Raw genomic sequence first — 114,337 nt, 5'->3', positions numbered from 1 at the left:
GACGCGCAGCTGGACGTCGAGCAGCAGATCGCGCACGATGCGACGGTCCGCATGACCGTGCCGGGGACCCTGACCGTGTTCATCTACTTCATCATGCTGATCTTCCCGATCGGCGTGACGATGTTCCAGCAGCTGCCATGACCGCAGACCTCGCGGTCCGCACCGCGGGCCGCGTGTTCCGGGGCTCCGGGGCCGGACGCGGTCCGTGCCGCGGACGCTCGACGCCGGGCCTCCGCCGTGCGACCGGTGACGCCTTGGGCGAACAGCCCTCGACGGATCGTGTCCAGGGGTTCACAGCCGCGGAGTTTCCGCGAAGACTCGTGTCGCACGTGTCACACGAACCCGATCTTGCCCATTTGTTGATTTCGAGAGCACCCCAGGAGCTGCCATGTCCACTGAACAGCACCAGTCCGGCCGACGGGTCGGCGCAACGGCGTCGGGCGTCGTCGTCCGGGCACACCTGCGCGCAACCGAGGCGCGCGGACTGACGGGCCGCGCCGCCGCGCGCCTGTCGGAGCGCAGCGCGGAGCTGCGCAGCCGCGTCGCGGCCCGCCGCCAGGGCCTCCCCGACGACGCCGGCCTCGAGTCGATCGAGGTCGTCGTGCTCTCCGTCGTGGGCCTCGGGATCGCCGTCGGTCTCGGCATCGCGATCCAGGGGCTCGTCGAGCGCTACATGGCGCGGCTGGAGGAGGGTGGTCCGTGACCGATGGACGCACGTCCGGACTGATACCCCACCACGCGTCGACCCGGTCGGTCGCGGCTGGGGAACGTGGTGCTGCTTCGATCCAGACGGTGATCACGTATCCGGTGGTGCTCCTGCTGATCTTCGGCATGGTGCAGGGCGCGATCTACTTCCACGCGCAGAACGTGGCGCGCTCCGTGGCGAACGGGGCCGTGCAGGCCGCGCGGCTCGAGAACGCCACCGAGGCGGACGGGTACGTCGAGGCCTCCGCGCGGCTGAACCGGGGCCGGGACGTGTTCGCCTCCGTCGACGTCGTGGTGCAACGGGGCGAGGAGGTCGCGACGGCGACCGTCGAGGGCCTGGCGCCGTCGCTGGTGCCGGGGTTCCGCGGGCTGCGCGTCGCGCAGACGGCCACCGGTCCGATCGAGCGCTTCACCCCGGCGGTGGGCCCATGAGCGCTCAGCCCGGCGGCTCCGGAGAACAGGGCAACATCGCGATCAACACCGCCGTGATCTTCCCGATGGTGCTGCTCATCGCGATGCTGCTGCTCATGGCGGGCCGGATGGTCCTGGCGCAGGGCGCCGTGCAGTCGGCGGCGAACGAGGCGGCGCGGTCGGCGTCGATCAGCCGGACCGTCGCTGCCGCGCACACGTCGGCGTCGCAGACCGCGCTCAGCACCCTGGACAACTCGGGTGTGTCCTGCTCGACGACGACGGTCGTGCCCGTCCTCGATGCCTTCGCCCTGCCCCTCGGGACCGTGGGTGAGGTGCGCGTCGACGTGTCGTGCATCGTGCCGCTGTCGGACCTGGGCCTTCCCGGCGCGCCGGGCGCCCGCGAGATGCACGCGACAGGCACGTCGGTCCTGGACGCCTACCGGGGAAGAGGCTGACATGCGTCGAACGCTGCCCGGGTCGAGTGCGCGGTACGGGGTGGGCCCGGACGTCCGGACCCGGCCCGTTTCGTGCAGGCGACGGAGTGCGGGGCGGGGTGAGCGCGGCGAGGTCAACATCCTCGTGGCCGGGTTGCTGCCCGCACTGATCATCGCCATCGGGCTCGTCGTCGACGGCGGTGGTCGGCTCCAGGCAGCCGATCACGCCCAGTACACGGCGGAGCAGGCCGCGCGTGCCGGCGCGCAGGAGCAGGACATCTCCGAGGCGCAGTACGGCCGTCCGCCCAGGCTCGACGCGACCGCGGCCGCGGCCGCCGCCCAGAACCACCTCAGCGCGGCCGGCGTCACGGGCCGCGTCGACTACGTACAGAACGCGTCCATCGGTGTCAGCACCACCGTCACCTATGACACGAAGTTCCTTGCCCTGATCGGCATCCGCTCACTGTCCGCGGAGGGATCCGCGGAAGCCAGAGCCGTGCGCGGTATCACACAGGAGGGATCCTGATGAGCACCACGACTGAACGCAAGGCAGCGGCAACAGCGTCCCAGACGCCCGGTTCCGCCTCGGACGAGGGTCCCGCGCCCGGCGCCCGCAGTGTCGCCGGGCGCGTGATCCGCGGGCTGTTCTCCGCGATCGTGCTCGTGGTGCTCGTGGTCGGTATCCCGATCGGCCTGTGGGTCTTCGGGGTGCCGCTGCTCGACGGCGACCTGTCGTGGGCGAAGCTCGTCTCCGTGATGTCCTCGCCGGACGTGAGCGGCGACGTGCTGCTCAGCCTGGTGACGGTGGTGGGCTGGCTGGCCTGGGCCACGTTCGCGATCGCGGTCCTGGTCGAGCTCGTCGCCGCGGCCCGCGGGGTGCGGGCGCCGCACCTGCGCGGGCTCGGCCTGCAGCAGCGCCTCGCCGCCGTGCTGGTCGGCGCGGTCGTGGCGATGGTGCTCAGCACACCGGGCGCGGGGCAGGCGGTCGCGAGCTCCCAGGTGGTGGACCCGGTCGACGGCCAGTCCCCGGACGCGGTCGCTGCCGACGTCCTCGAGTCCGCACCGGGCGACACGGCCTCGCCGGACGCCGACGGACCGAGCGGCGGCCCGGTGGACGGGCGTGCGGTCGCGGCCGGCTCCGACCTTCGCGCAGGACCGGCGCCGGTGGGACAGGTGGCGTCGGCGCCGAAGGCCACCAAGACGCGGGCCGAGACGAAGGCGGCGAGTGCGCGCGCGGCGTCGTCGGACGCGAACACGAAGACCTACACGGTGCGGCCGGGTGACTCCTTGTGGCGGATCGCCCAGGAGACGCTGGGCGACGGCACCCGGTTCAAGGAGGTGGCCCACCTCAACTACGGGGCGGAGCAGGCCGACGGCCACGCGCTCGACGGCTCGCACTGGGTGCGGCCCGGGTGGATCCTGACACTGCCCGGCGACGCCGGCGGGCCGGGCGTGCAACGGGCCGCCGGCGAGGCGGAGCAGGCCTCCGACACCGCGGCGGGCTCCGAGCACGACGTGACCGTGGAGAGCGGCGACACCCTGTGGGGGATCGCTGAGGCCGAGCTCGGGGACGGGACGAAGTACCCGGAGCTGTACGAGGCGTCACGCTCGACGACACAGCCCGACGGACGCCGGATCACCGACCCCGACCTGATCCACCCGGGCTGGCGAGTCACCGTTCCGCGGCAGGGCGAGGCGGAGAAGACGGTCTCCGACGTCGAGCCTGCGCCGGAGACCGACGACTCGGCGGCCGGCACCGACGCACCCAACCAGTCGGGCGAGAGCGACGCGGCCGGCGAGGACCCCGCGACGGACGCCGCCGATGGTGGTGCCTCCGCTGCCGAGGGGAGCGTGTCCGACGACGACGGTGACACCAGCGAGGACGATGCTGCCTCAGAGGGCTCCGCGTCGGCGGGCGACGAGGCCGAGGAGCCGGTCGAGGGCGAGCGCGTCGTCGAGGAGGACAGCCCGTCCGCCGAGGTCCCGGCCGACGGATCCGCCGCCGACGGCAGCGCTGCCGAGGAAGAGGCAGACCCGGTCCCCCGTGGCGTGCAGCGTGGCGAGAAGGAGTCCGTCGGCACGGCGAACGAGACGTCCAACGGCACCGGCGCCCCGGACGACACGACCGAGCCTGACCGCGAACCCGAGCCCGAGCCCGAGCGCACCCCCGACGTCGACGCGCCGCCGCTCGACGAGGTCGACGAGTCGGACACTCAGACCCCCGAGATCGACGAGCCCGCCCCCGGCGTCGAGGAGCCGATCGGCGAGGGCGCCTCTTCCGACGACCAGCCTGTGAGAGAGGCGGCCCCGGCCGACGAGGCACCTGTCGGGGCAGCGGCCGAGACCCCATCCGACGACGAGACGGCCGCTGCCGCCGTCCCGCCCGGCGGCGCCGTCGACAGCAGCACCGAACGGGACGCCGAGGACGCACCCGGGGAGGGCCGGGGCAGCCCCGACGCTCCGGGGGAAGCGGCCGGTGCCCAGGACGCGACCTCTGACGCTCCCGCGTACCAGGAGGTCACACCGGACGACCTGACCGGCCAGCCCACCCTGGAGGCCGGCGCCGAGCCCGCCCCCGACATCGCGGAATCTCCCGCCGACGCGGGCGACAGCGTCGCCGCGCCCGAGGAGGCGGCTCCTCCAGCTCCTCCAGGGTTCACGGCCACCGATCCCGATCCCGCCGTCAGCGCCGCGATCGTCGACGCCAGCCTCTCCGACGAGATCCTCGAAGCCTTCGACGTGCGCACCGCCGCGGGCGTCGGCGGCCTCCTCGCCGCCGGGATCCTCACCCTGCTCGCCGGGCGCCGCGCCCGCGCGCGCCGCAGCCGCAAGCCGGGCGAGCGGATCGGGATGCCGACGGCCGGCACCCCGTCGGCCGAGCTCGAGACAGACCTGCGCGCCGTCTCCGACCGGCTCGGCCGCGAGCAGGTCGACGTCGCCCTGCGCACCCTCGCCGGCTGGCACCGCGAACGCGGCCTTCCGCTGCCCGGCGTCCGCGTCGCCCGCCTGAAGTCCGGCGAGTTCATCGAGCTCTACCTCGACCGTGCCGCCGAGCTCCCGGCTCCCTGGGTCAGCACCACGGACCGCTACGTCTGGCAGCTCCCCGCCGGCGAGAACCCGGCCGTGGCCAGCGACAAGGCGACCCCTGACCTCATGGAGTCGCCCTACCCGTCGCTCGTCACGCTCGGGCACGACGACGAGAACGCGCACCTCATGGTCGACCTCGAGAACATCGGCTGCCTCGACATCCGGGGTTCCGACGACGCCGCCCAGGCCACGCTGGCCGCGCTCGCGGTCGAGCTCGCGACGTCGCTGTGGGCGGACGACCTGCAGGTCACGGTGGTCGGTGCGCTCAGCGACCTGACCGGCGTCGTCGACACCGGACGCATCCGCCACGTCCCGTCGGTCGCGGGGATCGTGCGTGAGCTGGAGGCCCGGGCGGCTGACGTGAACCGCACCCTCGTGCAGGTGGGCGCCGCCGACCTGTCCGACGCCCGCGGCCGGGGGCTCGCCATGGACGCCTGGACCCCGGAGATCCTCCTGGTCGGGGAGTCGCTGGGCACCGCCGAGCGCACTCGGCTCGAGGGCCTCGTCGAGCGGGTACCGGGCGTCGGGATCGCGGCGGTGACGTCGTGCTCGGAGATCGGCGAATGGATGCTCGACCTGACCGGTGAGCTCACGGGCGGGGACAAGGCGCGTGGTGTGCTCGTGCCCGCGTACATCGCCGTTCGCCCGCAGCAGCTCGACGCCGCGACCTACCTCCAGGCGCTCGATCTGCTGGGCGATCCGGAGCCGGTCGCAGGGCCGGCGTGGGCCCGGAACCTTTCTCCGGAGGAGCCGGAGCTGGTCCAGCCGGAGATCCTTCCGGACTTCGACGAGATCGCCAGTACCAGTACGGACACGGACACGGAAGTCACAGGGGATGTCGTGGAGGCACCGGTGGGCGAGAAGGTTGCGGTCGAGGTCGGCGCGGGCGTCGGCGGAACCGCGGACATCCGCCCCGCGTCGGGCTCGACGGGCGCGTCGGTCGACCTGGCTGCCGAGCCGGTGACGAGCCCGGCATCACCGGGTGTACCCGCCAGTCCGGGCCCGGGGCCCGGCGGCAGCGGCCCCGGGTGGGACGGCGACGGCCCCAACCCCTGGGTGGCGGCCCCCGACGAGGACGCGACCGACGGTGCGAGTGACGGCACGACCGACCCCTCCGGCGCGGCGGGCACCACGGCCGCCGTCGTCCACGAGGCGCTCGAGGTTCCGGTGGAGCCGCATCCTGCGCGCACGCCGGTCGTCCGGGTGCTCGGGTCCGTCGAGCTGGCGGGGTGCGCCGGGACGGACCTTCCCGCCAGTCATCAGCGGCAGGCGATGGAGCTCGTCGCCTACCTGGCGTTCAATCCCGGGGCCCGCGGGTCGGACATCTCGCGGGCGCTGTGGCCGTCGCGGGACCCGAACCTCGCGACCCGGCGGAGTGCCGTGTCGCGTGCGCGGCGCTGGCTCGGCACCGACGCCTACGGCTTCGAGTACCTGCCGCGCTACTGGTCCACTGACGACGGATCGCAGGTCGACCAGGAGAAGGCCGGATACCGGCTGCGCGGCGTCACGACGGACTGGGACCTGTTCTGCGACCTGGTCGGCCCGGACCTGACGACGACGTCGCTGGACGACCTGCGCCGCGCGCTCGAGCTCGTGCGGGGGGTGCCGTTCCAGGACACGCCCCCACGCAAGTACGTGTGGGCCGAGGTGCTGATGCAGGAGATGGCCGCCGGCGTGGTCGACGTGGCGCACGAAGTGTCGCGCCGCGGTCTGTCCGAGGGCGATCTGAGCATCGCGCGCGCCGCGTCGCGGGTCGGGCGGATCGCCGACCCAGCGGACGAGCGTTCCTGGCGCAACTCCATCCGCACGGAGTACGCGAGCGGCCGCATGGACGCCGCGGGCCGCCTCATCGATCGCCTCCGCGACCACCTCGAACAGCTCGACATGGACCCGGAACCGGAGACGGAAGAGCTCATCAGCGAGATCGACGCGGCCGGCAGGAAGCGCTGACCCCGGCGGCGCCGGGCGGTACCGGACCGAGCCGTCCGGCGCGCCGGCGCCGCGGGGACCTCCTCCGGGCGGGCGACCCCGTGGCACGCTCTGGGCAGCCCTGCCGCCGCCGGTGGCGACGTGGCACGACTGGAACGGCGGCACATGCCGTACGTGACTTGCTACAGCACGTTGCGGAGCCTCGGCTACGCCGCGAGCTTCATGTCCGTCCACAACGGCGAGCTGCACGCGGGGAAGTCCAACTCGTCCTCACGCGACTGGATGTGACGCTACGACTTCGGCACCGACGGCCGGCTCTCCCGGGACACCTCGTGGGCGCGGCGCCAGGTGCTGCTCAAGACGCAGGCGCGGTCCCGTTGCTTCCAGGCGCCGCCGATGGCCGAAGGGATGACCGTCTACCAGGGGAAGGTCTACCTGCTGTTCGAGAGCGGCGCGTCGAAGTACGACGGCAGCAAGTGGCGCACGAAGAAGCTGCATGTCGCGTCGGTATCAGGGCTGGCCGGACAGATCTGACGCGGTCGGGGCGCGCGGCGCGGCGCGCAGCCCCGAAGCGCCGACGGAGATCTCCGTCCCGGTGAGGTGCCAGGAGTCGCCGTCGTGGACGGCGACGTAGAAGCGCTCGAACTCGGGCGGCAGCGCATCCGTTCGGAGGACGGCCGTTCGCCTCCCGATCTGATCCGGCTCGCCCAGGTCCGTGGATACGGAGCTGTCGGTGATCGCGTTAACCGGGATCAGGCCGGCCTCCACGCCGCCGCCGGTGACCGCCACCGGCAGGGGGTCGCCGGCCTCGATCTCGTCGCTGCTCACCTGGACGTCGTACTGGTGTGACGGTGCGTCGGCCGCGGGCAGCACGTCGAACGTCGCCGACGCGATGGTGTTCGTCCCGAGGACGTTCTGCGCCAGCACCTCGACGGTGTGCGTACCGGGTTCCATCGACGACGTCGCGGCGAGCCACTGGGCGTCGGTTCCGTCGGACGGGGTGCCCTTCCAGCTGCCTTCCTCGGTCCCGTCAGGGCCATACACCTTCCAGGTGACCCTGCGGTGATCGCCCAGGTTGTAGGCCGAGATCCCGGTGATGCGGTCCTGGTGCAGCTCTGCGTTCCCGTTCTGGAAGTACACGTACGGGCCGGACGGCGGTGGCGCCAAGGTCGTGCCGTCGGTGAACCAGCCCCTGCCCGCGTCGAGGAGAGCGACCCAGGTGCCCTCGCCCAGGTCACGGGAGTCGATCGACAGGCTCGCAGTGCCGTCGTCGGCGACGTCGAACGGGGTGATGCGGGAGAGGCCGGACACTCCCTCGCGCGCCAGCGCGAACTCCGCCGCCTGGTTGCGGGGCAGCCCGGAGACGTGGATCGTCGTCGTACCGTCCGCGTTCGGTTCCGTCCTGAGCGACGCCGAGAGCGGCGGAGCGTCTGCCGCCGGAAGTATCTGGAGCGCGACGTTCGCGGAGGCGCCCGTCGCGCCATCGGTGATCTTCAGCGCATAGGAGCCGGTGACCATGTTCGTGGTCGGAGTGACCTGGCGGTACACCTTGCCGTCGTCGTCGGTGCGGGCCGTCTGGCTCGACACGGCATTCCCGTCCGGGTCGTGGAGGTCCCACGTGACCTCGCCGCCCGGGGTGAACCCCGAACCGACGATGCTGATCGTGCGGTTCTGGTGCACGCTCACGGACTGGAGCTCGGCCGTCGGCCCGGCCGTCGCCGGGAGCGTCGCCACGACGACAGTTCCTGCCACCGCGAGGAAGATGCTGACGAGCACGGCGGTCAGGCGCCGGGCGCGGGCGGGCACAAGGTTGCTCGGACTGGGCAAGGTTCGCTCCCATGAGTCGGTAGCCGCGGTCGGGCGCGGCCGGGTACGGGGGGAGTGCGCGGTACGACTCAAGCACGACGAGCGGGGAAGAGCATCCGCTACGCCGACGGTGGCGGTGGTGGTGCTCACGCCGACCTACGGTGTCTCCTCCCTCAGCGCCCCCAGGAGTTCCCGGACGCACAGGTCGTAGGTGTGGAATCCGTCGGCGCAGTACTGTGCCGACCGTTCCGACCGCGGTATGTCCAGGTACGCAGTGCTCAGCGCCTCGAGGTCTTCGAGGGCTTCCGCGACGCGCAGTCCGTCCCTCGGCCGACGTCCCTCGGCGGGGCGGCCGGTCAGCGCGACGTCGAGGCTCTCCAAGGGCCTCAGCTCCCGGCGCACGAGCGCGCCCGCGCGGTCCACGGTCGCGTCGTCCCAGCCGTGCCGCTGCTGCCGGGCGAGGATCTCGCGTCCCGTCTGCCAGGAGAGCCGGATCATCTCGGCGCTGACGTGCTGCGCGGCCCGGTGACGACTCTCGCTGACACGGCGTTGGAGGTCGGTGGAGAACTCGTCGTACCCGGCCGGCTCCGGGCTCGTGCCGTTGCCGTCCCGCCGGCGGGCGTGTCGGATCGGCAGCCCGGTCACGCCTGGAGCCCCAGGCCGACGTCGGTCCGCCGGGCCACGATGCTCTCCGTCAGCCGCCCGCGGGGCTCCGCCTCGATCGCGTGCGCGAGCGTCTTCGCGGACCAGTTGTGCTTGACCGCCTTGGCCGCGTAGCGGTCGCGGTCCTCGCGGGTCTCGAGTCGATCGAGCAGCACCGTGATGTGTTCCCAGGGGAGCAGGCCGACGGACCCCCGCAGGATCGTGTCGGAGTCCGGCCAGGCATCGGCGAACCGCCGCATGCGCAGCACATCGTCCGAGGTCCATCCCTTGGCCGTGAAGTCGCGGTGGATGTCCTCGGAGATGCGTTCCGCCGTCTTGGTACCCCAGCCGCTCCTCCCGTCGAGCTGGGCGAGGTCGTGTCCGGTGCGCCAGTAGACCAGCAGCAGCTCGACGTTCGCGGCGCGAGCGGCGCGCAGCCGACTCTCGCGCAGACGGGTGCGGAGGGACTCGTAGAACTCGGCGTAGCCGGCGGGCTCCACGCCGACAGGACGGGTGGTCGTCATCGTCATGCAGCAATCGTCATAGCAATCTAGCCCGGTCGCATCTTGGGTGCCGATCTGCAACGTTGGCTGTGGAAAACTGTCGTTTGATGCTGCTGGGTGTGCACGCCTGGTCTGTCCGCTCTTGGCGAGATGTTGTGAAGTATCACGCCTCCGCCCTTGCCTGGCATCGGTCTTCTACTGGACCCTGTACGGGGTGCCCGTGTGGCGCATTTGCACAGGGCACGGACACTAGATCTAGAACGACCGACAAGCCGCCCGATCCCTGCCGGAGGCCCCAGGATGCCGAACAGCTTGAGTACCCCGTTGCGCGTCGGCGCGGCGGCAGCTGGCGTGCTCGCGCTGGTCGCGGTGGGCCTCGTGCTCGCCTACGGCCCGGGAGACGGCCGATGGGTCCAAGGCGCCCTCGGCGCCGGCCCGGGGGAGTCCGCCTCCCCGGAACCCTCGGTCTCCGACTCGCCGACGACGGCGGACACGAGCGAGGAGAAGCCTGCCGGTACGCCGAAGCCGACTACGCCGGCGCAGATCAAGGCCAAGAACATCGCGGACGCGAAGGCGCGTCTCGAGGAGTACTACGCGACTACTGCGAGCGTGGCGAACAACGGGTATGAGAAGTGGGAAAACCGACTCCAAAACTTCTGGGGTACGCGAGCGACGCGCGTTGCCGCAGGTCAGGTCTACGACGATTTCCGCGAGCAAGGGGTCTATACCAAGGGTGCAGCCGAGCTGGTGTCGGTAAAGGCCTCCAACTACACCCCGGCGACAGCCGGCTTCGAAGAGATCACGTTAGATGCATGTCTCGATTTCAGTGAGGTTCAGACTTTCGATCGTCGCGACAAGTTGATCCCGCGCGACGCGTCGGCTCCTACCCGCTATATGTTCACCTACGAAATGCGGAACCAGGGCAAGAGTAACGAGTGGGCGTTCATCGCCGAGTCGCCTGACCAGGAGCGAACATGTTGAGGCGGGCTCTTTCGGTCGTCTTCGTAACTGCCCTCCTCGTTGGCGGCGCAGCGCCTTCAGCTGTGGCAGACCCTCCTGCAAATTGCACTGAGGTGCCTCTGCCCGATGGAACCGTGAAATTAGTTTGTGAGGAGGACCCACCGTCTGGTGGGGGTGGAGGTGGAAATGGTGGAGGCGACAGTGGCGGAGACCGCACCTGCACCTTCCAAGGACGTACCATTGACTGCACCACAGACTTCGGCTCGTGGGACGGGACCTGCTACGTACGCGTGGCACCTGACCAGCCGCCTAAGAGCGAGCCCATCTGGGACGGCAACGATGACGGTGTCATCGTGGAGTGCACCCCATATGCCTGTGCAGTGAATGGGAACAACTGCAATGAGGCGACCTATGAGTGGGCCCCCGGACCGCCCGACGCCCCGCAGGTGTCACCCGAAGAACTCGCTCGCCGCGCTGTGGCGCAGATGAACCTCGACATGGGCATCCTTGGCAGCACACCCCCGCCGACGTCGTCGAACGGGAACGCCATGGGGCAGCTCGGTCTGCCGATCTGGCTCTGGGTGGTGAACCGTGCCGAGAACACGACTGGTCCGATCACTCGGTGGGCTGCGGACGGCGGGCTCTCGGTCAGCGCGACCGGCACCCTCGACCGCACGGTCTGGACCATCAGTCGCGCTGGTCAGGACCTTGCGACGGTAACTTGCTCGGGTGCGGACGCGGGTGGCACCCCGTACGACGGCCGCGACTCGAAGCTCCCTAGCCCGACCTGCGGTTTCCCGCCGGACTTCAACGCCCACCCGGGCAATCTCACGCTCACGGCGACCGCCTACTGGACCGTGACGTGGCAAGGCGGCAACCAGACCGGCACCGTCGAGGTCCCGCCGCAGAGCAACGAAAGCCAGATCCGCATCGGCGAGACCCAGGCGATCCTCGACTGAAGTGCGGAGGTCGTGTCGAGGAGTGCGTGAGGGCGGTCGGTCAGATCGTCCGACTACCGGCCGACGGCGCCGCACCGCGCGCGATTTCTGCCGCAAGTAGCCCACAGCCTCGGAAGCAAGGGGGAATGCCGAGGCCGTGGGCTACTCGAACAACCTAGCGCTTCTCGGCGCACAGACGTAATCGCAGTCAGAATTGGTCAGATCACGTAACAGGGGGCTCAATCCGAGATGTCACCACTCGCTTGGTTCGCGTTGATCGTCGTGGGCCCGGTCGCGATGGGCCTGGCAGCGACGACGCAGTGCGGGGCGCCGAATCGGAAGAAGGCACGGAACGGAGAAGTCCTGCGCTGTCGCCGAACCGCTGTCGGGGTGATGCAGCGGTGCCATGATCACCGGCAGAACCGGGAGGGCGTGGCGCCGTCGGACTGGTTCGGCTTTGCGTCGTTCGCGGTGGCAATTCCGGCGTTCTTCGCCTGGCGCGCTGCCTACGACGGTCCGTTCCTGAGCGAGCTTCTTCCCGGGGTGCTCTGATCGGTCAGCCCGACCGTGCCAGACGGTCGACCTTTCGCAGTGCATCCGGGTAGCGGGCGGAGCCGGCCATCTGCCCCACCAGGTCGGCGGCGTGATCGAGAGCCATTCCTGCGGCGGTGACGAACAGCGGGCGCTTCGATGTAGTACCGCGGACGACGTCGATCGCATGGGTGGCGGCACGAAACCGGGTCTTCGCTACTCCGATCACCACCGGAGCGAGTCCTTCGGTGTGCACGTGCGCGCCGAGCCCGGGCCGCCCGTCGGGGTCGAGGGTGACGTAACCGTCCACGACGAGCAGGTCGAGGGGTCGGGCGCCGGAGCCGGACAGTAACGACCTCAACGGTGGCAGCTCGCGCTCGTAGAAGTTGCCGGGTCGGTACTCCGCGACTTCCCGCACCTCGGCGGTGTGTTCCTCGATCACCTCGCTGAAGACCGCCGTCGGGCACACGATGAGGGCAGCTCGCGCTCCACCGTCAGGGAGGTAGTGGACGTCGACGGCACCGAACCGGGTCACGCGCGGGCATTCCACTCGTCGGCGAGCATGGCGTACTCGATGCCGTCCATCCAGCCGAGGTCGCGGTGCAGCGATTCCTTGACCACGTAGACCTCGCGACGCATGCCGACGCGTTCCATGAGGCGCCAGGTGCGTTCGTTCGCGGCGAAGGCACTGGCGATGACGCGGTGCAGGCCGAGCTCGGCGAAGGAGATGCGGATCAGCTCGCGCACGGCCTCGGTCGCCAGGCCCCGGCCGCCGAACTCCGGGTCCATCGCCCAGCCGAGCTCCGCCTGGGCGCCGTGAGCCCGGGCAGCCACCTCGCGTTGTGCCCAGGCGTCCTTGATCAGGAGCATGAGGTCGCCGGCGATGGCGCCGTCGTGCTCGAACACGAGCGTGCGGGCCATGCGGGTGGGTTCGCCCTGGTAGCTGCGCCAATCCTGTTCGTCGGCAGGTTGCCACGAAGTCCACTGGGAGAGCTCCGGGAGGCTGCGGTACTTCCACATGGATGCCAGGTCGTCGGCGGTGCAGCGGCGCAGGACGAGACGCTCGGTCCGGAACGGCCAGGGGAGCTCGTCGAGCCGGGCCTGTGGGTTGTCTGCGGTAAAGGTCGAGGTCACCGGACCAGCCTCGCACGGCTGTGGGTTGTTGGAACTACACGTCGAGCAGTTTCCGCTTTGCTGCTGCGAGCTCCGCGTCGGTCAACGTGCCCTGCGCGTGGAGGGCCGCGAGTTCGGTCAGTGTGGTAGATGAGGGCTGCGGCGCCGATGGCGGGAGCACCAAGGGTGCCGGCCGCGTACTGCGGGTGGCTGCCAGCGCGATCAGGACGACGACGGTCACCAGGACGGCCACGCCCATGGCGGCGATCACGAAAAGGACGAGCAGGTGCACGGGCTGCATGGCTCCCACAGGGACCTCCAGCGACGGACGGGGATGTCCAAGGAACACTATCGTTCCCGATGCGCTGGACTGGGAAGACTCGGGCTCGGCACGCCGCCGTGCCGAGCCCGTGCGCCTCCGTCAGTCCTCCTCGTTCCGCTGCTTGTCCTGTGGTGCGCGTTCGACGGCCTCGGCGATCTGCTTGATCCGCTGGAGTCGTGCGTCCCATGCGGATCCGACCGAGGAGAGCTGCGCCACCGCGCGAGCGAGCTGGGCGTCGTCGACGCGATAACGCTTCTCCCGCCCGGCCGTCGTGGCCCGGACCAGCCCGGCACGGTCGAGGACGCCCAGGTGTTTGGCAACGGCCTGGCGGGTGATCGGCAGCTGGTTGCCGAGCGAGGTCGCGCTGCCACCTCCGTCGGCGAGGAGGAGATCGAGCATCTGGCGCCGCGTCGGGTCCCCGATCGCGGACCAGAGCGCGTCGTCGACCCGCGCGGAGGTTCCAGAGCCCCGGGCGGAGCTCATGGCTGGGTCTGCAGTGTCGTGATGTACCGCGTGAGGCGAGGGAGGAAGAAGTCCCAGCCCTCGATGTGCTCCTGGAACTGCTCCTCGAGGACCGCGATCTCCCAGCCCATCTCGCGGAAGCCGGTCTCGGTCATCCGCAGCAGGGTGCCGCCCTCGCGTGGCGTCAGCGCGAACGTGACAAGCAGCGAGTTTCGTTCCGTCGCGAGCTCGGCAGCCGGGTGCGTCCAGCGGAACGAGAAGGTGCGAGGCGGGATCACCTCGAGGACCGTGAACGCGACGACTCCACCGTCCGCGTCCGGGTCCCCGAAGACGATCTCCCCGGTGGATCCCGGCATGGGATCGTAGCGGGCCTCGTCAGGCCACCACTCCTTGAGGTGCTCCGGGCTGCTCACCACGTCGAAGACCGTCTCGGGCGCGGCCTCGATGTAGAGCTCGCGTTCGATGGTCCCGAGTTCCTGGGTGCTCATGAATACCTCCTGCAACTAGTGGTTGCAGTGAGGCTATCCCGAGGGCTGGATGATTGCAACCGTTGGTTGCTAATGGGGGGTGCGGAATGCCAGCACTGTGGCCGCGCACGGTGGACGCGAGAGGTGGTCAGTAGCTCAGGTCCTCGACGAGGCGGGTGCGGGCCTCGCGGATCTCGATCGGAGGAGACGACGAATCCGTGGTGGCCTGCCCCGGGACATCACGCCACGCCGGGTCGCCAGGGAGGCGGAACTGCCCGCGCCACGTGGTGGTGAGCGTGATGGTTGCTTCACCTGGAGTGACGTAGGCGTGCGCGACCGTGTGGTCCGGGTACGGTGCGCCTGGATCGGTGCCCTTGTCCGCCGCGCCGTCGCCCCAGCTCCAGGTGTAGGTGTCCGGGACCGCGCGGATGCTGACCGGGATGCCGAACAGGCTGGTGTCGAGCACGCGGGGCTCGTCCTCGGCGTAGGCGATGGTGTCGAGGTTGACGAGGGTCCAGCCGTTGGGCGGCTGCACCTTGAGATCGCTCGGCTCGATGGCCATGTTGCGGAAGGCGCGGGCGGCCGCGGCGGGGATATCGACCTGTCGGCGCTGCTGGCCCTGGGCCTGCTGTGCTGCTGCCCGGCCCGCCGGGTCGACGCACGACTCCTCCTCCACCACTTCAGGCTCGGTCCACCCATCGCCTGTCCGCCGTTGTTCGAACAGAGCGTTCTGAACCTCCTGGTCGCCGGTGCAGTCGGCGCCCTCGTAGGGACGTCGCTGCCCGTCGTCCTCGCACTCGGCACGCAGCGCCGACGCGGCGGACGGCAGATCGGAGAACTGGCAGAGCTCCGGCGTGGCACGCCAATGGCGGGTGTTCGGGTCTACGGGTTCGCCGCGGCCCGGTGAGGACGGGGTGGACGGTGGGGCGACGGCGGGTTGATTGTTGGCAGGAGAGTCTTCGCTGCTGGAAGGCGGTGCGGGCTGTGTGGGGGTGTCTCGGAACGCTTCGACATTGACCTCCTGGCCAGCGGCGCCGCCCCGGATGAACGTGTAGTCACGGTCGCTAGCAACCGCAAGGTTGGTTGGCCAAAGCAAGCAGGCTGCGACGGTGATCAATGCGATGCCGGTGGCCGTTGATCGCGAAGGCATTACTCGCCATCACCTTGAAGGACAAGCTCGACAACCTGCCAAGCGCCGTTGCGGAAACCCATTTCGGCGCGGTAGACGTCGACAGAACGATCCTGCGCAAAAAGTGTCTCCCCTTCAACGTCGATGATCTTCCCGGCGGCTTGGTCAATCTCGACGTCGAGTGGGAGCACTCCAGTTAGCGCGTCTCGGTCGTAGATCCGCGCGATATCCATGCTGACTTCGCCACCGATCCACCGATCGCCATTCTCCCGGATCGACTCTGCCTGTTCGAGCGCATCCGAGCAAAACCCACAAGCCTCATGGCTCATCGACTCGAACTCGGCCGTATCCCCTGTCGCCATCACGTACGGGTACAGCTCGATGAAGTACTCCGCCGCGGCCGCAGCGCCCTTCGGGCCCTTGCGGTCCATCGCCGCTGGGCGTTCCGGCTTGGTCACCGGCGCGTCGGTCGTGGCGGACTCGGAGGCGACCGGGGGCGGCGTCATCGGCGAGGGGGCTGCGTCCGTGTCGCCGGCGCAGGCGGCGAGGGTGGCGAACGCTGCCGCGACCACGGCGCCGCACACCAGAGTTCGGACATCGGCATGCGGCGCTACCGGCTGGCCGCGCTCGACCATCGATCGCATGGAACCCCCTGAGTGCGTCGTCCACCTGGACCGTTGCGGATATGCAACGCTCTCAGACGCTATCGGCACCCCCGTCTCGGCGCACGGGCGGCCTGTGGATAACTCTCGCGGAGTTCTCAGCGCCCGCCCGACCGGCCCGTGTCAGGTGACTGAGCTCATCACATGCCGGGCGCCCCGTGGCACGACTTCCACTATCAGCTACGTCCGAGCATTCCGCCGTGCCTCGTACTCCGTCCGCCAGCGTTCCACGAGCGGCGTCATCTGTTCGGACATGTACGTGTAGAAGTCGCGCATCTCGTGGAGGCGGTCCGCCGTCGCCGATGCCTCCGGTGCTGCGGCGAGGCCTTCCGCAGCCGCGTCAGTCATGACGGTGAGCATCGCGTTCTGCTTCGTCATCAGACTGGCCCATGCGCCCGAGCGGAACCGGTAGTGGTCCCGCCGGCTACCCGGCGCCGGCACGCGCTCGATGAACCCGGTCGGCAGGAGCTGCTTCACCGCCGCCGACACCCCACCCGAGCTGATCTGCAGCTGTTCCCGCAGGTCTGCGGGGGTCATCGTGTCTTGTTCGGTATAGAGCAACGCGGTGAGGACCCGTGCCGTCGACCTCTGCATGCCGCCCTCCGCGAGCGTCAGGGCGAGCTTCTCCGCGGCATCCCGCAGCGTGTCGTGCTGTGCTTCCACGTCACACACTCTACCTTCTGGCAGAGTGTTCAGAAGTCTCTGAATGCAGAGTAGGCTGATCATCGACGACGGCCACCCGGCGGTGCTCCTGCGCTCGCTGTCGCCGTCGGGCACGAACGCAGACCCGATCTTCTCGAGGAGGCCCGACATGGGTGTGAAGGACGTCGTCGCCGCCGCGCACGGCATGACCGACGACGCCTGGAAGCGCCACGCCAACCCCTGGAGCGTGTGGACACGGCTCGCCGCGATCCCCGCGCTCGAGCTCGCGGTGTGGAGCCGCGAATGGATCGGGTGGTGGTGCCTGGTGGGCGTCGCGGTCGTGGCGGTGTGGCTGTTCTGGCTGAACGTCCGGGTGTTCGGGCCGGTGGGGCCGACGTCGTGGGCGTCGCGCGGCATCTACGGGGAGCAGCAGCACGTCGCCGGCGACGTGCCCGCCGAGCATCTCGTCATCACCCGAATCCTGGTCGCGGCGGGCCTTGGCAGCTTCGGGCTGATCGCCTGGGGGCTGGTTGCGCTGGACCTGTGGCCGCTCGTGTCGGGGACGGTACTCCTGCTCATGGCACAGCTCTGGCGGATCGACCGGTACGGGCTGCTCTATCAGCAGCAGGTGTAACAGCTTGCTCCTGACAGGGCGCCACGGTTGGCTGCCCCCATGACGACGACTCCCGAACGCTGGACCCAGGGCTCCGACCCCTACAACTGGGTCGACGGCGGCCAGGACCCTCGCGACGCGCTCGCCGGCCCCGTGGGGGAGAGGGAGACCTTGGCGCACTACCTCAGGCACTACCGCCTCACGCTCGAGATGAAGTGCGAAGGGCTCGACGCGGAGCAGATGGCGCGGCGCTCGGTGCCGCCGTCGACGATGTCACTGCTCGGGCTGGTGCGGCACATGGCGCAGGTGGAGAACCACTGGTTCGAGCGCGTGCTGAGGCAGCAGCCCGACGTCGAACAGATCTACGACACCCCCGAGGACGACGACGCGGACTTCAACGGCGCCGTCGCCGACCCGGCCGTCGTGGAGGAGGCATGGGCGACGTGGCGGGACCGTGTAACGTCGGCCGACGCGTGGCTTGACGCTCTTGCCGAGCAAGACCTGGGCGCGACGGTGCCGCGCCGCGGCGAGCAGCTACCCGTGCGGGATGTGCTGGTCCACATGATCGAGGAGTACGCCCGGCACCTGGGGCACGCAGACCTGCTGCGGGAGGCGATCGACGGACGGGTGGGGCAGTAGGGGGCCGGTTCGGTGGTGGCGTACGACGGCTGTGCCATAGGTCGGGCTCGCGATGCGGCAGCAGGACGCCCCCGACGCCATCCCTCACGCCCACGGTCTCGTCGCTGCGCTGCACGAGGAAGGCACGACGCCGCTCGTCGGCGCTCGGTTCGGCACGGAACTGCGGCGCGTGCTCGGCGATGTCGTCGGTGTGGACGTGAAGCACGTGGAGGAGATAGCGGAAACGCGGCACGCGCGCCTGCATGAGCGACCAGACGACAAGCGCGGATCCCACCCAGCCGCCGATCTCGAAGAGGAGGTTCACCCGCCGAGGCTCAGCGGGATGGCTGCCGAGCGGTGTGTCGTCGGCGTCCTCGGGCTGTCCTCTACGACGCCAGGATCCGTGAGATCTGGAACTCCCACAGCACCAGCTCCGCCTCCGGATCGGTCGGCTCCCCGTTCTGAACAGCGCTCATCAGCTCGTCCAGCGCCAGCGGGATCTCGTCCTGCACCGCCTGCTCCAGCGACTTCCGGACCATCTCGGGTGTGAGGTCCTGTTCCGCCGCACGCACCAGCGAGTCCGCCGAGAACTGCCACACGACGGGCCCGGGCTCCGGCCGTCGGTCGGCGGCGAGGTCGAGGAGGCGGACCAGCTCGGGTGAGACCTCGCCGACCTCGGTCGCCGTCAGGTCGTCGCCGAGCAGCAGCGGCGCCGGGTCGGCGCCCAGCAGGCTCGCCACCGCGGCGCCTGCGAGCCGGCGGTCGCGCATCATCGCGCGCCCGTACATCGTCACGGCTCCGTTCTGCATCATGCCGACCGCCTCGGCAATCTCCAGGTACAGCGGGATCGCGGACGAGTCGCCGTCGTCGTCGAAGGGGTGTGCCCACTCGTAGAAGCTGCGCAGGGCGTCGGGGGAGAGGATCCGGCTGCCGTCCGGCACCGAGTCGAGGATGGTTCGGAGCGGGATCTCCGGAAGGTTGTACTCGCGGAACCACTGCGCTCCGAGGTGTTTCGCGAACGCCGTGCGCGAGACGCGGGTCCACAGGCCGTCGGGGTTTGCGCACAGGCGTGTCGGGCGCGTCGAGTCGTCGACGGTGACCTCGCCCCAGGCGTGCAGCGCGCCGAACACGAGCTCGCCGAGCCGGACGTCGACCCCGGCCGCCCGGACCACCGCGGCTCGTTCGTCCGGTTCGGTGTCGGGGCCGCGCAGCGGGTGCGGCTCGCGGTCGAGGTGCCGGCAGATCGCGAGCGCGGCGTCCGCCGCAGCGCCGAGGTCGCGACCGGCGGCGTCGTCGTCGACGGGGGTCTCGGCCGGCACCGTGAACTCCGGCGGCCGTACCGCGAACCCGCCGGTGCCGACCGACCCGATGGTGCAGGGGTCGAAGCCGGGATTCACGATGAGGAGCGTGCCGTCGGGGTCCGTGTCCCACTGTGCGACGTCGACGGGCCACGCGTAGGCGTACGCGATCAGGTCGTCGAGCAGCTCGGCGACCTGATCGGAGAGCTGCTCGCGAGACGTGGCCGGGTCCGTCGTCCTGCCGAGGTGCTCGACGACGGCGCTCCGGGTGGCGTACGGGCGCATGTCGAGCAGCACCTCGAGGACCTGGGCGTGCGGCGTCGAGAGACGGTCGAGCCCGAAGTGGACCGTCTCGGGGTGGAGCGCGTCGTCCACCAGGGCCTCGTACGACTGGTGCATCTTCAGGTGCATCAGCGGGTTGTTCGCCAGGAACTCGACGAGGCCGTCACGGCCCTGCGCGCGGAGGAAGCGTTCGAGACTGGCCGCAACGAAGGCGTCGGTGGTCACGCGCGGATCCTCGCGCGGCAGGGTGGTGGTGTCAACCGCGCGGCAGACAGCCGAGGCCAACATCACCGCAGGTCATGCGTCATTTCTGGGGGCGTACACGATCACTGCCATACCTGCCAGGCAGATCAGCGCGCCCGCCACGTCCCACCGGTCCGGCCGGTAGCCGTCCGCCACCATCCCCCACGCGATCGAACCGGCCACGAACACCCCGCCGTACGCGGCCAGGATGCGCGCGAAGTTCGCGTCCGGCTGCAGCGTCGCCACCACGCCGTACAGCCCGAGCGCGATCACCCCGAACCCCACCCACAGCCAGCCACGCTGTTCGCGCAGCCCTTGCCAGACGAGCCAGGCGCCGCCGATCTCGAACACCGCGGCGACGAGGAAGAGCAGGACGGACCGGAGGATGAGGGAGCTGTCCACGGGCTCACGGTACGACGGCGGTCGCCGGGCGGGCCCTGGTGTGAGCACGCCTGAGGACCGGCGTCCTCGACGTCCCACTTGAAATTGACGCTACGTCAACCTCTACAGTCGCCGTCATGAGCTGGTCCATCCAGGAGATCGCCCGGATCGCGGGCACCACGAGCCGCACCCTGCGGCACTACGAGCAGGTCGGACTGCTGGCGCCCGCGGGCCGCGCACCTGGCGGTGCACGGCGGTACGACCAGGACGCCCTGGTCCGGTTGCAGCGCATCCTGCTGCTCCGCGACCTGGGCATGGCGCTCGCCGACATCGGCGACGCCCTCCGCTCCGAGCCCGACGCCGCCCGCGCGCTGACCGCGCACCGAGAGCAGCTACGGGCGGAGCGGGACCTGGTCGAACGCAGGCTGGCCAGCCTCGACCGGACCATCGACGCGATAGAGAAGGGAGACCGCATCATGGCGGAAGACATGTTCGACGGGTTCGATCACACCCAGCACAAGGAGGAGGTCGAGCGCCGCTGGGGCAAGGAGGCGTACTCGCAGAGCGACGCCTGGTGGCGCGCCCTCGGGACGGAGGAGCAGCGGGAGTGGAAGGCGCGGCTGTCGGCGCTCCTGCAGGCGTGGGTCGACGGCGCGTCCGCCGGCCTCGACCCCGCCGGTAGCGAGGCGCAGGACATCGCCGCCCAGCACGCCGACTGGCTCGCCGGCATCCCGGGTACCCCGGGTCACGGCACGGGCGCGCCGGCCAAGGAGTACCTGGTGGGGCTCGCGGAACTGTACGTCGCGGACGAGCGCTTCGCGGCCAACTACGGCGGGACCGAGCGCGCGGCCTTCGTCCGCGACGCGCTGACCGTCTACGCGGACCGCAACCTGTAGGCCCCGGGGTACCGGGGGGCCCGACGGCGGTCGCGGGTGCGCTGCGGGGCACCCGCGACACCGTCGAGCTCGCGAGGCCGGGTCAGGCCCGCGCGCCGCAGCCGGGCAACCCGCAGGGTCAGACCCGCGCGCCCACGTCCCGCGCCTCGCGGGCGCCTCGCAGCCCCACCAGCAGCCCTGTCAGCAGGTAGATCCCCGTCAGCACCGCGAACGGCCCCGGCGACCAGCCCACGTCGGGCACCACCGCGGCCGCCAGGGCCGCGGCCCCGACGAACGCCGCGTTGTACAGCACGTCGAAGAACGCGAACGCCCGGCCGCGGAACTCGTCGGTCGAGTCCCGTTGCACGATCGTGTCGACGGCGATCTTCGCGCCTTGCGCCGCCATCCCCAGCAGGGCGGCGGCCGTCAGCATCAGGATCAGCCCGGGCTCGGCGGGAACCAGCAGCAGTTGCGACGCCGCTGCCACGACCAGCATGGTCGCGATCCAGCTCTGCGGTGCCATCCGCCGCCCGAGCCACGCCGTCACCACGATCGCGACGCCGCCTCCCACCCCGGTGGCCCCCACCACCTGCGCGAACACCGCCAGTCCAGAGGCCGGGTCACCCGGGTCGGAGAGCAGGTTCCGGGCCATCAGGATCGACGCGATGAACACCACGCCGTAGCAGAACCGGTGCGTCGCCATGGCGAGCAGCGCCTGCCCGGGCGTGCGCCGGGCGCCGAGGTAGCGCGCGCCGTCGACGAGCCCGCGGGCGACGATGACGACCTCGCGCCCCATCCGGCCGGCCGCCGGCGCGACCGGGCCCAGCTCGTCCCTCCGCAGCCGCAGCCCGAGCAGCGACGCGCACCCCACCACGAGCGCCGCGCACGTCAGGGCGGTCGCCTCCTGGAGGCGTCCAGGGGCTGCGACCTGACTCACCAGGAACGCGGCCAGCCCGCCGAGGAACGCCGCTCCCGCGCCGAGGGTCGGTGTCAGGGCGTTCGCCGTGAGCAGCAGCTTCTTGTCCTCGACGACGAGCGGCAGCCCCGCCGACAGTCCTGCCAGCAGGAACCGGTTCACGCTCAGCGCCGCGAGCCCGAGGACATAGATCCACCCGGACACGCCGTCGGACAGCATGAGGGCCGCCATGGCCGCCGTGATCACCACGCGGACCGCGTTGCCGACCACGAGCACCTGCCGTCGCTGCCAGCGGTCGAGGAAGACGCCGGCGAACGGCCCGACCAGCGTGAACGGCGCGAGCATCACCGCGAACGCGCCGGCGATCGCGGGCGCGCTGCCTTGCGACTCCGGCGAGAAGAACAGCAGGTTCGCGAGCCCGACCTGGAACATGCCGTCGCCGGCCTGGGACACGAGCCGCACCGCGAACAGCTTCCGGAACCCGGAGCGGGCGAGCAGCGCGCGGAGCTCGCGGAGGACCGACATGAGTTGAGCGTAGACCGTGTCCTGAGGCCGCCACCGAGTGGGCGAAAACGGCGACTTACCGCCGAGTAACGGGTCTCCCGGCACTCGTTGTGAGCATCGTCGGGGTGCTAGAGTCCGGCCGTTCAGCCAAAGGAGGCTTGCAGATGTTTGCACTTGACAGCACTGGCCTGATCGCGGTCGGAGTGATCGCGATCGTCATCGTCGGCCTCGCGGTCGGCGTGACAGCACTGGTCGCATTGATCTCGAAGCGGGTCCGGAAGTAGCGGAACCGCGCCCTGACCGGGGTGGTTCATTGCCGCACCGCACCGCCCCGGGCAGGGTACGTGCCGTGCCGTTGGTAGCGCTTTCACGCCCCCGGCCGACCGCAGGATCGCTGTCAGTCACCCTGCGTAGCCTGTGATGCATGACCACACTCGGGTGCGCACTTCTACCGACCTTCTCGCCACAGCAGTACCTTCCGATCGCCCGCGCCGCCGACGACGCCGGCCTGGCGGAGATCTGCCTCTGGGAGGACTGCTTCAAGGAGACCGGGATCGCCGCCGCGGGCGCGATCCTCGCCAGCACGGCCAACGTCCGGGTTCAGCTCGGCGTGCTGCCGGTGCCGCTGCGGAACGTGGCGCTGACCGCGATGGAGATCGCCACGCTGGAAGGGATGTTCCCGGGGCGGCTGGAGCCCGGCGTCGGGCACGGGGTGCAGAGCTGGATGGAGCAGGTCGGGGCGCGCGTGTCGTCGCCGCTCACGCTGCTGCGCGAGTACGCCACCGCCCTGCGAGGGCTGCTCGCGGGGGATCGGCTGAACGTCGCGGGGCGTTACGTGACGCTCGACGACGTCGCTCTCGACTGGCCGCCCGCCGCCACCCCGCCGGTGATCAGCGCGGCCACCGGCCCCAAGACGCTGAAGCTCGTCGGTGAGGTGGCCGACGGTGTCGCGCTGGACGGTGGCAACGGCCTGACCAGGCTGCGGTCCGCCGTCGAGACGGTGAAGCAGGCGTACGACGACGCCGGGCGCACCGACGACTTCAAGATCGTCATCTCCGTGGCGGCGGCCACCGGACCCGACTCCGCCCAGCGCGTGCGGGACTGGCTGCCCACCTGGGACCTGCCCGACGAGCCGGAGGAGTACTGCGTCTGGGGCGACTCCGCCGCGGAGATCGCCGACGGCCTGCGGAAGTTCGCCGACCTGGGCGCGGACACGATCAACGTCCAGCCCCTGGAGTCCGAGCCGGACCCGGAGGGCCTGGTGGCCTTCCTGGGGAAGGAGGTGCGCCCGTTGCTGGCGTGAGTGGAGGGCGTCGGCGGAATGCTTTCTCGACCATGTCCGCTTCCGGCACGCTCCTGGCCTGAGCGGCTGGCGCGCATCGTGGCGGTTCGATGTCGGAGAGCCCGGTTAGGGTCGCCGGCATGGGTGACATCGAGGCGGTCGGCCGGGTCGACGGCGAGGACTGGTACGCGCGTGACCTCTCCGGAGGGCGGTGGAATGACGTCATCTTCGTGGACGTCGATCTCACCGAGGCGTCCGGCGTCGGCGCGACGTTCGAGGAGTGCATCTTCCGGGGCGTGAAGTTCAACGCGGCGTCGTTCACCGAGTGCGCGTTCACGGCCTGCGTCTTCGACCGCTGCAACCTCTTCGACGTGACGTTCGAACGCTGCAAGATGGTGGGCTCGGTGTTCAGCAACTCCAAGCTGGACCTGCTCGAGGCGATCCGGGGCAACTGGTCTTTCGCCGATCTGACCAGGGCTGACGTCCGCTCGGCACGGTTCGAGGGCACCAGGTTCCGCGAGGCGAACCTGCGTGAGCTCCAGGCTCGGGGCGCCGTGTTCACGGGCTGCGACCTGTCCGGCGCGGACCTGGAGCTGGCCGACCTCGCGGATGCCACCCTCGTGGGCAGCGACCTGTCGTCGCTGGACCCGCGGACCGCCACGCTCGGCGGCGCGATCATCACCCCGGACCAGGCGACCGTGCTGATCGAGGCCCTGGGCCTGGTGGTCCGGCCGGACTGACCGGACGCAGGTGTCCCGGGCGTCTCAGGTCCACTCCCCGCCGAGCATCGTCGCCGTCACCAGCGGCACGCCCGGCCGGTACGCCAGGTGGAGGTACGACGGCGCGTCCAGCACCGCCAGGTCCGCACGTGACCCGGGGCCCAGCCACCCGACGTCGTCCCGCCGCAGCGCCGCAGCGCCACCGGCCGTCGTCGCCCACAACGCCTCCGCGGGGGACATCCGCATCTCCCGTACCGCCAGGGCCAGCGCGAACGGTATCGACGACGAGAACCCCGACCCCGGGTTGCAGTCGGTGGCGATCGCGACGGTGACGCCGGCCCTGAGGAACCGGCGCGCGTCGGGGTAGGGCTGCCGGGTCGAGAACTCGATCGACGGGAGCAGCGTCGCGACGACGCCCGAGTCCGCAAGGTTCCGCAGGTCGTCGTCGGAGGCGAACGTGCAGTGGTCCGCCGAGGCCGCGCCGACCTCGCACGCCACCTCGATGCCCGGCCCGTGTCCGAGCTGGTTCGCGTGGACCCGCGGCTGGAGGCCGGCGACGGTCCCCGCGCCCAGGATCGTGCGCGCGGCGTCCGCCCCGAACGCTCCGCGCTCGCAGAACACGTCGACCCAGCGGGCGTACGGGGCGCAGGCGTCAAGCATGTCGCCGGTGACCAGGTTGACGTACTCGGCCGGGTCGGTGTCCGGCGGCACCACGTGCGCTCCGAGGAACGTCGTCTCGGGCGTGACCTCGCGCGCGATCCGCAGCGCCCGTGCCTCCTGATCGACGCCGAGCCCGTACCCCGACTTGATCTCGACGGTGGTGGTGCCCTGCCGGTGCATCTCGGCGACGAGACGCCGGGCGTTCGCCAGCAGCTCCTCGTCCGGCGCCGCGCGCGTGGCCTCCACCGTGGTCCGGATCCCGCCCGCGGTGTACGGAGCGCCGGTCATGCGGGCCTCGAACTCGGCGGCCCGGTCACCCGCGAAGACGAGATGCGCGTGCGAGTCCACGAACCCGGGGATCACGGCGCGCCCCCGGAGGTCGCGCACCTCGTCCGCGGCGGGCGCGGCTGCCGCGGCCCCGGTCCACGCGACGAGCCCGTCGTCGTCGACGACCACGGCGGCTTCCCGCACGATCCCGAGCAGGTGTCCGGCACCACTCCCTGCCGAGGCGGTGCTCTCCCCGGCCGGGCCACCCTCTCGGGGGGAGGAGGGGGCACCGTGGACCGGGTCGTTGGTGACCAGCTCGCCGATGTTGGTCAGGAGGAGGCTCATCGCGTGGCTCCCTCGGGGGAGGCCGTCGCGGGCGCGGTCGTGATCAGGTTCGCGAGGGTGTCCGCCAGAGCCTGCACGCCCACGAGCGCGTCGGCGACGGTGATCGACTCCTCCGGCGAGTGGGAGACGCCGGTCTCGTTCCGCACGAACAGCATCGCGGTCGGAATGCCGGCCTGCTGGAGGATCCCGGCGTCGTGCCCGGCTCCGGTCGGGATGACGGGGATCGCGGCCGTCCCGCTGCCGAGCGCGCCGGCCAGGCGGCTCGTGAGGGCCGGGTCGAAGACGACCTCGCCCGAGACGGACTCTGTGGTCACCTCGAGGGTCGTCCCGTCGTCGGCCGCCCGGGCGCGGGCGGTGTGCTCGACCTCGGCGAGCAGTTCCGCGAGCTCGTCGCCGGTCGACGCGCGTGCATCCAGCCAGGCGCTGACCCGCGACGGGATCGCGTTGGTGCCGTTGGGTCGCACGTCGAGGCGTCCGAACGTCGCCCGCCGGACCGCGTCGCCGACGCCGTCGCGGGAGCGGGCTGCGGTGTCGGCCGCGAGCGACGTCGCGGCGTAGGTGAGCATCGGGTCTCGCCGGTCGGCCATGCGGGTGGCGCCGGCATGGTCGGCGTGGCCGCAGAAGTCGAACCGGTAGCGGCCGTGCGGCCAGATGGCGCTCGCGAGACCGACCGGCTCGTCGTCGCGCAGCACCAGGTCGCGGCCCTGCTCGCAGTGGAGCTCGACGAAGCAGGAGACGCCGTCGAGCAGGCTCCCGCCGTCGCTCCCGGCGTCGCTCCCGGCGATGACGTCGGCGAGCGCGATCCCGTCCCGGTCGCGGAGCTCGCGCGCGTGGGTCCAGCTCGTCAGCCCGGTCGCGAGACGTGACCCGAGGCAGGCGAGTCCGAACCGGGAACCTTCCTCCTCGGCGAAGACGCCGATGCCGAGCGGGACGCGAGGCACGACTCCGCGGTCCCGCAGCACGTCGATCGCGGCGAGGGCGGAGACGACGCCGAGCGGCCCGTCGAACGCGCCGCCGTCCAGCACGGAGTCCAGGTGCGACCCGGTGAGAACGGCGTTTCGGCGGGGGCCCGGCGGCGCGCCGCCGGCGTCGGGATCCCACCAGGCGATGGTGTTGCCGAAGCCGTCCGACTCCACGTCGAGTCCCCTGACCCGTGCCGCCTCCTCGAACCAGGCGGCCGCCTCGCGCTCCGCGCTCAGGAACGGCTGCCGGAAGTACCCGCCGGTGCGGGCGGACCGGCCCAGGGGCAGGAGCGCGCGCCACATCTCTTCAAAGCTCACGCTCCATTGGACCATCCGACGTCAGCCCTGGGCGGCGGCCAGCTCCGCCTGGAGCCAGGGCGGCGTGCTGTCCGGGTCGCGGGGGTACTTGTGCAGGTCCTTGGCGTAGAGGTGCGGCCTCGGGGCGTCGCTCCAGGCGGGCGGGTCGTCGAAGTTGAAGGCGACGTCCACCGTCGTCGGCCCCTCGGTTCCTGCCGTCCTGCGCACCGTCAGCTCCATCGAGAGCCAGGTCCCGGCCCCGGGCCGGTACATCACGTCGCGCAGCTCCTTGACCAGCCTGCTGGTCGAGCGGTCGGGCAGCCGGGAGCGGTCCTCACCGGACGGGCCCTCCACCACCATCTTCGTCTCCCCGTACGGCGCCAGCCTGCGGACCTGTAGTGTCGCCGATTCCCAGGCGGCGTCGACCGACGCGCTCCGGGCGACTGCCCGGGCGATCTCCTGGACGAGCTCACCCTGACGGACCGCCGGTGGTACCTGCTCGTCGGGCTCTGCCGGGATGTCAGACATTGTCGAACTCCTTCCTCTCGGCCTCACCGTCGATCGAGTATTCGACGGCGATCGTGCTGGGCACCGGACTCTCGCCGCTGTACTCGGGGAAGAGGTGCAGCTCGACGTCCGGTGGTGGCTCCGCGTCCAGCTCCTCCCGCAGGCGCGTCTCCAGTGTGTAGTAGGTGTCGCCGGCCCCGCGGTTCACCTCCTCGAGCATGGGCACGAGGTTGATGTCCTCCGGGCCGCCGCCGAACGCGTTGCCGACCAGGTGACCGCCGTCGTACCCGTCGCCGCCGAGGTCGCCGATGCGCTGCTGGATGCTCGACGACCGGTCGGCGTCGCCGAGCTCGAGATCCGCCACGTGGACCTCGACGGTGCGGGCCGCGTCGTCGGTGACGAACACGTGGTCGTCGCCGACGACATAGGTGGTGGCGGGCTGCGGCTCGATGAGGTCGTAGTTCAGGTCTCCCGTGCGCCCGTAGTCGGCTTCGACGTGCGTGACACGTCCTGAGCCGTCCGTGTAGAACGTCCCGCGGCCGTCCACGTCGTAGGCGGTGTGCGGTTGCGAGGCCGTCGGACGCCCCGAAGGCGGTACGGGCCGACGGCGGCTCCGCCTCCAGGGTCTGTTCCACCTCGGGCGGCGGGTACGCGTCGGAGCCGTGTTCGTGGGCGCTGTCGTCGTCGGTGGCGGCGTCACGGGCGCCGTCACGCAGGCCGCTGTCACCCGCACCGGCGTCACCGCCGTCCGCGCCCTGTCCGTCCGGGCCGACGGTGAACGACACCGGCTGGATCCCGGCCCCGGCCGGACCCCCACCCAGTGCGGCGCCCGGCACGCCAGGTCCGCCCACAGCCGGTCCGCCCACCCCGGAGAAGCCGTCCGACGTCGTCTCCTGGTCCGTGGCGTTCTCGCGGACCCTGCCGGCGACCGCGCTCAGGGCAGTCGCCGTCTCCCGGAGCCGGGCCGCGTGGAGCCCGTCCCACTCTGCGCGGAACTCCTCGGCGTCGGGCCCGTTCCAGCCGCCCGGGTCCGGGATCGCCGACTCGACGGTCGTCACGACGTCGTCCAGCGACTCGCTTCCCTGATCGATCCGGTCGGCCAGCAGACGCAGCGCCTCGACGTCGGCACCGAGCATCGTTCCGCTCACAGCTGTCCTCCTGGGACGGTTGTGTGTCCGCCGCGGTGGCGTCTCCCCGGAACGGCAGCCCGTTCCTGACGTCGGAACTCAAGCAGCGCACCCGGTACCGCGGGAATGGGGAGACCTCCCCATGGAGAGCCGTGCGGAGGCCGGCGCTGCCGTGCCCCTCGGCATGCCGGATCGTGGTGGCCGACCGGGACCGCGAGTGACAAGCCGAGGGGCACGACGCCGGAAGAATGCGTCGTGCCCCTCGGTACCCACGGCCGGGGAGACAAGGTCTCGACCCGGCCGGTCGGAGGCGGCTGCCCGGACCCAGCACCCGGTCCGGGGTCGCCTCCAGCTCGCAACACGGGGAACTCAACCAGAGTCGGGGACGACGGGGAATGGGCAGGGCTCCCCATCGGCGCCCCTTGTCCACATCGCGCCGGAGCGCTATGGCAGGTCCGCCGCCAGCCGGCTCGCCGGCAGCAGCCCTTGCCCGCCGGGCGCAGCCCTTCCTCGCCTGCCGACGGCAGTCCCGCACCTCCGCGCCGGCGCGCCGGCCGGGACCGACGCGACCGACGCGACCCGCGCCTCGACCCGCGCCCCGAGGCGTGCCCGTGCTCCCGCCTCGCCGTCGCCCGCGTAACCTCGCCCCATGGACGGAGCACGCACAGTCCGCGCAACCCGCGGCACCGAACTCACCGCCCGCAGCTGGCAGACCGAGGCCCCCTTGCGGATGCTCATGAACAACCTGGACCCCGACGTCGCGGAACGGCCCGACGACCTCGTGGTCTACGGCGGCACCGGCCGCGCCGCCCGCTCCTGGCCGGCCTACGACGCCATCGTCCGCACCCTCACCGACCTGCGCGAGGACGAGACCCTCCTGGTCCAGTCCGGCAAGCCGGTCGGCGTGCTGACCACGCACGAGTGGGCGCCCCGGGTGCTCATCGCGAACTCGAACCTGGTGGGGGACTGGGCGACGTGGCCCGAGTTCCGCCGCCTCGAACAGCTCGGCCTGACGATGTACGGGCAGATGACGGCCGGTTCGTGGATCTACATCGGTACTCAGGGAATCGTCCAGGGTACGTACGAGACGTTCGCCGCCGTCGCCGAGAAGAAGTTCGGCGGCAGCCTCGCCGGGACCCTCACCCTCACCGCCGGCTGCGGTGGCATGGGCGGCGCGCAGCCGCTCGCCGTCACGCTCAACGGGGGAGTGTGCCTGATCGTCGACGTCGACCGGGGACGCCTCGCCCGGCGCGTCGAGCACCGCTACCTCGACGAGGTCGCCGGTTCCGTCGACGACGGCGTCGCGCGGGCGCTCGCGGCCAAGGCGGAGGGACGCGCCTACTCGGTGGGAGTGGTCGGCAACGCCGCCGAGGTGTTCCCGGACCTGCTGGCGCGGGGTGCGGACATCGACATCGTCACCGACCAGACCTCCGCGCACGACCCGTTGTCCTACCTGCCGGCCGACGTGGCCCTGGAGGACTGGACCGCCGAGGCGGAGAAGGACCCCACCGGTTTCACCGACCGGGCGCGGGAGTCCATGGCCCGGCACGTCGAGGCGATGGTCGGGTTCCAGGACGGCGGGGCCGAGGTGTTCGACTACGGCAACTCCATCCGCGACGAGGCCCGCCAGGGCGGCTACTCGCGCGCGTTCGACTTCCCGGGTTTCGTCCCCGCCTACATCCGGCCGCTGTTCTGCGAGGGCAAGGGCCCGTTCCGCTGGGCCGCCCTGTCCGGCGACCCGAAGGACATCGCCGCGACCGACCGCGCCATCCTGGACCTCTTCCCCGACCACGACCGCCTGCACCGCTGGATCCGCGGCGCGCAGGAGAAGATCGCGTTCCAGGGCCTGCCCGCCCGGATCTGCTGGCTCGGGTACGGCGAGCGGGAGAAGGCTGGTCTCGCGTTCAACGACCTTGTCGCGTCCGGCGAGGTCAGCGCTCCGCTCGTGATCGGGCGCGACCACCTGGACGCCGGGTCGGTCGCCTCGCCGTACCGCGAGACCGAGGCCATGGCCGACGGCTCCGACGCCATCGCCGACTGGCCCCTGCTCAACGCCCTGACCGCCGCGTCGTCGGGCGCCACCTGGGTGTCGTTGCACCACGGCGGCGGCGTCGGCATGGGCAGGTCCATCCACGCCGGCCAGGTCTCGGTGGCCGACGGCACCCCGCTCGCGGCCCAGAAGCTGGCGCGCGTCCTGACCAACGACCCGGCCATGGGCGTCCTGCGCCACGTCGACGCCGGCTACGACCGCGCCACGGAGGTCGCGGAAGCACGCGGCGTCCGCGTCCCCCGGTGACCACCGTCCGCGCGGGCGCCGCGGACGCCATGCTGCGTCGTGGGACCGCAGCCACCACGCACCGTGGTGCTGTCGCCAGGAGAGGTGCCGACGGCGGATCGGCGGGCAGGGGCAGTAGGGGAGGGGTGGAGGATGGGTAGCTGGTGGTGCGAGCAGGCCTGGGTCGGGGGTGACCGGGCCGCCGGTGGCGTGGTGATCCGTACCGAGGGCGGGCGGGTCGCCGAGGTCACCACCGACGTCGCCGCCCCGCCGGCCGGGGCGACGCGCCTGCGCGGACTCACGCTGCCCGCCTTCGCCAACGCCCACTCGCACGCGTTCCACCGCGCCCTGCGCGGCAGGACGCACACGGTGCCCGCCGGAGGCGGCCGTGGCGCGGCCGGGTCGTTCTGGACCTGGCGGGAGCAGATGTACCGCGCGGCCGAGCGGCTCGACCCGGAGTCGTACCACCGGCTGGCGCGGGCCGTCTTCGCGGAGATGGTGCTGGCCGGGTACGGCGTCGTCGGCGAGTTCCACTACCTGCACCACGCCCCCGGCGGGCGGCCGTACGCGGATCCGAACGCCATGGGCCAGGCCCTGGTCGCGGCCGCCGCCGACGCCGGGATCCGGCTCACCCTCCTCGACACCTGCTACCTCATGGCGGGAGTCGACGGTACGCCGCTGTCCGGCGTCCAGCAGCGTTTCGGCGACGACGACGCGGACGGCTGGGTGTCCCGGGTCGAGGCCCTGGCAGCCTCCCGGCCCGGCGGCACGGTCCGGGTCGGTGCTGCCGTGCACTCCGTGCGGGCGGTGCCGGCCGAGGCGATCGGCACCGTCGCGGCCTGGGCGGAACGTCACGGCGCACCGTTGCACGCGCACCTGTCGGAGCAGCCCCAGGAGAACGCCGACTGCCTCGCCGTGCACGGCCGCACGCCGACGGAGCTGCTCGCCGTGCACGGTGCGCTCGGGCCGCGCACCACGGCGGTGCATGCCACGCACCTGACGGCCGGCGACGTCGCACACCTGGCGCAGTCCTCCGCCCGCGCCTGCGTCACCCGCACCACCGAGCGCGACCTGGCGGACGGCGCTCCGGCGCTCGAGGACCTGGTGGCCGCAGGGGTTCCGCTGGCCGTCGGCTCGGACAGCAACGCGGTCGTCGACCCGTTCGAGGAGGTGCGCGGCCTGGAGCTGGACGAGCGGGTCCGCACCCTCGGCAGGGGGCACCTGTCGCCCACGGCGCTCCTGCGGGCGGGAACAGGCGAGGGCTACGCCTCGCTCGGCTGGTCCCGGGCGGACGACGGGATCGGCGTCGGGGACCTGGCCGACCTCACGGTGGTGTCGCTCGACTCGGTCCGCATGGCCGGATGGACCCCGGAGTCCCTGCTCGGTCACACCGTCTTCGCGGCGACGGCCGCCGACATCACGGACACGATCGTGGGCGGCCGGCACGTGGTGCGGGACGGTGCGCACCACTCCGTCCCGGACACCGCGGCCGAGCTCCGGAGGTCGATCGCCGCGCTCGCAGCATCGTCGGGCACACCATGACCGGGCCGGTCACGGAGCAGCACGCGCCACCTGGCGGCCCCCTCCGGCGAGGAACGTCAGAGTGGTCCGCCGGCTCTTGACCTGGGGTGGCCGGCCAGCGCTCCAGTTCATCCGCGCGACACCCTCCGGATGCCCGGCGGCGGCCTGACCGCCACCCCGCCCCATCAGCCTGACCTCGTGCCTACCCCCATACCTCGCACGCGACGCACCGTGGCCTTCATCGCCTCCGGTGCCACCCTCGCGCTCAGCCTGACGGTGCTGGCCCCCGCGTCCGCCGTCGTCCCCGGGACCCCGTCGCCGGCCTCCCACCAGCTGCCTGCCCGCGACTCGGCCCTCGGCCCGGCCACCTTCGGCCCGGCCGGCGGCACGGCGTTCCAGCGTCTCTCCACCTACCCGGTCTTCCAGAACGTGCCGGCCGACGTCGACCCGGCCGACGAGACCGTCGCCGAGATCTCCGCCGTCAGCGAGGACGGCCGCACCGTCGTGTACACCGACGCCGCCGGCCGTCGTATCGGCTTCCTCGACATCTCCGACCCGGGTGCCCCGCGCGGGCTCGGCTCGCTCGGCCTCGCCGAGCTCGGGGACGCGGAGGACGAGCCGACGTCCGTCGCCGTGGTGGGCGACCACGTGCTCGTCGTCGTCAACACCTCGCAGAACCCCACGAACCCGAGCGGACGGCTCGACGTCGTCGACCTCGCGACCCGCACCAAGGTCCGCTCGATCGACCTGGGCGGCCAGCCCGACTCCGTCGCCGTCACGCCCGACGGCACGCACGCCGTCGTCGCCATCGAGAACGAGCGCGACGAGGACGTCCCCGCTGACGACGCCCCGGACGGCGACGACGGTGACCTGCCCCAGGCGCCCGCCGGGTTCGTCCAGGTCATCGACATCCCGGGAGCCGACCCCGCCGGCTGGACCGCTCGCCGTGTCCCGCTCACCGCGCCCGACGGCTCCGCCCTCCCGGTGCTCGCGGACGCGGGGGTGGACACCCCGCAGGACCCCGAACCGGAGTACGTGGCGATCAACCCGGCCGGCACGACCGCCGCCGTCTCCCTGCAGGAGAACAACGCGATCGTGCTGGTCGACATCGCCCCGGGCGAGGTGACGTCGGCGTTCTCGGCGGGGGAGCAGGCGTTGACCGGCGTCGACACGGTCGAGGACGGCGCGATCGACCTCACCGGCACGCTCGACGCGGCGCCGCGCGAGCCCGATGCCATCGCCTGGATCGACGACACCCACCTCGCCACCGCGAACGAGGGCGACTGGAAGGGCGGCACGCGCGGCTGGTCCGTCTTCGACGCCACCACCGGCGAGGTCGCCTGGGACGCCGGGAACACGCTGGAGCACCTGGCGGCGCGCGTCGGCCTGCACAACGACGGCCGCACCGAGAACAAGGGCGTCGAGATCGAAGGGCTCGCGGTCGGCCAGCTGCACGGCGTGCGATACGCGTTCGTCGGGTCGGAGCGGTCGAACTTCGTGGCCGTCTACGACGTGTCCGACGCCGCCTTGCCCCGCTTCGTGCAGGTTCTCGCGACGACGAACGGCCCGGAGGGCCTGCTCCCGGTGCCGGGGCGGGACCTGCTGATCGTGTCGTCCGAGGAGGACTCCGCCGAGGACGGCGTCCGGTCGGCCGTCACCGTCTTCGGCACGGGCCGGCGGTACGCCCGCGACACCGGGACGGATCGCGCCGACGCCACGGGCCGGCGAGGCTCGCACGCGCACTCCTCGTCCGTGACGTTCCCGTCGATCGTGTCCGCCGACGTGGGCGGGACGGCCGGGGCGTCCACGGCGGGCCGGGGCGGCGATCGGCACGTCACCCCGGGCACCCCGATCGGGTGGACGGCGCTCGGCGCCCTGTCGGCTGACCCGGAGGCCGCCGGCCGCCTGTACACCGTGAGCGACTCCGCGAAGACGCCGACGTCGATCTACTCCCTGCGGCTGGACGACGGTCGGCGCGGCCGTCACGGGCACGGGACGGCGGCGCCGGACCCCGCGGTGATCGACAGCGAGCTCACGGTGACCGACGCGGGAGCGCCCGTCGGGCTGGACGCCGAGGGGATCTGGGCGCGGCCCGCGCGTGCCGGCGGCGGGTTCTGGATCGCTTCGGAGGGCAGGACGGGCGCGGAGAACGCGCTGGTGCGGGTCTCGGCAGACGGCGAGGTGCGGGAGCAGGTCGCGCTGCCGGACGCTGTCGCCGCCGGCCTCGGGAAGTGGGGTCTCGAGGGAGTCACCGGGGTCACGGATCGCGACGGCGAGCACCTGTTCGTCGCCCTCCAGCGCGGGCTGACCTCCGACGACGGCCTGGGCGGCTACGCCCGCATCGGACGTTACGACGTGGCGAGCGCGGAGTGGACCTGGTTCGGGTACGAGCTGGAGGAGCCGTCGGCCGACGGCGACTGGATCGGTCTGTCCGAGGTGACCGCCGTCGACCGCGACACGCTCGCGGTGGTCGAGCGAGACAAGCTCAACGGGCCGGACGCCGCGCTCAAGGCCGTGTACACGGTGGACCTGCCGGCCACCGACCCGGCTCCGGGCGAGGTCGCGATGCTGGAGAAGGACCTGACGATCGACGTCCTCCCGGCCCTGCGGGCGACCAACGGCTGGACCCAGGAGAAGCTCGAGGGCCTCACGATCGGCGGTGACGGCCACGTCTACGCCGTGACCGACAACGACGCCCTGGCGGACGCTACGGGCGAGACGGTCTTCCTGGACCTCGGCAGGGCCCGGCGCCTGTTCCGCTGATGGGCCGGTGGGCCGGTGGGCCGGCGGGCCAGCGGTTCGATGACCCGGCGGCCCGGCCGCGCGCCGAGTCGGGCCGGGGCCTCGCACGATCTCTTGCGAGGCCCCGGCCCGGCAGGGCCGTCACCCTCCGAGGTTGACAGATGTCCCCCCGGAGGCGGAGGGCAGATCAGGGGAGAACCGGGGGACTACCCGATATCGCCGGGCACCTGCGCGGCATAGCGTGGAGTCATGACCACGCAGACACTTTCTCGCCCTCGCCAGGGCCGCATGATCGCCGGGGTGTGCGCAGGCATCGCGAGGCGCTTCGGGTGGAACGCCACCCTGCTGCGCGTGCTCGTCGTTGCCTCCATCCTGCTTCCGGGCCCGCAGGTCCTGGCTTACATCATCTTCTGGATCCTCATGCCCAACGACGACTGACGACGTTCACGCGCCCGCCAGGGCTCCACAGGAAACGGCGTCCGCATGATGACCGGTCCGCGATCGGTCTTCCCGTGAGCGGTCGGTCCGTCCGTGAGTGATCGGCACGTTGATTTGCCGATCGCTCACGGACGGACCGACCGCTGACCGACGCGCCGATCACTCCCGGACCGGCCGATCGTGTGCCGGACCGGTCCGTCACCAGCCTGTCGGGGCGAGCACCTTGCGGATGCGCTTCTCGCTGACCGGGCCGTCCGTGCCCAGCTGCTGGGCGAACAGGCTCACCCGGAACTCCTCCAGCATCCAGCGGATCTCCGCCAGCTCCGCGGCGCGCGCCGCGTCGGGGGTGCCGGCCGCGTACGTCGCGCGCGCCTTCTCCCACGCCTGCGTCACGTCGCCGACCCGCCAGGCGAGGTCGGCGTCGCGATGCGGGTTCTCGCTCGCCTTCGCCAGCCGGTGCGACGCCGCGCGCAGGTAGCGCACCAGATGCGGCAGCCGGCGCGGCGGCGTCGCCGACACGAAGCCGTCGTGGACGAGCCCTGCCGCGTGCTCGCGCAGGTCCTGCAGCACCTGGAGGAGCGCGAGGCTGGACTGGTTCCGGATCTCGCCCTCCAGCGCCCGGTGCGCCGACAGCGCCGCCACCACGTGCCCGACCACCCGGTACACCTCGTCCTCGAGGTGCTGCCGCACGTGATCGCGCGCCGCCTCGAAGTCGGCCGCGCCACGGATCGTGGCCGCGTCGGGCCCGTCGGGCGGGGTGTCGTACCGCCGTTCGCCGTCCGGAACGGTCAGGCCGACGACGGCGGCCAGCTGGAGATCCGTGACCAGCGCGTCCGTGTCGCGGTACGGGCTGGACGCCATCGTGAGCGACTGCGTGGCCGACCAGCGCGACGTGATCCGCGCCGTCGGCAGCGCCGTGGCCCGCAGCAGCAGGCGCCGCACCCCGGCGGCGTGCGCTGCGTCCCGCGCCGACTCGTCCGCCAGGATGCGCAGGGCGACGACGGTCGCCCGCGGCTTGCCCTGCACCTTCGGCCCGCGCTCCGCCACGAGCGCGGGGTACCCGCGCACGACGACGCCACCGCCGACGTCCGTGGCCAAGACCTCAGGCAGCACCCCGCCGTCCAGCCCTTCGGGCCACCCGACGAGCTCCTCCCGCTCGGCCACGAGGGTTCCGTCCGCGGCTCCCGTGCCGCTCCCGGCCCGTTCGCCTCCTGGGCCTCCTGGGCCTCCTGGGCCACCTGGGCCGCCGGGGGCACCAGGGCCACCCCCGGCCGCCGCCCCCGCCCCCGCGCAGGCCCCCGGCTCGCGTGGCAGCCCCACCGCGCCGGGACGCGCTGCCCCGGCGGGACCGTCCCGAGGCGGCGTCGTGGCCGTCGGAGCGGTTGCGTCGGCGTTCGCCCGGGCTTCCGCGAGCGCTTGGCCCACGGCGCCCCGGACCGCCGAGCGGACCGCGGACTCCGCGCGTCTCGCCAGCTTGCGCTGGAGCACCAGGAGGTCCTTCGACTCCTCCAGGACGACGGCGTTCCCGTCGTCCCGGGCGTCGCTTCCCGCGCTGCGTCCCGGGCTCCGTCCGCGCCCCTGCTTCCCGCGCCGGCCGTCGCCACGTCCGTCGCCGCGTCCGTCGTTGCCAGGTCCGTCGTTGCCAGGTCCCGCGTCGCCACGTCCGGCGTCGTCCCCGGAGCCGCGCGGTTCGAAGACGCGGAACGTCATGCGCAGGTGGTCCGGGAGGCGTTCCACCCGTTCCGGTGTCCAGACGTCGTCCGGGACCATGATCCCGCGCACCGCCAGGACGGCGCGGGAGAAGGCGGCGGTGAACGGTTCGGCCATGTCGCCGGCACGGGTCATGTCCTCCCAGGCCGGGAGCTCGGCGCGCAGCCACGCCGCGATCTCGCGGGCGCAGTCGGGCGCTGGCACCAGGTCGCGGCGCACGGGCTTGGGGAGGGACTTGATGGTGGCGACGCACAGTTCTTCGAGCAGCCCGGGCACCATCCAGTCGAACCCGTCGGGCACGACGCGCGGCAGCACGGACACCGGGATGTGCACGGTGACGCCGTCGGCCCCGGAGCCGGGCGCGAACTGGTACGTGAGCGGCAGCGACAGGTCGCCCTGCGGCCAGGTCTCGGGGAACGCGTCGGTGTCCACGGACGCGTCGCCGACGAGCAGGTCCATGGTGAAGGTGAGCAGGTCGGGCTGATCGCGCCGCGTCGCGTTCCACCACTTGTCGAAGTGCGCCGCGGAGACGACGTCGTCGGGGACGCGCTCGTCGTAGAAGGCGAAGAGGTCGTCCTCGGACGCGACGATCCCGCGCTGCCGGGTCCGCGCCTCGAGCTCGCCCGCCTCGTCGAGCAGACGCCGGTTCTCGGCGAAGAACCGGTGTCGCGTGGTCCACCCGCCCTCGACGAGCGCGTTCCGCAGGAACATCTCGCGGGCGGCCTCCGGGTCGACGCGCGAGTACAGCACCGTGCGGTCCGCGACGATCGGCACCCCGTACAGCAGCACCTTCTCCGTGCACATCGCGGCGCCGCGCTTCGTCGACCAGTGCGGCTCGGAGTAGGTGCGGCGCGCGAGCGGCCCGGCCAGGTCCTCCGCCCACTCGGGCTTGATCCGGGCGACGTCGCGCGCCCACAGCCGTGACGTCTCCACCAGCTCGCCGGCCATGATCCACACCGGGGGCTTCTTGCTCAGCGGCGACCCCGGGAAGATCGCGAACCGTGCCCCGCGCGCGCCGACGTACTCGTTGCGTGCCTGCTTCGTCGCGCGCTTGATCGCGCGCTCGCGCGCCTCGCCCCGCAGGTGCGCGACGGCGGACGCCTTCACCTCTCCGGTGTCCTGCATGCCGATGTGCGAGAGCAGCCCGGCAAGCAGCGCCCGGTGGATGGTGTCCCCGTCCCAGGAGCTCGCGGCCGACGACGTGGCCGCTCCCGTCTCTGCCGCATCCGCCGGCCGGGCCGGTGCCGCACGCGTGGAGCCCACCGCCGCGGCGGACGGGGCCTGCTCGCCGGACGGGGTCCTGCGAGGCTTGTAGGCCATGTCGATCCCGAGCGGCTTGCTCATCTCCCGCAGCTGCGCCACGACGTCCTGCCACTCGCGGATCCGCAGGAAGTTGAGGTATTCCGACTTGCACAGCCGGCGGAACGCCGAGCCGGACAGCTCGTGCTGCCTCTCCCGCACGTACTCCCAGAGGTTCAGGTACGTGAGGAAGTCCGAGCCGGGGTCGCGGAACCGCGCGTGCTGCTGGTCCGCCTGCTCCCGTTGCTCGGCGGGCCGTTCGCGCGGGTCCTGGATCGACAGCGCGGCCGCGACGATCGCGACCTCCCGCGCGACGCCGAGCTTGTCGCCCTCCACGACCATGCGGGCCAGCCGCGGGTCCATCGGGAGCTGCGCGAGCAGGCGGCCCACCGGTGTGAGCCGGGTGTGCCCGCCCCCCGCGCGCCCGGAGCCGCCGCGCCCGGGTCCGTCGTCGGACAGCTCCAGCGCGCCGAGCTCCGTCAGGAGCTGCACCCCGTCGCGCACCGCGCGCGTGTCCGGCGGCTCGACGAAGGGGAACCGGGCGACGTCGTCGGGCGACTCGGCGACGCCCACCGACACCATCTGCAGCAGCACGCTCGCCAGCGAGGTGCGCAGGATCTCCGGCTCGGTGAACTCCGGCCGGCTCTGGAAGTCGTCCTCGGAGTAGAGCCGGATCGCGATGCCGTCCGCGACGCGGCCGCAGCGGCCCGCGCGCTGGTTCGCGCTCGCCTGCGACACCGGCTCGATCGGCAGCCGCTGCACCTTGGTCTGCTTCGACCAGCGGCTGATCCGCGCCGTCCCGGGGTCCACGACGTACCGGATGCCAGGCACGGTCAGCGACGTCTCTGCCACGTTCGTGGCCAGCACGATCCGCCGGTGCGAGTGCTGCTGGAACACCCGGTGCTGCTCCGCGCTGCTCAGCCGGGCGTAGAGCGGCAGGATCTCCGTGTACTGCGGGTGGCGAGGGTCCGCAGCCCGTTCGCGCAGGTGGCCGGCGAGGGCGTCGGCGGCGTCGTGGATCTCGCGCTCGCCGGAGAGGAAGACGAGGATGTCGCCGGGTCCCTCGCGGCCGAGCTCGTCGCAGGCCTCGACGATCCCCGTGACCAGGTCCTTCTCGTCCTTCCGGCCGGCTCCGCCGCGCTCGGCAGACCTCGTCCCGCGGCCTGTGGCGCCGCCGCGGGGGTGACCCGCGCCCGGCGTGCCACGGGTGCCCCGGGTGGACCCGCCGGCCCGGGAGCGCGGCGCGCCGTGCTCGCCGTCGCCGTCCTCGTCGGCCCCGGTCTGCCGGTCCTCCGGGACGAGCGGGCGGTACCGCACCTCGACCGGATATGTCCGCCCCGAGACCTCGACCACGGGTGCCTGACCGGGCAGGACGTCGACGACGGCGGCGGGCGCGCCTCCGCCCTCCGCCAGGGAGGCGGGGGAGAAGTGGCGCGCGAACCGCTCGGAGTCGATCGTCGCGGAGGTGATGATGAGCTTCAGGTCTGGACGCTGCGGGAGCAGCCGGGCCAGGTAGCCGAGCAGGAAGTCGATGTTGAGCGACCGCTCGTGGGCCTCGTCGACGACGATCGTGTCGTAGGCGAGCAGCTTCGGGTCCCGCTGGATCTGGGCGAGGAGGATGCCGTCCGTCATGACCTTGACGAGGGTGTTCTCGGTCGACCTGTCGGTGAACCGCACCTGGTAGCCGACGGTGTCGCCGAGGTTCGTGCCCAGCTCCTCCGCGATGCGCTCCGCGACGCTGCGCGCGGCGATCCGACGGGGCTGCGTGTGCCCGATCTGGCCGCTGCGGCCGCGTCCGAGGTCGAGCAGGATCTTGGGGATCTGCGTGGTCTTCCCGGAACCGGTCTCGCCGGCGACCACCACCACCTGGTTGTCCGCGATGGCCCGGGCGATGTCGTCGCGCCGGGCGGAGACGGGCAGCTGCTCCGGGTACGCGATCGGCGGGACGACGACGGCCGCGCGCTTCGCGGCCGCCGCCTCGAGCTGGGCGGTCGAGACCTGGGTGGCGTGCTGCGGTCGGCGGTTGCCGGAACGCCGCCGGCCCGAGCCCCGGCCGCGGTTCCGGTGCCCGCCCGGGCGGCTTCGGTCGCCGTCGGGCACGGGGGCGGAGGAAGGCTCGGTACTCACAACCCCTCATTGTCCCAGGACCGGCAAGGTGATTTCCGCGGACCTGCCTCCCCGGCAACGTCGACGGCCCCGCGGTGTCGCGGACCGGTCAGTACGAGCAGGTGCTCAGGTAGCCCTGGACGGCCGCCTTCTCCGCCGAGTCGATGGTGAGGTTCCAGCGGGACTTGGTGTGGATCCACATCTTCGCGTAGGCGCAGCGCTTGGCGGCCAGCGGCGGCACCCACTCGGCCGGGTCGCCGTCGCTCTTGGACCTGTTGGACGACGCCGACACCGCGATGAGCTGCGGGCCCGTCAGGTCGTTCGCGAAGCTCTCCCGTTCGCCGGTGGTCCAGGCGCTCGCGCCGGACGCCCAGGCCTCGGCCAGCGGCACCATGTGGTCGATGTCGAACTCCGACGGGTCGGTGGTGGTCACCCCGTCGTACTGGCTGGTCCAGCTGCCCGACGTCGGGTAGCAGTCGCTGCCGACCTCCACGCCCTCGCCGTCGCGCTGGAGCACGACCTCGCGCGTGTTGCAGCTGTCGCCCTGGTTGCTCCAGTGCGGGAAGAGGTCGCGGTCGTAGCTGTCCCCGTCGCTCTCGGGCTGCACCGTGAGCCCGTCGAGCTCGGACTGCACCTGCTCCTTGGACGGGATGTCCGGCGGGTAGGCCTGCGCGTCCTCCGGCACCGCGACCGTGGCGACGGCGAGGAGTGCGGCGAGGGCCGCGCCGAGCGCGACCCGGAGCCGGGCCCCGCTCAGGGTGCGCGGGTTCGTGGGCGACGTCGTAGCGGGACGGGGCTGCGTCATTGGGGGTCCCTTCCGAGAACGGTGCAGGTGCTCTGCCGTTCCCGATGGTGGTCCCGCCGTGTGTCGTTCCGATGACCTATGGGTGAAAAATATGGATATTCTGCACGGCTAGTGAGGTACCCGGGATCCGGCGGACGCCCAGTTCGCAGGCCGGATCTGCCGCGGAGCACGCGTGCAGCAGAACGCCCCCGCCGACCCCGAGCCGCGGGGTCGGCGGGGGCGCTGCGGACGCGGCGCTCGCGCGGCCAGGGGTCGGCGTGACCGCCGGACGTCGCCCACCTGCGCCGCGTCCGTCCTACATGCCGGAGCGGCCGGCCTCGATGCCCAGCCAGAACCCGAGGCCCACCAGGGCCAGCGAGCCGATGGTGGACACGATCGCCAGGACGAGGCCCCACTTGGCGAGGAAGAGGTCGAAGCCCTCCTTGCCGGCCCGGCCGACGGCGACGCCGTTGACGATCACGCCGACGATCGGGATGTAGGCCATGAAGAAGCCCACCAGGCTGAAGACGACCGTGTTCGGGTCCTCGTACTCCTCCTCGGTCTCCGTGGCGTCGCTCTCGGTCGCCTCGGTGAGGGCGTCGGAGATCTTCGAGGCGACGGTGTCGTCCTCGCTGTTCGTGGGTTCGGGGGTGTTGGTCTCGGTGTCAGGGGAGGTCATGCGAAAGGTGCTCCTCGAACGGGGGACCACATAGGGTCCTGTGGTTGGTAGCTAGGACCGTTGCGTCCCATCGGTCGGCCATATTGTGATGTATCAGGTATAGGCAGCGCCAGGTTAGTAGTCCCCGGGGCAACCGCGTCACCACGCCCGACGACGCGGCAGACTGGGCCTCATGACCACGTCACACGCAACGGCCCACCCGGCGACCCCGGGGCCCGGGCCGGCGACTCCTGCCGGCGCCCGTCCGACCAGCGCTGATCTGACCACCGTCGATCTCACCGGCGACCCGCTCACCGCAGAGCAGGTGGTCGCCGTCGCCCGTCACGGGGCCCGCGTCACCATCACCGACGACGCCCACGCACGCATGGCCGCGACCCGGCAGATCATCGACGACCTCGCCCACGACGTCCGCCCCCACTACGGCGTCTCCACCGGGTTCGGCGCCCTCGCACGCACCCACATCCCCCCGGAACGCCGCAGCGACCTGCAGCGCAGCCTCGTCCGCTCGCACGCCGCCGGCGCGGGCGCGGAGGTGGAGACCGAAGTGGTCCGCGCCCTCCAGCTCCTCCGCCTCAACACGCTGGCCACCGGGCGCACCGGTGTCCGCCCGGGGACGGCGCAGGTCTACACCGACATGCTGAACTCCGGGATCACCCCGGTGGTCCGCGAGTTCGGGTCCCTCGGCTGCTCCGGTGACCTCGCGCCGCTGAGCCACGTCGCGCTCGCGGCCATGGGCGAGGGCGACGTGCGCGTGGTGAGCTCGCCCGGCCCGGCCACGGCCGTCGTCGTCCCCGGGCCGCTGCGGCCCGCCGCCGACGCGCTGACCGAGGCCGGCATCACGCCCGTCACCCTCGCGGAGAAGGAAGGGCTCGCCCTCATCAACGGGACGGACGGGATGCTCGGCATGCTCGTGCTCGCCCTGCACGACCTGCGCAACCTCCTGGCCAGCGCGGACATCGCGGCGGCGCTCAGCGTCGAGGCACTGCTCGGCAGCGACGCCCCGTTCGCCGAGGACCTGGTGGCGCTGCGCCCGCACCCGGGGCAGCGGGCGTCGGCCGCGAACCTCCGCGAGATGCTCGCGGGCAGCGGCATCATGGCCAGCCACCGCGAGACCTACGACGACGGCTCGCCCGTCTGCACCCGCGTCCAGGACGCGTACTCCCTGCGCTGTGCCCCGCAGGTGCACGGCGCCGCACGGGACACGCTGGACCACGCGGCGAGCGTCGCGGACCGTGAGCTCACGTCCGCGATCGACAACCCGGTCGTGACGCAGGACGGGCGGGTCGAATCGTGCGGCAACTTCCACGGTGCCCCGGTCGGCTACGCCCTGGACTTCGCCGCGATCGCCGTGGCCGACGTCGCGAGCATCTCCGAGCGTCGCACCGACCGGCACCTGGACAAGCACCGCAACGACGGGCTGCCGCCGTTCCTCGCGCACGAGGCCGGCGTCGACTCCGGGCTGATGATCGCCCAGTACACGGCCGCCGGGATCGTCAGCGAGCTGAAGCGCCTGGCAGCACCCGCCAGCGTCGACTCCATCCCGAGCTCGGCCATGCAGGAGGACCACGTCTCCATGGGCTGGGCGGCTGCGCGCAAGCTGCGCACGGCGGTCCACGGGCTCGCGCGCGTGCTCGCGATCGAGGTCATGACCGCCTGCCGCGCGCTCGACCTGCGCCTCGTCGAGCGAGCGGGCGGCACCGGGACACAGCCCGGCGGCGCACCGTGGGGCCCGGAACGGATCGCCCCGGGGACCCGCGCGGTGCACGACGTCGTCCGCGGGGCCGTGGACGGGCCCGGTGCGGACCGCGTGCTCGCCCCGGAGATCGAGGCCGTGACTGACCTGGTCACCACCGGTGCGCTCGTGGCGGCGGCCGGGCAGGCCGTCGGACCCCTGCGCTGACGGGTGTCCGGAGGGGCCGGCGGAGCCCGTGCCGGTCCGGTCCCGCGCCGGCGCCTACCTGCGCGAAGAGCGGCCCGACGTGCGCGAAGAGCGGCCGCCCTGCCCTTGATCGGTGCGGAGGACGGTGACACGATCGACAGCGGGCCCGGGAGCGCAGGAGGGCGTCCACCCGGGCGAAGTTCGGCCAAGGGCTCCCGCTCGGTGTCCGGCGCATGCAAGGATGCGTACCCGCAGGACAAAAAGGTTGTAGTGGCTAAGGATCGACGGAGGGTGTGTGTCCATGAGCAGCCCGAGCGATTCTCATCGCGAAGGTGGCAGCGACGGCGCCGACGAGGCGCCCGAGCCCATGGCGCCCCGGGCCGCCGTACCCACCAGACCCCGGCCGGGCCTGTGGTCCCGCATCTCCGGCGTGGCCTTCCTGCGCGCGCACCGGCGCGAGCTGCTGCGAGGCGCGATGGCCGGCGTGGTCGCCGGCGGGATCCTGTTCAGCCTCGGCGGGAGCCTGCCGGGCGCGGGATCGTCCGAGGCGGCGCAGGGAGCGGACGGCTCGGCCGACGCACCCGTCGCGGTCGTCTCCGGCGAGAACGTCACCATCGACCAGGCGCTCGCGGTGCTGGACCGCGCGCACCGGCTCGCGGCGGAGCAGGGCGCGTCGCTGGACCCGCAGATCGCGCAGGCCGCGGCCGAGCTCGGCATGCTGTACGCGACCTACCAGGCGCAGCAGGACGCGCTCCGTTTCGCGACCGGCGTGCTCGACCCGCGCACCGGGGCCATGGTCGGCGTGCCCCAGGACGTCGAGGTGGCGGTGCCCGGCACCGACCGGCCGGACGTGGACGACGAGCCGCAGGACCGCATCGACATGCCCGCCACGCCGGCCTCGAACGTCCGTGAGGTGAGCGGACGGCCCACGGACGACCTCGGGCAGGACGAGCGCGTCGCGGCGGACCGCCCGGAGCGCGACGCGCAGACCGGCACAGAGACGGGCGCGCAGAGCGGCGACGCGGCCACGGCGGGTGACGCGGAGCGCGGCACGGGAGCCCGTGGCGCGCAAGCGCACGGCACCGAGCGCGACACGGAACCGCACGGCACGGCTGTGGGCGACGACGGGACCGGCACGGATCTCCCCGCCGCCGAGACCCCCACGGACATGCGCGACCACGACTCGCTGGTGACGCGGCACGACGTCGTGCTGGCCGCCCAGCGGCTGGCCCTGCTCATGGACCCGACGATGGCGGACACGCTCGTCGTCGCCCCGGTGCCCGCCGGCGGCGCCGGTGACCCGTTGCGGCAGGACCTCGAGTCGGTCGTGGAGGCGTTCCGGCTGTCCACGGCCGGGTTCGCGAACGGCCGCATCCCGACGAACGTCCTCTGCCCGCTCGAGTTCGCGCCCGGACACCTGCTGCGCTGCGACGCCGCCGAGCGGCTGACCGCGCTGAGCGAGAAGTACGAGCAGCGGTTCGGCACCCCCATCCCGATCACCGACTCGTACCGGGCGTACGAGCAGCAGGTCAGCCTGCGGGCACTCAAGCCCGACCTGGCAGCCATCCCCGGTACGTCCAAGCACGGGTGGGGGATCGCCGTCGACCTCGGCAACCCGATCAGCACGGGCCGGAGCGCCGAGTACGCCTGGCTCCGCGTGCAGGGACCCGACTACGGCTGGGACAACCCCGTCTGGGCCCGCCTGGACGGCTCGAAGCCCGAGCCGTGGCACTTCGAGTTCTTCGCCGCGGGAGCCATCCCGAACCGCATGACGGACGTGTCCGACGTCGTCATCGGCGAGGACCCGAAGCCCGGCGCCGGTCCGGCCACGACCCCGGCCAGGAACAAGTCCTCTGCCTCGAAGGACAAGGACAAGGACACGGCCGACCGTGCGGGCGGGTCGGGCAAGGGCGACGACTCGTCGCCGAAGCCTTCGAAGCCATCGAAGCCCGGGGGCGGCTCCGACAAGGACGAGCCGAGCCCGTCACCCTCGCCCACCAAGCCGAGCCCGTCACCCTCGCCCACCAAGCCGAGCCCGTCGCCCTCGCCCACCAAGCCGTCGCCGTCACCCAGCGACCCGTCGCCGTCGCCGAGCGACCCGTCGCCGTCACCCAGCGCACCGAGCCCGTCCCCGTCCCCGGGCGACGAGGACTCGTGCACGGACGACTCCGGAACGGACGGACCGGGTACGGACGACGACGCCACCGACGACTCCGCCACCGACGACTCCGCCACCGACGACTCCGATACTGACGACTCGGGCACGGACGACTCCGGAACGGACGGTTCAGGCACCGGCGAGTCCGGCACGGACGACTCCGGCACCGATGATGCCGACGACCCCGACACTGACGAGCCCTGCGCCGACGACGAGGGCGAGCCGGACGCGTCGACGTCGTCCGGTTCCTCGGAGAAGCTCCCGAGCGGTACGGATGCCCTGGCCGGCCTGATCGGCGTGGTGCTGACGCGACAGATCGTCCGCCGCAGACGTCCGGGCCACGCCGGCCTCGACGGCGAAGATCCCCTCGCCTGACTGCCGGCGACCGGATCGCCCGGGTGCGGGCTCTCTCTGTCGATCTCCACCGTGGGCGTGACAAAGGCGCGGCGATGTGGTGGTCTCAGGGAGCGGCTTGCTCCGGCAAGACCTTGACCAACGCTCGGAGGAACCATGAAGAAGACGGTGACGGTGGGAACTGTCGGGCGTTGTGACTCGTTTGGCGCTGTGTCACCTGATCTTGACTTCGCGCAACGTGAACGTAACCGCTCAGGGCTGGACTCTTCGGTCGTCGAGGGGAAGACTCGAACCCTGTGGGATTCGTGCCCTGTGCATCACGACGAGGTGAATTTGCGGCAAGGGCACGTCAAATATCGGTCGAAGCACTGACAACGGAGTGTACGAAGACATGGACTCTCTCCCGAGCTCTTCCGACCCTGCAACAGAGCCCGGACGCCCCGGCTCCGGGATCGCCTGCCGACATGTGTACGAGGGTTCGATCCTCACCCTGTGGGGCGAGGTCGACGCCCAGCTGCGCGAGGCCGCCAGCCAGGCGATGGCGTCGCTCGCGTCCCGTCCCGACCCTGCGCCCGTCATCGTCGACGCGCGTGACGTCACCTTCATCGACTCCTCCGGGGTCGCGTTCATCGTCCAGGTCTTCGTCCTCGGCGAGGAGACGGGGTCGACCGTGACCCTGCGCGAGCCGTCGCCGGAGGTCGTGCGGGTCCTGGACATGGTCGGCATCTCGGAACGCCTCCCGACGGAGGCAAAGGCCACGGCCTGACCTCCCTCCCGCGTGACCTCCGCTGACGCGTGACCCCCGCTGAGTGCACCCGGTCGGACGAGCCGGACGCGACCCGACCGGCACCGCGCACGCAGCGGGGGTCGCGCGTGGGTCGGGGGCGGGCGGATCAGCCGGTGGACGCGGGGCAGGGGCTCGCCGTGGCGCGTGGCAGTCTGGTCCGGTGCACAACGATGTCAGCGTGAACTGGGCAGGCAATCTCACGTACTCGGCGGCCGCAGTCGCCCGGCCTGGTACGCCGGAGGAGCTCGCGGAGCTCGTCGCCGGCGCCGACCGTGTCAAGGCGCTCGGCTCACGGCACTCCTTCTGCGACATCGCCGACACCACCGGCACCCATGTCCTGCTCGACGCGTACGACGACGGCCGCCCGGCCGCCGTCGTCGACCCCGTGACCGGTGTCGCGTCGCTGCGGGCCGGGCTGCTGTACGGGCAGGCGGCGGTCGCGCTGCTGGACCACGGGCGGGCGCTGCGCACGATGGCGTCGCTGCCGCACATCTCCCTCGCCGGCGCGGTCGCCACCGCGACCCACGGTTCCGGTGACACGAACGGCTGCCTCGCGAGCGACGTCGTCGGGCTCGAGCTCGTCTCCGCCGACGGCGCGACCCGCACCCTGCGCCGCGGCGACGCCGACTTTCCGGGTGCGGTGGTGGGGCTCGGGGCGCTGGGCGTCGTGACCCGCGTCGAGATGGCCACGGACCCGGCCTTCGAGGTGCGTCAGGACGTCGTCGTCGGCCTGCCGTGGGAGGCCCTGCTCGCGAACCTCGACGCGATCACCGGGGCGGCCTACTCGGTGAGCGCCTTCACCCGCTGGGGTGAGGACACGGTCTCGCAGGTCTGGTCGAAGTCGCGGGTGGACGCCGCCTCGCGCCGGCGTGCCCAGGACGGAGCGGGCTCCGGACGGCAGACCGGCCGTCCTGCCCGGGAAGTCCTGCTCGGCCTGGGTGCGAAGGACGCCCCCGGGCCGATGCACATGCTGGCCGGCGAGGACCCCGCGGCGTGCACCGCCCAGGGTGGTGTGCCCGGCCCCGCGCACGAGCGGCTCCCGCACTTCCGCGCGGAGCACAAGCCGTCGACGGGCGCCGAGCTCCAGTCCGAGTACCTCGTGCCGCGCGAGCGCGCCGCCGAGGCGATCGAGGCGATGCGCGGGCTCGGTCCGAAGGTCGCGCCGCTGCTGCTCGTCGGTGAGATCCGCACCGTCGCCGGCGACGACCTGTGGCTCAGCCCGTTCGACGGCGACACCGTCGCCCTGCACTTCACCTGGCGGCGCGACACCGACGCCGTCCGCGCGGTCCTGCGCGAGGTCGAGGCCGTGTTGCTCCCGCTCGGCGCCCGCCCGCACTGGGGCAAGATCTTCGTCGCCTCTCCGGCGGACGTCGCGGCGATGTTCCCCCGCTTCGAGGACTTCGCCGACCTGGCGAACCGCCTGGACCCGACGGGGACGTTCCGCGGCGGCTACCTCACGGACGTCCTGCCCGTGGTGTAGCCGCCGCGGATCTCAGACGTCCGTGTCGTCGCCGGCCCCGCCCTCCGGCCACTCCGTGCGTTCCGGGCGGGCGACGAGCATCGCGATGCTCGCACCCAGCCCGCCCCACAGGATCACCAGCGAGACCACCAGCAGCGCGATCGCGCTCGGGTTCATCGGGAACCTCCCTTGTCGTAGCGGGGCCACACCTCGTAGGCGTCGGCCGCGGATCTCCAGGGCAACCGCGTGAGCACGACGGCGAACACCACGAACGCCGCGATGGCGCCCCAGCCCACGACGCCGAGGTACCACGGCGCGTAGCCCTCGTACCCGTCGGTCAGCAGCGACCAGATGCGCAGGACCAGCATCCACCCCAGCACCAGCGGTGCGAGCACCCCGACGCAGAACGTCCACCAGCGCCCGACCGGCAGCGTCGACACGGAGCTCAGGTGGTACCGCAGCTCCTCACCACGCCGCGCGACCCAGAGCACGAGCACGCACATGAAGATCGCCGACGACACGATGCCGATGTTGTTGGCCCAGTTGTCGAGCGTGTCGAGGGCGATCAGGCCCGTCGTCGTGGAGAACCCGAGGACGGAGACGACGGCGGCCACACCCCCGATCGTCAGCGCCGACCGGCGGCGTGAGATCGCCAGCTTCTCCTGGAACGCGGCCGATACCACCTGCAGGATCGACACGAGAGAGGTGAACCCGGCCATCACCAGCGACCCGAAGAACAGCGCGCCGAACAGTGCGCCCGCCGGCATCTCGGAGATCAGCGCGGGGAACGTCACGAACGACAGGATCGGCCCGGAGATCCCTTCGAGCTCTCCGAACGCCACGCCCTCCTGTCCGGCGAGGAACCCCAGGGCGGCGAACACGCCGATCCCCGCGAAGACCTCGAAGCCGGAGTTCGCGAACGCCACCACGAGGCCCGGGGACGTGAGGTTCGCGCGCCGCTTCCGGTAGGACGCGTACGTGATCATGATCCCGAACGCGATCGACAGCGAGAAGAAGACCTGCCCGTAGGCCGCGATCCAGACGTCGGGGTTGCTGAGCGCGCCCCAGTCCGGCGTGAACAGGGCGTTCAGGCCGTCGGTGGCGCCCGGCAGGGTGAGCGAGCGGATGACGAGGACGCCGAACGCGACGATCAGCAGCGGCATGAACACGAAGTTCACCCGCTGCACGCCCCGCGCGACGCCCGCGGCGAGCACCAGGATGGTCAGCACCCACACCAGTACGAGCGGGACCAGCACCGCGGGCACGAAGTCGAGCGTGAACCAGGGGTCAGCGCCGCCGACGTCGGCCAGCTGCAGGTAGTCCTCCAGGAAGAACGACGTCGTGTCGTCGCCCCAGCGCAGGTCGAACGAGTACCAGAAGAAGCTCAGCGCCCACGCGATCACGGCCGTGTAGTACACGGCGATCGCGAAGCAGATCGCCACCTGGTACCAGCCGAGCGTCTCGAACCAGCGCCTGATCCTGCGCAGTGCCTGCGGGGGCGCCCCGCGAAACCTGTGCCCGATCGCGTAGTCCAGGTACAAGATCGGGATACCCGCCGTGAGCATGGCGATCAGGTAGGGCAGGAGGAACGCCCCACCACCGTTCTCGTAGGCCACGCCGGGGAACCGCCAGATGTTCCCGAGCCCGACGGCGGACCCGATCGCCGACAGGATGAACCCGACCTGACCGGTCCACTCCTCCCGGGGCTTCGTTTCGGGTGAAGTCTGTGCACTCATGCCCCCGATCATCCATCGGCCGGAAGGCTCACGCCAGGAGTGTTCGCTCCAGAAGGGTCAGGCCTCGCGCGTCGTCCCCGGCGTCGACGGGAGCCGCAGCTCGGCGACGCACCCCGCGCCGGCGTTCCGGATCGTCGCGGCCCCGCCGTGGGCCTCGGCGACTCCTCGGACGATCGCCAGTCCGAGCCCGGCGCCGGCGTCGGTCCGTACACCGGTGGTCGCGGCTCCGGCGGCAGGACGTTCCGCCGCCCGCTCCGGGGTCCGTGCCCGCGTCCCGCGCCACCCGGCGTCGAACACGCGCGGGAGGACGGCCGCCGCGATCCCCCCGCACTCGTCCTGCACGGCCACGACGGAGTCCTCGGCCCGACGGGCCGTTGCCGGCGCACTCTGGCCGTCGCGCGCCGCCTCGGCGAGGGTGCGCGCCGTGACGGTCACCCTGCCGCCGTGCGGGGTGTGGCGGACGGCGTTGACCAGGAGGTTGCTCACGGCCCGGGCGACCTCGCGGGCGTCGACGGTGGCCACCGCGCCTCCGCCGTCGGCCTCGACGATCTCCACGCCCTGCGCGTCGGCGAGCGGGCGGATGGCGGCGACGGCGTCGGACACGAGGTCGCGCAGGTCGACGGGCTGCGTGCGCAGCACGAGAGCAGGCGACTGGAGCCGCGACAGGGCGAGTAGATCGTCCACCATGCCCGACATCCGGCGGTTCTCCGCCTGGATCCGTCGCACCGTCTCGACCCGGTCGCCGACGCCGTCCTCGAGCGCCTCGGACAGCACGCGGACCGCGGCCAGCGGCGTGCGCAGGTCGTGCGAGACCCAGGCGACCATCTCGCGGCGCCCGGCCTCGATCTCCCGGTCCCGCTCCAGGGCGGCGCCGGAGGCGGCGGCCTCCGCGGCCATCCGCCAGACCCGCACCGCGAGCACCAGCCCGACCCCCAGCGCGACCGGGATCGCGGCCGTGAGCAGGAGCAGCACGGTCGCGGAGTCCTTGTCGGACAGGAACATCGCGCGCACGCTCGCGTACACGCCCGCCGCGACGGACACCACGACCACGAGGGGCGCCAGCACCGCGGCGACCCCGGCCCGTCGCCGGGCGAGCGCGAAGACGCCGAACGCACCCGCCGCACCGACCGTCGCCGCGACCCCGGCCGACAGCGCCACGCCCTCCAGCATCACGTCGTCCATGACTGGCCTCCGGCGCGCGTGCCCGGATCGGCGGGGCCGTCCCAGCGATACCCCACCCCGAACACCGTGACCAGGCGGACCGGGGCGGACGGGTCAGCCTCGACCTTCTCGCGCAGGCGCCGCACGTGCACGGTCACCGTGGACTGGTCGCCGAACTCCCAGCCCCAGACCTGGCGCATGAGGCCGGGGCGGTCGTGCACCTGGCCGGGGTGGCGGAGGAACCAGTGCAACAGGTCGAACTCGCGCGCCGTGAGCGACAGCTCCCGGCCGCCGCGGGTGACGCGGTGCGCGGCGGCGTCGAGCACGAGGTCCCCGTCCCGCAGCACGCCGGCCGGGACCGCCATCCGCGCACCCGAGCCTGCCGTCCGCGCGCCCGGGCTGCCGCGCCGGCGGCCCGCCTCCGCTCGGGCGGCGTCGCTCTCCGCCCGGGCGCTGTCCCCGTGCGCGAGGGCCGTCGGCGCGGCACCACCTGCCGAAGGCGCGTCGGCCAGGCCGCCGGCGGGGCTGCGGTCCGCCGTGCCCGACGCGCCGTCCGGGTGTTCCTGTCGCGGCAGAGGTGCTGCCCGGCGCAGGAGGGCCTGGACCCGGAGCGTGAGCTCGCGGGCGCTGAACGGCTTGGTGACGTAGTCGTCCGCGCCGGTCTCCAGGCCGAGGACGCGGTCCTCCTCCTCGCCGCGGGCGGTGAGCATGAGGACGGGCAGGTCCGGCCGCTCGTGCCGGAGCCGGCGGCAGACCTCGAGCCCGTCGAGCCCGGGCAGCATGAGGTCGAGCACGACGGCATCGGGCGGGTCCGCCGCGGCGGCGGACAGGGCGGCGTGCCCGTCGGCGGCATGGTCGGCGATGATCCCGGCACGCTCGAGGTAGGCGACGACCACCTCGGCGACGGTGCGATCGTCGTCGACGACCAGGACGCGTGGCATCCCGTCAGCATAGGGAGCGGGTGGCGGCGACGGCGGCGTGCGCCGGGTGCCGTCACGAGACGGTAAGACGGGTGTCCCCGCGGCCGGTCGGGCCGGCCGGTCCGACGTCGTGACAAAATTCGTGAAACTGTCTGGAACCTTCGTGGAGCCCGGTGCGTGTTCAGTTCGTGACAGTCCTTGTCCCGCCCCTGGCGCATGCCGTGGGCGTTCCCAGGCGCGACGCGTGCGAGTGCACGCGTGCTGTCATCGTTCCCGCACATCGATGCGATGTGCGCGTCGCCGTGGACCTCGCCGAGGGATGGGCGTCGCACGGTGTGCCGTGGGCCGGCGCACCGATGGGAGTTGCCGCCGCGCAGGGGGCGGCGGCATCCCGGGAAGGCACCGAAGGCTCCGACGACGCTGCGGTGGCCCATCACGCAGCCGACCAGGCACAGGATGGTGAGCACGTCAATTCAGTTCGTGAAACCACCAGTTCCGGCGATTTGCCCGGAGATGCCGTAGCCTCGGGCCGCGTGGGTTCCCAGATTCGCCACGCGACAACGCGTGGCAGTGCGCGACGACCCGTTCCGGCCCGCGCGGAGAACACGCAGGCGAACGACAAGAACACCGAGTTCACCGAGTTCATGCGCTCCGCGCGCGACCCGCTGCACCGCATGGCGTTCCTGCTCTGCGGCGACCGGCATCGCGCCGAGGAGCTGACGCAGCAGACGTTCGAACGCTGCTACCGGCACTGGCACAAGGCCCGGCAGGGCGAACCGCTCGCGTACGCCCGGCGGATCCTCGCGAACCTGCGCATCGACACCTGGCGCCGCACGCGGCGCGAGGTGCTGGCGGGGCCCGAGGACCTCCTGAACGAGCCCGCAGCGAGCGGCGACGGCTTCCGGGGAGACACGACGCGGTCCAGCACCCGCACCGTGGAGGACCGCGACGCCGTCGTCCGTGCCCTCCTCCAGCTGCCGCTCAAGCAGCGCCGGGTCGTGGTGATGCGCCACCTGCTCGACCTGTCGGAGACCGAGGTCGCCGGCGAGCTGGACATGCCGCTCGGCACGGTGAAGTCGACGGCGTCGCGCGGGCTCGCCCAGCTGCGCACCATCCTCGAGGCCCGGGGAGGTTTCCGATGAGCGACAACATGTCGGACCAGGAGTTCCTCACCCGCCTCCGGGGCACCGCGCTCGACGCCGCCGGCAGCTCGTCGCTCGACGTCGACGCCGTGCTGCGGTCCAGCCGCCGCAAGCACACGGCGCGCCGTGCCGGTTATGCCGCCGCGGCCGGCCTGGTGCTGAGCACCGCGAGCTTCGGCGCGGCCGGCGCGATTCCCGGGGTGCCCGGCCTGTGGAGCGACGAGCCCGTGGAGGTGTCGCCGTCGTCGTCGGTCGAGTCCCCGGACCAGCCGCTCGACGTCGCGCCCGCCGACACGCCCGGTCCGACCGGGCCCGGGGCAGGCGCCACCGCGATCCCCGAGGAGGTCGCCGAGGTCGTCGAGGTCGGCCCCGGCGTACGACAGGTCACGAAGCCGGTCACGGTGATGTCCGACAAGGACACCGCCGTCGTCGACCTCGGGCTCGGCGCGTGGGGCGACGGGCTGCGCTTCTTCGCCGAGGTCGACCTCGGGACCCAGGACGGCGACACCGTGTGGACCGGCCTCCGTCTCTTCTCGGGCACCGACCTGGACCTGCGCACGAGGGCCGACGGCGGCAAGGCGGGCAGGCTGCTCTGGGACGGCGTCACCAACGACGCGATGGTGCGGCAGCCTGACGGCGCCTCCTCGCTGGTCTTCGGCCTCACGTCCGGCGGCAACGGCGGTGCTCAGCACCTCGTCCTGGACAAGCCGCTGGTCAAGGGTGACCCGGCGACCTCCTCCGTGTCGATCGCCCCGTTCGACGTGCTCGGCAACGGTGCCGTGTGGCTGCGGGTCGTCGAGGTGCGGAAGGTGGCGCCGCGCGGGTTCGTCTACTCCGGCGGCGGCGAGTCATGGGGTGCCTCGTGGTGTCGCACGACGTCGCCCGAGTGCACGGTCACCTACGACCCGGCACACGGCACCGTCGGGAAGCCCACGGCCGTCGAGCTTCCTGACCTGGTCAAGGGCCTCGGCCAGACCATGGCCGATGCCCCGTCGAAGCCCGCCGTCACCGCGATGGAGACGTGCGTCGCCACGCGGAGCGACGCCGAGTGGACCGCCTCGTCCGGCATGACGGAGAAGAACCTCGGCACGGTGCCCGACGGCGTCCCCGCCGGTGCGTGGCACCTCTGCCTCATCGACCTGACCGAGGCGGCCGTCGCCCTGCAGCGGGGGCTCATCGAGCTTCCCGCGCAGGGCGACTCCGCGACCCCGGACCCCGGAGCCTCCGACGGCTCCGGCTCGTCGTCCGAACCGGGCGACCCGGAACCGGGTGGTTCACCGGGGCCGATCGAGACCCTGAGCGACGGTGTGGGCGGGCTCCTCGAGGAGATCCTCGATGGTGTCGCCACGACGGTCGACGGCGACGCCTCGTCGGGCGAGTCCGACGACGGGGGTTCGGACAGTGTCTTCGGAGGCGACTCCGGAGGAGTGAACCTGCCAGGCTCCTGAGGGAGCCGGCCAATGAACTTCCCGTCGGAGTCTGGGTTCCTCCGGCGGGAACAAGCGAACGGCCCGGGACAGGAATCTGGGGTCCTGTCCCGGGCCGTTCACCTTGGGGCCCAGCTCCTGGCGCAGGCGTCCCGCTCGCCGGTGCCGCAGGCTCCTACTCGCCGTCCTCGCAGGCCTGACCGTTGCCGTTCGGGTCGAGGTCCCAGCGGTAGCTCGGGTCGGACTCGTGGAGCGGAGCGCGGCCCGCCGCGCGGACGTCGTCGCAGGTGAAGAAGAACGTGAAACCGCCGTCGTTGCCGTTTCCCTCGCCGTTCCCGTTCCCGTTCCCGTCGTCCTCCCACTCGTCTTCCCAGTCGTCCTGCTGCTCCTGCTCCTCTTGCTCCTTCTGGTCGTTCCACTCCTGCTTGGCCGCGGTGAGCTCCGACTCGCGCTTGCCGAGCTTCTGCTCACGCTCGGCCACCTCGTCGCGCTGCGCCTTGAGCTGCGCGAGGTCCTCGTCCAGCTGCTCGCGCTGTTCGGTGACGTCCGCCTGGATCTGCTCGGCGTCGGTGATCGCCTGGTTCGCGTCGGCCTGCAGCCCGGCGGTGACGAACACGCCGATGATCACGCCCAGCGCGGCGCCGGCGACGCCCACGCCGATCAGGAGCGGAGTACCGGGAGACTGCCGTCCGCCGCCTCCCCCGGTGGGGCCGCCGGGGCGGACGGGGGGCGGGGGAGAACCGGGACCGTGCATGCCCGGGCCGGACGGCATCGGAGCGCTGTGACCGCCCGAGCCGCCTGCACCGACCGGGGCCGTCGCCGGCTCGTTCGGTCCGCCCCTGCTGCCCAGCTTCTTGATCGAACCGAGCAGGCTCTGCCCCAGCGCGGCGACGGAGGCCTTCGCCTCCTGCCCGCCGGAGGGCGGTGCTCCGTGGCCACCCGGGCCGTTCATGCCACCCGGGCCTCCGACCATTCCCGGCCCGTCAGGCATGCCCTGCCCGGGCATCCCGGGTCCGCCCGGTGGCATCGCTCCGCCCGGCAGGGGCGATCCGGGCGCCCCGTAGCCCGGGGCCTGGCCGGGCGGAACCGGCCCGCCCGGCATCGGCCCGCCCGGCATCGCTCCACCCGGAGAGGGCCTGCCGCCCGGCGGCACGGCCTCGATCGCCATCGTGCTCATGTCTTCGCGAACGCCGGGACCGCCAGGAGCTCCGTGGCCGCCCGGCGTACCGGGCCCACCGGGGACGTCGAATCCGGGACCGGTGACGACCGTCGCCTCGTCGGGCCGCGAGTGGATCATCGTCTCGTCGGGGCCCGGACGCATCATCGTCTCGCCGGCCGCGGGGCGGATCATCGTCTCGTCGAGTCCGGGGACTCCAGGGCCGCGGGCGTCGGGACCCTGGCCGGGCAGCTCGGCGGGGGAGACCCTTCGCATGGTCTCGTCGAACGCGGGGTCGCCCGGTCCGTCGAACGTGCGGTCCCGGGGCCCGTCGAGAGTGTGGTCGTGCGGACCGGCGTCGAGCATGGGCGGCGGCGTGGTCGGTCCGGCGAGGGGAGGCTCGGTGGCGGGCGGCGCCTGCACGGCGGGCGATGCGGGGCCCGGCTCGCTGACCCAGTACTCCCAGCCGGGCGGGGCCGGCGGCCAGGAGGGGTCGGGTGCCCAGCTGGCGTCGGGTCGGAATCCCGGGGGCACTTCCCAGCCCGGGGGCGGGTTGAAGCGCACGGCCATGGTTTCTCCTTCAACGTCGATGCGGGGCCACTATGAAGCATGGGGCGCCGAGAGCGCCAGAGGGCCCGAATCCGGACCGGACATTTCGCCCAGCCGCAGGTGGTCATACGCTACCCTGCCCCGTCCATCAGCCACGACGATCGATCGTGTCCGCCCGTGGGTGGCCCCGGCTGCCTCGCGCGTCGGCGGGCAGGGCGCCGGAGGGCCGGCGGCCGGGCTACCAGCGCGCCCGGCGGCATCATGTGGACGACCGACAGGACGGCATCAGGTGGCCGGACCGTCGTCGGACGTGAGGCGGAGAAAGGCGCCGAGGTCCAGGAGGTGGCGCACGCCGTCGGACTCGAGATCACCGGGGAGGTAGTCGGTCAGGCGGGGAGAGCGGACCACCACGGCTCGCCACTGCGCGCGGGACACCGCCACGTTCAGGCGGTTGCGCGACAGCAGGAAGCCCATGCCGCGCGAGACGTCCTGGGAGGACGACGCCGCGAGGGTCAGGATCGCCACCGGCGCCTCGCGCCCCTGGAAGAGATCGACAGTACCGACCGGTACGCGCTCCAGACCTGCCTCGCCAAGGGCGCGCCGCACCACGTGCACCTGCGCGTTGTACGCGGCCACGACCACGACGTCCTCCTGCTCCAGGGGCCGGTTGCCCTGATCGCCGGCTTCCGGACCGGACGTGCCGTCCCGGCCGTGCCCGGGCGCAGGGTCGGACCACGTGCGTCCCACCACCGCTCGTACCTGCCGCACGACCTCGGCGGCCTCCTCGGCGGAGGAGAGCCGGTTGCCGTCGTGCGGCACGGTGACGTGGTGCACGCCGGGCGGCACGTCGGCGAGCGAGCGTCCGGCGGCCGCGGGATGGGCGTCGAGGCGCCCGGAGTAGGCGAGGTCCGACACCTTGCGGCAGATCTCCGGGTGCATCCGCCATGAGGTGCCCAGGAAGTAGCCGAGGTCTTCGGGCAGCACGGGCTCGGCCCCGGTGAGCCAGGCCAGCGCGGCGGAGTCGACCGGCTCCGGGTGCCGACCCTGCGTCACCTGCGGCAGCTGCTGCGGGTCACCGAGCAGCAGGAGCCGCTCGGCTGACCGCGCGACGGCGATCGTGTCGGCCAGGGAGAACTGCCCGGCCTCGTCGATCACGAGCAGGTCGAGCCCGTGGGCGGGCCACCGCCCGTGCGCGAAGTCCCACGCGGTCCCGCCGACGACGCATCCGCCGGGGCTCCGGGTGGCGAAGTCCGCGAGCGCGTCGGCGCTCAGCTCCTGCCAGGGTGGTGCGGGCGAGCCGCCCCGGGCGCCGCCGCCTGGCAGGCCGCGCCTGGACGAGGCGCCGGACTCCTGCCTCTTCTTGGCCACGACGTCGACCGGCACTCCCGCCTTGTCCACGGCGGCACGCAGCATGTTCCCGACTGCGGCATGGGACTGGGACACCACGCCGACCCGCCACCCGTCGGCCACGAGCCGGGCCACGACGTGCGAGCCGACATGTGTCTTCCCGGTTCCGGGCGGCCCTTGCACGGCGAGGTAGGACCGGTCGAGATCCCGCAGCACGCGCTCGATGGTGTCCACCATGGCGGACCCGGACCCGGACCCGGACCCGAGAAGGGGCAGGTCACGCCCTCCCACGAGCCGCGGCGGCCGCCGTTCCAGCAGGTCGATGGCTGCCCCTGCCGGCAGCTCCCGGCTCTTGCGCCAGGTTCGGAGGGCGTCGGCCGCGATGTCCTCGACCGCCTGCTCCTGCGGCCCGTGCCCGAACCCGGGCCCGGGCGTCAGCGCGACGGGCAGCCGCTCGTGCCCGTCCACGTCCCTTCGCAGCCGCTCCCGCAGCACGACGACGTCGTCCGCAGCCCCGCTCCGCGTCTCGACGATCTTGCCCCCGCCGTGCGCGCCTCGCACGGCGCGCTCGGGCAGGTCCCGTACGACCGGCGGTACCGGCTGCTCGTACAGCACGTGCACGGCCGTACCCGCCACCAGCGCCGAGTCCTCGACGCGGGAGTGGTCGAGCATCTGTCCCACGAGCTCGACCTCGCGCGAAGGGGCCTGCTTCCCGCTCTCGATCTCCCACTCTCGGACGACCCGTCCGTGTTCCACCCAGAAGGTCGCTCCCTGCCCGGCCCACTCGTCGACCGGCAGCTCCAGGCGCCCGAAGTGCTCCTGCCAGAACGGCTTGTCCTCCCGCACGTAGTACTCGACGGCGGCCCCCAGCAGGGCCAGCGCCTGCTCGCTGTCGCTCCGGCGCTCGGCGCTCTCGCCCACGACCTCCCGGATCTCCTGTGCCAGCCGGGCCCGTCGTGCGCGCGCCTCCCGCCGTGCGGCCTGGCGGGGAGTCTCGCCCGCGCCCTCCGCCGCGACAGCGGCCTCTCCCACCGCGGCGGCGCTCTCGCCGTCGGCGTCGGTGGCCGCCGCCTGCGCACGGGGCGCCGGACGGAGCACCTCGCCGGCCGCCCACCGCAACCACTCGTACAGGCGCAACGTCGAGCGGCAGTCGTACTCGTTGTACTCCAGGATCCGGCCCCGCAGGACCTCGGCGGCGTCGGCCCGCCCCTCCACGACCGCCTGCGCGTACTCCGCGTACTCGATCACCGAGGCAGCGGCGTTCTTCACGCCTTCCCGCGCCGGGTCGTCCTGCATGTACAGCGGCTCGAGCCGCTTGATCGACAGCGACCGGTCGCTGGTCCGCACCGCCGCCCGCACCACGGCGTAGAGATCGACCAGCACCCCGTCCCGCAGCAGGTGGTCGACCTCGTCCTCGTAGGTGCTGTGCCGCGCGGCGATGGACAGCAGGTGCGTCTTCTCGTAGGGCGCGTAGTGGTACACGTGCATCCCCGGATGCTCGGCCCGCCGGGCGTTCACGTGGTCGACGAAGCGCACGAGCGCGTCGCGCTCCGCGGTCAGGTCGTCCGCCCACAGGCCGGTGAACGGCGGCCTCTCGTCCGGCGACGCCGGACGCTCCACCCAGCCGAACAGGTAGTCGAGCCCCATCGTGGTGCGCTCGCCCGAGCCGCGCGCCTCCTCCCAGAGCGGGTCGCCCTCGAAGTCGAAGAAGACGTCCCCCGGTGAGGGCTCGGGCAGCCGGGCGATCGGCCCCGGGTCGACGATCTTCCAGCGCAGCCGTGCGCCGTCGGTGCCGTCACCGTCCGTACCGCCCTCCAGGGCGACCGAGCCGTGCCCGTCGTCCAGGCCGAGCTGGAGCCGGGCCTGCTCCTGGAGCCCGGCGAACCGTCCGGCCGACATGCCGTGGGGCGGTTCGGGGGCGGTCGCGAGGGCGTCGATCGTGGTTATCCCGCCCTCCACGAGCCTGGTCCGTTGCCGCTCGTAGACGCCCTTGACCAGCAGCACGTCGTGACGGGCTGCCGCGGCCTCCGCGCAGTCCTGGCACACGCCGAGGCGCCCGCAGGCCAGCCAGCGGCTGTCGCCCCAGGCCACCGGGGCGTCGTCGGACACGTGCTCGTGCAGGACCCGCAGCAGCCGTTCCCTGCGCTGCCGGAACACGGGCAGCACGTCGCCCAGGTCGTGGTGCGTCTCGGTGCGGTCGCCGAGGATGAGGTGGATCCGCTCGGTCGGGTCGATCCGGGCCGCGATCAGCTGGTCGGCGTACGCGGCGAGCTGGAGCAGCGCACGGACCTTCGCGCGGCGCGCGAGCTTGGTGTCGTACACGGCGTACCGCGGGCGGGCCGCCTCGCCCCGGGGGGCGTCGAGCCCGGTGTCGCGGACCAGGAAGTCGGCCCGGCCGTGGAAGCGGCCGTCGAAGAAGGATGCCTGGAAGACGACGTCGGCTCCGTGCTCCATCGCGGCGAGCGTGCGCTCGTGCGCGGCGGTGAGCTCGTCGTACGACATGCGGCGTGCGACCGGGACGCTGACCACGCCGCCGACACCCCCGCCCGCCATCGTGGACACCCCATATCGCGACTGGTAGGACGTGAGGACCCGGCTCTCGTGCTCGTCACCGAGGGCGGCCGTGCGGGCGAGCATCTCGTCCTCGTCGCGCGGACGCCGGGGGATCCGGCCGAGCAGCTCGTCGAGCCGCCGGAGCAGCCGAAACTCGCACTCGCCCGCCAGGACCAGATCGCTGGCGGAGTGCACGATCGTCTCGGGACGCCCCGGCTCCAGAAGGAACATGCCACTGGTCTACCAGTGCTGACTGACAATGCCCTCCCGAGCCGGAACCGGTCGGGCAGGGCGTGCGTTGAACCGGTGACCGCGCGACGAAAGGGAAGACATGGGCTTCTTCGACCGACTTCTCGGCCGTGAGCCGAAAGACCCCTACCAGCAGTACGGGCCGTACGGCTCGCAGAGTGGTCAGGCTCCGACCGCAGCGCCGCAGTACGGCGCGCAGCCGACGCCCCACCAGGAGGGTGCGTCGTACTCGCCCCAGGTGCAGCCGGCGCAGCAGGCCGGGAACCGCACCCCGGACGAGGTCGCGATCGACCGCTACAAGTACATGCTGCGCACGGCTCCGCCGGACGCCGTCGAGCAGGCTCATGCGGAGGCGTTCGAGAAGCTCACTCCCGAGCAGCGCCGCAAGGTGCTGGAGGAGCTGAACTCGCAGGTTCCCGAGCACGAGCGGACGGCGTCGGACGACCCGCGGGACCTGGCACGCACCGCGACCCGCGCCGAGATGCGCGACCCCGGCACGCTGCAGCGCAGCTTCGGCGGCCCGTCGTTCGGGGCGATGCTCGGTTCGAGCCTGCTGGGCACCGTCGCCGGCGTGGTGATCGGCTCCGCCGTGGCGAACGCGTTGTTCGGCCCGACCTTCGGCGACCCGTCCCAGGAGCACGCGGCCGACGCCGAGGCGGACGGAGCCGAGGAGGCCGGCGCGGAAGAAGCCGGCGCGGAAGAGGACTCGGGAGCATCCGAGGAAGGTGCCGGTGGTGAGGAGTCCGGTGCGGACGCCGGGGCCGACGCCGGTGACGCGGGTGCCGTCGAGGCGTCCGCCGCGGACGCCGGTGGTGACGGCGGTGACGGCGGCGGGTTCTTCGGTGGCTTGTTCGGCGGTGGCGGGGACGACGGCGGTGGCTTCTTTGGAGGCGACGGCGGCGGCTTCGACCTCGGCGGTGGCGGCGACTTCTGACGCCGCAGACGAAAGGGCCCGGCCCCCGATCGGGGGCCGGGCCCTTCGTGTGTCGGGTCGAGACCCGAGTCAGATCACGCGGGGCGGATGTTCTCGGCCTGCAGACCCTTCGGGCCCTGCTTGACGTCGAACTCCACCTTCTGGTTCTCCTCCAGAGTGCGGTATCCGTTGGTCTGGATGGCGCTGTAGTGGGCGAAGACGTCGCTGCCACCCTCGTCGGGGGCGATGAAGCCGAAGCCCTTCTCAGCGTTGAACCACTTGACGGTTCCGAATGCCATGCTTGCTCCTTGCAAGAGGTGACGACCCCGGCCTTCGGGATCGCGGTCAATCACGGTGTCGTCGTCATCTCTTGGAAGAACGATCGCACTGCAACACATCCAAGCCTACACAGGGATCCCGTGCATGGCAGGCGATGTGACGGACGAATCTTGAACCGCCGACGACCAACGTGGTGCCGCGTAGTAGAAAGGTCGTGATGGGCGCTTCGCAGATCATCCTCAACAACGGCGACGCCATCCCGTAGGCCGGACTGTGTGTGTTCCAGCTCCCGGAAGACGTACGAGGCTGTCGTCGCGGCGTTCGACGCCGGCCGCACCGAGCTCGGTCTCGACGTCGTCGACCCGGTCGTGGACCAGGTGGAGCATCACCCACGCTCCGCCGACCCGCCACGGTCGCCGCGGCCGAGCAGCACGGGATCGTCGTGGAGGGCTGCTCGCCGATCGGCCAGGGTCGCAGCGAGCACCTGGGGCCGGCGCGGTCCTGGCCGGAGCCAGGCTCCTCGCTCCAAGGTGTTTGCGCGGTCACGACCAGGTCACATCACCGTAACGATCCGATCCGTGGAGGCGCTCGTCACATTCGTGTGACACAGCATGGCTACGTTCGACGGCACGACGAGGCAAGGTGCCACGTCACGCAGATCTACTCCCGTTGAAGGGAATGAGCATGATTCGACGTTCCACGGCCGCCCGAGGCCTTGCGCTCACCGCGGTCCTCGGCCTCAGCCTGACGGCCTGTTCGACCACGACCGGCGGCGGTTCCGACGAGCCGCTGAAGGTCGGCACCATCCTGCCCGTGACCGGCACCCTCGCGTTCCTCGGGCCGCCCGAGGTCGCGGGCGTCGGCTTGGCGATCCAGGACATCAATGCGGCGGGCGGTGTGCTCGGGAGCGATGTCGAGCTCGTCCCGGGCGACTCGGGTGACACCACCGACTTCTCCGTCGCGGACTCGACGGCCACCGACCTCATCAACCAGGACGTCTCCGTCGTGGTCGGTGCGGCCTCGTCGGCCGTGTCGCTGCGCGTGGTCGACAAGTTCGCGGAGCAGGAGATCATGGAGATCTCCCCGGCCAACACGGCCGACAGCCTCTCGGGGTACAGCGAGTTCTTCGCGCGTACGGCTCCGCCGGACACGGTGCAGGGCGCGGCGCTCGGCAGCCTGATCCAGGACGACGGCCACCAGAAGGTCGGCTTCCTGGTCCAGAACGAGGACTACGGCCTCGGTCTGCGCGACAACGTCCAGAAGTCGCTCGAAGAGGGCGGCAAGGAGATCGTCTACGGCGCCACCGGCGACGGCCAGGAGTTCCAGCCCGGCGAGACGAACTTCGCCGCGCAGGTGACCGACCTGCTCGCCCAGGAGCCCGACGCGATCAGCATCATCGCGTTCGAGGAGACGAAGGCGATCGTCGCCGAGCTGCTGGCCCAGGGCTGGGAGTTCGACGGCACCACCTACTTCTGCGACGGCAACACCGCGTCGTACGAGGGTGACTTCGACAAGGGCACGCTCGCCGGTGTCGTCGGCACGATCCCCGGCGCTCAGGCCGAGGACGAGTTCCGCGACCAGCTCTCGGACTACTACGAGGAGGAAGAGGGCGAGCCGCTCGACGACTACTCGTACGGCCCCGAGTCCTACGACGCCACCATCCTGGCCGCGCTCGCCGCGGTCCGCGGTGGGGCCACCGACGGCGCGACCATCTCGGAGAACATCAAGGCAGTCTCCGGTGCCGAGGAGGGGAGCACCGAGGTGACCTCCTTCGAGGAGGGCGTCGAGGCGCTCGACAACGGCGACGAGATCAACTACGTCGGCGTCTCCGGCATCGGCCCGCTGAACGAGGACAACGACCCGTCGTCCGCGTTCATCGGTGTCTACGAGTACCAGCCGGACAACACGATCGAGTGGGTCAACGCGGTCGAGGGTTCGATCAGCTGATCTTCCCGGCCTGAGGCTGTACGACGGCCCGGGTGACCTTCCGCACGGAAGGCCACCCGGGCCGCCGCTCGTCCGCCGGGCCGGGGACAGGGGCCGATAATCGGAACGTGCTGCACTTCGCCTCTGACAACTACGCCCCCGTCCATCCCGAGGTCATGGCCGCGATCATGGCGGCCAACGACGGGCCGGACGTGCCCTACGGCGACGACGCCACCTCGGAGCGGCTCCAGGCCCGCACCCGTGAGGTCTTCGGGGCGGCCGCCGTCGCGTTCCCCGTGCTCATCGGCACCGGCGCCAACGTGATCAGCCTGATGGCCGCCGCGCCGCGCTGGGGCGGGGTGGTGCTGAGCGACGTCGCGCACGCCAACACCGACGAGAACGGCGCGCCCGAACGCGTCGGCGGTCTCAAGCTCCTCGCGTGCCCGTCGGTCCACGGCCGCATCACCGCCGACGCGCTGCGGGCCTGGGCCGGTGATCTCGGCAACCCGCACCGCGCGCAGCCCGCCGTGCTGTCCCTCACGCAGTCCACCGAGCTCGGTACCGTCTACCCGGCCGAGGAGCTGAGGTCGCTCGCCGCCGCGGCGCACGACCTGGGGATGCTCGTGCACGTCGACGGGTCCCGGCTGGCCAACGCGGCGGCGGCCCTGGGAACGGGCCTGCGGGAGCTCACCACGGACGTCGGCGTGGACCTCCTGTCGCTGGGCGCGGCGAAGAACGGGGGCATGATCGGCGAGGCAGTGGTCGTGCTCGACGGCGAGTCCGGTGCCGGTCTCGCCGAGGCGATCCCCTACCTGCGCAAGCAGACGATGCAGCTCGCCTCCAAGGCGCGGTTCGTCTCGGCGCAGCTCCTGGCGCTGCTGGGGGAGCCGGGAAGCCCGGGGGCGTCGGGCGGCCAACCTCTCTGGCTGCGCAACGCGCGGCACTCCAACACCATGGCGACGCGGCTGCGCGCGGAGATCGAGCGGGCGCTGCCGGCCGGCGTCGTCCGGGTCACGCACCCCACGGAGGCGAACGTCGTCTTCGCGACCCTGCCGCGGAGCGCGGCGGCCGCCGCCCGCGAGCGGGTCCGCTTCTACGACTGGGCCGACGGCGAGACGCCGGACCGCGTCGAGGTCCGCTGGATGTGCTCCTGGGACACGACCGAGGCGGACGTGGAAGCGTTCGCCGCGGCGCTCGCCAGGTCGCGGGATTCTTCAACGACCGCGCGGCCCGGCGACTAGGCTGCTCTGCGTGGATCAGACCGTCACGCCGCCTGTCGCGGACCGCCGCCCGAGCACCCGTACGTTTCACGGTGACGTGTTCACCGACGAGTACGAGTGGTTGCGCGCGAAGGACGACCCGGAGGTCGTCGCCCACCTCGAGGCGGAGAACACGTACACGACGTCACGGCTGGAACACCTCGCCCCCCTGCGGCAGACGATCTTCGACGAGATCAAGGCCCGCACCCAGGAGACGGACCTCTCGCTCCCGTCGCGTGACGGCGGCTGGTGGTACTACTCCCGCACCGAGGAGGGCAAGCAGTACCCGATCCACGCGCGCTACGAGGTCAGCGACCCGGAGGACTGGACGCCGCGCGTCCTGGAGCCGGGCGAGCCCGTGCCCGGCGAGCGGGTGCTGATCGACCAGAACATCGAGGCCGCCGACCACGACTTCTTCTCCCTCGGGACGTTCGACGTGTCCGAGGACGGGTGGCTCCTGCTCTACGCCGTCGACACGACGGGCGACGAGCGCTACACGCTGCGCATCCGCGACCTGCGCACGGGCGAGGACCTGGACGACGTGGTCCCCGGCACCGCGCCGGGCGCCTTCTTCGCGCCCGACGGCGAGCAGATCTTCTACCAGACCGTCGACGAGGCCTGGCGGCCGCACCGCCTGTGGCGGCACCGGATCGGCACGCCGCGGGCCGACGACGTGATGGTGTTCGAGGAGCCCGACGAGCGGTACTGGATGGGCGCGGGTGTCACCCGCTCCAAGAAGTACCTGATGATCGAGCTCGCCTCGAAGGTGACGAGCGAGTGCTGGATCCTCGAGGCCGCCGACGCGGCCGGGGCGTTCCGCTGCGTGCGGCCCCGGCAGGACGGGGTGGAGTACTCGGTGGAGCACGCGGTGCTGCCCGTTCCGGGGAGCGGTGGTGCCGACGACGGCGCCCCGGGCCGCGACGTCCTCCTGGTCCTGCACAACGACGGCGCCGAGAACTTCGAGCTCACGGTCACGGACGTCCCGGGCGCCGAGGGCGCGGCCGGCTGGGGCGACGTCGTCGTGCCGCACGACCAGGAGGTGCGGCTCGAAGGAGTCTCTGCCTCCCAGCGCTATCTGGTCCTGTACTACCGGCGCGGTGCGATCGGCCGCAGCGGCATCCTCCGGCTGGACGAGTTCGGGGCCGTCCCGTGGCAGTTCGAGGAGATGACGTTCGGCGAGGACCTGGAGTCGGTGGGGGCCGGTGTCGGTGCCTGGGAGCAGCCGAACCTGCTGGTCGGGTACACGTCGTTCGTCACGCCCTCCGCCGTCTTCACCTACGACGTCGCGACCGGCGACCGCACCCTCCTCAAGCAGACGCCGGTGCTCGGTGGCTTCGACTCCGCCGAGTACGCGCAGGGCCGGGAGTGGGCGGTCGCCGAGGACGGCACGCGCATCCCGATCTCGCTGGTCTGGCGCAAGGACCGCGTGCCGCTCGGCGACGACGGACTCCCGGCCGCTCCGGCGCCCGTGCTGCTCTACGGCTACGGCGCCTACGAGATGTCCCTCGACCCGTACTTCTCGATCCCGCGCCTGTCGCTGCTCGAACGCGGCGTCGTGTTCGCGATCGCGCACGTGCGCGGCGGCGGTGAGATGGGCCGGCACTGGTACGACGGCGGCAAGCTCGACCACAAGCGCAACACCTTCACGGACTTCGTGGCCTGCGCGCGGCGGCTCGCGTCCGCGGGCTGGACCACGCCCGAGCGCACGGTGGCCGACGGCGGCTCCGCCGGCGGTCTGCTGGTCGGCGCCGCCCTGAACCTCGCGCCCGACGCGTTCGGCGGTGTCCTGGCCGGGGTGCCTTTCGTCGACGCGCTCACCTCGATGCTGGACCCGTCGCTGCCGCTCACGGTCACCGAGTGGGACGAGTGGGGCGACCCGCTGCACGACGCCGACGTGTACGCCTACATGAAGTCGTACACCCCGTACGAGAACGTCCCCGACGACGCCTCGCACTACCCGCAGGTACTGGCCACGACGTCGTTCAACGACACGCGCGTGATGTACGTGGAGCCGGCGAAGTGGGTGGCGAGCCTCCGGGCGGCGGGCGCTCCCGCGCTGCTCAAGATCGAGATGCAGGCGGGCCACGGCGGTGTCTCGGGCCGTTATGCCGCGTGGGAGCAGATCGCCTTCGAGCACGCCTGGATCCTCCAGGTCCTCGGCCTGGCCGACTGATCCCCGCCGAGGCAGCCGCCTGCCGCTGCGGCCCTGCCTCGGCCCGGGCGCACCTCCCGCCCAGCCGGTACCCCCGCTCCGGGAGGTGCTGCCCCGGGAGCGTCAGTTCGTGAGGTGGGACTTGGCCGTGAGGACGTGCGCCGCGGCGTCGTCGACGCGGGACCGGAAGTCCGGGTCGGCCTTCGCGCGTTCGACCAGGGCCTGTGCCATGGGGGCCGCCGTCGTCGGGTCCGCGGACGCGAGCACCAGGTCGACGCCGGCCTCGACCGCCAGCACCGCGCGCTCCCCCGGGTCCCAGGCCTGGACCTGGGTCGCGGCGGCGAGGTCGTCGGTCATGACGACGCCGTCGAACCCGAGGTCGTCGCGCAGCAGGTCGACGGCGGCCGGGCTGAACACCGCGGGCCGGTCGGCGTCGATCTTCGCGTAGATCGCCGACGACATCATCACGAACTCGCTCCCTGCCTCGACGTTCTTCCGGAACGCCTCGACCGACTTCGCGTCCGGCCCGGTCACGGTGTCCGTCACGGCGGTGGCGGTGTCGGTGTTCCCGGTCACCATGCCGAGCCCGGGGAAGTGCTTCGGCGTGGTGGCGATCCCCGCGTCGCGCTGCCCCTGCCCGAACGCGACCGACCCGGCGATCACGGAGTCCAGCGTGTACCCGTAGTTCCGCCCGACCGCCCCGATCGGTGCGTTCGAGGCCGCGGAGTCCGCCAGCACGAGGTCCACCACGGGCGCCAGGTTGAGGTTCACGCCTGCCTCGGCCAGCTCCCCGCCCCAGACCGCGGCCTTCCTGCGCAGCTCGGCGGGGGGCATGGCCGACTGGTCCACGGCGTTCGGCATGTCGCTGAACCCGTTGCCACGCAGCACCTGCACGGCTCCGCCTTCCTGGTCCGTGGCGACGAGCATGAGCGGGTCGCGAGGGTTCGCGCCGACGCCGATCTCCCGGAAGTCCGCCACCAGGTTGCGCACCGGGCCCTGCCCCGCCTGGGTGCGGCCGTGCAGGAAGACGTTCGCCACGTGGTACCGGCGGATCGCCTCGGCCGACGCCTCGCGCCCGCCGCTCACCGGTACCCCGACCATGATGATCTGCCCGACCTTCTCCTCCAGCGTCATGCCCGCCAGCAGCGTCTTGCCCGACGGCGGAGGCGGCGCGGAAGGCTCCGACGCGGTCGGTCCGGACGACGGGCCCGCCGTCCCGCCGGACGTCGTGCTGGAGGGGGACGGCGCCGTCGTTCCCGGCCCGGGGGACGACGACGGGCGGGAGGTACCGGCCTGGCCGCCGCACCCCGCGGTGGCGAGGAGGACCAGGACCGTGAGGAGCCGTGCAAGCCTGGAGGTCATTTGCCCAGTATTGCGGTTCGCGGGGGATGGTGCGTGGGCCCTGGCGCCCGAATCGGGCAAGGTGAGCCGCTTGATGGAAGGGTGACCGAGAGGATGCTGAATCGTAACCGAGGGGTGTCACGCGGAGTCAAGGATGTGAAACACGCCGCCGCTACACTTCCCGAACTGTTGAGTAACTGCTCGTGATTCAGGGGCCGTTCAGTGCTCCTGAACCCCGCGTTCCTCGAACGGTTCGAGCAACCCTCGGACATCTGGCACCAAGACCACGGAGGACCCGGCACATGACAGCCGACCGACCGATGATCGCGACAGCACCACGGCGCCTCCTCGCCGTGGTGCTGGCTGCGATCGCGGCGCTGATCTCGGGAGCGGCGATGTTCGCCGTGCCTGCGGGAGCGGCGACCGACGACATCGCGACTGACTGTTCGCCCGACGCGAGCACCGTGTGTGTCTCGCCGATCGTGCAGGACGACGACTTCGAGCCCGTAGCCGACGTGGAGGTCTCCATCGTCGGCGAGGACTTCGAGGCAGTCGTCACCACGACCGGCGACGGCCCGGTCTCCATCGAGGTGCCGTCCCGCGGCACCTACACGCTGACGGTGAACCCCGACACGCTCCCCGACGGCATGCACGCCGACCCGGCCGAACGCGAGATCCGTGCCCAGACCGGCGGGACCGGACGCGGCGCGTTCACGATCGGCGCCGGCCCGGCTCCCGGGGCGGACGGCTCCGACGAGGAGAGCAGCACCCCCGCGGACGACGGTGACACCGAGGCCGCGCCCGGGGAGGTGACGGGCGACGCCGAAGGGCTCGCGGACGAAGAGGTCTCCGTCTCCGGCGCCCCGTCGTTCGGGCAGGTGTGGCAGCAGTTCGGCTCCGGCCTCCGGTTCGGCCTCCTGCTGGCCCTCGCCTCCGTGGGCCTCAGCCTGATCTTCGGCACCACCGGCATCTCCTCGTTCTCCCACGGCGAGCAGGTGGTCATCGGTGCCATCGGTGCCTGGCTCCTCATCAACCAGTTCGGCCTGCCCATCTGGCTCAGCGCAGTGCTGATCCTCGTGATCGGCGGCGCGACAGGCCTGCTGCAGGATGCGATCGTCTGGCGGCCGCTGCGCCGCCGCGGCACACCCGCCGCGCAGCTCATGCTGGTCACGATCGGTCTCTCGCTCGCCCTGCAGTACGTGATGCAGATGTTCAACCAGGGCCGCGCCATGCGGATCCTGACGAGCAACCCCGAGCCGCTGAACATCGCGGGCATCACGCTGAGCAGGGCGTCGTGGATCTCGATGGCCGTCGCGCTCGTCGTCATCGTCGTCATCGCGCTGCTGCTCACCAGGACGCGCATCGGCCGGGCGATCCGGGCGGTCGCGGACAACCGGGCGCTCGCCGCCACCACCGGCATCGACCCCGACGTCGTCGTGCGGATCGTCTGGGTCTCGGCGACGGCGCTCGCCGCGCTCGCCGGAATGCTCATCGGGATCTCGTTCGGTTCCTTCACCTGGAACCTCGGCGTGCAGCTGCTGCTGCTGATGTTCGCCGCGGTGACCCTCGGTGGTCTCGGCACCGCGTTCGGTGCGCTGGTCGGATCCATCCTGATCGGCCTGGTGGTCGAGCTGAGCAACCTGGTCCTGCCCAGCGACCTGCGCTACGCCACCGCGCTGCTGATCCTCATCCTCGTCCTCCTGGTCCGGCCGCAGGGCATCCTCGGCAGTCGCGAGCGGATCGGCTGAAGGGAGTCTCGTCATGGAAGAACTGATTCGAATCCTGACCCAGGCGTTGGGGGAGCTGATCGCGCCGGCCACCGCGGCCTACGTGCTCGCCGCCATCGGCCTGAACATCCACTTCGGCTACACCGGGCTGCTGAACGTCGGCCAGGCCGGGTTCATGCTGCTCGGCGCCTACGGCTTCGGCGTCTCGACGATCGCGGGCGCACCCTTCTGGGTAGCCCTGCTGGTGGCGCTCGCCGCGGGCGCGCTGTTCGCCGTCCTCCTCGGCATCCCCACGCTGAAGCTGCGTGGCGACTACCTGGCGATCGTCACCATCTCCGCCGCGGAGATCGTGCGCATGGCGGGGCGCTCCACGTTGTTCGGCTGGACCGGCGGCTCGACCGGTCTGCGCGGTGCGGAGTACAAGGGGTCCTTCCAGGACCTCTCGTTCCTGCCGGACGGGCGCACCATGATCGGCCCGCTCGAGTACCTGAACAACGGCTCCGACTCCTGGTGGACCCGGTTGTTCGCCTGGAGCCTCGTGGTCGTCGCGCTGGTGCTGGTGTGGCTGCTCACGCGCAGCCCGTGGGGCCGCGTGCTCAAGGGCGTGCGTGAGGACGAGGACGCCGTGCGCGCGCTCGGCAAGAACGTCTACGCCTACAAGATGCAGGCGCTCGTCCTGGGCGGCACGTTCGGCGCGCTGGCGGGCATGGTCTATATCCTGCCCGGCAACCTCGCACCGGATGCCATGGGCCGCACCATGACGTTCTGGGTGTGGACGGTCATGCTCCTCGGTGGCGCGGCCACGCTGTTCGGCCCGGTCCTCGGAGCGATGCTCTTCTTCTTCGTCTACATGCTGCTCCGCGTGGGCATGCGGACCGGGATGTCCGACTACATCGCCTCGAACACGGTCGAACAGATCGGCGGCATCCTCGTGGGCGTGACCCTGATGCTGATCGTGATCTTCAGACCACAGGGGATCCTGGGGAACAAGAAGGAGCTGGCCCTCGATGTCCGATGAGAACACCGTGAACGTGAACGACGAGCCCGTCGTCGGACAGGACGAGCCTGTGAGCGAGACCGCGAAGCGGGCCGGCCGCGACCTGTCGCACCTCGAGCCGAAGGTCGGCGTGGCAAAGCCCGACGCGATCCTGAAGGCGGAGTCCGTGCAGCGGCACTTCGGCGGCCTGACCGCCGTCGACGTCGACTACCTGGAGGTCGAGCGGGGCGCGATCACCGCGCTCATCGGGCCGAACGGTGCCGGGAAGACGACCTTCTTCAACCTGCTCACCGGGTTCGACAGGCCGAACCAGGGCTCGTGGTCGTTCGAGGGCACGCCGATCGCCGGCAAGAGCGCCGCGCGCGTCGCCAGGTCCGGCATGGTCCGGACCTTCCAGCTGACGAAGGCGCTGTCGCGCCTCACCGTGCTGGAGAACGTCCTGCTCGCGGCGCGCCACAACCCGGGGGAGCGGATGTTCGCCTCCCTGATCCAGCCGTTGTGGGCGGGCACGGAGCTGCGGAACAGGGAGAAGGCGCTCGAGATCCTCGAGCGGTTCAAGCTCGACAAGATGGCCGACGAGTTCGCGGGGTCGCTCTCGGGCGGCCAGCGCAAGCTCCTCGAGATGGCGCGCGCGCTGATGACCGACCCGACGATGATCATGCTCGACGAGCCGATGGCGGGCGTGAACCCGGCGCTGGTGCAGTCGCTGCTGGGGCACATCCAGACGCTGCGTGACGAGGGCATGTCGGTCCTCTTCGTGGAGCACGACATGCACGCCGTGCGGCACATCTCCGACTGGGTCGTCGTCATGGCGGAGGGCCGGATCGTGGCCGAGGGGCCGCCGTCGTCCGTCATGCAGGATCAAGCGGTGGTGGACGCCTACCTGGGCGCGCACCACGACACCGACCTCGGCGACGACTCGCTGCTCGACCCCGAGGTGCTGGCCCGGCTCGAGGCCGAGGAGGAGAAGCGATGACCGACACGACCGTGACGGACCCGGGCGGCAGGACGACCGGCCTGCCCGCCGACAAGGAGCTGCTGCTCAAGGCCGACAACATCGTCGCGGGCTACGTCCCCGGCGTGAACATCCTCGACGGATGTTCGATCGAGGTCGGCAAGGGCGAGCTCGTCGGGATCATCGGCCCGAACGGTGCCGGGAAGTCCACGCTGCTCAAGGCGATCTTCGGGCTGGTGCACGTCACGTCCGGCACGGTGACGCTGGGCGGCGACAACATCACCGGCATGAAGGCGAACGCGCTCGTGCAGCGCGGCGTCGGGTTCGTGCCGCAGACGAACAACGTGTTCCCCTCGCTCACCGTCGAGGAGAACATGCGGATGGGCGTGTACCTGCGCCCCAAGTCGTTCGAGGAGCGGTTCGACTTCATCGTCGACCTGTTCCCGACCCTGGGGGAGCGGCGCGCCCAGCGGGCGGGCGCGATGTCCGGTGGTGAGCGGCAGATGGTCGCGATGGCCCGGGCGCTCATGATGAACCCGTCCGTGCTGCTGCTCGACGAGCCGTCCGCCGGGCTGTCGCCGGTGCGGCAGGACGAGGCGTTCCTGCGGACCCGCATGATCAACAAGGCGGGCGTGTCCGTGATCATGGTCGAGCAGAACGCACGGCGCTGCCTGCAGGTCTGCGACCGTGGCTACGTCCTGGACCAGGGCACGGACGCGTACACGGGCACCGGCCGGGAGCTCCAGAGCGACCCGAAGGTCATCTCGCTGTACCTCGGCACCCTCGCGGAGGACGTCAACAAGGACGGCTGACCCGCGGGCCGTTCTCGCGACGAACGACGGCGCCGACCCGGCGGGCTCCTGCCGGGTCGGCGCCGTCGTCATACCGGGACGGGCGCATCACCTGAGACGTAGCTCCGCCCGGACCAGGCGGTGGTCGCTGCTCGGGAACGGGTACTCGCCCGTGAGGCGGGACAGCGGGTCGTCCTGCGCGGGCCAGAAGACGCTCGCGCCGCGCACTCGCAGGTCGCGGGACACCAGCGTGTAGTCCACGCGGAGGTTGCCGGGCGCGGTGTCCGCGAAGTCGGCCGTGTCGAGCGCCGGGTCGCCGGTGTGCGACGTGTTGGCGCCGCCCTGGAGCTCCGCCGCCTCGGCCGCACCCTCCGACGAGGCCGCCGGGTCCTGGATCCGCCGGTTGTCGAGCAGCTGGCCGATGGCGCCGTCGTACGAGTCGCCGTCGGCCGGGTCGGCGTTGTAGTCGCCCAGGATCACGAAGGACTCCCCGCGGTGCAGCCCGCCGCGCCCGCCGTCGTCGTCGTAGATGTACGACGCCGCGCGGCCGCCGGTCACGTAGTCGGCCCAGAAGCGGATCTCGTCGTGGTTGCGGCGCCCGTTGCGGTCCTCCGCGCCGTCGAACGACGGGGGCGTCGGGTGCGCGGCCAGCACGTGCACCGTCGTGCGGCCGACCCGCACCGGGACGTCCCAGTGCGACTTGCTCGACAGCGGCAGCACGTCGAGCTCCTCGTCCGTGTACCAGGGCTCGCCCGTCTCCGTGTCCGTGGGCAGCGCCGCGCCCGGCATGTCCTGCCAGCGGAAGCCCTGGAACGTGCGCGCGTTCCGGGCGTCGACCGGGTACCTCGACAGCACGACCATCCCGTACTGGCCGGGGAACTCCCCGAAGCCCAGCGCGTCGTCCCCGCCGCCGACCGTGCCGTCGTTGTTCAGGTCGAAGCCGCTGGGGACGCCCGTGTTCGACGGCGCCACGAACGCGTACGGGTACTCGACGGCCTCGGCGTCGCCCTGCGGGACCTCGAGGTAGTTCTCCCGGAACAGGTCGACGGCCTCGCCGGCGGCGTCGTGGTCGAACTCGTTGAGCAGGACGACGTCGGGCCGCGCGTGCTGGATCACCTCGGCGACGGTCCGCGCCTGCGCGTCCTCGCCGTCGGACAGGTCGTCGACGAGCTGTCCTTCCGCGGCGCGGTTCAGCGACAGGTTGTAGGTCGCGACCCGCAGCCTCTCGTGCTTCGGGGACGACGACGTCGCGTGGCTGAGCCGGACGTCGCCCGCGTCGTCGGGCACGGGGCTGGAGACGGCGGCGGCCGTGCCGCCGCTGCCCAGGAGGGCGGCGGCGACGAGGCCGGTGACGCGCAGGACGGGGCGGCGCATGGGTGCTCCTCAGGGGTGACGGGGATCTGCGGCCCCACGGTAGTGCGCCCCCGGTGAACGCGGGGTGACCAGCGGCAGAATGCCGCTCGACGACGGGTACACCCGGCAGGCCGGCCACGGTCGCGCGGCCGTCCCGTCGAGGACGACGTCGGCCCGCACCCTCCTGGTGGAGGATGCGGGCCGACATCATCGAGCGGTCAGATCAGGGTGTGATCAGGACCGGTCGACCTTGATCTTCATGTGGCCGTTGCGGCTGTTCTGCCACAGCACCTTGATGCTGGTACCCGTGCCGCCGACGATCACCGAGTGGCCCGGGTTGGACTCGTCGTAGTACGCGTACGGGTCGCTGTCGTCGAACGTCCGGGACTGCCGCGACCACCAGGGGGTACGCAGGGTCGCGGGGGCGTCGCCGGCCTCGCTGTGCAGGGACAGGCGGTCCTTGCGCTGCAGGCCGAACGTCGCGTCGTACGACTGGATCCGGTTGCGGGCGACCGCGCCGTCCGAGAACTTCAGCGGGGTGGCGTCGGCGTCGACGGGCAGCGCCTGGCCGTGGCCCGGGTGGGTGGCGGTGTTGTTGTCGCCGTACAGGCCGTTCACGTACCAGATCAGCAGGCCGTCCTGGTACGGGAAGTGCTCCACGTGGTTCGGGTCGGACTGGCTCCAGCCGAAGTTGTACGGGCCCTCCTTCAACGTGACGTCGTAGCCCCCGTACACGCGGTGCTCGGCGAGGTAGTAGTGGGAGTACGAGGTCTCGTACGAGCCGTCGGTCGCGATCTTGAAGTCGCCGGTCCAGTCGGACGCGTCCTCGAAGTCCTCGACGAGCGCGTCACCGACGGTGACCGAGTCGACCACCAGGCCACGCTCGTTGACGCCGCCGTCCGAGGTGTAGCGGAACCGGAACTGCGCCGTCTCGCCGGCGTATGCCGACAGGTCGGCGGTCAGCTCGACCCAGCCGCCGGAGGAGCCGTCGATGCCGCCACCCGGGTTGGTGCCGTTCGGGTCCTCGTCGGACGACTCGCTGGTGGACAGCGCGGTCCATGTCGCGCCGCCGTCGGTGGTGATGTCGACGAAGGCGTAGTCGTAGCCCTCTTCGATCTCGTAGTCGACCTGGGCGGACAGCGCACCGCCCGCAGGCACCGCGAACTCGGGCGACGCGAACGTGGCGTTGAGGTTGTTGCCCGTGTCCGAGTAGGCGTACTTGCCGTCGATCGGGTCGACGCCCACCTCGATGGTCTCCGTGCCGTCGGGCAGGTTGACGAGGGCCGCCTGTGCCCGCGTCGTGGCGTGGAACGACGGGCCGAGGTCGACCCTGCCGGACGCGTCGGCCTCGACGGTCTCGTAGTCCAGCCAGCCGAGGAACATCTTCTCGGTGGCGCCCATGTGGTTCGGGGTGCCGCCGATGTGGCCGTCGCCGTGGCCCATCCACGAGCCGGAGCTCATGAGGTTCCAGAAGCCGGTGCCGTTCTCGCCGCCGGAGGTGTCGTAGTAGTCCGGCAGGCCGAGGTCGTGGCCGAACTCGTGCGCGAACACCCCGAGGCCGCCGTTCTCGGGCTCGGTCGTGTAGTCACGGATCCACAGGTCGGTGCCACCGATCTTGATCCCGCCGAGCTTCTCGAAATCGGCCGGGCCGTCGGTGCCGAGGCCGCCCTGGTTGACCGCCCAGCGGTGCGACCAGATGGCCCACGGAGGCGCGCCGGCCTCCTCGCCCTCGCCGGCGTGGATGGCCTGGAAGTGGTCGATGTAGCCGTCGGGCTCGTTGATGATGCCGTCGCCGTCGACGTCGTACCGGTCCCACACGTCGAAGGACTGGAGGTACTCCACGACCTCGTCGTGCGTCTTGCCCGACGCGATCTGCTGCTCGTACCAGGCGTCGGCGGCGTCCTGGACGAACGCTGTCATGGTCTCGCCGGTCTCGTCACCCGCCGGGCTGCCGCCGCCGTAGTACGACGCGCGGTTCGGCACCGTGACCCAGTCGGACACGTCACCCTGGAGGTCGAAGCGGCCCGAGGACATCTCGTCGTAGACGTCGTGGAACGACTCGTCGTTGGCGTCACCGTTGAAGAACATGTCCATGAAGTGGTCGCGCGAGAAGTCGCTCTCCCAGTACGTGGAGTTGTCGCTCGCGGCAGGCTCGGGGATCTCGTTGTGCAGCGGCCCGGCCGGGGAGTCGGGGAAGTGCGAGGACCCCTCGCCGTCACCGAACTCGACGAGGATCGAGAAGAGCTGCGAGGTCTCCTGGGCGCCGTACTCGACGTACTCGCCCGGCGCGATTCTGACGACCCTGGACTTCTTCGAGCCCTTGCCACGCGTGGTGACCTTCGCCTCGCCGGTGGCGACCATCTCGACCGCCTGCTGCTTCCGCTCCCGCTGCTTGTCGGCGAGAGCGTCAGGACGGTCGTCCTCCCGCTGCTGAGCGAGCGTCACCGGATCCGGTTCCGCCGCGCTCGGCGCGGCAGCGGCGCTTGCCGGCACGAGAGCACCCGTGAGCAGCAGTGCCGCGCCAGCGCCCGCTGCGCTGATTCGTGGATTCATGGATTCCTCCGGGGTGTGAGTCCTCCGGTCCTGGCAGGCCGGGCACAGCGGTACGTAGGGGTCGCGGCCCTGCCACGGCTGGCTGCCGCGAGCAGGTCCGGACCCCGCATGCACCGGGGTGTCCGACCGAACCGGAGGTGTTGGCACCGAGTCACCTGTTCAGACCTCGACGTCCGAGCGGAGACTCAATCACCGATCCGTTTCAGGAATGTTGCGTGCGGCACACTACTGGATTCAGAGTCAAAACAAAACAGGCGGAATCCCGCCATGACGAGAGGCGGAATCCCGCCACCTTTGCTGGACTGCCCGCCTTTTATGGCGTTTCACCGGCCGGCCGCGCGGGGAAAAAACGGTTGCGCTCGTGCGAGACTATCGAATCGATGCGACCCGACGCCCTGACCCCCAGATCCGTGCCGCCACGAGGCACCTCGCAGCGACGCGCCGTCGTCGCGCTGATCGCGCTGTCCACCTCGGCGTTCATGTTCGTCACCGCGGAGAACCTGCCCGGCGGCCTGCTCACGATCATGGCCCGGGACCTGGAGCGGACCACGTCGCAGATCGGTCTCCTCGTGACGGCGTACGCGGTCGTCGTCGTCCTCGCGACCGTGCCGCTGGCTCACCTGACGCGGCGGTTCGGCCGCCGCGTCGTCCTCGCCGGGACGACGGCGGTCTGCGCGGCGGGGCTGGTCTGGTCCGCGTTCGCCGTCGGCTATCCGGACCTGCTGGCCTCCCGGGTCGTGACGGCTCTCGGGCAGGCGCTGTTCTGGGCGATCGTCATGCCCGCTGCCGCGAGCATGTTCCCCCGTGAGGTGCGGGGCAGGATGATCGCCCGCCTGACGATCGGGAACTCGCTCGGTCCCATGCTGGGCGTCCCGTTCGGCACCTGGCTCGGCCAGCTGACCACGTGGCGGACCCCCTTCCTCGTCATGGCGCTCATCAGCGCCGTGGCCTGTGCGGCGATCCTGTTCACGATGCCGCACGCGTCGCAGGCCAGGGACGACACGTCGCGCGGCACGCATCCCGACCGGCGGCGCTTCGTGGTGCTGCTCGCCGTCACGCTCCTGCTCGTCACGGGCGCCTTCGCGTGGATCACGTTCATCACCCAGTTCCTGCTGGAGGTGGCCGGCTTCGACGACCGGTGGCTGTCGGGGCTGCTCCTGGCCAGCGGGGCCGCGGGCCTGGCCGGGACCTTGCTGGCGGGCCTCGTGCTGGACCGGTGGCCGTGGCTCACGCTGGCGGGCGGCGCTGCCGGCGTCGCGGCGTTCCTCCTGCTGCTCCAGCTCTTCGGGGTCACACCCGGAGCCGCGATCGTCGGCATGCTGCTGTTCGGGACGACCTTCAGCCTCGTCCCGCCGGCGGCGGCACACCTGTCGATGCAGGTCGCGCCCGGCGCGACGGAGATGGCGACGGCGCTGAACAGCTCGGTCTTCAACGTCGGTATCGCCTCCGGAGCGGCACTCGGTGCGTTCGTCGTGGCGACGTGGGGGCCGCAGCTCGTCCCGGGCGCGGGTGCGATCTTCGTGCTGGCCGCGCTGGCCCTCGCGCTCTGGGACCTGAGGTACGTCCGGCGGACGACTCGCGTCGTCGTGCCCCACTAGGCTCTGCCGTATGACACACCTGCGTTGGGGCATTCTCGCCACGGGCGGTATCGCCCATGCTTTCACCAGTGACCTGAAGGTGAACGGGTTCACCGTGCAGGCCGTCGGATCGCGTTCCGCGGACAAGGCGAAGGCCTTCGCTGACGAGTTCGGCATCCCGAACGTGCACGGCTCGTACGAGGACCTCGTGGCGGACCCCGAGGTCGACATCGTCTACGTCGCCACCCCGCACCCCCTGCACGCCGCCGACGCGGCCCTCGTGCTCAACGCCGGGAAGCACGTGCTCGTCGAGAAGCCGTTCGCCCTGAACCGGCGCGAGGCAGAGACCATCGCGGACCTCGCCGAGTCGAAGGGCCGCCTCGCCATGGAGGCGATGTGGACGCGCTACCTGCCACACATGGCCCGCATCCGCGAGATCATCGCCGCGGGCACGCTCGGCGAGGTCCGCACCGTCATGGCCGACCACTGCCAGGACCTCCCCGACGACCCGGGCCACCGCATCAACGCCCTCGAGCTCGGCGGCGGGTCGCTGCTCGACCTCGGGATCTACCCCATCTCGCTCACCTGGGACATTCTCGGCGAGCCGCTCACGGTCCAGTCGCACGCCACGTTCAAGGAGACCGGTGCGGACGCCACGATCGCGACGGTCTTCGGGTACGACGGCGGCCGCCTGGCGACCACCATCTCCGCGTCGGACACGCGGGGGCCGGTCACGGCGTCGATCCTCGGGACGGAGGGACGGATCGACATCGACCCGTGGTGGTTCACGCCGACGTCGTTCCGCGTGTACGACGTCGACGGCGAGGTGTCCGAGGAGTTCAGCAGCGACGGCCTGGTGACCGGGCGCGGCATGCACTTTCAGGCGCTGGAGGCCGAACGCCTGGTCGCGGCCGGGAAGACCGACGGCGAGATCCTCCCCCTCTCGGAGACGGTGGCGATCATGGGCACCCTGGACGAGATCCGCGAGCAGATCGGCCTGGTGTACCCGGGCGAGACCGCGGAGTGACCGGGTTCCGGCGCTGACCCGGCAGCACCCGGCCGCCGGGCCGGCGGCGCACTACCGCGCGGTGGCCTGGACGTAGGTGAGGCGGCCCATCGACCAGTCCTCGTGGTCCACCTCGCGGGCGTCGGCCAGGCCGGCGGCCACCAGGAGGCGGGGGACGGCGTCGCCCTGGTTCCCGGTGGCCTCGGGAGCGGTGTCGCTGCGGCGCCGCAGCCGCGAGAGCAGGTGGCGCCACAGGTGGGTGAGCCCGCTTCCGCCGCCGTGGCCGTGGTGGTGGTCCTGGGGACCGGCACCATGGCCGGGCGCGCCGTGGCCGTCGTGCGCCTCGCCGGGGGACCCTGCGCCGGGCGCCTTCCCGGGCGGGGAACCCGGGCCGGGCTCGCCTCCGCCCATGTCGAGGATCGTGACCTTCCCGCCTGGCCGCAGCACCCGCGCGACCTCGCGAGCGAACGTCGGGCGGTCGTCCTCGGGGACGTGGTGCAGCGCCAGGGACGAGACCACGTGGTCGACGCTGGCGTCCTCGGCGGGGAGCCGGTCCGCGAAGCCGCGCACCAGCGTGCCCCGGCGACGGCCGCGCCGCAGCTTTCCGGCGGCGATCTCCAGCGCCCGCACGTCCGGGTCCAGCCCGGTGACTCGCGCGCCCGGCGCGGCGTCGAGCACGGCCATCAGGAGGCTGCCGGTGCCGCAGCCGACGTCGAGCACGGACTCGCCGTCGCGCACGCCGGCCAGCTCGACCGTGCGTGCGTACCGACCGCGCATACCGAGCAGCCCGACCATGGCGTCGAAGAAGGGCGTCAGCCACGGCTTGCCCATGCCGGGCAGGAACTCGCGGCCGGCCGTCTCGGGATCGGTGTCGTCGATGATGCGGACGTCGGGTGGGGTGCTCATGAGCTGTCCTTCGTGTCGGTGCCGTGGTAGGCCTGGCAGTGTTCGCTGGTGACATCATCGGCCGCCCCCGGGCGGCACGGCAGGACGGAACTTCGGCGGTATGGGAGATTCCTCGGGCGTCGCACCGGAGACCGCTGCGGGCCACGGCGCGCACGCCGTCGTCCGGGACTCCCGTCTGCTCCGCGTGCGCCCCGACGGCACCCCCGTCTACGGCTACGACCAGCGTCCCGGCGTCCCCGCCATCGGTGTGACGCGCATGGCGGGCGGCGAGCACCAGGGGCCCGCACCGCTCGGCCGGCGCCACGTCCACGACTTCCACGTCCTGGTCTACGTCCACCGCGGCGGCGGCTCGGTACGTGTCGACGGCGTGGAGCGCCCGCTGCGGGGTGGCGACGTGTTCGGCGTCGTCCCCGGGCAGGCGGTCGATGCCGGGCAGACCGCCGTGCCGGGCGACGGTCTCGCCTGGTCGGTGCAGTTCCTGCCCGACGTCGTTCCGGCGCTCGTCGCGGTCTCGCCGCTCGCCTGGGACCGGCATCCGCTGCTGCGGATCTTCGCGCCGGACGACGCGACCGGCGCGGGACCCGGTGGCCGGGCCCGTGCGACCGCCCTGGTCCCGGCCGCCGACCGGCAACGGTGGCGCGGCTGGCTCGAAGACGTCGCCGACGAGGCGGCGCACCCCGAACGCACGGGTGCGCGGGACGCGATGGTGGCCGGCCTGACCCGCGTCCTGGTGGCGGCAGCCCGGCTGGCCCCGGGGCCGTCGTCGGCGCCCGACCCGCTGCTGCTGCGGGTGTTCGACGAGGTGGAGCGGACGTTCTCGGACCCGGTGTCGGCGGGCGACGTCGCCCGTGCGCTGGGGTACACCCCGGGCCACCTGACCACCGTGGTGCGCGAGAGGTCCGGACGTACGGTCGGGGACTGGCTCTCCGAGCGCCGCCTCACCGAGGCGCGCCGGCTGCTCGTGGACACCGACCTGCCTCTCGGCGCCGTCGCGGCTCGTACGGGCCTGCGCGACGGCGCCTACCTGGGCCGCCGCTTCCGCGACCGGTACGGCACCAGCCCGGACAGGTGGCGCCGGGAGCGCCGCGCGACCGGGCCCGCACGCTGACCCGGCAGCTGGGGGGTGCCGGGTGGGCGTGCGGGCCCGGTGTGTTCTGCGACGCCGGCGGGGGCCGGGTGTCCTGGTCGGTCGTCTGCTCTGCGGTGGCGCCTACTCTGCGGTGGCACCGCTCATCGTGGCCGCCAGGGACTCCTCCACGAGGGCCGCGAAGATTCCCTCCAGGACCCGGGGGCCCACGGACCACGAGGTGAGCAGTGCGGTGACGGTGACCGTGCCGAGGTCCCGCGCGGTGTCGAGACCGTGCCGGCGCAGCACGTTCCGTTGCCGCGAGGGGAGGTCGAGGTTGTTGAGGTTGAGCTCGCCGGGCAGCCGGGGGAAGACCGACCCGACGTGGCTGGAGGGCCGGTGCTGGATCGCCAGCTTGGCCACCTCCAGGGCGACTGCGGGCATCTCGGACTCCGAGGTGCGCGCGATGGGCTCGGACCAGCGCGGGTCGGGCTCGTTGGCGTCGAGTCCGGCGACGGTGCCGAGCCAGGGGAACGCGTCAGTCCACAGCAGAGTGGGCGACGTCTCGGGTACTGCTGTTTCAGTCATTCGAGTCCCTGGGCGCAAGGTTGGAAGGTGCACGGTCCTAGCATCTCCAACTCCACCAGGTTCTCGGGCCGTCCGATACGGAAACGATCGAACTTCACCCGCTCGACAGGGGGTGAAGTTGACAATTCTCCGCGGTGTGCGGCCGGGCGTCGCCGGCGCCCGGTATCACTCCATCGGATGCAGCAGGCGCCGCAGGAACTGCCGGGTGCGTTCCTCCTGCGGTTCGCGGAACATCCGTGCCGGATCCCCGCGCTCGACGACGACGCCGCCGTCCAGGAACAGCACCTCGTCGGCCACGGCCCGCGCGAACTGCAGCTCGTGCGTGACCACCACCATGGTCCAGCCCTCGTCGGCGAGCTCCTTCATCACCAGGAGCACCTCGCCGACCAGCTCCGGGTCGAGGGCGGACGTCGGCTCGTCGAACAGCAGCAGGTCCGGCCGCAGGGCGAGCGCCCGGACGATGCCGACGCGCTGCTGCTGGCCGCCGGACAGCTCGTGCGGGTAGGCGTCGTGCTTCTCGGCCAGCCCGACCCGCTCCAGCAGCTCGGTCGCGCGGGCGACGGCCTCGGCCCGCGGCACGCGCTGCACCTGGACCGGCCCTTCGATCACGTTCTGCAGCACCGTGCGGTGCGGGAACAGGTTGTGCTGCTGGAACACCATCGCGGACCGGTCCCGCAACGCGAACCGCTGCTGCTTGGTGATCGTCCGGGAGAAGTCGAGCTCCAGCACGCCGCCGCTGACGCTGAGCGTGCCGGCGTCAGGCGTCGCGAGCCCGTTGAGCGAGCGCAGCAGCGTGGTCTTGCCGGACCCCGACTGCCCGATCAGCGCGGTGACCTTGCCCCGCCACACGTCGAGGTCGATGCCGCGCAGAACATGGTTGTCCCCGAACGACTTGTGCAGGCCGTGCACGGCGAGCAGCGGCACCCCGGGGTCGACGGCGCCGGCGGGCGCCGCGGGGTCAGTGGGCGACATAGCGGTCCAGCCTCTTCTCGATCGCGCCCTGCCCGGCCGCGAGCACGGTGCAGAACATCCAGTAGATCAGCGCCACCTCCACGTAGAGCATCATGACCTGGTCGGCGTTGCTCGCGGCGATCTCCTGGGTCTTGCGGAACTGCTCGGTCACCAGGATCGTCGACGCCAGCGACGTGTCCTTCACCAGCGAGATGAACGTGTTCGACAGCGGAGGCACCGACACCCGCGCCGCCTGCGGCAGCACGATCCGGCGCAGCGTCCGCGGCGTCGACATGCCGATCGTGTACCCGGCCTCCCACTGCCCCTTCGGCACGGAGAGGATCGCGGCCCGCACGATCTCCGCGGCATAGCCGCCGACGTTGACCGACAGCGCGATGATGGCGCTCGGCCAGGGGTCGACGACGATGCCCAGGTCCGGCAGCCCGTAGAACACGATGAACAGCTGCACGAGCAGCGGCGTGCCGCGGACGACCGAGACGTACGCCGTGCCGATCCCGGCGAGGACCCGGTTCGGCGACAGCCGCAGCAGCGCCACGAACAGCGCGACCACCAGGCCGATGGCGAAGGACACGAGCGCGAGCGGGATCGTCGCGGTCAACCCTCCGGACAGGATGGGCCAGAACGAGTCCCGGGCGAGTTCCCAGTCCACTTACTCGGTGACGTCGTCGCCGAAGTACTTGTCGCTGAGCTCTGCCAGCGTCCCGTCCTGGCGCAGCTCCGTGAGCGCGTCGGTGATCTCCTCGACGAGCGCCTCGTGCTCCGGGGTCACCACGAACGCCGACTCCGAGGACTCGTCGGTCTCCGCCGCGATCCGCAGCCCGGACTCGCCGTTCTCGTTCACGTAGTCGAGGTAGGTGAGGGTGTCGTTGACCGTGGCGTCCACGCGGCCGTCCCGCAGCAGGGCGATGGACTGTGCCCAGCCCTCGACGTTCTCGATCTCCGCGCCCGACTCCTCGGCCAGGTCGCGCCAGTTGCTGGTCAGCGACTGCGCGGTGGTCTTGCCGTCGAGGTCGTCGAAGGCGGCGATGTCGGTGTTGTCCTCGGTGACGACGATGGCGCCGCGCGACACGGTGTACGGCTCGCTGAACAGGTACGCCTCCTCGCGCTCCGGGGTGATCGAGACCTGGTTGGCGATCGTGTCGAACCGGCCGGCGTCGAGGCCCGCGAAGATCGCGTCCCACTGCGTCTCCGCGAACTCGACCTCCAGGCCGAGCTGCTCCCCGACGGCCTCGGCGACCTCGACGTCGTACCCGACGAGGTCGCCCGCGTCGTCGTGGAAGCTGAACGGCGGGTAGGTGCCCTCGGTCGCGACGGTCAGCGTGCCGGCGCTGACCAGCCCGAGACCGTCGTCGTCCCCGGAGCCGCCCGACGAGCACGCTCCGAGCGCCAGCACGGCGAGCGAGGCGGCAGCGGCGGTGGCGAGTGCACGGTGACGGGTCATGTGTGACCTTTCGGTTCGTCGGGTGCGCGATGGTACCGCGCGTCCTCCGCGGCCTCGCATCAGGCTCGCGGATCGTTCCGATCAACAGTAACGATGGTCGCCCGCCGTCCTCACCTCGCGACGCGGTGAGAGGGGTCACGCAGGACGGTCACGCACGGGCCCGGGCTGAGGCTTACCTTTGGCTCGTGACCAGAACGATCCTCTCCCGCGCCCGGCTCCTGGGCGCGGACCATCTTGTCGACATCCAGGTCTCGGACGGCGTGATCACGCGGGTAGAGCCGACGTCGCCCGCCGACTCCGGGGCCGGCGGGCGAACGGCGCCGGACGGTGGTGCCGGCGTCGCGTCCCCGGAGGCCGTGGACCTGGACGGGCGCTGGGTGCTGCCCGGGCTGTGGGACGCGCACACGCACATGGAGCAGTGGGCGCTCGTCCGGCGGCGGCTCGACGTCGCCCCCGCGACCTCCGCCGAGCACGCCGTCCGGCTCGTCCAGGACGCGCTCGACGCGCGCGCCGGCGACGGTGTCAGCGGCCAGGAGCCGCTGGTCGGCTTCGGGCTGCACTGGGTGACCTGGCCGGAGCCGCCGACCGCGGAGCAGCTCGACGTCGTCGGGGACGTCCCGGTGGTGCTGCTCTCCTTCGACCTCCACTCCGCGTGGGTGAACACGGCGGGGCTGCGGCGCCTGGGTATCGAGCACCCGACCGGTCTGCTCCTCGAGGACGAGATGCTGCCCGCCGAGCAGCTGGACCACCCGTCCGGGGAGACGCTGGACCGGCTCGTGCACAGCGCCGCGCAGGCCGCGGCGGCACGCGGCGTCGTCGGCATCGTGGACTTCGGGATGGACGACAACATCGGCGCGTGGCGGCGCCGCGTGCCGTCCTGGGACGGCCTGCGGGTGCGCGCGGGCGTCTGGTACTGGGACCTCGACGCGGCGCTCGCCGAAGGGCTGCGTACCGGGGACCCGCTGGCGGCTCTCACGGGGGCGCCCGGCGGGGGCGGGAGCGATGCGTCCGGCAGGCCGGGGGGAGTGCCCGCGACCGGGCCGGCAGGACGGGCGCTCGTCGAGATGGGCTCGCTCAAGGTCATCAGCGACGGCTCGCTGAACTCGCGGACCGCCTGCTGCTTCGACCCGTACGAGGGGTCGGACGGTCCCGACGCCCACGGCGTGCTCAACGTGCCGCCCGAGGAGCTGCACCTGCTGATGAAGCGCGCCACCGACGCCGGCCTGACCTGTGCCATCCACGCCATCGGGGACCGGGCCAACGCCCTCGCGCTCGACGCCTTCGCGATCACGGGTGCGCGCGGTTCCATCGAGCACGCCCAGCTCGTGCGGTGGTCCGACGTCGAACGGTTCGCGGCCGGGCAGGTGACCGCCAGCGTCCAGCCCGAGCACGCGATGGACGACCGCGACGTCGCGGAGGGCCTGTGGCCGGACCGCACGGACCGGGCGTTCCCGCTGGCGACGCTCGCCGCCGCCGGCGTGCCGCTCACGCTCGGGTCCGACGCGCCCGTCGCCCGGCTCGACCCGTGGTTCGCGATCGCGTCGGCGGTGACCCGGTCCCGCGGCGGCCGCGCGCCGTGGCACCCCGAGCAGGTGCTCACGGTGGAGCAGGCGCTCGCGGCGTCGACCGCCGGGCACGGGGTCACGCCACGCGAGGGCGGCCCGGCCGACCTCGTCGTGCTGGACGGCGACATGCCGGGGTTCGGCGGGCACCAGGACTATCTCGTGCAGCCCGCCGACCCGTCCGACGTGTCGGAGGCACTCCGCACGATGCCCGTCGCCGGCACGCTCCTCGGCGGCGAGTGGACGCACCGCGTGCTCTGAGACCTGTTACTCCTCGTTCAGGCAGAGGCAGAAGGGGTGGCCCGCGGGGTCGGCGAAGACGCGGAACGTCTCGCCGTCGCCCGGGAGCCTGGTCGCGCCGAGCGCGAGCGTGGCCTCCTCGGCGGCGTCGAGGTCGTCCACGAAGACGTCCAGGTGGCCCTGCTGCGGCCGCGCGGGGTCCGGCCATGCGGGCGACGTGTAGTTCTCGACCTGCTGGAAGAGGAGCGGCCGGTCACCACCGGTCATGCCCATCCCGTCCTGGTCGTACGCGACCGGCTCACCGATCAGTGCCGACCAGAACTGCACGGCGGCGTGCGCGTCGGGGACGTCGAAGGTCAGGCCCATGACGGTCGTACCGGGGCTGTCCTCGGCGACGCAGAGGTCGAAGGGATGCCCGGCCGGGTCGGCGAGCGTGGTCCAGCGCTCGCTCTCCCGGAGCACCGTGGCGCCGTGCTCGACGGCGTCCCGGCTCGCCGTCGCGACGTCGGGCGTGCGGAGGTCCAGGTGGAGCTGTTGCGGACGGTCCTGGCCGGGCCACTCCGGCGGGGTCAGGCCGGGTGCGAGCTGGAAGTGCAGGCTCCACCCGTCCGACGTGCGGGTCGACACCCAGTCGTCGTCCTGCGAGGTGATCTCTCCGCCGGTGATGGCGGTCCAGAACTGCGCGGACGCGGCTAGGTCCGGTACGTCGAGGACGATCGATCCCATCCGGGCGATCCCGGTCTGCTGTGCTTCGGTCATGATGACTCCCTCCGTCGGGGCCAGCATGCCTCGGGTGTCTGACATTCGCAGTCAGCGGGCCGACTCCTTCAGCGGGCCGACTCCGTCAGCAGCGCGCCCAGCCGGCCCAGAGCGCCCGGGATCACCGCGTAGTACGCCCACTTGCCACGCTTCTCGCGGGTGAGCAGACCGGCGTCGACCAGGATCTTCAGGTGGTGGCTCACCGTCGGCTGGGCGAGGCCCAGCGGCCCCGTGAGGTCGCAGACACAGGCTTCGGCGCCCTCGTGGGCCGCGACGAGCGAGAGCAGCCGCACGCGCGTCGGGTCGCCGAGCGCCTTGAACGCGCGGGCCAGGTCGGCCGCCGTCGCCGGGTCGGCCGCCTCGCGGACGATGGGCGCGCAGCACACCGCTCCCAGCGGGGGTGCTTCCGTCAGGGTGAGCTCCGGAGGGGTCATGGGACCATCTTGCCACGTATCGAAGTTTGTGGATACGATGAGTCCCATCGATAGACTTCGATCTGATGGAGGAACCATGGCCGAGACGTCCCGTGAAGAGCTTCCCGTCGTCGTCGTCGGCGCCGGGCCGATCGGTCTCGTCGCCGCCGCGCACCTGCTGGAACGCGGGCTGGAACCCCTGGTCCTGGAAGCCGGCGACGGACCCGGCGCCGCCGTCGCCGACTGGGCGCACATCCGGTTCTTCTCGCCGTGGCGGTACAGCATCGACGCCGCCGCCCGCCGCCGGCTCGCGCCGACCGGATGGCAGGAGCCGGATCCCGACGCCCTGCCGACCGGCGCCGACCTGGTCGAGCGCTACCTCGCGCCACTCGCCGCCACGCTGGGCGACCGCGTGCGCTACGGCTCGCGAGTGACCGCCGTCGCGCGCGACGGCGCCGACCGCACCCGGTCCATCGGCCGCGAGGGCAGGCCGTGGCTCGTCCGCACCGCGGACGGCGACGTGCGCGCCCGGGCGGTCGTCGACGCCTCGGGGACGTACGGCTCGCCCAACCCGCTCGGCGTCTCGGGCCTGCCGGCACGCGGCGAGGCAGAGGCCGGGCCGTATCTCACAGGGGCGCTCCCCGACGTGCTGGGCCGTGGTCGAGAGCGCTTCGCCGGGCGTCACACCCTCGTCGTCGGCATGGGCCACTCGGCCGCGAACACCCTGCTCAACCTCGTCGAGCTCGCCGAGCAGGAGCCGGGCACCCGGATCACCTGGGCCATCCGCGGCGGCTCGCCGCGCCGCCTCTACGGTGGCGGCTCCGACGACCAGCTCCCCGCTCGCGGCCTGCTCGGCACCCGCCTGCACGACGCCGTCGCGTCCGGCGCCGTCGAGCTGATCACCCGCGCCACCATCGAGTCCCTGACCCCGCTCGACCCGGCCGCCGCGGAGCAGGACGCTCCGACCGGCAGCCCGGTCACCGGTGGCACGGCGGCCCGGGGCGAGGGTGCGACCGTCCAGGTGACGGGACGTGGGCGGCGCGACGGCGTCGACGGGACGCTCGACCTGAGCGTCCACAACGTCGCCGCCGCCACCGGCTTCCGGCCCGATCTCGGCATGCTGCGCGAGGTGCGGCTCGACCTCGACCCCGTGGTCGAGGCGCCGCGCAGGATCGCGCCGCTCATCGACCCGAACCTGCACTCCTGCGGCACCGTCCCGCCGCACGGCGAGGCCGATCTCGCCCACCCGGACGAGGGTTTCTACCTCGTCGGCATGAAGTCCTACGGCCGCGCCCCGACATTCCTGCTGGCCACCGGCTACGAGCAGGTCCGGTCCGTCGCCGCCGCGCTCGCCGGCGACCGTGCCGGGGCCGACGACGTCCGGCTGAACCTCCCGGAGACCGGCGTCTGCTCGTCGAACCTCGCGGCGGCGGCCGACGACGACGGCACCGTCTCCCCGGAGGCGCTCGCGGCGGCGCGGACGGAGGCCGACGCCTGCTGCGCCGCCCCCGAGGCACCGCAGCCGATCACCATCGGTGCCCCTCCGGAGCGCGGCGAGCTGGGCTTCGCCACGGGTGTCGCCCACGGTCGCTCGTCCGACTGAACGGCCCGCCACCACAGGCTGGTCGGTCACCTCATGACCGACCAGCCTCGTGATCGGTCCTTTCGTGAGTGATCGGCAGATTGAACTGCCGATCACTCACGAAAGGACCGACCGCTCAGGGGTGTGCTTGGGCGGGGTCGGCGGTGGGGGTCGTGGCGGTGGGGGTGGGGGTGGGGTGGGGGCGTTGGTGGGGATGGGGTGTTCTCGGGAAGAGGGCTGCGGCCAGGGCGAGCGCGAGTGCGCCGCCGGCCAGCTGCGCGGCGACGAACGGCAGCACCGAGGCCGGGGCGATCCCCGCGAAGGTGTCGCTGAACATCCGGCCCACCGTCACGGCGGGGTTGGCGAACGACGTCGACGACGTGAACCAGTACGCCGCCCCGATGTAGGAGCCCACGGCGGCAGGCACCCAGGTCTCCCGCCCGGACCGGAGCAGGCCCACGACGACCAGGACGAGCCCGGCGGTGGCGACGACCTCGGCCAGCAGGTGCGGCGCCGTGGCGCGGTCGGTCGTGGCGAACCCGGTGGGCACGTCGAACATGGCGTTCGCCAGGACGGCGCCGGAGATCCCGCCCGCGAGCTGGGCCGCGACATAGGCCCCGACGTCGGCCGGCCGGGCGCGAGTCCCGTGACCGTCCGTCTCCCCGTCCTCGGCGCGCGGACGCCGCCCGACGCACCAGTCCACCAGGGTCACCACGGGGTTGAGGTGAGCCCCGCTCACCGGTCCGAGCACGGCGATCAGCACCGCCAGCCCGAGCGTCGTGGCCAGGCTGTTCGCCAGCAGCCGCAGCCCGACGTCGTCCGAGAGCTCCTGCGCCATGATCCCGGAGCCCACCACGACAGCGACGAGCGTCCCGGTGCCGAGCGCCTCGGCGAGGGTCCGCCGCCCCAGGTCGTTCCGCGATCCCACCGGGGCGCCCGTCGTCTCCGCCGGCATCAGGCCACGGCCTCCACGCCGAGCCGCGCGATGAGGTCGCGCACGCGCTGCTCGATCTCGTCACGGATCGGGCGGACCGCCTCGATGCCCTGGCCTGCCGGGTCGTCGAGCTTCCAGTCCTCGTACCGCTTGCCGGGGAAGACCGGGCAGGCGTCGCCGCAGCCCATGGTGATGACGGCGTCGGACGCCAGGACGGCCTCGTCCGTGAGGACCTTCGGCTGCTCCGCGCGGATGTCGATGCCCTTCTCCAGCATGGCCTCGACGGCGACCGGGTTGATCCGGTCGCCGGGCTCGGACCCGGCGGACCGGACCTCGACGGCGCCGCCCGACAGCGAGCGGAGGAAGCCGGCGGCCATCTGGGAACGACCGGCGTTGTGGACGCAGACGAACAGGGCGGAAGGGGGCGTGCTCATGGTGGGCTCCATCGTGTGTGTGGGGATGACGTTCGGTGACGTGGTCGGGATGCGGCAGGCTCAGTCGGGCAGGATCTCCGCGAGCAGGTGCCGTACCCGCCGGTCCAGCTCGTCGCGGATCGCTGCCACGCCAGCGGGCGAGGCGAGGGCGGGGTCGCCCACCACCCAGTCCTCGTAGCGCGTGCCGGGCAGGACCGGGCACGAGTCGCCGCAGCCCATGGTGACCACGACGTCGGCGGCGCGGACGGCGTCGTCGGTCAGCGGTTTCGGGTATGCGGCCTGGTCGGCATCGGGGCGGTCGATCGCGGCGAGCAGGTCGTGGACCGTGGCGTGCACGTCGGACGCGGGCGCGGAGCCGGCGGACCGGGCGATCACGCGATCGCCGGCGTGGTGCGCCAGGAGCGCGGCGGCGAGCTGGGAGCGCCCGGCGTTGGCGACGCAGACGAACAGCACCTGGGGCTTCACGCCCGCTGCGGCGTCGGCCGGGGCCGGGCCGGCCGCGTCGGCCTCGCGGTCCGCCTCCCGGGTCCTGGCGATGTCGGTGAGGCGCTGCCGGGCGAAGTGCTCGGTCAGCGCGACGAGGTGCGTGGTGATCCCGCCGCGCCGCGCGAGCGCCGTGTACGACTCCCGCACGACGCGCAGGCACTCCTCGGGGTCGGCGCCGGGGGTGCGTGCCGCGAGGGATCCGGCGAGGCGGGTCAGCGCGCGATCGACGTCGTCCAGTCCGGTGAGCGGCGTGTCCCGGCGGGCGCTGACGGCGGCGGGCGCGAACTTCTCGAGCAGCGTGGTGACCGCACCGCGGTAGGCGGGCTCGATCCGGTAGTGCACGAACGTGCCGCGTCGCTCGGAGGTGAGCAGCCCGACGTCGCGCAGCACCTTGAGGTGGTGCGACACCGTGGGCTGCGCGACATCGGTCAGCGTGGCGAGCTCCCCGGCGGACGCCTCGCCGCCGGGGCTGGAGGCGATGCCGGACAGCATGCGCAGGCGCAGCGGGTCGGAGAGCGCCTTGAGGGTGTGCGCGACGGCGTTCGCGGCATCGACCCCGATGGCGTGCCGGCTGGCGGTGGGTGCGCTCATGACGTCCTCCTGTATCGACACCTGCCTATATTGACATACTTCGATTCAGGGCGCTACCCCGTGCTGGCGCGGCGCGGCCGCCTGGATGCCGATTCGTGGCAATATGCCTCACATGGGACTGCGAGAAGAGCATCTGGCCGAGGGTGAGTCCGTCGTCATGCAGATGAGGACGCACCGCAAGGTGCTGCTGAAGTCGATCGTCTGGCTCGTGGTGCTCACGATCGTGGTGGTCGCGACCTGGCTCGTGGTCCCGACGTTCGGGCTGCCGGACGTGACGCCGCTGTTCGTGACCGGCGTCGTCGTCCTGCTCGCGGTCGTCGCGACGCTCCCGCCGTACCTGAGATGGGTGACGACCACCTACATCATCACCAACCAGCGGGTCTCGCTGCGTACCGGGATCCTCACGCACACCGGCCGCGACATCCCGCTGTACCGGATCAACGACGTGACCTTCGAGAAGCAGCTCAACGACCGCCTGTTCGGCTGCGGCACGCTCGTCATCTCGGACGGCTCGGACCGCGAGGGCATGGTGCTCGACGACGTCCCCGACGTCGAGGCGGTCCAGCGCACCCTCCAGGACCTGGTCCGGAGGTCGGACCCGCGCGACGTCTGACCCGGCCTCCCGGGGACGTCGGGCCTGCCCCGCGGACGGTGTCGGCGACCGGCCGCGCGTCCTCGGGCCGCGTGGCCTCTCGATGGCCCGGGACCGCTGCGCTGCGCTCGGGCGGGGCCTGGCAGGATGGCCGCCATGGGATCGATCCTCGCCGTCTGCCGCGTCCACCAGCTGTTGCCCGACGCCGGCACCGTGGGCACCACCGCGATCGACAAGCGTCCTGTCGGCGGCCGGGTGAAGGCCCGCGAGCTCGGCCTGTACGCGGACGTCCAGGCCGACCGTGCCAACCACGGCGGCGCCGACCAGGCCGTCTACGCCTACGCCCAGGAGGACGCCGACCACTGGTCCGTCGAGCTCGGGCGAGAGGTCGTGCCCGGCCTGTTCGGCGAGAACCTGCGCACCGCCGGCACCGGGGTGAGCACCGCTGTGATCGGTGAGCGGTGGCGCGTGGGTACCGCGCTCCTGGAGGTCACCCAGCCGCGCACACCGTGTGCGACGTTCCAGCGCCGGATGGGTGAGGAGCGCTGGGTGCGCCGCTTCACGGCCGCGAACCGCACGGGCGCGTACCTGCGGGTGGTCGAGAAGGGTGACATCGGAGCCGGCGACGCGATCGAGACCGTCCACGTCCCGGAGCACGGCATCCGGGTCGCGGACTGGTTCGCGGCGTACTTCCCGGTCGCGCGCGGTGTCCTGCCGCGCGACGGCGAGCGCGGGGAGTCCTGCCCCGCGCGGCTCGGGGACCTGGCACGCCGTCTGCTCGACGCTGCGGACGCCGGGGACTGCACGTTGAGCGCCGAGATGCGCGAGCGTAGCGAGAAGGCCGTGAGCGGCCGGACGGTCGCCGGCTGACCGCAGCGTCCGGTCCGGTCCGTCGTCGTCGGTCCGGGCGACGTCGTCCCTCACGTCGCCCGTCGCTGTCCCCGGCCGGCCCGCGCGGTCCGCTCGCCGTCGCGCAGCTGACCTCCCGCAATCGTTTTTCCGTGCGCTTCCAAGCGGTTAATCGCTTAATGAACTGGACCGTCCTACCCCGTCGTGCGGTGATGTCATGGCGGGAGCACGGGACCATCGTCGGGCATCGGAGCCCGCACCGTGCGCCCGCGGAACGAGGGGCTCATGAGACTCACACGGAAGGTGGTGGTCGCCGCCGCAGGCGGCGCCGCACTGCTGCTCACGGCACCGCTGGCCGCCTGGGCGATGCCCGGCGAGACCGATCCGGTGGACGCCCAGGCCGTCGGCATCCACGTCGAGGGCGACAGGATCGTGGAGGCGGACGGCTCCGAGCTGCTGCTACGGGGCGTCAGCCACGCGCACACCTGGTACGCGGGCGAGACCCAGTCGTTCGCCGACATCTCCGACGCCGGAGCCAACTCCGTGCGCGTCGTGCTCAGCGACGGCACGCGCTGGAACCGGAACGGCCCCGCGGACGTCGCCGATGTGATCAGCCGGTGCACGAACAACCAGCTCATCTGTGTGCTCGAGGACCACGACACCACCGGCTACGGCGAGCAGGACGGCGCCTCGACGCTCGGCCAGGCCGTCGACTACTGGATCTCGCTGCGGTCCGTGCTGGAGGGCACCGAGGACCGCGTGCTGATCAACATCGGCAACGAGCCCTACGGCAACGACGCCGCCACGAACGCCGGCTGGGCGGCCGACACGTCGGACGCGATCCAACGGCTCCGGAACGCGGGCTTCGACCACACGATCGTGGTCGACGCGCCGTCGTGGGGCCAGGACTGGCAGGGCATCATGCGGGACCAGGCTCAGGCTGTCGCGGCCGCCGACCCGGCGGGGAACACCGTGTTCTCCGTGCACATGTACGGCGTGTACGCCCAGGCGCAGACGATCGTCGACTACATCGACGCGTTCGACGCGATGGGCCTGCCGCTGATCGTCGGCGAGTTCGGGCATGACCACTCCGACGGCAACCCCGACGAGGACACGATCATGTCGTACACCCGGGACCAGGGGATCGGCTGGTTCGCCTGGTCCTGGAGCGGGAACGGTGACGGTGTGGAGTACCTCGACATGGTCGTGCAGTTCGACGCCGGCCAGCGCACCAGCTGGGGCGACCGGGTCATCACCGGCCCCGACGGGCTGTCGCAGACGTCCGTCACGGCGAGCGTGTTCGGCGGCGGCCCGGGTCCGACGGACCCGCCCACCGACGACCCCACCGACGAGCCGACCGACGACCCCACGGACCCGGGCGCCGGCGCCTGCGAGGCCGTGTTCGACGTCGTGAACGCCTGGGGCAGCGGCTTCCAGGGCCAGGTCACGGTGACCGGCGGCTCCGCTGGTGTCGGTAGCTGGACCACGCAGTTCACCCTGCCCGCCGGAACCACGATCGGCAGCCTGTGGAACGCCGACCACACCGTGAGCGGCTCCACCGTCACCGCGAGCGACGTCGGCTGGAACGGCACCCTGGACGCCGGAGGGTCCACCACCTACGGCTTCACCGCCAACGGCACCGTCCCGGACTCGATCCTCGTGACCTGCTCCTGACTCGCACCGCCGGGTGCGCGGCACCGGCCGGCCGGGACGTGTCCCGGACCCCGGAGATGCCGTGCACCCGGCGAGCGCGAGCAGGTCGACGACGTTCGACGGTTAACATTCAGGAAACATTCGGCTAGGGTGTTGGGGCCCGCTCCACTGCCGACTTCCCCCTGGGGGCTGCGAAGATGTACGACGAATCGATTCGACGCTACACCGACGGTCGCGTGCCCGCTCCCGGCATCCAGCACCTCTTCAGCGCCGAGAACCGATTCCAGCGCCGCCTCGACGTCGAGGCCGCTCTGGCCTGGTCGGAGGCAGAGGTCGGGCTGATCCCGGTGGACGCCGCCGCGCAGATCGAGGCCGCCGCCCGGATCGAGAACCTCGACATGGGCCGGATCGCCGAGGCCACGAGGTCCGCCAGCCATCCGCTCATGCCGTTGGTCGACGAGCTCGCGCGCGTCGTCGGGCCGGAGCACGGCGAGTGGATCCACTGGGGCGCCACCACGCAGAACATCACCCAGACCGCGGACATCCTCGTCCTGCGCGACGTGCACCGCGCGCTCAAGCGGCACCTCGCCACGACGCTGCGCGCGCTGTCGAAGCTCGCGGACTCGTCCGCCGCCGTGCCGATGCCCGGTCGTACGCACTCCCAGCACGCCGTCCCGGTCACGTTCGGCTTCAAGGTCGCGGTCTGGATCGACGAGCTGACCGCCATGGTCGACCGTCTGGAGCGCCTCGAGGACCGGCTGTTCCGCGTCCTGATGGGCGGCGCCGTCGGCACGTTCGCCTCGTTCGGCCCGCAGGGGCGCGCCGTCGAGCGTGGCGTCGCCGAACGGCTGGGCCTGGGCACGATGCCGGTCCCCTCGCGGGCCGTGAACGACGGCATGGTCGAGCTCGTCGTCGTGCTCGGCATGCTCGCCGGGACCGCCGGCAAGATGGGCAAGGACGTCTACGCGCTGATGCAGCCCGAGTTCGGCGAGGCGTTCGAGGCGATCCCGGACGGCACCGTCGGCAGCTCGACGATGCCGCACAAGCGCAATCCACAGCTCGCCCTGGACGTGCAGTCGATGAGCGCCCAGGTGCGTGCGCTCACCGGCCCGGCACTCGAGTCGATGCTGCACGACCACGAGGCGAACGGCGGCATGACCGCGCTGCTGGAGGACGTCATCGGGCAGGCGGCCGTCCTCTCCGGCGACCTGCTGGTGCGCCTCTCGGTCATCATGTCCGGCCTCGAGCTCGACGAGCAGCGGATGCGGGCCAACCTGGCGCTCTCCCAGGGGCTGATGGGTTCCGAGTCGCTCATGCTGGAGCTCGGCGAACGCATCGGACGGCAGAGCGCGCACGAGATCGTCTACGAGGTGGCGCAGGCCGCCGCCGTCGGTGACGCGTCGTTCCTCGACCTGCTGCTCGGGAACGCCGCGGTCCGGGAGCACCTCGACCCCGTCCGGATCCGGCAGCTCGTCGACCCGTCGAGCTACCTCGGCGAGAGCGTCACGATCGCGCACGACATGGCCCAGCACGCGCGGACCGTCGCGGACCGGCTGGAGTTCCACGCGGAGGCGGACACGGTCGTGCGGACGGACGTGTCCGCCGCCGACGTGCGGGAGGACGGCTTGCGTCTCACCGCGGTGTGACCCGCGCGACGTCGCCGGGCCCGCGACCGCTCAGAACAGGGTTGCGGACTCCCACGGCGCCCGTGCGTCCGCGTGGTGCTCGCGCTCGGCGGGGTAGAAGTCGCCGTCGTCCGTGTCGTTCTTCGCGACGTCGGGCTCGGGCGCACGATGCGTGACGGGCGCCTCTGCCTCGGTCACCGGGCCGGTCGTGGCCTCGGGCGGCATGTCCGCGATGAGGAAGCCGTCGAGGCTGCCCCGGCCGGCCGCCCAGTCGGCGGCGGACAGCTGTGCGAGCCGGGTGGCACGCTCTCGGTACGGGCTGTCGATGTGCCCCCGTACGTGACGGAACCGGACAGGGCCGGGCCGGGCGGCGACGGCGTCGTCCAGGGCGCGGACGATGTCCGCGTCGGGGACGGTGTCGCCCGCCGAGGTGCGCCAGCCGTTCGCCTTCCAGGACGGGAGCCACTCGGCGGCGACGCGGATGGCCTGCTGGGATGCGGACTCGACCAGCAGGGGCTCGGTGCCCGGGTGCGCCTCGATCGCGCGGAGGACGGCCGTCAGACCGGCAGACTGCTCGGTGCCGCTCGGTGCGCCACCGGCGTCGAAACGTCCGTCGATGTGGTCGATCCATGCCCAGCCGATCGCACCCGGGTCCCCGAGGGCGTCCCCGTGGGCGCTGAGGATGATCACGGCGTCCATTGTGCCTTGCCGACGGCGATGTCGGGTAGGGCGACACGGATCGGACACGAATATTACGGATGAGGTTCGGGACAAGGGAAAAGATAGGGCCGAGCGAAAACACGGAGTTGCTCGCCCGGAAACGCTGACTTGCCTGTCCGGAAACCCTGCCACTCGTGCACCGGAACCCACGATCGGTCTTCCGTTGCGATCATGGCGTCATGCCCGGACCCACTCCTGCCGAGCGCGCGGCCGGCCAGCACCCGTCGCGCCGTCGTACCTCTGCGGACGTCCGCCGTTGGCGGCGCTACCTCGCGGCCGAGCGTGCGGAGGCCAGCTCGTACCGAGACCTCGCGCAGCGTCGCAGCGGCGAGGAGCGGTCGATCCTGCTCGCGCTGGCCGACGCCGAGAAACGGCACGAGGCGCACTGGCTCGACCTGCTCGGTGAAGACGTCGGTGAACCGCTGCGCGGCGAATGGCGCTCGCGTGCGCTGGGATTCCTGGCGCGCCGTTTCGGCGGGGTGTTCGTGCTCGCCCTCGCACAACGCGCCGAGGCCCGCTCGGCGTACTCGCGCGACGTGGACGCGACGGCCACGATGGCGGCCGACGAGCAGATTCACGAGGAGGTGGTACGCAGCCTCGCGACGCGCGGGCGGAACCGGTTGTCCGGCACCTTCCGAGCGGCCGTGTTCGGGGCGAACGACGGGCTGGTCTCGAACCTCGCGCTGGTGCTGGGGATCGGCGCCTCGGGGGCCTCGCAGCAGACAGTGCTCCTCTCCGGGCTGGCAGGCCTGCTCGCGGGGTCGTTGTCTATGGCGGCGGGGGAGTTCGTCTCGGTGCGGTCGCAGCGTGAGCTCCTGGAGGCCTCGTCCCCGTCCCCGGACACCGCCGCGGCCCTGCCGCACCTCGACCTGGACGCCAACGAGCTCGCGCTCGTCTACCGCGCGCGGGGCCTGGGCCCGGACGAGGCCCAGGCCCGGGCGGACGAGATCCTGGCCCCGTTCGCTCTCGGGAGCCAGGCCCCCGGACAGCACCCCGAGAGCATGGTGGAGGCGGAAGCCGACGTCTCCCTGGGGTCCGACGGTGACGCGGCGACCGACGAGCACGACATCGACGAGCACGAGACGCACGGCACGGCCTGGGGCGCCGCGTGGTCGTCGTTCTGCTTCTTCGCCTCCGGCGCGCTGATCCCGGTGCTGCCCTACCTGCTCGGGCTCAGCGGAACGGTGGCGGTGCTCGTAGCCTCCGCGCTCGTCGGTGTCGCGCTCCTCATGACGGGCGCGATCGTGGGCCTGCTCTCCGGCGCCTCGCCGGTCACGCGCGCGCTGCGGCAGCTCCTGATCGGCCTCGGCGCGGCCGGTGCGACGTACTTGCTCGGAGTGATCTTCGGCACGGTCGTGGCATAGCCCGAACGCACACTTTCTCCGCCCCGTTGCACAAAGCGCGAAACAGGCTCACAGTTGTGAATGGATCTCCATATCGTCGACACGAATTGGTTTCAGTCCATGACGCGAGCGCACGATCGAGCTCAGCGGGCCGCGAGTCCTCGCAGCCGGGTGGGATGCACGTCCCCGTCGGCCGCGATCGCGGCCGGGGGTGGGCAGCCGCCCCCCGTCGCAGCGCTCGGGCAGGTCGTCGTTCCGAACGAGCTCGGGGCGCGCTGCGGCACGCCCGGCCTTCGGGTCGGGCAGGTCGCACGGCCCTGACCGCCGACGGCGCTCCCACGGGACGCTTCGTCGGCAGACGGCCGGTATCTGGTGTGCGACATTGTTCGGTGGATCATCGCTGGGGGGCGTATCCGCAGTTCAGGGTCACAATGCAGCGGATGTCGGGGGTCGAGGTCTGAGATGCCGCTGGGGGGCATCTCGGACTTCGGCCCATACCGTGCGGAAAGCCCGGTGCGCCGCAGTTCGGCGCTCGGAGTGCGATCCGTTGCAGGGGCGCTTCGGGTCCGGTCCACCTGTCGGACCGGACCCGAAGTTCTGCTTTCGTTATATTTAGGTGAAATCTCCAGGAAAAACCGACAGAACCGGTCATTTTGCTGGCGTGTTTCGCCCAAGTTGTGAAAGATGTTGTCCGGAGTGTCTGAGGACGCACGCGTCCGACGAAAGCAACCGGAGGACAGACTCACATGCAGAACAAGTTCAGCCGGCTCGTCACCACGGTCGTGGTGGCAGGCGGGCTCGTCGCAGCCGGCGGCAACGCCGCGATGGCGGCGCAGGAGCAGGACGGCGTCCAGGACCCGACCACGTCCACCGACAACACCGACGCCCTCGACGTGGACCTCGACGCAGCGACGCTGGAGGCGGTCCGCGCGGCCGCCGAGAGCGAGTCGGCCGCCGAGACCCAGGCAGCCGAGGAGGAGAGCGGCCCCGTCGGTGACCTTCTGGGCGACGTGACGGGCGTCGTCGAGGCCGTGGTCCCCCCGTCACCGCCGGCCGTCCCCGGCGACGACGATGATGGTGACGGCGGCGGCGAGGGCGGCGGAGGCGAGACGCCGGACCCGACCGACCCGCCCGTCGACCCGACGGACCCGCCGGTCGATCCGACGGACCCGCCCGTCGACCCGACGGACCCGCCGGTCGATCCGACGGACCCGCCCACCGACCCGACCGATCCGCCGGTCGATCCGACGGACCCGCCGGTCGACCCGACCGACCCGCCCACCGAGCCCGGTGGTGAGGGCGGCGGCGGCGCGAACCCGACGCCGGTCCCGCCGGCCGAGGAGACCGAGAACACGGTCGACGAGTCGGCGGGTGGTGTCATCCCGGTCAACGTGGACACCGGCAAGGTGTCGGACGTGCAGCCCGCTGAGGAGACGAACACGGCCGAGGGCCCGGTCGTCCTGGCGGAGACCGGCTCCGAGGCCGGTGCGCTCACCGGTATCGCTGCCGGCCTCGTGATCGGTGGTGCCGGGCTGATCGGTCTGCGCCGCAAGCTCGCGCAGGACGACGCCTGAGCGTCATCGCCCAGAGATAGTTCGCCCCAGAGGCAGTTCGACCCAGAGCGCGCAACGCCGGGTCAGCCACGTGCTGACCCGGCGTTGTCGTGTCCGCGGCGGCAGCCGCCGTCGTCGGACCCGGAGGAGGGCGGGTGGCGCCGTCCGCGACGGCCCACCCGTGTCGCGATCCCGGCCTACTTCTTCCTGGCGGGCGGCGCCGGCGGCTCCTGCGCGTCCGACGGCGACCCGGCGTGGCCGCCGCTCCCGAGCCCGCCGATGAGCTGGCTGATGTCCAGGCCCGTCAGCTGCTTGATGACGCCCTGGCCCTCGCCGAGCACGCTGGCGACGTTCTTCGTGATCGCCGACGCGCCGTCCGTGGAGACGACGGTCATGCCAGCGATGTTGCCCAGCGGCTCGGCGGCGGCGCGCACGATGTCCGGCAGGCGCTCGATGAGCTCCTGCGCCAGCGCCGCCTCACCATACTTGCGCAGCGCCTCGGCCTTGGCGTCGGTGGAGATGGCCTCGGCGCGGCCCTCCGCCTCGGTGGCGGCCGCGCGGGCCTCACCCTCGGCCCGGATACCGGCGGCCAGGGCGACCTGCTTGTCGCGCTCCGCCTCACCGGCACGGCGCACGGCCTCGGCGGACGCCTCGGCGTCCTGGATGGCCGCGGTCTTGTTCGCCTCGGCGATGGTGGTGCGCTTGAACGCGTCGGCCTGGGTGGCGGCGTTCTCGGCGTCGCGGCGCGCGTTCGCGTCCTGGACCTGGGCGTACGCGCTGGCCTCGGCCGGCTTGCGGACCTCGATGTCCAGGCGCTCCTGCTCGACGCGCGCCTTCTCCGCCATCGCCTCGCGCTCCTGGATGGCGATGCCCCTGTCCTGCTCCGCGCGAGCGAGCTGACCGGCGGCCTCGGCCTCTGCCTGGGCCCGGTCGGTCTCCGCCTGGATGGCGGACTTCTTCAGGTCGAGCGCCTTGCGCCGCTCGGCGACCTGCTCGGCCGCCTCGATCACGGCGAACTCGGAGGCGCGCTTCGCCTCGGCCTCGGAGACCTCGGCGAGCTGGCGGGCGCGTGCCGCCTCGGCGCGACCGAGGTTCTCGAGGTAGTCCGTCCCCGGCGTCGAGATGTCGGAGATATTGAGGATATCGATCTGGAGGCCCTGCTCGGCGAGGTCGAGCTTCGTCGACTGCACCACGCGGTCCGAGAGGCCCTTGCGGTCGGAGATGATCTCCTCGATCGACATGTCGCCGACGATCGAGCGCAGCGAGCCTTCCAGCGACTCCTTGATGATCTCGGTCAGCAGGTGCTGCTGGGACAGGAAGCGCTGGGCAGCGCGCCGCACGCCCTCCTCGTCACCGCGGACCTTGAAGTTGACCGACGCCTTGATCGCGATCTTGACGCGGTGGGAGTCGACACCCTCCACGGTGATCCCGATCTGGCGCTGCTCGAGCGAGATCGCGAAGCCTTGCTGCAGCACGGGCCACACGAACGTGCGCCCGCCCACCACGACCTTCTGGTTCGCGAGGTCGACCTCGCGCTTGCCGGCACCGCGCCCGACGACGATGAGTGCCTCGTTCGGCGGGACGCGCTTGATGCGGCTGGCGATGAAGGCCATCACGATCACGATCGCGATGACGACGCCCACGACGGCGAACACGCCGATGGAGACGGTGCTTCCGATCATTTTCTCTCCTGTGGTTCTACGGGGGACAAGGGGGCCGGGGCCGCGGCCGGTCGCATCCGCCGGCCGTCCCGCGGGGACGAGGCACGACGTCGGTGCGGGCGCGGTGCTCAGTCCGCGGGCGCGACCTTCACGCGGCTGCCGTGCTGCTCGACCACCGTGATCCGGGTGCCCTGCGGGATCGCCGAGTCCGCGAAGGCCATCCGGGTCTCCAGCTCGGCGTCGAGCGACACCTCGCCGTGCGACGATCCGACGTCGGACGTGACGGCGCCCTGCATGCCCACGACCGATGCCGGGGCCGCGTCGTCGGAGTCGCGCAGGCGCTTGATCATGATGTTGACCAGGAGGATCACGCCGAGTCCGATCACGATGGCGATCGGGTAGGCAGCGATCACCGGCAACCCGGCCGAGGTGACCGCGGCGCCGGTGGCACCGAACAGCAGGAGGCCGGCACCGAGGGAGGTGCCGGACAGGGCGCCGTCGCCCAGCTCGAAGAAGTCTCCGAGCGTGACCGCGAGCAGGCCGATGACGAGTCCGAGGAGGCCGAGGACGATGAAGACGAGCATGAGGCTCCTTGTGGCCGCCACCGCGCGGCCGCTGACGTGAAGATCGAGTGAAAGCGACTGCAACGTATCAAGACAGCCGTTTCGACCGCGCGGAAAATAGTGTGGAGATTCTGTGACCTGGCACACGGGGCGGTGACCGCTCGCGGTCGGCGCGGTGGCGGCGCCGACCGGCCGGACGGGACGCTGCCCGACCTGTCCCGTCCGCTCGGCGGGCTACCTCAGGGCGGCCGCGACCACGGTCCTCGCAGCCGTCTGGACCTCCGTGAGGTGCTCGGCCGAGACGAACGACTCCGCGTAGATCTTGTACACGTCCTCCGTGCCCGACGGTCGTGCGGCGAACCACGCGTCCTTCGTCGTCACCTTGAGCCCGCCGATCTTCGCGCCGTTCCCCGGCGCCTCGGTGAGCGCGGCGGTGATCTCCTGACCGGCCACCTCGGTGGCGGTCACGTCCGACGGCGACAAGGCGGCCAGGGCGGCCTTCTCCTCGCGGGTGGCGGGGGCGTCGACGCGCGCGTACCAGGACTCGCCGTACTGCTGCACGAGCTCCGCGTGGTGCTGCGACGGCGTCCGCCCGGTGCTCGCGAGGATCTCCGAGGCGAGCAGCGCCAGCAGCAGCCCGTCCTTGTCGGTGCTCCACACGCGCCCGTCGCGGCGCAGGAACGAGCCGCCCGCCGACTCCTCGCCGCCGAACGCGACGTCGCCCGACAGCAGGCCTGGCACGAACCACTTGAATCCGACCGGTACCTCGACCACCTGCCGCCCGAGCCCGCCCGCGACCCGGTCGATCAGCGACGACGACACGAGCGTCTTGCCGATCGCCGCCGCCGACGGCCACTCCGGGCGCGCGCCCGAGAACAGGTACCGGATCGCCACGGCGAGATAGTGGTTCGGGTTCATCAGCCCGGCGTCCGGGGTGACGATGCCGTGCCGGTCGGCGTCGGCGTCGTTCCCCGTCGCGATGTCGTACGGTGCGCCGCCGCCCGGCGTCGTCCCCTGCATCGTCGTGACCAGCGATGCCATCGCGGACGGTGACGAGCAGTCCATCCGGATCTTGCCGTCGTGGTCGAGCGTCATGAACGCCCAGCGCGGGTCCACCTGCGGGTTCACGACAGTCAGGTCGAGCCCGTACCGCTCGCCGATCTCCCCCCAGTACTCCACCGACGCCCCGCCGAGCGGGTCCGCGCCGATCCGGACGCCGGCGGACCTGACCGCCTCGAGGTCGAGCACGGTGGCCAGGTCGTCGACGTAGGTGGTGAGGAAGTCGTGTCGGTGCGTCGTGTCGGCGTCCACCGCGGCCTGCAGCGAGACGCGCCGGACGGTGCCGGCGCCGGCGGACAGGATCTCGTTCGCCCGGTCCGCGATCCAGCCGGTCGCGTCGGACCCCGCGGGGCCGCCGTGCGGCGGGTTGTACTTGAACCCGCCGTCGCGCGGCGGGTTGTGGCTCGGTGTGACGACGATGCCGTCGGCCAGCCCCGGACCCGACGTCCGTACGCCGTTCTCGGAGAGCGCCTCGTTGTGCAGGAGGATCGACTGCGAGACGGCCGGGGTGGGCGTGTACGAGTCACGTGCGTCGATCATGACGGTGACCCCGGCCGCGGCGAGCACCTCCAGCGCGGTCTGCCAGGCGGGCAGCGACAGCGCGTGGGTGTCGCGTCCGAGGAAGAGCGGACCGTCCGTGCCCTGCGAGCGGCGGTACTCCACGATCGCGGCCGTGGTCGCGATGATGTGTGCCTCGTTGAAAGCCGTGTCGAGGCTGGAGCCGCGGTGCCCCGACGTGCCGAACACGACCCGCTGCGCCGGGTCCTGCGGGTCGGGCGAGAGGTCGTAGTAGGCGCCGACCACCTGGTCGACGTCGATCAGGTCTGCTTCGGTCGCAACAGTTCCGGCGCGCGGGTGCATAGGACGATGGTGCCAGGTCCGAGCAGGTTTCGGGGGTGTACCGAGCAGGTTCCGGCGTCGGTCGCGGTGCCCGGCGGGTGCCGGTGCGCCCGCGACCGACGCCGTCGGCTGCGGCCCTACCCGACGAGGTCCGCGTACTCCGGGTGCTTCTCGATGTACTCCGCCACGTACCAGCAGCGTGGCTCGACCTTCTTGCCTGAGGCGCGGGCGTTGTCCAGAGCCGTCCGTGCGAGGCGGGCGGCGATCCCGTGGCCCCGGTGCTCTGGGGACACGACGGTGGAGGGCATGGCGATCGTGGTGCCGGCGTTGCGGTATTCCAGGTAGCCCACCACGGACCCGCCGGTCAGGCGGGCCTCGTAGCGTGAGGCGTCGGTGTGGTCGACGACGTCGTACTCGAGCTGCTCAGTCATCGGATCAGAGTAATGATCCGGCAGTCGTGAAACCATGGCGGACGCCACTTCGGGTCAGGGAATTTCCTGGTACGCGAGAGAAACGGGTCCGGACGCCGTTGTCCGGACCCGCTGGTCTGTGATGGTGCCCTGAGCGGGCGATCTTGTCGAGACCCGCGCGGCCGTCCGGTCGCGCGGACCGGCTCACCAGGGAGCGCCGAAGAAGAGGGCGGGGTCGAGCGCGGCGATCGTGATGCAGATCGCGGTGGCGGCCGACCCGATGCCGGCCATGGTGAGGAACTCGCGTCGACCGAGTCCGCCTCCTCGCAGCTCCAGCAGCCTGGCCGGGTTTCCGCCCCGGGTGCGGGTGGCGGTCCAGTGCGGGTGCGTCGCGGTGCGATCCGAGTGCGTCACGTTGCTGACCTCCGGGGGCTGAAGTGCTCGGGGGCTGCCTGCGTGGTGCTTGTGCAGTGCTGCGTCTGAAGTTGGCCGGCGCCCCGTTCGGGGCGCCGTGGGAAAACTGTTACACAGATTCGCGGCAATGTGAAGTTGTACGCCACGTCGATCTGGTGGCGGGTTTTTTCACGCTCACCAGGGGTCCTGCTGGCGGCTTCCCGCGAACATCGGCGCCTAAACGGTTCGATCGGTGCCACCGCGCGAGTGAATCTCCGTACGGTCTGGCGCGACCGGTACCGATCGAAGGAGATCCACATGCGTACCTCGAGACCACGTCGCCGCACGCGGTGGGCCGCACTGGCCGCCGCCGTCTCACTGGGCACCGGAGGTGCTCTCACCGCGGCGACCGTCGCCGCCACCAGCGCCGCAGCGGCCGAAGGCTGCGACGTCGAGTACCGCATCACGAATGCGTGGGACGGCGGCTTTCAGGCCGACGTCACCCTGACCAACCTCGGCGACCCGGTCTCCGGCTGGGACCTGACCTGGCAGTTCGCCGGGGGCGAAGGCGTCGTGCAGGCGTGGAACGCGGAGGTGGCGCAGTCGGGCAGCGGCGTGAGCGCCTCCGACGTCGGCTGGAACGGCAGCCTCGGTACGGGAGCCACCGCGTCGTTCGGCTTCACCGGGAGCGGGACCGCGGGGACGCCGTCGTCCTTCGAGATGAACGGCACCGCGTGCACGGGCGCTGTCGGCGGCGATCCGACCGAGGAGCCCACGGACGACCCGACCGACGACCCGACCGACGACCCGACCCAGCAGCCTGCCGGTGAGCTCTACGTCGACACCGCCACGCAGGCGTACGACGCGTGGGAGGCGGCCTCGGGCACCGACAAGGCGCTGCTGGAGAAGATCGCGCTGACCCCGCAGTCCTACTGGGTGGGCAACTGGGTGGACGCGGACCATGCCCGTCAGGAGGTCGTCGACTACACGTCGCGCGCGGTGGCGGCGGGTGCCACACCGGTGCTCACCGTGTACGCGATCCCGGGCCGTGACTGCGGCAACCACTCCGGGGGCGGCGTCGAGGAGAGCGAGTACGCGCAGTGGGTCGACACGATCGCCTCGGGGATCCAGGGCGAGCCGTGGGTGATCCTGGAGCCGGACGCGCTCGCGCAGCTCGGCGACTGCGACGGCCAGGGGGACCGGGTCGGGTTCCTCCGGTACGCCGCGAGCTCTCTCGCGGACGCGGGTGCCCGCGTGTACATCGACGCCGGTCACTCCGCGTGGCTGAGCAGTGGTGAGGCCGCGAGCCGCCTGCAGCAGGTCGGCTTCGCCGACGCCGTCGGGTTCGCGCTGAACACGTCGAACTACCGGACGACGGCCGAGGCACGGGCCTACGGTGAGCAGGTCTCGGCGCAGGTCGGCGGGCGGCCCTACGTCATCGACACGTCGCGCAACGGGAACGGCCCGGGCAGCGACTGGTGCAACCCGAGCGGACGCGCGCTCGGCGAGCGGCCGACCCTCGTCGACGACGGCACCCACCTCGACGCCCTGCTCTGGGTGAAGCTCCCGGGCGAGTCCGACGGTGAGTGCAACGGCGGGCCCGCGGCGGGTGCGTGGTGGCAGGAGATGGCGCTGGAGCTGGCGCGCAACGCCCACTGGTGACGTCGCCGAGCTGCCGCCGGGGCAGGGGGTTCCACTCGGAGCCCCCTGCCCCGGCACGTTCTTGCCGGTGGCCGCCAGGTGTGTGCGCCGGCGCTCTGGCGGAAGCCTGAGGCGGTGGCCACGCGACGGGAGGGCGTCGCCTCAGGCCTCGGCAGTGATGAGAAAGTCGATCAGGCCGCTCAGGACCGCCTGGTCGGGAGTGCCGGGCCCGGCGTCGGTGCTGCTCGGCTCGGTGAGCGGGTGCTCGACGGCGTGGCGGCGGGCGGCCGTCTCGTGGGCGGTGAGCAGCATCTCGACGGCCATGTTCGTCTCCACGACGAACCGGAGACCGAGCGTGTCGAGGATGCGGGTGATGGCTTCGACGAGCTCCGTCCGGAGCGTGGCGACGTGGGCCGCGTACAGCGCCGAGACGCGGGCGTCCCGCATGGCGAGCAGCTCGAGCTCGGAGCTCAGCAGCGTCCACTGCCGGTTGTGGTCCGGGTCGGTGGAGACCGCGTCGAGGATGTGGGCGATCGCCTCGTGGTCGATCGTGCCGGAGCGGAAGGCGCACGGGTCGAGGGCGCGGGTCGCGGCCTCGAGAGCGTCGAGCTGCTGCCGCTTGAGGCGGTCGGCGAGCGCGAGGAACAGCTCCTCCTTGCTGCCGAAGTTCGAGTAGAACGCGCCGCGCGTGAAGCCGGCGGTCTCACAGATGGCCTCGATCGACGCGCCGCGGATGCCTTCGCGGGCGAAGACGCTGTAGGCGGCGTCCATCAAGCGCGCCTGGGTGCGTTCGCGGCGTGGGGTCAGCGCGTTGACCAGGACGTCCTCGACCGGCGACGAGGGCTCGGTCGGAGCGGTGCCTGGTCCGGTGGCGTCGTCGCGCAGCGGCTCGGCGGTCACGGTCTCTCCTCGGTGTGGTGGTGCGGCTCAGAAGTGTAGTCCGATCCTCGAAGTTTCGATACACGAACGTATCCGATACAGTGATGCATCGAACCGCCGGAACCCCTTGGGAGCGTTCGTGTCCTCTGCTCTGTATTCGCTCGGCCGCTGGGCCGTGCGCGCACGCCGACTCGTCCTGGTCGGCTGGATCCTCGTGCTGGCGCTCGCAGGCGGCGCAGCCGGGTTGCTGCAACAAGGCCTCGACAACGAGGTGACGATCCCCGGCACCGAGTCCCAGCTCGCGCTGGACCGGCTCTCGGCGACCTTTCCTCAGGTCAGCGGCGCCTCCGCGCAGGTGATCATCGTTGCGCCGGACGGGTCGGACGTGCGCTCCGACGACGTGCGGGACGCCGTCGAGGACGGCGTCGAGGCGCTCGAGGGCATCTCGCAGGTGGTCGCGGTGACCTCGCCGTACGACGAGGTCATGCCCGCCTCCGTGTCCGACGACGCCGCCGCCTCGCTGATCACCATCCAGCTCGACGGTGATCAGGGATCGATCACCGACGAGACCAAGGTCGCGCTGGAGGAGGAGACCGAGGAGCTCGCCGGCGCCCTGCCCGCGGGCTCCGAGGCACACCTGGGCGGGCAGCTCTTCGCCACGGAGTTCCCCGAGATCTCCCTGGTGGAGGGTGTCGGCCTGCTGGTCGCGCTCGTCGTGCTGGTGATGACGCTCGGGTCTCTGGTCGCGGCCGGGCTCCCCCTGTTCAACGCGCTGCTGGGTGTCGGGGTGTCGATGGCGCTGCTGTTCGCAGCGACCGCGCTCGGCCCAGTCAGCTCGACCACCCCGATGCTGGCCGTGATGCTCGGGTTGGCCGTCGGGATCGACTACGCGCTCTTCATCGTGTCGCGACACCGGGAACAGCTCCGCGAAGGGCTGCCGGTGCACGAGTCGATCGCGCGTGCGACGGCGACGGCCGGCTCCGCGGTCGTGTTCGCGGGGCTGACGGTGATGATCGCCCTGGTCGGCCTCAGCGTCGCGGGCATCCCGTTCCTCTCGGTGATGGGCATCGCCGCGGCCGTGACCGTGGGCGTCACCGTGATCGTGTCCCTGACGCTGCTGCCCGCCGTGCTCGCGATGGCGGGCGAACGGCTGCGCCCGCGGAAGCGACGGGGCCACGCGACGCCGGGTGCGCACGGCGAGACGGTGCCCTCCGGCAGGGCCGACCGGTTCTTCGCCGGATGGGTGCGGGGCGTGACCCGCTTCCCGACGCTGACGGTGGTCGCGGTCGTGGTGGCGCTGGGCGCCCTCGCCCTGCCGGCGACGAACCTCCGCCTCGCGCTGCCGGACGCCGGCGTGCTGCCCGAGGACAAGTCCGCGCGCGTCACCTACGACCTCGTGTCCGAGGAGTTCGGCGACGGCTTCAACGGGCCGCTCGTCATCACCGGCTCGATCGTGACGAGCAACGACCCGGTGGCTCTGATGGAGGAGATCGGCGACGAGCTCGCGGAGCTGCCGGGCGTCGCGGACGTCCCTCTCGCGACGCCCAACGAGTCCGCCGACACCGGGATCGTGCAGGTGGTACCCGCGGGTGGTCCGACGTCGGCCGAGACCGAGGCGCTGGTGCACGAGATCCGCGACCTGCACGACCACTTCCTGGACACCTACGGTGTCGATCTCGCGGTCACGGGCTCGACGGCTGTCGGGATCGACGTGTCCGAGAAGCTCGGCGCCGCTCTCCTGCCGTTCGCGCTGCTGGTCGTCGGGCTGTCGCTCGTGCTGCTGACGATGGTCTTCCGGTCGATCGCGGTACCGATCAAGGCCACCGTGGGGTACCTGCTCTCCGTCGGCGCGGCGTTCGGAGTGATCACGCTCGTCTTCGAGAACGGCTTCCTCGCCGAGCTCCTCGGCGTGACACGGACGGGCCCCGTGATCAGCTTCATGCCCATCGTGCTCATGGGTGTGCTGTTCGGCCTGGCCATGGACTACGAGGTGTTCCTGGTCTCCCGCATCCGCGAGGACTACGTGCACGGCAAGGGGCCGGACCGCGCCCGGAGAGCCATCGGCACCGGCTTCCGCGGAGCCGCAGGCGTCGTCACCGCAGCCGCCGTGATCATGACGGCCGTGTTCGTCGCCTTCGTCCCGCACGGGGACATGAGTCTCAAGCCCATCGCACTCGGACTGGCAGTGGGTGTGTTCGTGGACGCGTTCGTGGTGCGGATGGTCCTCGTGCCGGCCGTGCTGGCGCTGCTGGGCGAGAAGGCCTGGTGGATCCCACGGAAGCTCGACGCGCTGCTGCCGTCCTTCGACGTCGAGGGGGAGGGACTGGCGCGCGAGATCGCGCTGGCCGACTGGCCCGAGCCCGGCGCCCAGGACGCGGTGGCCGCCGAAGGGCTGGTCGTGCGCGGCGGGGCCGGCCTCCTGGCCGGTCCGGTGAACGTTCGCGTACCGGTCGGCGGCGCGCTGCTCGTGCGCGGCGACTCGTCCGCCCAGGTCGGCAGCATCCTCTTCGCCATGGGCGCCCGGATCGTGTCGGCAGGTGGCGTCACGGTGGAGGGTCGTCTCAAGACCATGGGCCTCGTCCTGCCCGAGCGGGCGTCGACGGTGCGCGGCAAGGTCGCCGTCGTCGATGCCTCCGCGCACGGGAACGGCGGTCCGGGAGCGGCGGTACGGCAGGCACTGCGGGACGGCGCCCGGATCGTGGTGGTGGACGGCAGCGAGTCCGTCGGTGACCTGGCCGAGCGGATGGAGCTCGCCCAGGCGCTCGCCGAAGCGCAGCGGGACGGCGTCACGCTGCTCGTGGGCGCCGTCGGTTCCGCGGCGACGGACCTGGCGCCTGCCGGCTCCCCGGTGCTCGACCTCGGCCTGGTGTCCGGGCCCGCAGCGCAGGACGCGCCAGAGAACACGACTTCGATGCAGGAGGTTCGGTCATGAACGCGACGAAGTGGCTGCGGCCGGAGCCGGTCCACGACCGGCGGCGGGCAGCGGCCGTCGCGCTGCTGCCCCTCATGATCCTGGGGCTGCTCCTGTCGGCCCTGTGGAACCCGCAGGACCGGCTCGACACCGTGCCGGCCGCCATCGTGAACCTCGACGAGCCCGTCGAGGTCGACGGACAGCCGGTGCCGCTCGGGCGACAGCTCGCCGCCGGCCTGGTGAGCGGTGGCGAGTCGCCCGAGGAGGGCGAGACCGCGGCAGCTCCGGCGTCGGACGAGAGCTACGACTGGGAGGTGACGGACGCCGAGGACGCGGAGTCCGGGCTGACGAGCGGCGAGTACGCCGCCGTCGTGACGATCCCCGAGGGCTTCTCCGCGGCGGCGACGTCGTACGGTGGCGACGACCCGGCAGACGCCCGCAAGGCCACCATCGACGTCGCCACCGCGCCCGACGGGCGCGTGCTGGACGACGCGCTCGCGCAGATCGTGGCGCAGACCGCGACCGGCGTGCTGGGAGACACCCTCACCGAGACGTACGTGGACAACGTCCTGGTGGGCTTCTCCACGTTGTCCGAGGAGCTGGGTGCGGCGGCGGACGGCGCCGGCGAGCTCGCCGACGGCGCCTCCGAGGTCGGCACCGGCGCGAAGCAGCTCGCGGACGGCGCCCACCAGGCGTCGGACGGTGTGAGCGACCTCGGCGACGGGGCGGACCAGCTCGCCGGCGGCGCGGGGGAGCTCGCCGGCGGTGTCGGACAGTGGGCCGGGGGAGCGGGTGCGTGGGCCGCTGGTGCGAACGAGTGGGCGGCGGGCGCCGACCAGCTCTCGGCCGGGATGCACGATCTGGCAGGCGGTGCCGGGCGGAGCGCCGCGGGCGCCGGCGCCCTGGCCGCCGGCGCGGAACGGCTCTCGGGCAGCGTGCAGGAGGCCGCCGACAGGACGCAGCAGCTCGCTGACGGCCTCGCCCAGATGGACCAGGAGGTCGGTTCGTTCTCGGCGGAGACGAAGGACGCCCTGGCAGAGGTCGAGGAGATCGGCGGGAACCTGGAGGCAGTGACGTCCGGGCTCGCGGAGCTGTGCGGTGGCTCGCTCGTGGAGACCAGCCAGGAGTTCGCGGAGCTCTGCGCTCAGCTGGCGGAGATGGACGCGACCCAACCGCAGGCCGGTGGGATCTCCGGCAAGCTCGACCACCTCACGACCAAGGTGCACTACCTGGCGAACGGCTCGGCGCGGCTGGCCGGCGGCTCCCAGAAGGTGGCCGCCGGCGCCGCGGACCTGTCGGCCAGGGCGGGCCAGCTCTCCGGTGGGCTCTACGAGCTCCAGGCCGGCACGAACGACGCCGCGGCAGGGGTGTCGAGCCTGGCCAGCGGCGCGCGTGAGCTGTCGGGCGGCGCGGCCCAGCTCGCCGGCGGGGCGAACGAGCTGTCCTCCGGGGCGGGCGGCATCGCCTACGGCGTGTCCGGACTGGCCGACGGTGCCGGGCAGCTCTCGGGCGGGATCGACTCGGTCGCGACGGGAACGGACGATCTGGCCGACGGCCTCGACGAGCTCTCCGGCGGCGCGGGCGAGCTGTCCGACGGACTGGACCAGGCCACCGCGGAGATCCCGGGCTACAGCGACTCGGAGCGGCAGTCCCTGGCATCCGTCGTCGCCGACCCGGTCGAGGTCAGCGGAGCGTCCGAGCTCGGCACCGGTGCCACCGGGCCGCTGTTCGCCGTCCTGGCGCTGTGGCTCGGTGCGCTCGGCATGATGCTCGTGTTCCCGCCGGTGCCGTTCGGCGCCCGCGGCTCGACGCGCGGCTCGCTGCGTCTCTCGCTGCGGGCACTCGCGCGGCCTGCCGGGATCGGCGTGGCCACCGGTGCGGCGACCGGCGCGATCCTCGCCGGTGTCGAGGGGCTCGACGCGGGCGGCTGGGCAGCCGCGATCGCCGTCGGTGCTCTCGTGTCGGTGGCGTTCGTCGCCGTGAACCAGGCGTTGGCCGCTGGTCTCGGGCACGTCGGCCGAGGGATCAGCCTGATCGTCGCGGTCCTCGTGATCGCGGCCGGCGTGGTGTCGACCGCGCCGGCCGCGCTCCGTAGCCTGGCTGCGTTCCTTCCTGTCGGCGCCGCCCAGGACGCGCTGTCCGGGATCACGGTGAACGCAGGCGGCGTCGCGGCGGCACTCACCGCGGTCGTCGTGTGGGGGCTCGCCGGCGTCGCGGTGACGACACTCCTCGTCGCCCGGCGACGAACGGTCCCCGGATCGGAGCTGCTGCGGGCCTGACCGCGGGCGGACGGCGCGGCGGGACGGCGCGCGGCAGTGTTCCAGGGGCCTGAGGCCCTTCATCTGGGGAACACCGCCTGCGCAGCGTCCCGCCGCGCCGCCTGTCGCCCGGGTGCGGTCCTCGCCGCAGGTCGTCCGGCTCGTACCTCAGCCCAGGTAGTCGTCCACCAGTTGTTCCGCGATGCCGGTGTAGCTCGCGGGGGTGAGGGCGGAGAGGCGCGCCGCGGCGTCGTCGGGCAGCCCCAGGCTTGCGACGAACTCGCGCATGCGCTCCGCGTCCACCCGCTGCCCTCGCGTCAGGTCCTTGAGCCGCTCGTAGGGGTTGTCCATGCCGGGTACCCCCGCCACTGATGCCGCGCGCATCGCCGACTGGACCGGCTCGCCGAGGATCTCCCAGTTCTCGTCCAGGTCCTCGGCCATCAGCCCGGCGTTCACCGCCAGCGCCCGCAGCCCGCGCGACACGTTGTCCATCGCCAGCAGACCGTGGCCGAACGCCGGGCCGATGTTGCGCTGCGTCGTCGAGTCCGTGAGGTCCCGCTGCAACCGCGACGTGACCAGCGTGGCCGACAGCGTGTCCAGCAGCGAGCACGAGATCTCGAGGTTCGCCTCGGCGTTCTCGAACCGGATCGGGTTCACCTTGTGCGGCATGGTCGACGAGCCGGTCGCCCCCGCGACCGGGATCTGCGTGAAGAACCCCAGCGAGATGTACGTCCACACGTCGGTCGCGAGGTTGTGCAGGATCCGGTTGAACCGCGCGATGTCCGCGTACACCTCGGCCTGCCAGTCGTGCGACTCGATCTGCGTCGTCAGCGGGTTCCAGGTCAGCCCCAGGCCCTCGACGAACGCCCGCGACACCGCCGGCCAGTCCGCGCCCGGCACCGCGACCGTGTGCGCGCCGAACGTCCCGGTCGCGCCGTTCATCTTGCCCAGGAACTCCGCGCCCTCCACCCTGCGCAGCTGCCGCCGCAGCCGGTGCGTCAGCACGGCGAGCTCCTTGCCCATCGTGCTCGGCGTCGCGGGCTGGCCGTGCGTCCGGCTCAGCATCGGTACCGCCTTGTGCTCGCGCGCCATGTCGGCGAGCTGGTCCGCCAGCGCCGTCGCTGCCGGAAGCCAGACACCACGCACGCCGCCCGCCACCATCAACGCGTACGACAGGTTGTTGATGTCCTCGCTCGTGCACGCGAAGTGCACCAGCTCGGACGCCGCGGGCAGGCTGGTCCCCGGGATGTGCTGGGGTGCCGTCGCGAGCCGGCGCTTGATGAAGTACTCGACGGCCTTCACGTCGTGCACCGTGGTCCGCTCGATGCCCTTGAGCTCGGTGATCTCGTCGGCACCGAACGTCGCCGGGATCGCCCGCAGGTAGGAGGTCTCCTCGTCCGTCAGCCGGGGAGCGCCGGGCACCACCGGCCCGGGGACGCCCTCAGCCCCGTTGCACAGGGTGATCAGCCACTCGACCTCTACCTGCAGGCGCTCGCGGTTCAGGGCTGCCTCGC

General features: G+C 72.0%; 97 protein-coding genes (2 of these 97 running past the window's edge). 48 read left to right on the top strand and 49 right to left on the bottom strand.

Features of this window, described 5'->3' with window-relative positions; all coding sequences use genetic code 11:
- The 8 genes from ACYU96_RS19585 to ACYU96_RS19550 form a co-directional block, all read left to right on the top strand.
- A protein-coding gene (locus tag ACYU96_RS19585) for a hypothetical protein (protein WP_460757473.1) crosses the window boundary here: on the top strand, positions 1-141 show its final stretch. It extends 798 nt beyond the left edge of the window; 141 of the gene's 939 nt are visible here — the last part of the coding sequence; the start codon falls outside the window, past its left edge; it ends in the stop codon at positions 139-141.
- A 247-nt stretch (positions 142-388) separates the two neighbouring features.
- Positions 389-703 (top strand): hypothetical protein, encoded by a 315-nt coding sequence (locus ACYU96_RS19580; RefSeq protein WP_460757469.1) that lies wholly within the window; start codon positions 389-391, stop codon positions 701-703.
- Entirely contained in the window at positions 700-1,137 is a 438-nt protein-coding gene (locus ACYU96_RS19575) for a TadE family protein (protein ID WP_460757467.1), read from the top strand. Before ACYU96_RS19580 ends, ACYU96_RS19575 begins: the two co-directional genes overlap by 4 nt.
- A complete protein-coding gene (locus ACYU96_RS19570; RefSeq protein WP_460757464.1) occupies positions 1,134-1,571 on the top strand; it encodes a TadE/TadG family type IV pilus assembly protein in 438 nt (145 codons plus the stop codon). Before ACYU96_RS19575 ends, ACYU96_RS19570 begins: the two co-directional genes overlap by 4 nt.
- Before the next feature lies 1 nt (position 1,572).
- The gene (locus tag ACYU96_RS19565) at positions 1,573-2,076 is read left to right on the top strand and encodes a TadE/TadG family type IV pilus assembly protein (RefSeq protein WP_460757461.1); all 504 of its coding nucleotides are present in this window, start codon (positions 1,573-1,575) and stop codon (positions 2,074-2,076) included.
- On the top strand, positions 2,076-6,587 hold the full coding sequence (locus ACYU96_RS19560) for a LysM peptidoglycan-binding domain-containing protein (RefSeq protein ID WP_460757459.1): 4,512 nt from the start codon (positions 2,076-2,078) through the stop codon (positions 6,585-6,587). Before ACYU96_RS19565 ends, ACYU96_RS19560 begins: the two co-directional genes overlap by 1 nt.
- Positions 6,588-6,731: 144 nt before the next feature.
- Positions 6,732-6,854 carry a hypothetical protein gene (locus ACYU96_RS19555; protein ID WP_460757457.1) on the top strand — a complete coding sequence of 41 codons (123 nt, stop codon included), beginning with the start codon at positions 6,732-6,734 and terminating at the stop codon, positions 6,852-6,854.
- 108 nt (positions 6,855-6,962) lie between these two features.
- Complete coding sequence (locus tag ACYU96_RS19550; protein ID WP_460757454.1) at positions 6,963-7,100, top strand: hypothetical protein; 138 nt, start codon at positions 6,963-6,965, stop codon at positions 7,098-7,100.
- On the opposite strand, the gene ACYU96_RS19545 is transcribed toward ACYU96_RS19550, so the two are convergent.
- The 3 genes from ACYU96_RS19545 to ACYU96_RS19535 form a co-directional block, all read right to left on the bottom strand.
- Positions 7,077-8,393 (bottom strand): hypothetical protein, encoded by a 1,317-nt coding sequence (locus ACYU96_RS19545; protein ID WP_460757451.1) that lies wholly within the window; start codon positions 8,391-8,393, stop codon positions 7,077-7,079. The genes ACYU96_RS19550 and ACYU96_RS19545 overlap by 24 nt on opposite strands.
- 135 nt (positions 8,394-8,528) lie before the next feature.
- Positions 8,529-9,017 (bottom strand): hypothetical protein, encoded by a 489-nt coding sequence (locus tag ACYU96_RS19540; RefSeq protein ID WP_460757449.1) that lies wholly within the window; start codon positions 9,015-9,017, stop codon positions 8,529-8,531.
- Positions 9,014-9,544, bottom strand: coding sequence for a DUF1016 N-terminal domain-containing protein (locus ACYU96_RS19535; RefSeq protein ID WP_460757446.1), 531 nt, complete (start codon positions 9,542-9,544; stop codon positions 9,014-9,016). Before ACYU96_RS19535 ends, ACYU96_RS19540 begins: the two co-directional genes overlap by 4 nt.
- 273 nt (positions 9,545-9,817) lie before the next feature.
- Between ACYU96_RS19535 and ACYU96_RS19530 the strand changes: the two genes are divergently transcribed.
- The 3 genes from ACYU96_RS19530 (at position 9,818) to ACYU96_RS19520 (ending at position 11,967) form a co-directional block, all read left to right on the top strand.
- Positions 9,818-10,498, top strand: coding sequence for a hypothetical protein (locus ACYU96_RS19530; protein WP_460757443.1), 681 nt, complete (start codon positions 9,818-9,820; stop codon positions 10,496-10,498).
- 455 nt (positions 10,499-10,953) lie between these two features.
- Entirely contained in the window at positions 10,954-11,436 is a 483-nt protein-coding gene (locus tag ACYU96_RS19525; protein WP_460757441.1) for a hypothetical protein, read from the top strand.
- 228 nt (positions 11,437-11,664) lie between these two features.
- Positions 11,665-11,967, top strand: coding sequence for a hypothetical protein (locus ACYU96_RS19520; protein ID WP_460757438.1), 303 nt, complete (start codon positions 11,665-11,667; stop codon positions 11,965-11,967).
- A 4-nt stretch (positions 11,968-11,971) separates the two neighbouring features.
- Here ACYU96_RS19520 and ACYU96_RS19515 read toward each other — a convergent pair whose 3' ends face one another.
- From ACYU96_RS19515 to ACYU96_RS19480, 8 genes are all read right to left on the bottom strand, one after another.
- Positions 11,972-12,481 (bottom strand): endonuclease V, encoded by a 510-nt coding sequence (locus ACYU96_RS19515; protein WP_460757436.1) that lies wholly within the window; start codon positions 12,479-12,481, stop codon positions 11,972-11,974.
- The gene (locus ACYU96_RS19510) at positions 12,478-13,080 is read right to left on the bottom strand and encodes a GNAT family N-acetyltransferase (RefSeq protein ID WP_460757434.1); all 603 of its coding nucleotides are present in this window, start codon (positions 13,078-13,080) and stop codon (positions 12,478-12,480) included. Before ACYU96_RS19510 ends, ACYU96_RS19515 begins: the two co-directional genes overlap by 4 nt.
- Before the next feature lie 34 nt (positions 13,081-13,114).
- Entirely contained in the window at positions 13,115-13,369 is a 255-nt protein-coding gene (locus tag ACYU96_RS19505; protein WP_460757432.1) for an SHOCT domain-containing protein, read from the bottom strand.
- A gap of 111 nt (positions 13,370-13,480) precedes the next feature.
- Entirely contained in the window at positions 13,481-13,864 is a 384-nt protein-coding gene (locus tag ACYU96_RS19500) for an ArsR/SmtB family transcription factor (protein ID WP_460757428.1), read from the bottom strand.
- Positions 13,861-14,331 carry an SRPBCC family protein gene (locus tag ACYU96_RS19495; RefSeq protein ID WP_460757425.1) on the bottom strand — a complete coding sequence of 157 codons (471 nt, stop codon included), beginning with the start codon at positions 14,329-14,331 and terminating at the stop codon, positions 13,861-13,863. The genes ACYU96_RS19500 and ACYU96_RS19495 overlap by 4 nt, the downstream gene beginning before the upstream one ends.
- A 127-nt stretch (positions 14,332-14,458) precedes the next feature.
- Positions 14,459-15,460, bottom strand: coding sequence for a PKD domain-containing protein (locus tag ACYU96_RS19490; protein WP_460757423.1), 1,002 nt, complete (start codon positions 15,458-15,460; stop codon positions 14,459-14,461).
- Positions 15,460-16,074 carry a DUF6318 family protein gene (locus tag ACYU96_RS19485; protein ID WP_460757420.1) on the bottom strand — a complete coding sequence of 205 codons (615 nt, stop codon included), beginning with the start codon at positions 16,072-16,074 and terminating at the stop codon, positions 15,460-15,462. The genes ACYU96_RS19490 and ACYU96_RS19485 overlap by 1 nt, the downstream gene beginning before the upstream one ends.
- Before the next feature lie 207 nt (positions 16,075-16,281).
- Entirely contained in the window at positions 16,282-16,764 is a 483-nt protein-coding gene (locus tag ACYU96_RS19480) for a GbsR/MarR family transcriptional regulator (RefSeq protein ID WP_460757418.1), read from the bottom strand.
- Positions 16,765-16,807: 43 nt separating this feature from the next.
- Here ACYU96_RS19480 and ACYU96_RS19475 point away from each other — a divergent pair, with 43 nt between their 5' ends.
- Entirely contained in the window at positions 16,808-17,377 is a 570-nt protein-coding gene (locus ACYU96_RS19475) for a DUF6653 family protein (protein ID WP_460757415.1), read from the top strand.
- Between the two features lie 39 nt (positions 17,378-17,416).
- The gene (locus ACYU96_RS19470; RefSeq protein WP_460757413.1) at positions 17,417-17,995 is read left to right on the top strand and encodes a DinB family protein; all 579 of its coding nucleotides are present in this window, start codon (positions 17,417-17,419) and stop codon (positions 17,993-17,995) included.
- A 365-nt stretch (positions 17,996-18,360) separates the two neighbouring features.
- On the opposite strand, the gene ACYU96_RS19465 is transcribed toward ACYU96_RS19470, so the two are convergent.
- Together ACYU96_RS19465 and ACYU96_RS19460 are read right to left on the bottom strand one after the other, a co-directional pair.
- Positions 18,361-19,779 (bottom strand): hypothetical protein, encoded by a 1,419-nt coding sequence (locus ACYU96_RS19465; protein ID WP_460757410.1) that lies wholly within the window; start codon positions 19,777-19,779, stop codon positions 18,361-18,363.
- A 72-nt stretch (positions 19,780-19,851) separates the two neighbouring features.
- A complete protein-coding gene (locus ACYU96_RS19460; RefSeq protein ID WP_460757408.1) occupies positions 19,852-20,199 on the bottom strand; it encodes a YnfA family protein in 348 nt (115 codons plus the stop codon).
- A gap of 116 nt (positions 20,200-20,315) precedes the next feature.
- Here ACYU96_RS19460 and ACYU96_RS19455 point away from each other — a divergent pair, with 116 nt between their 5' ends.
- Positions 20,316-21,074, top strand: coding sequence for a MerR family transcriptional regulator (locus ACYU96_RS19455; protein WP_460757405.1), 759 nt, complete (start codon positions 20,316-20,318; stop codon positions 21,072-21,074).
- A 118-nt stretch (positions 21,075-21,192) separates the two neighbouring features.
- Here the strand turns inward: ACYU96_RS19455 and ACYU96_RS19450 are convergent, their stop codons facing one another.
- Positions 21,193-22,494 carry an MFS transporter gene (locus tag ACYU96_RS19450; protein WP_460757402.1) on the bottom strand — a complete coding sequence of 434 codons (1,302 nt, stop codon included), beginning with the start codon at positions 22,492-22,494 and terminating at the stop codon, positions 21,193-21,195.
- A 403-nt stretch (positions 22,495-22,897) separates the two neighbouring features.
- Here ACYU96_RS19450 and ACYU96_RS19445 point away from each other — a divergent pair, with 403 nt between their 5' ends.
- Both ACYU96_RS19445 and ACYU96_RS19440 read left to right on the top strand, forming a co-directional pair.
- Positions 22,898-23,776: an LLM class flavin-dependent oxidoreductase gene (locus ACYU96_RS19445; protein WP_460757400.1), complete on the top strand. Its 879-nt coding sequence runs from the start codon at positions 22,898-22,900 to the stop codon at positions 23,774-23,776.
- 119 nt (positions 23,777-23,895) lie between these two features.
- Positions 23,896-24,495: a pentapeptide repeat-containing protein gene (locus ACYU96_RS19440; RefSeq protein ID WP_460757397.1), complete on the top strand. Its 600-nt coding sequence runs from the start codon at positions 23,896-23,898 to the stop codon at positions 24,493-24,495.
- Positions 24,496-24,519: 24 nt separating this feature from the next.
- On the opposite strand, the gene hutI is transcribed toward ACYU96_RS19440, so the two are convergent.
- The 4 genes from hutI to ACYU96_RS19420 are packed head-to-tail and all read right to left on the bottom strand — an operon-like array spanning position 24,520 to position 28,059.
- Positions 24,520-25,746 (bottom strand): imidazolonepropionase, encoded by a 1,227-nt coding sequence (gene hutI, locus ACYU96_RS19435; protein WP_460757394.1) that lies wholly within the window; start codon positions 25,744-25,746, stop codon positions 24,520-24,522.
- The gene (locus ACYU96_RS19430; protein WP_460757392.1) at positions 25,743-27,026 is read right to left on the bottom strand and encodes an allantoate amidohydrolase; all 1,284 of its coding nucleotides are present in this window, start codon (positions 27,024-27,026) and stop codon (positions 25,743-25,745) included. Before ACYU96_RS19430 ends, hutI begins: the two co-directional genes overlap by 4 nt.
- A gap of 21 nt (positions 27,027-27,047) precedes the next feature.
- Positions 27,048-27,533, bottom strand: a complete 486-nt coding sequence (locus tag ACYU96_RS19425; protein ID WP_460757389.1) for a hypothetical protein — start codon at positions 27,531-27,533, stop codon at positions 27,048-27,050.
- Complete coding sequence (locus tag ACYU96_RS19420; RefSeq protein ID WP_460757386.1) at positions 27,526-28,059, bottom strand: DNA/RNA non-specific endonuclease; 534 nt, start codon at positions 28,057-28,059, stop codon at positions 27,526-27,528. Before ACYU96_RS19420 ends, ACYU96_RS19425 begins: the two co-directional genes overlap by 8 nt.
- 1,229 nt (positions 28,060-29,288) lie before the next feature.
- Here ACYU96_RS19420 and hutU point away from each other — a divergent pair.
- The 4 genes from hutU to ACYU96_RS19400 all read left to right on the top strand — a co-directional run bounded on the left by hutU (position 29,289) and on the right by ACYU96_RS19400 (position 35,615).
- A complete protein-coding gene (hutU, locus tag ACYU96_RS19415; RefSeq protein ID WP_460757383.1) occupies positions 29,289-30,935 on the top strand; it encodes a urocanate hydratase in 1,647 nt (548 codons plus the stop codon).
- 132 nt (positions 30,936-31,067) lie between these two features.
- The gene (locus ACYU96_RS19410) at positions 31,068-32,456 is read left to right on the top strand and encodes a formimidoylglutamate deiminase (protein ID WP_460757380.1); all 1,389 of its coding nucleotides are present in this window, start codon (positions 31,068-31,070) and stop codon (positions 32,454-32,456) included.
- Positions 32,457-32,633: 177 nt separating this feature from the next.
- The gene (locus ACYU96_RS19405) at positions 32,634-35,198 is read left to right on the top strand and encodes an esterase-like activity of phytase family protein (RefSeq protein ID WP_460757377.1); all 2,565 of its coding nucleotides are present in this window, start codon (positions 32,634-32,636) and stop codon (positions 35,196-35,198) included.
- A 228-nt stretch (positions 35,199-35,426) separates the two neighbouring features.
- Positions 35,427-35,615 carry a PspC domain-containing protein gene (locus ACYU96_RS19400; RefSeq protein WP_460757375.1) on the top strand — a complete coding sequence of 63 codons (189 nt, stop codon included), beginning with the start codon at positions 35,427-35,429 and terminating at the stop codon, positions 35,613-35,615.
- A gap of 198 nt (positions 35,616-35,813) precedes the next feature.
- Here ACYU96_RS19400 and ACYU96_RS19395 read toward each other — a convergent pair whose 3' ends face one another.
- The 3 genes from ACYU96_RS19395 to ACYU96_RS19385 form a co-directional block, all read right to left on the bottom strand.
- Entirely contained in the window at positions 35,814-40,751 is a 4,938-nt protein-coding gene (locus ACYU96_RS19395) for a DUF3418 domain-containing protein (RefSeq protein WP_460757372.1), read from the bottom strand.
- Between the two features lie 88 nt (positions 40,752-40,839).
- Positions 40,840-41,535, bottom strand: a complete 696-nt coding sequence (locus tag ACYU96_RS19390; RefSeq protein WP_460757369.1) for an HNH endonuclease family protein — start codon at positions 41,533-41,535, stop codon at positions 40,840-40,842.
- Between the two features lie 295 nt (positions 41,536-41,830).
- Positions 41,831-42,193 (bottom strand): hypothetical protein, encoded by a 363-nt coding sequence (locus tag ACYU96_RS19385; RefSeq protein WP_460757367.1) that lies wholly within the window; start codon positions 42,191-42,193, stop codon positions 41,831-41,833.
- 172 nt (positions 42,194-42,365) lie between these two features.
- Between ACYU96_RS19385 and hutH the strand changes: the two genes are divergently transcribed.
- The 4 genes from hutH to ACYU96_RS19365 all read left to right on the top strand — a co-directional run bounded on the left by hutH (position 42,366) and on the right by ACYU96_RS19365 (position 48,851).
- On the top strand, positions 42,366-44,093 hold the full coding sequence (gene hutH, locus ACYU96_RS19380; protein ID WP_460757364.1) for a histidine ammonia-lyase: 1,728 nt from the start codon (positions 42,366-42,368) through the stop codon (positions 44,091-44,093).
- Between the two features lie 280 nt (positions 44,094-44,373).
- Positions 44,374-46,605, top strand: coding sequence for a M15 family metallopeptidase (locus ACYU96_RS19375; RefSeq protein WP_460757361.1), 2,232 nt, complete (start codon positions 44,374-44,376; stop codon positions 46,603-46,605).
- 445 nt (positions 46,606-47,050) lie between these two features.
- Complete coding sequence (locus ACYU96_RS19370; RefSeq protein WP_460757359.1) at positions 47,051-47,350, top strand: STAS domain-containing protein; 300 nt, start codon at positions 47,051-47,053, stop codon at positions 47,348-47,350.
- A gap of 181 nt (positions 47,351-47,531) precedes the next feature.
- Positions 47,532-48,851, top strand: coding sequence for a D-arabinono-1,4-lactone oxidase (locus ACYU96_RS19365; protein WP_460757356.1), 1,320 nt, complete (start codon positions 47,532-47,534; stop codon positions 48,849-48,851).
- 12 nt (positions 48,852-48,863) lie between these two features.
- Here ACYU96_RS19365 and ACYU96_RS19360 read toward each other — a convergent pair whose 3' ends face one another.
- Genes ACYU96_RS19360 through ACYU96_RS19345 form a run of 4 tightly spaced genes read right to left on the bottom strand, consistent with a single transcriptional unit; the run spans position 48,864 to position 52,668 of the window.
- Positions 48,864-49,007 carry a MetS family NSS transporter small subunit gene (locus ACYU96_RS19360; RefSeq protein ID WP_460757354.1) on the bottom strand — a complete coding sequence of 48 codons (144 nt, stop codon included), beginning with the start codon at positions 49,005-49,007 and terminating at the stop codon, positions 48,864-48,866.
- Positions 49,004-50,566, bottom strand: coding sequence for a sodium-dependent transporter (locus ACYU96_RS19355; RefSeq protein WP_460757351.1), 1,563 nt, complete (start codon positions 50,564-50,566; stop codon positions 49,004-49,006). Before ACYU96_RS19355 ends, ACYU96_RS19360 begins: the two co-directional genes overlap by 4 nt.
- A 57-nt stretch (positions 50,567-50,623) precedes the next feature.
- Positions 50,624-51,748 (bottom strand): sensor histidine kinase, encoded by a 1,125-nt coding sequence (locus ACYU96_RS19350; RefSeq protein ID WP_460757348.1) that lies wholly within the window; start codon positions 51,746-51,748, stop codon positions 50,624-50,626.
- The gene (locus ACYU96_RS19345) at positions 51,736-52,668 is read right to left on the bottom strand and encodes a response regulator transcription factor (RefSeq protein ID WP_460757345.1); all 933 of its coding nucleotides are present in this window, start codon (positions 52,666-52,668) and stop codon (positions 51,736-51,738) included. Before ACYU96_RS19345 ends, ACYU96_RS19350 begins: the two co-directional genes overlap by 13 nt.
- Positions 52,669-53,180: 512 nt before the next feature.
- Here ACYU96_RS19345 and ACYU96_RS19340 point away from each other — a divergent pair.
- Positions 53,181-53,789: a SigE family RNA polymerase sigma factor gene (locus ACYU96_RS19340; protein WP_460757343.1), complete on the top strand. Its 609-nt coding sequence runs from the start codon at positions 53,181-53,183 to the stop codon at positions 53,787-53,789.
- Positions 53,786-55,237, top strand: a complete 1,452-nt coding sequence (locus ACYU96_RS19335; RefSeq protein ID WP_460757340.1) for a hypothetical protein — start codon at positions 53,786-53,788, stop codon at positions 55,235-55,237. Before ACYU96_RS19340 ends, ACYU96_RS19335 begins: the two co-directional genes overlap by 4 nt.
- A 154-nt stretch (positions 55,238-55,391) precedes the next feature.
- Here ACYU96_RS19335 and ACYU96_RS19330 read toward each other — a convergent pair whose 3' ends face one another.
- A complete protein-coding gene (locus tag ACYU96_RS19330; protein WP_460757338.1) occupies positions 55,392-56,942 on the bottom strand; it encodes an excalibur calcium-binding domain-containing protein in 1,551 nt (516 codons plus the stop codon).
- A gap of 264 nt (positions 56,943-57,206) precedes the next feature.
- Positions 57,207-61,052 carry a TM0106 family RecB-like putative nuclease gene (locus ACYU96_RS19325; protein ID WP_460757335.1) on the bottom strand — a complete coding sequence of 1,282 codons (3,846 nt, stop codon included), beginning with the start codon at positions 61,050-61,052 and terminating at the stop codon, positions 57,207-57,209.
- Positions 61,053-61,152: 100 nt separating this feature from the next.
- Between ACYU96_RS19325 and ACYU96_RS19320 the strand changes: the two genes are divergently transcribed.
- The gene (locus tag ACYU96_RS19320; RefSeq protein WP_460757333.1) at positions 61,153-62,004 is read left to right on the top strand and encodes a hypothetical protein; all 852 of its coding nucleotides are present in this window, start codon (positions 61,153-61,155) and stop codon (positions 62,002-62,004) included.
- 74 nt (positions 62,005-62,078) lie between these two features.
- On the opposite strand, the gene ACYU96_RS19315 is transcribed toward ACYU96_RS19320, so the two are convergent.
- Positions 62,079-62,282 (bottom strand): cold-shock protein, encoded by a 204-nt coding sequence (locus tag ACYU96_RS19315; RefSeq protein WP_460757330.1) that lies wholly within the window; start codon positions 62,280-62,282, stop codon positions 62,079-62,081.
- A 664-nt stretch (positions 62,283-62,946) separates the two neighbouring features.
- On the opposite strand from ACYU96_RS19315, the gene ACYU96_RS19310 reads away from it, so the two are divergent.
- The 3 genes from ACYU96_RS19310 (at position 62,947) to ACYU96_RS19300 (ending at position 67,620) form a co-directional block, all read left to right on the top strand.
- Positions 62,947-64,209 (top strand): ABC transporter substrate-binding protein, encoded by a 1,263-nt coding sequence (locus ACYU96_RS19310; protein WP_460757327.1) that lies wholly within the window; start codon positions 62,947-62,949, stop codon positions 64,207-64,209.
- Between the two features lie 107 nt (positions 64,210-64,316).
- Positions 64,317-65,429, top strand: coding sequence for a threonine aldolase family protein (locus tag ACYU96_RS19305; RefSeq protein WP_460757325.1), 1,113 nt, complete (start codon positions 64,317-64,319; stop codon positions 65,427-65,429).
- Between the two features lie 10 nt (positions 65,430-65,439).
- Complete coding sequence (locus ACYU96_RS19300; RefSeq protein ID WP_460757323.1) at positions 65,440-67,620, top strand: S9 family peptidase; 2,181 nt, start codon at positions 65,440-65,442, stop codon at positions 67,618-67,620.
- Between the two features lie 102 nt (positions 67,621-67,722).
- Here the strand turns inward: ACYU96_RS19300 and ACYU96_RS19295 are convergent, their stop codons facing one another.
- Entirely contained in the window at positions 67,723-68,961 is a 1,239-nt protein-coding gene (locus tag ACYU96_RS19295; protein ID WP_460757320.1) for a glycoside hydrolase family 3 N-terminal domain-containing protein, read from the bottom strand.
- Positions 68,962-69,242: 281 nt separating this feature from the next.
- On the opposite strand from ACYU96_RS19295, the gene ACYU96_RS19290 reads away from it, so the two are divergent.
- The 4 genes from ACYU96_RS19290 to ACYU96_RS19275 are packed head-to-tail and all read left to right on the top strand — an operon-like array spanning position 69,243 to position 73,431.
- Positions 69,243-70,688, top strand: coding sequence for a branched-chain amino acid ABC transporter permease (locus tag ACYU96_RS19290; protein WP_460757318.1), 1,446 nt, complete (start codon positions 69,243-69,245; stop codon positions 70,686-70,688).
- A 13-nt stretch (positions 70,689-70,701) separates the two neighbouring features.
- A complete protein-coding gene (locus ACYU96_RS19285; RefSeq protein ID WP_460757315.1) occupies positions 70,702-71,685 on the top strand; it encodes a branched-chain amino acid ABC transporter permease in 984 nt (327 codons plus the stop codon).
- Positions 71,675-72,640 (top strand): ABC transporter ATP-binding protein, encoded by a 966-nt coding sequence (locus ACYU96_RS19280; RefSeq protein ID WP_460757312.1) that lies wholly within the window; start codon positions 71,675-71,677, stop codon positions 72,638-72,640. Before ACYU96_RS19285 ends, ACYU96_RS19280 begins: the two co-directional genes overlap by 11 nt.
- Positions 72,637-73,431, top strand: coding sequence for an ABC transporter ATP-binding protein (locus ACYU96_RS19275; protein WP_460757309.1), 795 nt, complete (start codon positions 72,637-72,639; stop codon positions 73,429-73,431). Before ACYU96_RS19280 ends, ACYU96_RS19275 begins: the two co-directional genes overlap by 4 nt.
- Before the next feature lie 87 nt (positions 73,432-73,518).
- Here the strand turns inward: ACYU96_RS19275 and ACYU96_RS19270 are convergent, their stop codons facing one another.
- Positions 73,519-74,784, bottom strand: a complete 1,266-nt coding sequence (locus tag ACYU96_RS19270) for an endonuclease/exonuclease/phosphatase family protein (RefSeq protein WP_460757306.1) — start codon at positions 74,782-74,784, stop codon at positions 73,519-73,521.
- Between the two features lie 213 nt (positions 74,785-74,997).
- On the bottom strand, positions 74,998-77,316 hold the full coding sequence (locus tag ACYU96_RS19265; RefSeq protein ID WP_460757303.1) for an immune inhibitor A domain-containing protein: 2,319 nt from the start codon (positions 77,314-77,316) through the stop codon (positions 74,998-75,000).
- Between the two features lie 380 nt (positions 77,317-77,696).
- On the opposite strand from ACYU96_RS19265, the gene ACYU96_RS19260 reads away from it, so the two are divergent.
- Positions 77,697-78,914 carry an MFS transporter gene (locus tag ACYU96_RS19260; protein ID WP_460757301.1) on the top strand — a complete coding sequence of 406 codons (1,218 nt, stop codon included), beginning with the start codon at positions 77,697-77,699 and terminating at the stop codon, positions 78,912-78,914.
- Between the two features lie 10 nt (positions 78,915-78,924).
- The gene (locus tag ACYU96_RS19255; protein WP_460757298.1) at positions 78,925-79,920 is read left to right on the top strand and encodes a Gfo/Idh/MocA family protein; all 996 of its coding nucleotides are present in this window, start codon (positions 78,925-78,927) and stop codon (positions 79,918-79,920) included.
- A gap of 51 nt (positions 79,921-79,971) precedes the next feature.
- Here the strand turns inward: ACYU96_RS19255 and ACYU96_RS19250 are convergent, their stop codons facing one another.
- Positions 79,972-80,805, bottom strand: coding sequence for a class I SAM-dependent methyltransferase (locus tag ACYU96_RS19250; RefSeq protein WP_460757296.1), 834 nt, complete (start codon positions 80,803-80,805; stop codon positions 79,972-79,974).
- Between the two features lie 100 nt (positions 80,806-80,905).
- Here ACYU96_RS19250 and ACYU96_RS19245 point away from each other — a divergent pair, with 100 nt between their 5' ends.
- Positions 80,906-81,913, top strand: a complete 1,008-nt coding sequence (locus tag ACYU96_RS19245) for an AraC family transcriptional regulator (protein WP_460757293.1) — start codon at positions 80,906-80,908, stop codon at positions 81,911-81,913.
- A gap of 102 nt (positions 81,914-82,015) precedes the next feature.
- Here ACYU96_RS19245 and ACYU96_RS19240 read toward each other — a convergent pair whose 3' ends face one another.
- From ACYU96_RS19240 to ACYU96_RS19225, 4 genes are all read right to left on the bottom strand, one after another.
- Entirely contained in the window at positions 82,016-82,459 is a 444-nt protein-coding gene (locus ACYU96_RS19240; RefSeq protein ID WP_460757291.1) for a hypothetical protein, read from the bottom strand.
- 165 nt (positions 82,460-82,624) lie between these two features.
- On the bottom strand, positions 82,625-83,431 hold the full coding sequence (locus ACYU96_RS19235) for an amino acid ABC transporter ATP-binding protein (RefSeq protein WP_460757288.1): 807 nt from the start codon (positions 83,429-83,431) through the stop codon (positions 82,625-82,627).
- A complete protein-coding gene (locus ACYU96_RS19230) occupies positions 83,418-84,080 on the bottom strand; it encodes an amino acid ABC transporter permease (RefSeq protein WP_460757286.1) in 663 nt (220 codons plus the stop codon). Before ACYU96_RS19230 ends, ACYU96_RS19235 begins: the two co-directional genes overlap by 14 nt.
- Complete coding sequence (locus ACYU96_RS19225; protein WP_460757283.1) at positions 84,081-84,872, bottom strand: amino acid ABC transporter substrate-binding protein; 792 nt, start codon at positions 84,870-84,872, stop codon at positions 84,081-84,083.
- Between the two features lie 185 nt (positions 84,873-85,057).
- Between ACYU96_RS19225 and ACYU96_RS19220 the strand changes: the two genes are divergently transcribed.
- A complete protein-coding gene (locus ACYU96_RS19220; RefSeq protein WP_460757279.1) occupies positions 85,058-86,695 on the top strand; it encodes an amidohydrolase in 1,638 nt (545 codons plus the stop codon).
- Between the two features lie 6 nt (positions 86,696-86,701).
- Here the strand turns inward: ACYU96_RS19220 and ACYU96_RS19215 are convergent, their stop codons facing one another.
- Positions 86,702-87,433 (bottom strand): VOC family protein, encoded by a 732-nt coding sequence (locus ACYU96_RS19215; protein WP_460757277.1) that lies wholly within the window; start codon positions 87,431-87,433, stop codon positions 86,702-86,704.
- A 68-nt stretch (positions 87,434-87,501) separates the two neighbouring features.
- Positions 87,502-87,867 carry an ArsR/SmtB family transcription factor gene (locus ACYU96_RS19210; protein WP_460757273.1) on the bottom strand — a complete coding sequence of 122 codons (366 nt, stop codon included), beginning with the start codon at positions 87,865-87,867 and terminating at the stop codon, positions 87,502-87,504.
- A 76-nt stretch (positions 87,868-87,943) separates the two neighbouring features.
- Here ACYU96_RS19210 and ACYU96_RS19205 point away from each other — a divergent pair, with 76 nt between their 5' ends.
- Positions 87,944-89,449: an FAD-dependent oxidoreductase gene (locus tag ACYU96_RS19205; RefSeq protein ID WP_460757271.1), complete on the top strand. Its 1,506-nt coding sequence runs from the start codon at positions 87,944-87,946 to the stop codon at positions 89,447-89,449.
- Between the two features lie 115 nt (positions 89,450-89,564).
- On the opposite strand, the gene ACYU96_RS19200 is transcribed toward ACYU96_RS19205, so the two are convergent.
- The 3 genes from ACYU96_RS19200 to ACYU96_RS19190 are packed head-to-tail and all read right to left on the bottom strand — an operon-like array spanning position 89,565 to position 91,873.
- Positions 89,565-90,383, bottom strand: coding sequence for an aquaporin (locus ACYU96_RS19200; RefSeq protein WP_460757268.1), 819 nt, complete (start codon positions 90,381-90,383; stop codon positions 89,565-89,567).
- Positions 90,383-90,796 (bottom strand): arsenate reductase ArsC, encoded by a 414-nt coding sequence (locus tag ACYU96_RS19195; RefSeq protein WP_460757266.1) that lies wholly within the window; start codon positions 90,794-90,796, stop codon positions 90,383-90,385. Before ACYU96_RS19195 ends, ACYU96_RS19200 begins: the two co-directional genes overlap by 1 nt.
- A 60-nt stretch (positions 90,797-90,856) precedes the next feature.
- Positions 90,857-91,873, bottom strand: coding sequence for a metalloregulator ArsR/SmtB family transcription factor (locus ACYU96_RS19190; protein WP_460757262.1), 1,017 nt, complete (start codon positions 91,871-91,873; stop codon positions 90,857-90,859).
- Between the two features lie 112 nt (positions 91,874-91,985).
- On the opposite strand from ACYU96_RS19190, the gene ACYU96_RS19185 reads away from it, so the two are divergent.
- The 4 genes from ACYU96_RS19185 to ACYU96_RS19170 all read left to right on the top strand — a co-directional run bounded on the left by ACYU96_RS19185 (position 91,986) and on the right by ACYU96_RS19170 (position 96,613).
- Positions 91,986-92,486 (top strand): PH domain-containing protein, encoded by a 501-nt coding sequence (locus ACYU96_RS19185; RefSeq protein WP_460757259.1) that lies wholly within the window; start codon positions 91,986-91,988, stop codon positions 92,484-92,486.
- A 135-nt stretch (positions 92,487-92,621) separates the two neighbouring features.
- Complete coding sequence (locus ACYU96_RS19180; protein ID WP_460757256.1) at positions 92,622-93,335, top strand: MOSC domain-containing protein; 714 nt, start codon at positions 92,622-92,624, stop codon at positions 93,333-93,335.
- A gap of 264 nt (positions 93,336-93,599) precedes the next feature.
- Positions 93,600-94,988, top strand: a complete 1,389-nt coding sequence (locus ACYU96_RS19175) for a cellulase family glycosylhydrolase (RefSeq protein WP_460757253.1) — start codon at positions 93,600-93,602, stop codon at positions 94,986-94,988.
- A gap of 176 nt (positions 94,989-95,164) precedes the next feature.
- Positions 95,165-96,613, top strand: a complete 1,449-nt coding sequence (locus ACYU96_RS19170; protein WP_460757250.1) for a class-II fumarase/aspartase family protein — start codon at positions 95,165-95,167, stop codon at positions 96,611-96,613.
- A 30-nt stretch (positions 96,614-96,643) separates the two neighbouring features.
- Here ACYU96_RS19170 and ACYU96_RS19165 read toward each other — a convergent pair whose 3' ends face one another.
- Positions 96,644-97,291 carry an RNase H family protein gene (locus ACYU96_RS19165; RefSeq protein ID WP_460757247.1) on the bottom strand — a complete coding sequence of 216 codons (648 nt, stop codon included), beginning with the start codon at positions 97,289-97,291 and terminating at the stop codon, positions 96,644-96,646.
- Between the two features lie 200 nt (positions 97,292-97,491).
- Here ACYU96_RS19165 and ACYU96_RS19160 point away from each other — a divergent pair, with 200 nt between their 5' ends.
- Both ACYU96_RS19160 and ACYU96_RS19155 read left to right on the top strand, forming a co-directional pair.
- Positions 97,492-98,676, top strand: coding sequence for a VIT1/CCC1 transporter family protein (locus ACYU96_RS19160; protein WP_460757244.1), 1,185 nt, complete (start codon positions 97,492-97,494; stop codon positions 98,674-98,676).
- A gap of 725 nt (positions 98,677-99,401) precedes the next feature.
- Positions 99,402-100,229 (top strand): LPXTG cell wall anchor domain-containing protein, encoded by an 828-nt coding sequence (locus ACYU96_RS19155; protein WP_460757242.1) that lies wholly within the window; start codon positions 99,402-99,404, stop codon positions 100,227-100,229.
- A 176-nt stretch (positions 100,230-100,405) separates the two neighbouring features.
- Here ACYU96_RS19155 and ACYU96_RS19150 read toward each other — a convergent pair whose 3' ends face one another.
- From ACYU96_RS19150 to ACYU96_RS19130, 5 genes are all read right to left on the bottom strand, one after another.
- Positions 100,406-101,890 carry a flotillin family protein gene (locus ACYU96_RS19150; RefSeq protein ID WP_460757238.1) on the bottom strand — a complete coding sequence of 495 codons (1,485 nt, stop codon included), beginning with the start codon at positions 101,888-101,890 and terminating at the stop codon, positions 100,406-100,408.
- Between the two features lie 107 nt (positions 101,891-101,997).
- Positions 101,998-102,453: an NfeD family protein gene (locus tag ACYU96_RS19145; protein WP_460757235.1), complete on the bottom strand. Its 456-nt coding sequence runs from the start codon at positions 102,451-102,453 to the stop codon at positions 101,998-102,000.
- 213 nt (positions 102,454-102,666) lie between these two features.
- Positions 102,667-104,352, bottom strand: coding sequence for a phosphoglucomutase (alpha-D-glucose-1,6-bisphosphate-dependent) (gene pgm, locus ACYU96_RS19140; protein ID WP_460757232.1), 1,686 nt, complete (start codon positions 104,350-104,352; stop codon positions 102,667-102,669).
- A 116-nt stretch (positions 104,353-104,468) separates the two neighbouring features.
- A complete protein-coding gene (locus ACYU96_RS19135) occupies positions 104,469-104,762 on the bottom strand; it encodes a GNAT family N-acetyltransferase (protein WP_460757229.1) in 294 nt (97 codons plus the stop codon).
- 183 nt (positions 104,763-104,945) lie between these two features.
- Entirely contained in the window at positions 104,946-105,155 is a 210-nt protein-coding gene (locus ACYU96_RS19130) for a hypothetical protein (protein ID WP_460757226.1), read from the bottom strand.
- A gap of 297 nt (positions 105,156-105,452) precedes the next feature.
- Here ACYU96_RS19130 and ACYU96_RS19125 point away from each other — a divergent pair, with 297 nt between their 5' ends.
- Positions 105,453-106,796 (top strand): glycoside hydrolase family 6 protein, encoded by a 1,344-nt coding sequence (locus tag ACYU96_RS19125; RefSeq protein ID WP_460757223.1) that lies wholly within the window; start codon positions 105,453-105,455, stop codon positions 106,794-106,796.
- A 141-nt stretch (positions 106,797-106,937) separates the two neighbouring features.
- Here the strand turns inward: ACYU96_RS19125 and ACYU96_RS19120 are convergent, their stop codons facing one another.
- On the bottom strand, positions 106,938-107,675 hold the full coding sequence (locus ACYU96_RS19120; protein ID WP_460757221.1) for a TetR/AcrR family transcriptional regulator: 738 nt from the start codon (positions 107,673-107,675) through the stop codon (positions 106,938-106,940).
- A 118-nt stretch (positions 107,676-107,793) separates the two neighbouring features.
- Between ACYU96_RS19120 and ACYU96_RS19115 the strand changes: the two genes are divergently transcribed.
- Together ACYU96_RS19115 and ACYU96_RS19110 are read left to right on the top strand one after the other, a co-directional pair.
- Positions 107,794-110,586 (top strand): MMPL family transporter, encoded by a 2,793-nt coding sequence (locus tag ACYU96_RS19115; RefSeq protein WP_460757218.1) that lies wholly within the window; start codon positions 107,794-107,796, stop codon positions 110,584-110,586.
- Positions 110,583-112,844 carry a YhgE/Pip domain-containing protein gene (locus ACYU96_RS19110; RefSeq protein WP_460757216.1) on the top strand — a complete coding sequence of 754 codons (2,262 nt, stop codon included), beginning with the start codon at positions 110,583-110,585 and terminating at the stop codon, positions 112,842-112,844. Before ACYU96_RS19115 ends, ACYU96_RS19110 begins: the two co-directional genes overlap by 4 nt.
- A 147-nt stretch (positions 112,845-112,991) precedes the next feature.
- Here ACYU96_RS19110 and purB read toward each other — a convergent pair whose 3' ends face one another.
- Positions 112,992-114,337, bottom strand: partial view of an adenylosuccinate lyase gene (gene purB, locus ACYU96_RS19105; protein ID WP_460757667.1) — the 3' portion only. 139 nt of this gene lie beyond the right edge of the window; the window shows 1,346 of its 1,485 coding nt (coding positions 140-1,485); the start codon falls outside the window, past its right edge — the gene reads right to left on this strand; the stop codon is at positions 112,992-112,994.

This window comes from Myceligenerans cantabricum (assembly GCF_054777735.1).
Note: the sequence above shows the minus strand (reverse complement) of the source record. Positions and strands in the feature narration are given on the sequence as shown.

What these genes read in the sequence shown, in the direction of transcription:
- ACYU96_RS19580 (WP_460757469.1), top strand. Translation starts at nt 389, where the DNA reads ATGTCCACTGAACAGCACCAGTCCGGCCGACGGGTCGGCGCAACGGCG.
- ACYU96_RS19570 (WP_460757464.1), top strand. Translation starts at nt 1,134, where the DNA reads ATGAGCGCTCAGCCCGGCGGCTCCGGAGAACAGGGCAACATCGCGATC.
- ACYU96_RS19565 (WP_460757461.1), top strand. Translation starts at nt 1,573, where the DNA reads ATGCGTCGAACGCTGCCCGGGTCGAGTGCGCGGTACGGGGTGGGCCCG.
- ACYU96_RS19560 (WP_460757459.1), top strand. Translation starts at nt 2,076, where the DNA reads ATGAGCACCACGACTGAACGCAAGGCAGCGGCAACAGCGTCCCAGACG.
- ACYU96_RS19555 (WP_460757457.1), top strand. Translation starts at nt 6,732, where the DNA reads ATGCCGTACGTGACTTGCTACAGCACGTTGCGGAGCCTCGGCTACGCC.
- ACYU96_RS19550 (WP_460757454.1), top strand. Translation starts at nt 6,963, where the DNA reads ATGGCCGAAGGGATGACCGTCTACCAGGGGAAGGTCTACCTGCTGTTC.
- ACYU96_RS19535 (WP_460757446.1), bottom strand. Translation starts at nt 9,544, where the DNA reads ATGACGATGACGACCACCCGTCCTGTCGGCGTGGAGCCCGCCGGCTAC.
- ACYU96_RS19530 (WP_460757443.1), top strand. Translation starts at nt 9,818, where the DNA reads ATGCCGAACAGCTTGAGTACCCCGTTGCGCGTCGGCGCGGCGGCAGCT.
- ACYU96_RS19520 (WP_460757438.1), top strand. Translation starts at nt 11,665, where the DNA reads ATGTCACCACTCGCTTGGTTCGCGTTGATCGTCGTGGGCCCGGTCGCG.
- ACYU96_RS19500 (WP_460757428.1), bottom strand. Translation starts at nt 13,864, where the DNA reads ATGAGCTCCGCCCGGGGCTCTGGAACCTCCGCGCGGGTCGACGACGCG.
- ACYU96_RS19495 (WP_460757425.1), bottom strand. Translation starts at nt 14,331, where the DNA reads ATGAGCACCCAGGAACTCGGGACCATCGAACGCGAGCTCTACATCGAG.
- ACYU96_RS19490 (WP_460757423.1), bottom strand. Translation starts at nt 15,460, where the DNA reads ATGCCTTCGCGATCAACGGCCACCGGCATCGCATTGATCACCGTCGCA.
- ACYU96_RS19485 (WP_460757420.1), bottom strand. Translation starts at nt 16,074, where the DNA reads ATGGTCGAGCGCGGCCAGCCGGTAGCGCCGCATGCCGATGTCCGAACT.
- ACYU96_RS19475 (WP_460757415.1), top strand. Translation starts at nt 16,808, where the DNA reads ATGCAGAGTAGGCTGATCATCGACGACGGCCACCCGGCGGTGCTCCTG.
- ACYU96_RS19470 (WP_460757413.1), top strand. Translation starts at nt 17,417, where the DNA reads ATGACGACGACTCCCGAACGCTGGACCCAGGGCTCCGACCCCTACAAC.
- ACYU96_RS19455 (WP_460757405.1), top strand. Translation starts at nt 20,316, where the DNA reads ATGAGCTGGTCCATCCAGGAGATCGCCCGGATCGCGGGCACCACGAGC.
- ACYU96_RS19450 (WP_460757402.1), bottom strand. Translation starts at nt 22,494, where the DNA reads ATGTCGGTCCTCCGCGAGCTCCGCGCGCTGCTCGCCCGCTCCGGGTTC.
- ACYU96_RS19445 (WP_460757400.1), top strand. Translation starts at nt 22,898, where the DNA reads ATGACCACACTCGGGTGCGCACTTCTACCGACCTTCTCGCCACAGCAG.
- ACYU96_RS19440 (WP_460757397.1), top strand. Translation starts at nt 23,896, where the DNA reads ATGGGTGACATCGAGGCGGTCGGCCGGGTCGACGGCGAGGACTGGTAC.
- hutI (WP_460757394.1), bottom strand. Translation starts at nt 25,746, where the DNA reads ATGAGCCTCCTCCTGACCAACATCGGCGAGCTGGTCACCAACGACCCG.
- ACYU96_RS19425 (WP_460757389.1), bottom strand. Translation starts at nt 27,533, where the DNA reads ATGTCTGACATCCCGGCAGAGCCCGACGAGCAGGTACCACCGGCGGTC.
- hutU (WP_460757383.1), top strand. Translation starts at nt 29,289, where the DNA reads ATGGACGGAGCACGCACAGTCCGCGCAACCCGCGGCACCGAACTCACC.
- ACYU96_RS19410 (WP_460757380.1), top strand. Translation starts at nt 31,068, where the DNA reads ATGGGTAGCTGGTGGTGCGAGCAGGCCTGGGTCGGGGGTGACCGGGCC.
- ACYU96_RS19400 (WP_460757375.1), top strand. Translation starts at nt 35,427, where the DNA reads ATGACCACGCAGACACTTTCTCGCCCTCGCCAGGGCCGCATGATCGCC.
- ACYU96_RS19390 (WP_460757369.1), bottom strand. Translation starts at nt 41,535, where the DNA reads ATGACGCAGCCCCGTCCCGCTACGACGTCGCCCACGAACCCGCGCACC.
- ACYU96_RS19385 (WP_460757367.1), bottom strand. Translation starts at nt 42,193, where the DNA reads ATGACCTCCCCTGACACCGAGACCAACACCCCCGAACCCACGAACAGC.
- hutH (WP_460757364.1), top strand. Translation starts at nt 42,366, where the DNA reads ATGACCACGTCACACGCAACGGCCCACCCGGCGACCCCGGGGCCCGGG.
- ACYU96_RS19375 (WP_460757361.1), top strand. Translation starts at nt 44,374, where the DNA reads ATGAGCAGCCCGAGCGATTCTCATCGCGAAGGTGGCAGCGACGGCGCC.
- ACYU96_RS19360 (WP_460757354.1), bottom strand. Translation starts at nt 49,007, where the DNA reads ATGAACCCGAGCGCGATCGCGCTGCTGGTGGTCTCGCTGGTGATCCTG.
- ACYU96_RS19355 (WP_460757351.1), bottom strand. Translation starts at nt 50,566, where the DNA reads ATGAGTGCACAGACTTCACCCGAAACGAAGCCCCGGGAGGAGTGGACC.
- ACYU96_RS19350 (WP_460757348.1), bottom strand. Translation starts at nt 51,748, where the DNA reads ATGGACGACGTGATGCTGGAGGGCGTGGCGCTGTCGGCCGGGGTCGCG.
- ACYU96_RS19345 (WP_460757345.1), bottom strand. Translation starts at nt 52,668, where the DNA reads ATGCCACGCGTCCTGGTCGTCGACGACGATCGCACCGTCGCCGAGGTG.
- ACYU96_RS19335 (WP_460757340.1), top strand. Translation starts at nt 53,786, where the DNA reads ATGAGCGACAACATGTCGGACCAGGAGTTCCTCACCCGCCTCCGGGGC.
- ACYU96_RS19330 (WP_460757338.1), bottom strand. Translation starts at nt 56,942, where the DNA reads ATGGCCGTGCGCTTCAACCCGCCCCCGGGCTGGGAAGTGCCCCCGGGA.
- ACYU96_RS19325 (WP_460757335.1), bottom strand. Translation starts at nt 61,052, where the DNA reads ATGTTCCTTCTGGAGCCGGGGCGTCCCGAGACGATCGTGCACTCCGCC.
- ACYU96_RS19320 (WP_460757333.1), top strand. Translation starts at nt 61,153, where the DNA reads ATGGGCTTCTTCGACCGACTTCTCGGCCGTGAGCCGAAAGACCCCTAC.
- ACYU96_RS19315 (WP_460757330.1), bottom strand. Translation starts at nt 62,282, where the DNA reads ATGGCATTCGGAACCGTCAAGTGGTTCAACGCTGAGAAGGGCTTCGGC.
- ACYU96_RS19310 (WP_460757327.1), top strand. Translation starts at nt 62,947, where the DNA reads ATGATTCGACGTTCCACGGCCGCCCGAGGCCTTGCGCTCACCGCGGTC.
- ACYU96_RS19295 (WP_460757320.1), bottom strand. Translation starts at nt 68,961, where the DNA reads ATGACCTCCAGGCTTGCACGGCTCCTCACGGTCCTGGTCCTCCTCGCC.
- ACYU96_RS19290 (WP_460757318.1), top strand. Translation starts at nt 69,243, where the DNA reads ATGACAGCCGACCGACCGATGATCGCGACAGCACCACGGCGCCTCCTC.
- ACYU96_RS19285 (WP_460757315.1), top strand. Translation starts at nt 70,702, where the DNA reads ATGGAAGAACTGATTCGAATCCTGACCCAGGCGTTGGGGGAGCTGATC.
- ACYU96_RS19280 (WP_460757312.1), top strand. Translation starts at nt 71,675, where the DNA reads ATGTCCGATGAGAACACCGTGAACGTGAACGACGAGCCCGTCGTCGGA.
- ACYU96_RS19275 (WP_460757309.1), top strand. Translation starts at nt 72,637, where the DNA reads ATGACCGACACGACCGTGACGGACCCGGGCGGCAGGACGACCGGCCTG.
- ACYU96_RS19270 (WP_460757306.1), bottom strand. Translation starts at nt 74,784, where the DNA reads ATGCGCCGCCCCGTCCTGCGCGTCACCGGCCTCGTCGCCGCCGCCCTC.
- ACYU96_RS19265 (WP_460757303.1), bottom strand. Translation starts at nt 77,316, where the DNA reads ATGAATCCACGAATCAGCGCAGCGGGCGCTGGCGCGGCACTGCTGCTC.
- ACYU96_RS19260 (WP_460757301.1), top strand. Translation starts at nt 77,697, where the DNA reads ATGCGACCCGACGCCCTGACCCCCAGATCCGTGCCGCCACGAGGCACC.
- ACYU96_RS19255 (WP_460757298.1), top strand. Translation starts at nt 78,925, where the DNA reads ATGACACACCTGCGTTGGGGCATTCTCGCCACGGGCGGTATCGCCCAT.
- ACYU96_RS19250 (WP_460757296.1), bottom strand. Translation starts at nt 80,805, where the DNA reads ATGAGCACCCCACCCGACGTCCGCATCATCGACGACACCGATCCCGAG.
- ACYU96_RS19245 (WP_460757293.1), top strand. Translation starts at nt 80,906, where the DNA reads ATGGGAGATTCCTCGGGCGTCGCACCGGAGACCGCTGCGGGCCACGGC.
- ACYU96_RS19240 (WP_460757291.1), bottom strand. Translation starts at nt 82,459, where the DNA reads ATGACTGAAACAGCAGTACCCGAGACGTCGCCCACTCTGCTGTGGACT.
- ACYU96_RS19235 (WP_460757288.1), bottom strand. Translation starts at nt 83,431, where the DNA reads ATGTCGCCCACTGACCCCGCGGCGCCCGCCGGCGCCGTCGACCCCGGG.
- ACYU96_RS19225 (WP_460757283.1), bottom strand. Translation starts at nt 84,872, where the DNA reads ATGACCCGTCACCGTGCACTCGCCACCGCCGCTGCCGCCTCGCTCGCC.
- ACYU96_RS19215 (WP_460757277.1), bottom strand. Translation starts at nt 87,433, where the DNA reads ATGACCGAAGCACAGCAGACCGGGATCGCCCGGATGGGATCGATCGTC.
- ACYU96_RS19210 (WP_460757273.1), bottom strand. Translation starts at nt 87,867, where the DNA reads ATGACCCCTCCGGAGCTCACCCTGACGGAAGCACCCCCGCTGGGAGCG.
- ACYU96_RS19205 (WP_460757271.1), top strand. Translation starts at nt 87,944, where the DNA reads ATGGCCGAGACGTCCCGTGAAGAGCTTCCCGTCGTCGTCGTCGGCGCC.
- ACYU96_RS19200 (WP_460757268.1), bottom strand. Translation starts at nt 90,383, where the DNA reads ATGCCGGCGGAGACGACGGGCGCCCCGGTGGGATCGCGGAACGACCTG.
- ACYU96_RS19195 (WP_460757266.1), bottom strand. Translation starts at nt 90,796, where the DNA reads ATGAGCACGCCCCCTTCCGCCCTGTTCGTCTGCGTCCACAACGCCGGT.
- ACYU96_RS19190 (WP_460757262.1), bottom strand. Translation starts at nt 91,873, where the DNA reads ATGAGCGCACCCACCGCCAGCCGGCACGCCATCGGGGTCGATGCCGCG.
- ACYU96_RS19185 (WP_460757259.1), top strand. Translation starts at nt 91,986, where the DNA reads ATGGGACTGCGAGAAGAGCATCTGGCCGAGGGTGAGTCCGTCGTCATG.
- ACYU96_RS19180 (WP_460757256.1), top strand. Translation starts at nt 92,622, where the DNA reads ATGGGATCGATCCTCGCCGTCTGCCGCGTCCACCAGCTGTTGCCCGAC.
- ACYU96_RS19175 (WP_460757253.1), top strand. Translation starts at nt 93,600, where the DNA reads ATGAGACTCACACGGAAGGTGGTGGTCGCCGCCGCAGGCGGCGCCGCA.
- ACYU96_RS19170 (WP_460757250.1), top strand. Translation starts at nt 95,165, where the DNA reads ATGTACGACGAATCGATTCGACGCTACACCGACGGTCGCGTGCCCGCT.
- ACYU96_RS19165 (WP_460757247.1), bottom strand. Translation starts at nt 97,291, where the DNA reads ATGGACGCCGTGATCATCCTCAGCGCCCACGGGGACGCCCTCGGGGAC.
- ACYU96_RS19160 (WP_460757244.1), top strand. Translation starts at nt 97,492, where the DNA reads ATGCCCGGACCCACTCCTGCCGAGCGCGCGGCCGGCCAGCACCCGTCG.
- ACYU96_RS19155 (WP_460757242.1), top strand. Translation starts at nt 99,402, where the DNA reads ATGCAGAACAAGTTCAGCCGGCTCGTCACCACGGTCGTGGTGGCAGGC.
- ACYU96_RS19150 (WP_460757238.1), bottom strand. Translation starts at nt 101,890, where the DNA reads ATGATCGGAAGCACCGTCTCCATCGGCGTGTTCGCCGTCGTGGGCGTC.
- ACYU96_RS19145 (WP_460757235.1), bottom strand. Translation starts at nt 102,453, where the DNA reads ATGCTCGTCTTCATCGTCCTCGGCCTCCTCGGACTCGTCATCGGCCTG.
- pgm (WP_460757232.1), bottom strand. Translation starts at nt 104,352, where the DNA reads ATGCACCCGCGCGCCGGAACTGTTGCGACCGAAGCAGACCTGATCGAC.
- ACYU96_RS19135 (WP_460757229.1), bottom strand. Translation starts at nt 104,762, where the DNA reads ATGACTGAGCAGCTCGAGTACGACGTCGTCGACCACACCGACGCCTCA.
- ACYU96_RS19125 (WP_460757223.1), top strand. Translation starts at nt 105,453, where the DNA reads ATGCGTACCTCGAGACCACGTCGCCGCACGCGGTGGGCCGCACTGGCC.
- ACYU96_RS19110 (WP_460757216.1), top strand. Translation starts at nt 110,583, where the DNA reads ATGAACGCGACGAAGTGGCTGCGGCCGGAGCCGGTCCACGACCGGCGG.